This window comes from Synechococcus sp. H55.10, assembly GCF_047502715.1.
In the GTDB taxonomy this organism is placed as follows: Bacteria; Cyanobacteriota; Cyanobacteriia; order Thermostichales; family Thermostichaceae; genus Thermostichus.
Window position 1 is genome coordinate 1 of record NZ_JANSJJ010000310.1, and the last position, 85,273, is coordinate 85,273.

91 protein-coding genes, 1 tRNA gene, 1 pseudogene and 1 riboswitch are annotated in these 85,273 nt (G+C 60.6%); of the genes and pseudogenes, 36 read left to right on the forward strand and 57 right to left on the reverse strand.

Annotation, left to right across the window (positions count from 1 at the left end):
- Nucleotides 1-94: 94 nt before the first annotated feature.
- The 3 genes from NW858_RS14305 to NW858_RS14315 all read right to left on the reverse strand — a co-directional run bounded on the left by NW858_RS14305 (nucleotide 95) and on the right by NW858_RS14315 (nucleotide 3,508).
- The gene (locus NW858_RS14305; RefSeq protein ID WP_414338181.1) at nucleotides 95-1,411 is read right to left on the reverse strand and encodes a bifunctional folylpolyglutamate synthase/dihydrofolate synthase; all 1,317 of its coding nucleotides are present in this window, start codon (nucleotides 1,409-1,411) and stop codon (nucleotides 95-97) included.
- Between the two features lie 59 nt (nucleotides 1,412-1,470).
- Nucleotides 1,471-3,051 carry a phosphoglycerate dehydrogenase gene (gene serA / locus NW858_RS14310; protein ID WP_414334694.1) on the reverse strand — a complete coding sequence of 527 codons (1,581 nt, stop codon included), beginning with the start codon at nucleotides 3,049-3,051 and terminating at the stop codon, nucleotides 1,471-1,473.
- 220 nt (nucleotides 3,052-3,271) lie between these two features.
- On the reverse strand, nucleotides 3,272-3,508 hold the full coding sequence (locus tag NW858_RS14315; protein ID WP_414334693.1) for a DUF3148 domain-containing protein: 237 nt from the start codon (nucleotides 3,506-3,508) through the stop codon (nucleotides 3,272-3,274).
- Nucleotides 3,509-4,005: 497 nt separating this feature from the next.
- Here NW858_RS14315 and NW858_RS14320 point away from each other — a divergent pair, with 497 nt between their 5' ends.
- From NW858_RS14320 to NW858_RS14340, 5 genes are all read left to right on the forward strand, one after another.
- The gene (locus tag NW858_RS14320) at nucleotides 4,006-4,227 is read left to right on the forward strand and encodes a DUF2949 domain-containing protein (protein WP_041438119.1); all 222 of its coding nucleotides are present in this window, start codon (nucleotides 4,006-4,008) and stop codon (nucleotides 4,225-4,227) included.
- Complete coding sequence (mazG, locus tag NW858_RS14325) at nucleotides 4,208-5,290, forward strand: nucleoside triphosphate pyrophosphohydrolase (protein WP_414520767.1); 1,083 nt, start codon at nucleotides 4,208-4,210, stop codon at nucleotides 5,288-5,290. Before NW858_RS14320 ends, mazG begins: the two co-directional genes overlap by 20 nt.
- A 47-nt stretch (nucleotides 5,291-5,337) precedes the next feature.
- Complete coding sequence (locus NW858_RS14330) at nucleotides 5,338-6,222, forward strand: transglutaminase family protein (RefSeq protein ID WP_414520745.1); 885 nt, start codon at nucleotides 5,338-5,340, stop codon at nucleotides 6,220-6,222.
- An 84-nt stretch (nucleotides 6,223-6,306) separates the two neighbouring features.
- Nucleotides 6,307-7,515 (forward strand): VLRF1 family aeRF1-type release factor, encoded by a 1,209-nt coding sequence (locus NW858_RS14335; RefSeq protein ID WP_414520746.1) that lies wholly within the window; start codon nucleotides 6,307-6,309, stop codon nucleotides 7,513-7,515.
- A gap of 90 nt (nucleotides 7,516-7,605) precedes the next feature.
- On the forward strand, nucleotides 7,606-8,112 hold the full coding sequence (locus NW858_RS14340) for a DNA recombination-mediator protein A (protein ID WP_414334690.1): 507 nt from the start codon (nucleotides 7,606-7,608) through the stop codon (nucleotides 8,110-8,112).
- On the opposite strand, the gene NW858_RS14345 is transcribed toward NW858_RS14340, so the two are convergent.
- Both NW858_RS14345 and frr read right to left on the reverse strand, forming a co-directional pair.
- Complete coding sequence (locus tag NW858_RS14345; protein ID WP_414334689.1) at nucleotides 8,100-10,838, reverse strand: CBS domain-containing protein; 2,739 nt, start codon at nucleotides 10,836-10,838, stop codon at nucleotides 8,100-8,102. The two genes, NW858_RS14340 and NW858_RS14345, sit on opposite strands and share 13 nt — an antisense overlap.
- Nucleotides 10,839-10,968: 130 nt before the next feature.
- The gene (gene frr / locus NW858_RS14350) at nucleotides 10,969-11,517 is read right to left on the reverse strand and encodes a ribosome recycling factor (RefSeq protein ID WP_414334688.1); all 549 of its coding nucleotides are present in this window, start codon (nucleotides 11,515-11,517) and stop codon (nucleotides 10,969-10,971) included.
- Nucleotides 11,518-12,002: 485 nt separating this feature from the next.
- Between frr and NW858_RS14355 the strand changes: the two genes are divergently transcribed.
- The 4 genes from NW858_RS14355 (at nucleotide 12,003) to cpdA (ending at nucleotide 15,249) form a co-directional block, all read left to right on the forward strand.
- Nucleotides 12,003-12,686, forward strand: a complete 684-nt coding sequence (locus NW858_RS14355; protein WP_414509955.1) for a polysaccharide deacetylase family protein — start codon at nucleotides 12,003-12,005, stop codon at nucleotides 12,684-12,686.
- 65 nt (nucleotides 12,687-12,751) lie between these two features.
- Entirely contained in the window at nucleotides 12,752-13,510 is a 759-nt protein-coding gene (locus tag NW858_RS14360; RefSeq protein ID WP_414520747.1) for a PspA/IM30 family protein, read from the forward strand.
- A 197-nt stretch (nucleotides 13,511-13,707) separates the two neighbouring features.
- Nucleotides 13,708-14,292 (forward strand): photosystem II reaction center PsbP, encoded by a 585-nt coding sequence (gene psbP, locus NW858_RS14365; RefSeq protein WP_414520748.1) that lies wholly within the window; start codon nucleotides 13,708-13,710, stop codon nucleotides 14,290-14,292.
- Nucleotides 14,293-14,454: 162 nt separating this feature from the next.
- Nucleotides 14,455-15,249 (forward strand): 3',5'-cyclic-AMP phosphodiesterase, encoded by a 795-nt coding sequence (gene cpdA / locus NW858_RS14370; RefSeq protein WP_414334684.1) that lies wholly within the window; start codon nucleotides 14,455-14,457, stop codon nucleotides 15,247-15,249.
- On the opposite strand, the gene NW858_RS14375 is transcribed toward cpdA, so the two are convergent.
- Both NW858_RS14375 and NW858_RS14380 read right to left on the reverse strand, forming a co-directional pair.
- Nucleotides 15,246-16,088, reverse strand: coding sequence for an ABC transporter permease (locus NW858_RS14375; protein WP_414334683.1), 843 nt, complete (start codon nucleotides 16,086-16,088; stop codon nucleotides 15,246-15,248). The two genes, cpdA and NW858_RS14375, sit on opposite strands and share 4 nt — an antisense overlap.
- A complete protein-coding gene (locus NW858_RS14380) occupies nucleotides 16,085-16,990 on the reverse strand; it encodes an ABC transporter permease subunit (protein WP_414520749.1) in 906 nt (301 codons plus the stop codon). The genes NW858_RS14375 and NW858_RS14380 overlap by 4 nt, the downstream gene beginning before the upstream one ends.
- A gap of 63 nt (nucleotides 16,991-17,053) precedes the next feature.
- Between NW858_RS14380 and NW858_RS14385 the strand changes: the two genes are divergently transcribed.
- The 3 genes from NW858_RS14385 (at nucleotide 17,054) to NW858_RS14395 (ending at nucleotide 19,610) form a co-directional block, all read left to right on the forward strand.
- A complete protein-coding gene (locus NW858_RS14385; protein WP_414334681.1) occupies nucleotides 17,054-18,208 on the forward strand; it encodes a homocysteine biosynthesis protein in 1,155 nt (384 codons plus the stop codon).
- A gap of 142 nt (nucleotides 18,209-18,350) precedes the next feature.
- Nucleotides 18,351-18,884, forward strand: a complete 534-nt coding sequence (locus NW858_RS14390; protein WP_414338152.1) for a thermonuclease family protein — start codon at nucleotides 18,351-18,353, stop codon at nucleotides 18,882-18,884.
- A gap of 57 nt (nucleotides 18,885-18,941) precedes the next feature.
- Nucleotides 18,942-19,610, forward strand: coding sequence for a cofactor assembly of complex C subunit B (locus NW858_RS14395; protein WP_414348747.1), 669 nt, complete (start codon nucleotides 18,942-18,944; stop codon nucleotides 19,608-19,610).
- 132 nt (nucleotides 19,611-19,742) lie between these two features.
- Here the strand turns inward: NW858_RS14395 and bchI are convergent, their stop codons facing one another.
- Nucleotides 19,743-20,801 carry a magnesium chelatase ATPase subunit I gene (bchI, locus tag NW858_RS14400; protein WP_414333222.1) on the reverse strand — a complete coding sequence of 353 codons (1,059 nt, stop codon included), beginning with the start codon at nucleotides 20,799-20,801 and terminating at the stop codon, nucleotides 19,743-19,745.
- Nucleotides 20,802-21,141: 340 nt separating this feature from the next.
- On the opposite strand from bchI, the gene NW858_RS14405 reads away from it, so the two are divergent.
- Together NW858_RS14405 and NW858_RS14410 are read left to right on the forward strand one after the other, a co-directional pair.
- Nucleotides 21,142-21,555, forward strand: coding sequence for a DUF4168 domain-containing protein (locus NW858_RS14405; protein ID WP_414333223.1), 414 nt, complete (start codon nucleotides 21,142-21,144; stop codon nucleotides 21,553-21,555).
- Between the two features lie 113 nt (nucleotides 21,556-21,668).
- The gene (locus NW858_RS14410; protein WP_414333224.1) at nucleotides 21,669-22,208 is read left to right on the forward strand and encodes a DUF3611 family protein; all 540 of its coding nucleotides are present in this window, start codon (nucleotides 21,669-21,671) and stop codon (nucleotides 22,206-22,208) included.
- A 164-nt stretch (nucleotides 22,209-22,372) separates the two neighbouring features.
- On the opposite strand, the gene NW858_RS14415 is transcribed toward NW858_RS14410, so the two are convergent.
- Both NW858_RS14415 and psaK read right to left on the reverse strand, forming a co-directional pair.
- The gene (locus tag NW858_RS14415; protein ID WP_414333226.1) at nucleotides 22,373-22,510 is read right to left on the reverse strand and encodes a photosystem II reaction center protein K; all 138 of its coding nucleotides are present in this window, start codon (nucleotides 22,508-22,510) and stop codon (nucleotides 22,373-22,375) included.
- A gap of 125 nt (nucleotides 22,511-22,635) precedes the next feature.
- Complete coding sequence (gene psaK, locus NW858_RS14420; protein WP_414333228.1) at nucleotides 22,636-22,881, reverse strand: photosystem I reaction center subunit PsaK; 246 nt, start codon at nucleotides 22,879-22,881, stop codon at nucleotides 22,636-22,638.
- Between the two features lie 329 nt (nucleotides 22,882-23,210).
- Here psaK and NW858_RS14425 point away from each other — a divergent pair, with 329 nt between their 5' ends.
- From NW858_RS14425 to NW858_RS14435, 3 genes are all read left to right on the forward strand, one after another.
- Entirely contained in the window at nucleotides 23,211-24,170 is a 960-nt protein-coding gene (locus tag NW858_RS14425) for a fatty acid desaturase (protein WP_414333229.1), read from the forward strand.
- A gap of 1 nt (nucleotide 24,171) precedes the next feature.
- Nucleotides 24,172-25,053 (forward strand): hypothetical protein, encoded by an 882-nt coding sequence (locus tag NW858_RS14430; RefSeq protein WP_414348748.1) that lies wholly within the window; start codon nucleotides 24,172-24,174, stop codon nucleotides 25,051-25,053.
- Nucleotides 25,054-25,123: 70 nt separating this feature from the next.
- Entirely contained in the window at nucleotides 25,124-25,993 is an 870-nt protein-coding gene (locus tag NW858_RS14435) for an SDH family Clp fold serine proteinase (RefSeq protein ID WP_414333232.1), read from the forward strand.
- On the opposite strand, the gene NW858_RS14440 is transcribed toward NW858_RS14435, so the two are convergent.
- Nucleotides 25,985-26,680 carry a J domain-containing protein gene (locus NW858_RS14440; RefSeq protein WP_414333234.1) on the reverse strand — a complete coding sequence of 232 codons (696 nt, stop codon included), beginning with the start codon at nucleotides 26,678-26,680 and terminating at the stop codon, nucleotides 25,985-25,987. The genes NW858_RS14435 and NW858_RS14440 overlap by 9 nt on opposite strands.
- Nucleotides 26,681-26,756: 76 nt before the next feature.
- Between NW858_RS14440 and NW858_RS14445 the strand changes: the two genes are divergently transcribed.
- Nucleotides 26,757-27,047, forward strand: a complete 291-nt coding sequence (locus tag NW858_RS14445) for a DUF3082 domain-containing protein (protein WP_414333236.1) — start codon at nucleotides 26,757-26,759, stop codon at nucleotides 27,045-27,047.
- A 41-nt stretch (nucleotides 27,048-27,088) separates the two neighbouring features.
- Here NW858_RS14445 and sixA read toward each other — a convergent pair whose 3' ends face one another.
- From sixA to murA, 3 genes are all read right to left on the reverse strand, one after another.
- Nucleotides 27,089-27,670, reverse strand: coding sequence for a phosphohistidine phosphatase SixA (sixA, locus tag NW858_RS14450; protein WP_414333238.1), 582 nt, complete (start codon nucleotides 27,668-27,670; stop codon nucleotides 27,089-27,091).
- Between the two features lie 81 nt (nucleotides 27,671-27,751).
- On the reverse strand, nucleotides 27,752-29,884 hold the full coding sequence (locus NW858_RS14455; protein ID WP_414520750.1) for a transglycosylase SLT domain-containing protein: 2,133 nt from the start codon (nucleotides 29,882-29,884) through the stop codon (nucleotides 27,752-27,754).
- Nucleotides 29,885-29,987: 103 nt separating this feature from the next.
- On the reverse strand, nucleotides 29,988-31,322 hold the full coding sequence (gene murA, locus NW858_RS14460) for a UDP-N-acetylglucosamine 1-carboxyvinyltransferase (RefSeq protein WP_414520768.1): 1,335 nt from the start codon (nucleotides 31,320-31,322) through the stop codon (nucleotides 29,988-29,990).
- A 421-nt stretch (nucleotides 31,323-31,743) separates the two neighbouring features.
- Here murA and NW858_RS14465 point away from each other — a divergent pair, with 421 nt between their 5' ends.
- The 4 genes from NW858_RS14465 to NW858_RS14480 all read left to right on the forward strand — a co-directional run bounded on the left by NW858_RS14465 (nucleotide 31,744) and on the right by NW858_RS14480 (nucleotide 35,203).
- Nucleotides 31,744-32,397 (forward strand): DUF3386 domain-containing protein, encoded by a 654-nt coding sequence (locus NW858_RS14465; RefSeq protein ID WP_414520751.1) that lies wholly within the window; start codon nucleotides 31,744-31,746, stop codon nucleotides 32,395-32,397.
- 122 nt (nucleotides 32,398-32,519) lie between these two features.
- A complete protein-coding gene (locus NW858_RS14470) occupies nucleotides 32,520-33,788 on the forward strand; it encodes a GNAT family N-acetyltransferase (protein ID WP_414520752.1) in 1,269 nt (422 codons plus the stop codon).
- A 23-nt stretch (nucleotides 33,789-33,811) separates the two neighbouring features.
- Nucleotides 33,812-34,417, forward strand: a complete 606-nt coding sequence (locus NW858_RS14475; RefSeq protein ID WP_414333245.1) for an Npun_F5749 family FMN-dependent PPOX-type flavoprotein — start codon at nucleotides 33,812-33,814, stop codon at nucleotides 34,415-34,417.
- A gap of 201 nt (nucleotides 34,418-34,618) precedes the next feature.
- Entirely contained in the window at nucleotides 34,619-35,203 is a 585-nt protein-coding gene (locus tag NW858_RS14480; protein WP_414333247.1) for a hypothetical protein, read from the forward strand.
- Between the two features lie 13 nt (nucleotides 35,204-35,216).
- Here the strand turns inward: NW858_RS14480 and folD are convergent, their stop codons facing one another.
- The 3 genes from folD to xseA all read right to left on the reverse strand — a co-directional run bounded on the left by folD (nucleotide 35,217) and on the right by xseA (nucleotide 37,734).
- Nucleotides 35,217-36,086: a bifunctional methylenetetrahydrofolate dehydrogenase/methenyltetrahydrofolate cyclohydrolase FolD gene (folD, locus tag NW858_RS14485; RefSeq protein ID WP_414333248.1), complete on the reverse strand. Its 870-nt coding sequence runs from the start codon at nucleotides 36,084-36,086 to the stop codon at nucleotides 35,217-35,219.
- Nucleotides 36,087-36,230: 144 nt separating this feature from the next.
- Nucleotides 36,231-36,467: an exodeoxyribonuclease VII small subunit gene (gene xseB, locus NW858_RS14490; protein WP_414333250.1), complete on the reverse strand. Its 237-nt coding sequence runs from the start codon at nucleotides 36,465-36,467 to the stop codon at nucleotides 36,231-36,233.
- Complete coding sequence (gene xseA / locus NW858_RS14495) at nucleotides 36,448-37,734, reverse strand: exodeoxyribonuclease VII large subunit (RefSeq protein ID WP_414520753.1); 1,287 nt, start codon at nucleotides 37,732-37,734, stop codon at nucleotides 36,448-36,450. The genes xseB and xseA overlap by 20 nt, the downstream gene beginning before the upstream one ends.
- Nucleotides 37,735-37,811: 77 nt before the next feature.
- Between xseA and NW858_RS14500 the strand changes: the two genes are divergently transcribed.
- The 4 genes from NW858_RS14500 to NW858_RS14515 all read left to right on the forward strand — a co-directional run bounded on the left by NW858_RS14500 (nucleotide 37,812) and on the right by NW858_RS14515 (nucleotide 41,733).
- Nucleotides 37,812-38,942 (forward strand): AI-2E family transporter, encoded by a 1,131-nt coding sequence (locus NW858_RS14500; RefSeq protein ID WP_414509537.1) that lies wholly within the window; start codon nucleotides 37,812-37,814, stop codon nucleotides 38,940-38,942.
- Nucleotides 38,943-39,116: 174 nt separating this feature from the next.
- Nucleotides 39,117-39,560: a ubiquinol-cytochrome c reductase iron-sulfur subunit gene (locus tag NW858_RS14505; RefSeq protein WP_414333255.1), complete on the forward strand. Its 444-nt coding sequence runs from the start codon at nucleotides 39,117-39,119 to the stop codon at nucleotides 39,558-39,560.
- Between the two features lie 71 nt (nucleotides 39,561-39,631).
- Nucleotides 39,632-40,768, forward strand: a complete 1,137-nt coding sequence (locus NW858_RS14510; RefSeq protein ID WP_414509538.1) for a glycosyltransferase family 4 protein — start codon at nucleotides 39,632-39,634, stop codon at nucleotides 40,766-40,768.
- A 104-nt stretch (nucleotides 40,769-40,872) separates the two neighbouring features.
- A complete protein-coding gene (locus NW858_RS14515; RefSeq protein WP_414520754.1) occupies nucleotides 40,873-41,733 on the forward strand; it encodes a PRC-barrel domain-containing protein in 861 nt (286 codons plus the stop codon).
- 51 nt (nucleotides 41,734-41,784) lie between these two features.
- Here NW858_RS14515 and NW858_RS14520 read toward each other — a convergent pair whose 3' ends face one another.
- The 23 genes and pseudogenes from NW858_RS14520 to rplC form a co-directional block, all read right to left on the reverse strand.
- Nucleotides 41,785-42,765, reverse strand: coding sequence for an alpha/beta fold hydrolase (locus NW858_RS14520; protein ID WP_414520755.1), 981 nt, complete (start codon nucleotides 42,763-42,765; stop codon nucleotides 41,785-41,787).
- A 24-nt stretch (nucleotides 42,766-42,789) separates the two neighbouring features.
- Entirely contained in the window at nucleotides 42,790-43,014 is a 225-nt protein-coding gene (gene infA, locus NW858_RS14525) for a translation initiation factor IF-1 (protein WP_011434173.1), read from the reverse strand.
- A gap of 266 nt (nucleotides 43,015-43,280) precedes the next feature.
- Nucleotides 43,281-44,054, reverse strand: a complete 774-nt coding sequence (gene map, locus NW858_RS14530) for a type I methionyl aminopeptidase (protein WP_414367909.1) — start codon at nucleotides 44,052-44,054, stop codon at nucleotides 43,281-43,283.
- A 32-nt stretch (nucleotides 44,055-44,086) separates the two neighbouring features.
- Complete coding sequence (locus NW858_RS14535; RefSeq protein ID WP_414333263.1) at nucleotides 44,087-44,668, reverse strand: adenylate kinase; 582 nt, start codon at nucleotides 44,666-44,668, stop codon at nucleotides 44,087-44,089.
- On the reverse strand, nucleotides 44,668-45,966 hold the full coding sequence (gene secY, locus NW858_RS14540) for a preprotein translocase subunit SecY (RefSeq protein WP_414333264.1): 1,299 nt from the start codon (nucleotides 45,964-45,966) through the stop codon (nucleotides 44,668-44,670). The genes NW858_RS14535 and secY overlap by 1 nt, the downstream gene beginning before the upstream one ends.
- 105 nt (nucleotides 45,967-46,071) lie before the next feature.
- Complete coding sequence (rplO, locus tag NW858_RS14545; protein WP_414333266.1) at nucleotides 46,072-46,539, reverse strand: 50S ribosomal protein L15; 468 nt, start codon at nucleotides 46,537-46,539, stop codon at nucleotides 46,072-46,074.
- A 35-nt stretch (nucleotides 46,540-46,574) separates the two neighbouring features.
- Nucleotides 46,575-47,111, reverse strand: a complete 537-nt coding sequence (rpsE, locus tag NW858_RS14550) for a 30S ribosomal protein S5 (protein ID WP_414333268.1) — start codon at nucleotides 47,109-47,111, stop codon at nucleotides 46,575-46,577.
- 18 nt (nucleotides 47,112-47,129) lie between these two features.
- On the reverse strand, nucleotides 47,130-47,498 hold the full coding sequence (gene rplR, locus NW858_RS14555; protein WP_414333269.1) for a 50S ribosomal protein L18: 369 nt from the start codon (nucleotides 47,496-47,498) through the stop codon (nucleotides 47,130-47,132).
- Between the two features lie 7 nt (nucleotides 47,499-47,505).
- Entirely contained in the window at nucleotides 47,506-48,051 is a 546-nt protein-coding gene (gene rplF / locus NW858_RS14560; RefSeq protein ID WP_414520756.1) for a 50S ribosomal protein L6, read from the reverse strand.
- Nucleotides 48,052-48,084: 33 nt separating this feature from the next.
- Nucleotides 48,085-48,495: a 30S ribosomal protein S8 gene (gene rpsH, locus NW858_RS14565; RefSeq protein WP_414333273.1), complete on the reverse strand. Its 411-nt coding sequence runs from the start codon at nucleotides 48,493-48,495 to the stop codon at nucleotides 48,085-48,087.
- Between the two features lie 54 nt (nucleotides 48,496-48,549).
- On the reverse strand, nucleotides 48,550-49,092 hold the full coding sequence (rplE, locus tag NW858_RS14570) for a 50S ribosomal protein L5 (protein ID WP_414333275.1): 543 nt from the start codon (nucleotides 49,090-49,092) through the stop codon (nucleotides 48,550-48,552).
- Between the two features lie 58 nt (nucleotides 49,093-49,150).
- Nucleotides 49,151-49,549, reverse strand: a complete 399-nt coding sequence (gene rplX / locus NW858_RS14575; RefSeq protein WP_414333276.1) for a 50S ribosomal protein L24 — start codon at nucleotides 49,547-49,549, stop codon at nucleotides 49,151-49,153.
- On the reverse strand, nucleotides 49,550-49,918 hold the full coding sequence (gene rplN / locus NW858_RS14580; RefSeq protein WP_011434162.1) for a 50S ribosomal protein L14: 369 nt from the start codon (nucleotides 49,916-49,918) through the stop codon (nucleotides 49,550-49,552).
- A complete protein-coding gene (gene rpsQ, locus NW858_RS14585) occupies nucleotides 49,915-50,166 on the reverse strand; it encodes a 30S ribosomal protein S17 (protein WP_414333277.1) in 252 nt (83 codons plus the stop codon). The genes rplN and rpsQ overlap by 4 nt, the downstream gene beginning before the upstream one ends.
- Nucleotides 50,166-50,402, reverse strand: a complete 237-nt coding sequence (gene rpmC / locus NW858_RS14590; protein WP_414333279.1) for a 50S ribosomal protein L29 — start codon at nucleotides 50,400-50,402, stop codon at nucleotides 50,166-50,168. Before rpmC ends, rpsQ begins: the two co-directional genes overlap by 1 nt.
- A 16-nt stretch (nucleotides 50,403-50,418) precedes the next feature.
- Entirely contained in the window at nucleotides 50,419-50,895 is a 477-nt protein-coding gene (gene rplP / locus NW858_RS14595; protein WP_414333281.1) for a 50S ribosomal protein L16, read from the reverse strand.
- A 47-nt stretch (nucleotides 50,896-50,942) separates the two neighbouring features.
- Nucleotides 50,943-51,692 (reverse strand): 30S ribosomal protein S3, encoded by a 750-nt coding sequence (rpsC, locus tag NW858_RS14600; RefSeq protein WP_414333283.1) that lies wholly within the window; start codon nucleotides 51,690-51,692, stop codon nucleotides 50,943-50,945.
- Between the two features lie 42 nt (nucleotides 51,693-51,734).
- Nucleotides 51,735-52,109 carry a 50S ribosomal protein L22 gene (gene rplV, locus NW858_RS14605; protein WP_414333285.1) on the reverse strand — a complete coding sequence of 125 codons (375 nt, stop codon included), beginning with the start codon at nucleotides 52,107-52,109 and terminating at the stop codon, nucleotides 51,735-51,737.
- A gap of 41 nt (nucleotides 52,110-52,150) precedes the next feature.
- Nucleotides 52,151-52,432, reverse strand: coding sequence for a 30S ribosomal protein S19 (gene rpsS / locus NW858_RS14610; RefSeq protein ID WP_414333287.1), 282 nt, complete (start codon nucleotides 52,430-52,432; stop codon nucleotides 52,151-52,153).
- Nucleotides 52,433-52,502: 70 nt separating this feature from the next.
- Nucleotides 52,503-53,387, reverse strand: coding sequence for a 50S ribosomal protein L2 (gene rplB / locus NW858_RS14615; protein ID WP_414333289.1), 885 nt, complete (start codon nucleotides 53,385-53,387; stop codon nucleotides 52,503-52,505).
- 58 nt (nucleotides 53,388-53,445) lie between these two features.
- Nucleotides 53,446-53,745: a 50S ribosomal protein L23 gene (locus NW858_RS14620; RefSeq protein ID WP_414333291.1), complete on the reverse strand. Its 300-nt coding sequence runs from the start codon at nucleotides 53,743-53,745 to the stop codon at nucleotides 53,446-53,448.
- Nucleotides 53,746-53,971: 226 nt separating this feature from the next.
- A pseudogene (gene rplD / locus NW858_RS14625) lies at nucleotides 53,972-54,598 on the reverse strand (50S ribosomal protein L4); the annotation flags it as partial.
- 42 nt (nucleotides 54,599-54,640) lie between these two features.
- On the reverse strand, nucleotides 54,641-55,285 hold the full coding sequence (rplC, locus tag NW858_RS14630) for a 50S ribosomal protein L3 (protein ID WP_414333293.1): 645 nt from the start codon (nucleotides 55,283-55,285) through the stop codon (nucleotides 54,641-54,643).
- A 443-nt stretch (nucleotides 55,286-55,728) separates the two neighbouring features.
- On the opposite strand from rplC, the gene NW858_RS14635 reads away from it, so the two are divergent.
- The 4 genes from NW858_RS14635 to NW858_RS14650 all read left to right on the forward strand — a co-directional run bounded on the left by NW858_RS14635 (nucleotide 55,729) and on the right by NW858_RS14650 (nucleotide 61,201).
- On the forward strand, nucleotides 55,729-57,717 hold the full coding sequence (locus NW858_RS14635) for a hypothetical protein (protein ID WP_414520757.1): 1,989 nt from the start codon (nucleotides 55,729-55,731) through the stop codon (nucleotides 57,715-57,717).
- Between the two features lie 16 nt (nucleotides 57,718-57,733).
- Nucleotides 57,734-58,027: a class I SAM-dependent DNA methyltransferase gene (locus NW858_RS14640; RefSeq protein WP_414338112.1), complete on the forward strand. Its 294-nt coding sequence runs from the start codon at nucleotides 57,734-57,736 to the stop codon at nucleotides 58,025-58,027.
- 98 nt (nucleotides 58,028-58,125) lie between these two features.
- Nucleotides 58,126-60,492 (forward strand): tetratricopeptide repeat protein, encoded by a 2,367-nt coding sequence (locus NW858_RS14645; protein ID WP_414520758.1) that lies wholly within the window; start codon nucleotides 58,126-58,128, stop codon nucleotides 60,490-60,492.
- A gap of 148 nt (nucleotides 60,493-60,640) precedes the next feature.
- Nucleotides 60,641-61,201: a hypothetical protein gene (locus NW858_RS14650; RefSeq protein ID WP_414520759.1), complete on the forward strand. Its 561-nt coding sequence runs from the start codon at nucleotides 60,641-60,643 to the stop codon at nucleotides 61,199-61,201.
- Nucleotides 61,202-61,676: 475 nt separating this feature from the next.
- Here the strand turns inward: NW858_RS14650 and metK are convergent, their stop codons facing one another.
- Both metK and NW858_RS14660 read right to left on the reverse strand, forming a co-directional pair.
- Nucleotides 61,677-62,936: a methionine adenosyltransferase gene (metK, locus tag NW858_RS14655; RefSeq protein WP_414335901.1), complete on the reverse strand. Its 1,260-nt coding sequence runs from the start codon at nucleotides 62,934-62,936 to the stop codon at nucleotides 61,677-61,679.
- A gap of 283 nt (nucleotides 62,937-63,219) precedes the next feature.
- Nucleotides 63,220-63,330: riboswitch (SAM riboswitch) on the reverse strand.
- Between the two features lie 68 nt (nucleotides 63,331-63,398).
- The gene (locus NW858_RS14660; RefSeq protein WP_414520760.1) at nucleotides 63,399-63,767 is read right to left on the reverse strand and encodes a hypothetical protein; all 369 of its coding nucleotides are present in this window, start codon (nucleotides 63,765-63,767) and stop codon (nucleotides 63,399-63,401) included.
- A 100-nt stretch (nucleotides 63,768-63,867) separates the two neighbouring features.
- Between NW858_RS14660 and cobO the strand changes: the two genes are divergently transcribed.
- Nucleotides 63,868-64,593: a cob(I)yrinic acid a,c-diamide adenosyltransferase gene (cobO, locus tag NW858_RS14665; RefSeq protein ID WP_414348828.1), complete on the forward strand. Its 726-nt coding sequence runs from the start codon at nucleotides 63,868-63,870 to the stop codon at nucleotides 64,591-64,593.
- 17 nt (nucleotides 64,594-64,610) lie between these two features.
- Complete coding sequence (locus tag NW858_RS14670; RefSeq protein WP_414520761.1) at nucleotides 64,611-65,978, forward strand: cobyrinate a,c-diamide synthase; 1,368 nt, start codon at nucleotides 64,611-64,613, stop codon at nucleotides 65,976-65,978.
- On the opposite strand, the gene NW858_RS14675 is transcribed toward NW858_RS14670, so the two are convergent.
- Nucleotides 65,975-66,127, reverse strand: a complete 153-nt coding sequence (locus NW858_RS14675; protein ID WP_414338101.1) for a hypothetical protein — start codon at nucleotides 66,125-66,127, stop codon at nucleotides 65,975-65,977. The two genes, NW858_RS14670 and NW858_RS14675, sit on opposite strands and share 4 nt — an antisense overlap.
- Nucleotides 66,128-66,830: 703 nt before the next feature.
- On the opposite strand from NW858_RS14675, the gene NW858_RS14680 reads away from it, so the two are divergent.
- Complete coding sequence (locus tag NW858_RS14680) at nucleotides 66,831-67,175, forward strand: DUF1815 family protein (protein WP_414335905.1); 345 nt, start codon at nucleotides 66,831-66,833, stop codon at nucleotides 67,173-67,175.
- 157 nt (nucleotides 67,176-67,332) lie between these two features.
- Here the strand turns inward: NW858_RS14680 and NW858_RS14685 are convergent.
- Nucleotides 67,333-67,405, reverse strand: a tRNA-Glu gene (locus NW858_RS14685).
- A gap of 318 nt (nucleotides 67,406-67,723) precedes the next feature.
- Between NW858_RS14685 and NW858_RS14690 the strand changes: the two genes are divergently transcribed.
- Both NW858_RS14690 and NW858_RS14695 read left to right on the forward strand, forming a co-directional pair.
- The gene (locus NW858_RS14690) at nucleotides 67,724-68,452 is read left to right on the forward strand and encodes an HAD family hydrolase (protein WP_414520762.1); all 729 of its coding nucleotides are present in this window, start codon (nucleotides 67,724-67,726) and stop codon (nucleotides 68,450-68,452) included.
- A gap of 13 nt (nucleotides 68,453-68,465) precedes the next feature.
- On the forward strand, nucleotides 68,466-70,118 hold the full coding sequence (locus NW858_RS14695; protein WP_414520763.1) for a gamma-glutamyltransferase family protein: 1,653 nt from the start codon (nucleotides 68,466-68,468) through the stop codon (nucleotides 70,116-70,118).
- Nucleotides 70,119-70,123: 5 nt separating this feature from the next.
- Here NW858_RS14695 and fabG read toward each other — a convergent pair whose 3' ends face one another.
- From fabG to NW858_RS14710, 3 genes are all read right to left on the reverse strand, one after another.
- Nucleotides 70,124-70,867 carry a 3-oxoacyl-[acyl-carrier-protein] reductase gene (gene fabG, locus NW858_RS14700; RefSeq protein ID WP_414348827.1) on the reverse strand — a complete coding sequence of 248 codons (744 nt, stop codon included), beginning with the start codon at nucleotides 70,865-70,867 and terminating at the stop codon, nucleotides 70,124-70,126.
- 300 nt (nucleotides 70,868-71,167) lie between these two features.
- Complete coding sequence (locus NW858_RS14705; RefSeq protein WP_414520764.1) at nucleotides 71,168-71,878, reverse strand: class I SAM-dependent methyltransferase; 711 nt, start codon at nucleotides 71,876-71,878, stop codon at nucleotides 71,168-71,170.
- A gap of 49 nt (nucleotides 71,879-71,927) precedes the next feature.
- Entirely contained in the window at nucleotides 71,928-72,875 is a 948-nt protein-coding gene (locus NW858_RS14710; protein ID WP_414334817.1) for a sugar phosphate nucleotidyltransferase, read from the reverse strand.
- Between the two features lie 119 nt (nucleotides 72,876-72,994).
- Here NW858_RS14710 and NW858_RS14715 point away from each other — a divergent pair, with 119 nt between their 5' ends.
- Complete coding sequence (locus NW858_RS14715) at nucleotides 72,995-73,918, forward strand: NAD(+) kinase (protein ID WP_414334818.1); 924 nt, start codon at nucleotides 72,995-72,997, stop codon at nucleotides 73,916-73,918.
- A gap of 14 nt (nucleotides 73,919-73,932) precedes the next feature.
- Here NW858_RS14715 and NW858_RS14720 read toward each other — a convergent pair whose 3' ends face one another.
- The 10 genes from NW858_RS14720 to NW858_RS14765 form a co-directional block, all read right to left on the reverse strand.
- A complete protein-coding gene (locus tag NW858_RS14720) occupies nucleotides 73,933-75,072 on the reverse strand; it encodes a glucose-6-phosphate dehydrogenase assembly protein OpcA (RefSeq protein ID WP_414520765.1) in 1,140 nt (379 codons plus the stop codon).
- Nucleotides 75,073-75,197: 125 nt separating this feature from the next.
- Nucleotides 75,198-76,796 carry a glucose-6-phosphate isomerase gene (locus NW858_RS14725; protein WP_414334820.1) on the reverse strand — a complete coding sequence of 533 codons (1,599 nt, stop codon included), beginning with the start codon at nucleotides 76,794-76,796 and terminating at the stop codon, nucleotides 75,198-75,200.
- 46 nt (nucleotides 76,797-76,842) lie between these two features.
- On the reverse strand, nucleotides 76,843-77,349 hold the full coding sequence (folK, locus tag NW858_RS14730; protein ID WP_414334821.1) for a 2-amino-4-hydroxy-6-hydroxymethyldihydropteridine diphosphokinase: 507 nt from the start codon (nucleotides 77,347-77,349) through the stop codon (nucleotides 76,843-76,845).
- A gap of 8 nt (nucleotides 77,350-77,357) precedes the next feature.
- Nucleotides 77,358-77,729: a dihydroneopterin aldolase gene (folB, locus tag NW858_RS14735; protein WP_414334822.1), complete on the reverse strand. Its 372-nt coding sequence runs from the start codon at nucleotides 77,727-77,729 to the stop codon at nucleotides 77,358-77,360.
- A complete protein-coding gene (gene folP / locus NW858_RS14740) occupies nucleotides 77,716-78,618 on the reverse strand; it encodes a dihydropteroate synthase (RefSeq protein WP_414334823.1) in 903 nt (300 codons plus the stop codon). The genes folB and folP overlap by 14 nt, the downstream gene beginning before the upstream one ends.
- A 520-nt stretch (nucleotides 78,619-79,138) precedes the next feature.
- Nucleotides 79,139-80,230, reverse strand: a complete 1,092-nt coding sequence (gene ychF, locus NW858_RS14745; protein WP_414334824.1) for a redox-regulated ATPase YchF — start codon at nucleotides 80,228-80,230, stop codon at nucleotides 79,139-79,141.
- Between the two features lie 218 nt (nucleotides 80,231-80,448).
- Nucleotides 80,449-81,843, reverse strand: a complete 1,395-nt coding sequence (rlmD, locus tag NW858_RS14750; RefSeq protein WP_414348808.1) for a 23S rRNA (uracil(1939)-C(5))-methyltransferase RlmD — start codon at nucleotides 81,841-81,843, stop codon at nucleotides 80,449-80,451.
- A 22-nt stretch (nucleotides 81,844-81,865) separates the two neighbouring features.
- Entirely contained in the window at nucleotides 81,866-83,053 is a 1,188-nt protein-coding gene (locus NW858_RS14755) for a GNAT family N-acetyltransferase (RefSeq protein WP_414509663.1), read from the reverse strand.
- A gap of 212 nt (nucleotides 83,054-83,265) precedes the next feature.
- The gene (locus tag NW858_RS14760; protein WP_414520766.1) at nucleotides 83,266-84,324 is read right to left on the reverse strand and encodes an ATP-grasp domain-containing protein; all 1,059 of its coding nucleotides are present in this window, start codon (nucleotides 84,322-84,324) and stop codon (nucleotides 83,266-83,268) included.
- Between the two features lie 45 nt (nucleotides 84,325-84,369).
- Complete coding sequence (locus NW858_RS14765; protein WP_414337128.1) at nucleotides 84,370-85,101, reverse strand: alpha/beta hydrolase-fold protein; 732 nt, start codon at nucleotides 85,099-85,101, stop codon at nucleotides 84,370-84,372.
- Between the last annotated feature and the right edge of the window lie 172 nt (nucleotides 85,102-85,273).

The window sequence follows — 85,273 nt, forward strand, 5'->3', positions numbered from 1 at the left end:
GGTGGGGTGACCCGCCGGTAACCTAGCTCGGTGCCAGGCTCACCTCTGCCCCCCCACCACCCAAGGGGGGGCTAGTCTTTGCTCAACCCCGCTGTCAACGGGCCAATCCCCATCCCAAGCATTCCCGCATCACTTGGCCCAATAGATACAAAGACCCGCAAACCACAGCCGGTGGCTCCCCAACAGCTTGAGACTCCTGCATCTGAACACAAAAAGTAGACAAATCGGGCAATGCTTGTGCTGAAGCGAGATGGGGTTGCAGGGTTTGGGCCAGTTGGGCCAGTTGTTCGGGATCTGTCCCTAAGTGTCCGGCAATTGGCAAGGCGAAGAAGGAATCTCCCGGTCGCAGCAGGGTGCTGAGAATACCTTTGACATCCTTGGTGCTGAGGATACCGACATACCAGGCAAGGGATCCAGGTTGGTGCTTGTCTAGATAACGACGGAGAGCCTGGGCGGCGGGTAAGTTGTGGGCTCCATCCATCAGCAACTGGCGGCAACCAAGCTGCACCCGTTGTAAGCGCCCCGGCCAGCGGGTGATGGCAAACCCCTTTTCTACGGCGGCATCGGGGATCTGCCAGCCCTGTTGTTGTAGGGTTTCCACAACGGCAAGGGCTACCGCTGCATTGGTGAGTTGTACATCGCCGCTGAGGGGCAAGGTGAGGATCTGCCCTCGCCATCGGACGGTTTGGGGTTGCAACCATTGCAGGGGTTCAACCACCCGTAGGGGGCTTTGCAACTGCTCTGCCTTGGCTCGGATAACTGCTGTAACCTCTGGGGTTTGGGGTGCGCACACTGCTGGGATCCCTGGCTTGAGAATACCCGCCTTTTCAGAGGCAATTCGGGGCAGGCTGTTGCCCAAGCGCTGCCAATGATCCCAGCCGATGGAGGTGATGGCGGTCACCACGGGCTCGATCCCGGCATTGGTGGCATCCAGCCGACCACCCAAGCCCACTTCTATCACTGCCACGTCCACCTTTTGCCGGCGGAAGTACAGCCAAGCGGCAGCGGTGATGACCTCAAACTGGGTGGGAGAAGCCTCGCCAGGAGCATAGGTTTGTAGGCAGTCGCGCACTTGGGCCAACGCTTGGCTCCAGTCGTTGGCAGAAATGTACTCCCCGTTCAGCCAGATCCGCTCCCGCCAGTCCACCAAATGGGGAGAGGTGTAGCGACCGACGCGATAGCCCGCTGCCCACAGCACGTGGCTGACCCAGGCACAGACGGATCCCTTGCCGTTGGTGCCGGCCACGTGGATAGCCGGGATCCCGGCTTGGGGCCGACCCAGGCGCTGCAGCAGGACTTGCATGCGCTCCAGGCTGAGATCCACACCAAAATGGCCCAGCGACTCCAGAAACGCCGGCCAATCCCAGTCTGGGATCTGAGGCAGGTTTAAGGACAGATCGCTCTGGCTCAAGCCAAGACTCCGTCTCGCTAGCTAGGGGAAGTGAGGTTTGGGGATCGCTACCAGCGGCTCTAGAGGTTCACCACAAAAGCGTCGCGAATGCCCGGCTGCTTGAGTACCTCTTCTAGGATCCCATCTGGCAGGGGATCATCTAAGCTGAGCACCATTACTGCATCGCCGCGGATGATCTTGCGGCCCACCTGCATGCTGGCGATGTTGACATTGTAGGCTCCCAGCAGGGTGCCAATTCGCCCGATGATCCCGGGCATATCTCGGTGCAGGGTCATCAGCATGTTGGCGGAAGGGGGCACATTCACCGGGAACTCGTCAATCTGGGTAATCCGCACCTCTCGCTCCCCGATCAACGCCCCCGAAACGGAGCGGATCCCATTGGGGCCATGGGCAATCAACGTCAGGGATCCCGAATAATCTTTCAAGGAGGGATCTCGAGTTTCCACCACCCGAATGCCCCGTTCTTTGGCCTCGATGGAGGCGTTGACGTAGTTGACCCGTTCCCGCAGCGCCAGCGTCAAAAGCCCTTTGAGGGCGGCAATGACGATCGGCTGCCCATCTTTTTCCGCCAGATCTCCCTGCAGGCGGATCTCCAACTGGTTGACGCGATCCCCAGCCAACTGGCCAACCAAGTTGCCCAAGGTTTCGGCCAAGTCCAGGTAGGGTCTCAGGTTTTGCAACACCTCTGCCTGTAAGCCGGGGATATTCACGGCAGAGCGGGCCGGCAGCCCCAACAACACATCGCGGATCTGCTCGGCCACGTCGATAGCCACATTCACCTGGGCTTCTTCGGTGGAGGCCCCTAGGTGGGGGGTGAGCAGGACTTCCTTGCCCAAAGAAAACAGCGGAGAGTCCTTCAGCGGCTCGTTGGCAAAGACATCCAAAGCGGCTCCGGCAATTTGGCCGGATTTCAGGGCTTCGTACAGCGCCTGTTCATCCACCAAGCCGCCACGGGCACAGTTAATTAGGCGAGCAGTCGGCTTCATCATACGGAAGGTTTCGGCGTTGAACAGGTTGGTGGTTTCAGGCGTTTTGGGAATGTGCAGAGTGATGTAGTCCGATTCCTGTACCAAAGTCGTGAAGTCCACCAGGCGCACCCCCAGTTGCTCTGCCCGCTCCATGGAGAGGTAGGGGTCGTAGGCCAGCAGCTTCATCCCCATCGCCTTGGCAATCTGGGCCACGTGGGAGCCAATTCGCCCCAATCCCACAATCCCCAGGGTTTTTTTGTAGACTTCTACGCCGACAAACTCCTGCCGATTCCATTGGCCCGCTTTCAGAGAGGCATTGGCATCCGGTATGTGGCGCGAGAGGGCCATCATTAAAGCAATGGCGTGCTCGGCAGCGGCAATGGTGTTGCCCTCGGGCGAGTTGACCACCAGGATCCCGGCTTTGGTTGCGGCAGGCACATCGATGTTATCGACTCCAACACCCGCCCGCCCGATGATTTTCAAGTTCGTCCCCGCCTCGATCACCTCGCGGGTGACCCGTGTGCCGGAGCGCACCATGATGGCATCGTAGCTGGGGATAACCGCGATCAACTGCTCTGGGGTGAGCTGGGTTTGCACATCCACCTGAGCCACTTGAGAGAGGATATCGATCCCCGCCTGATCGATGGGATCTGTAACGATAACTCTGGGCATAAGCAGCGCTGGTCTTGTGGGATGGAGGGCAACAGAAGCAGAAGAACCAATTGCTGCCAGTTAAGGCGGATCCCAGCGGATAAGCCAAACCTTGATCCAACCTCAATTGGCACACTTTAATCTACCGCGAAAGTCCGCCGGTAAGGTGAAAACTCAATTCTGCAGCAAGCTGTCCGATCCCAAAAACCCATCGAGCTGCCTTGGAAGAGAGATGGGCCCGTTAAGACAGGGATCCCACCGGGGCAATATATTTCCCGTCGATGAGAAAGACGCCATTGGCAAATTGCACACAATAGGTGCCCAACAGCCGCCGCTGCAGGATCACCCCTTGTTCGTGCAAGCGGATCAAATGGGCCGGGCGCAACATCGGCATCGGGTCAGCCGTCTTTAGATAGGGCGGTATCTCCACCACCTGAACCGTCGCCCCCACCGGCAGTAACCCCTGAGCTTCAGACATAGGGAGAGTTCATGCTGCAACCATCTCTAGCTTAGCCGAGACCTAGGCCGGTGCAGGCCCGAAACCTGACCCGACCCAAACAACAAGGCAAAGCCCAGAACCCACTGGATCCCTGAGCCATTAATGTAAGATTTTTATCTTAAGTACCGAAGTTGCCAGGATAAAAAGGTAACATCTTGCTCAAGCTCCCTGGTTTTTCCCAAGAGGAAAAGCTAGCCAGCCTTTTGAGATGCTGCCAACTGTTCGTGAGTCTGCTATCATACCATGACCTCTTCCAACTGTTTTTTGTATCTTTGGATACGAAAACCTCATTTACCCGAGTAATCTAGGGGTTTTCTCGCTGTGGAGCTGTGGGCGCAGGGCTTGGCAAACCGGCCTTTGGCCCACTCGCTGGCCAGATCTTTGCCGAAATCCTATAGGAGTGTTAAGAATAGTTACATTGGTTGACTATCTTCTCAGTTTTCACAGTCGTCCTTCTTCAGCGCCGCGAAACGACCATGCTAGATCCAATTCCCCCCCCAGCCCTTGAGGAATATCTGTTGGAAACGGGTATTATCGACCGTTCTCAACTGAGTTTGGCCAAAAAGCTGCAGCATCGCCAGCAAGGGCCGTTGCTGATGATTCTTTTGGAGTTGAGTTTCATCGATCTAGAGCAGCTCAGCCGCCTTTTGGATTTGGGCCGCACCTACCCTTTTGACCATGCTGCAAACGCTGGATAGTCTTCAGCCCGACTGGCAACAGGCGCTGGCTCGGTGGTCTACTGCGGAGCAGGGATCCCTGCTGCTGAAAAGCTGTGGGGGAAAGGATCTGGGGGAGTTGCGCCGTTTTCTGCAACAGGTCTGTGCCCCTGTCCAGTCTGTTACGCTGCTGGCAGAAGGCTTAGAGGTGGTGGCCGGCCCCTTGACGCTTCAAAGCTGGGATCCGCAGACAACGGGCCATTTTGCCCACCTTTATCTGGAGCGTCCCGCCTCTACTCTGCACCTGAGTCGTTTGGCGGCGATTGTGGCTCGGTTGCGTGCTCCCGACGGCTGCCCTTGGGATCGGGCCCAAACTCCAGAGTCTCTTACTCCCTACATTCTCGAAGAGGCGTATGAGGCGGTAGCGGCCATTCGCGGCGGGGATCCGGCAGCGATTGCCGATGAGCTGGGGGATTTGTTGTTGCAGGTGGTGCTGCAGTCGCAGATCTTTGCCGAGCAGAACCACTTTGATCTGGAAGCTGTGGCGGCGCGGATTGCCGATAAGCTGATCCGTCGTCACCCCCACGTATTTGGGGAGGCTGTGCCGGCAGACCTGGCCGAGCTGCACCGCTCTTGGGAGCAGATCAAGCAAGAGGAGCAACCGGATCAAAACCTTGGTCAAAAGCTGCTCCACTATGCTCAAAGTTTGCCCCCCCTGATGGCTGCTCTGAAGATCTCCCAAAAGGTGGTGGGAGCGGGATTTGAGTGGCCAACGGTGAAGGGGATCTGGGCCAAGATCCGCGAGGAAGAAGCCGAGCTGCGCCAAGAATTGGAAAGGGATCCCCCCGATCCGGCCCGACAGGCAGCCGAGTTGGGGGATCTGCTGTTTGCTCTGGTCGACTTGGGCCGTTGCTATGGCTTGGATGCTGCCCAAGCGCTGGCTCAGACCAACCTGCGTTTTGCCCGTCGTTTTTTGCGCATGGAAGAGCTGGCCCAGGAGCCGACAGGATCCATGCCCGGCGATGGCAAAGGCTCCATGCTCAAAGGACGCAGTCTCCAGGAATTGGAAGTTCTCTGGCAACAGGCCAAGCAAGACCATCCCTAGTTCGTCTGGGGTTGGGCCGGCTCTGAGGAGTATCCATTCACCGAACCGTGCAAATTCAAATCCGCCATTTCATCGAATACCGCTACAGTTGTCCGGTGCAACTGGAGCCCCACACTGTGCGCTTGCGACCTCGTTGCAACGGGATCCAAGCCCTCTTGGCCTTTGATCTGCAGGTGGATCCCCGCCCGGCAGGCCAATCGGAGCTGGTGGATCTGGATGGCAACGCGGCGGTTCAGCTCTGGTTTGGGGATCCCACCGAACATCTGCGCGTCCAAACCCAGTCCACCGTGGTCACCCTGCGGCGCAACCCCTTTGACTATCTGCTCTGCGATTGGGCCACCCACCTTCCCATCAACTACCCCAGCACGCTGGCAGCCCAACTGCAGCCCTATCTGGCGACCCAGGCAGATGCCGGCATCCAAAGCCTGGCCTGGGAGCTCTGGGATCAGGTGCAGGGGGAGACGACGGCTTTTTTGCCGGCGCTTAACCAACGCATCTACTCCGAGTGCCGCCACATCTTGCGGGAAAAGGGGGATCCTTGGCCCGCCGGCCTGACCTGGCAGCGCAAAACCGGCGCCTGCCGTGACCTGACGCTGGTGTTTATGGAGGTCTGCCGCACCGTAGGCTTGGCCGCACGCTTTGTCAGTGGCTACCAGGTCGGTTCTTCGCAGCCGGCGGGGGAGACCACAGAGCCTGTGCATCGTCATCTGCACGCCTGGGCGGAGGTGTATCTGCCAGGGGCCGGTTGGCGAGGGTTCGATCCCACCCAAGGGCTGGCCGTGGCCGATGGCCATGTGGCTTTGGCGGCCAGCGCCTACCCCAGAGATGCCGCTCCTATCTACGGCCATTGGCTGGGCAGGGGTGTTCACAGCCACATGAGCTACACTATCCAGATCCAGGCAGAATCTTCTCCCCAAGCCCAGCTCAACTGAGCTCCATCTTGCGTGGGATCCCTTGAGGGATCTGCCGTCGCATTCCCTACTTTAGATATCTTGCAGTGAAGCCCTTTCAAAACCATGGACGAGCTCAACACCCTGATCCGGGATTTGCAAGCTGCCTTTGGCGACAGCAGCACGCCGGTGCTCTCGTTATACGCCGACATCAACCCTGCCCGTCCTGAAAACGCCCGCCTTGCCTGGGTGGGACGCATCAAGAACGCTATCAAAGAGCTGCCGGAGTTCCGGGAGGGCAAGCGGGATCCTTCTCTCTACGAGCAAATCCTTGCCCTGTTGGAACAGGAGCGCCCTTCCGCCCGCACCTTAGTTCTTTTTGCCAGCCGCAACGCTGATGGCAAGCTAGTGCTGCGTCGAATCGACCTGCAGGTGGAGCTGCCCGTAGTGGATCTGGCCCACGGGCGGGTAGAAGCCCGCTGGGGTGAGCCGTACTTGACCCCTTTGATTTTCGCCTTCGATGAATATGAGCGGGCCGGGGTGTTGCACCTGTCCGGCGCCAGGTGGCACTTCTACGAGCTCTTTTTGGGAGAACTGCGGGAGGACACGGAAGTCTTTGCCAACATCAGCGCCGACGAGTGGCGAGAACTCCAGGAGCTGGCCGGCCGCATCGAGAATGTCGTTGCCGAGCGTCGCGCCCGCAGCGGCGGCACCTTCGACAAACTCTCCCCCAAGGAGCGGGAGGCGGCCAAGGTCAGCCTCTGGATGCACAAGCTCTACCAGCGCCTGGCCCAGGCCCTCGACAAAGCGGTGGATCGCCTGGGCATCGAGCGCCTGGTGCTCATGGGGGAAGCCTGGCAGGTGTCTCACTTTGAGGGCTACCTCAACCGCGGCTTGCGCAACCGCATCGTCGCGCGGGTGGGGCATCCGACCAATTTCCACGCCCCCACACCGCAAGACATCCTCGAGCGGGTGCTGCCCGTCCTGGAGGCCGCCGAGCGCCGAGGGGAACTGGCCTTGTTGGAGCGGATTCGGGAGCAGCCCGGCGCTTGGGGCGTGGACGCGGTGCTGGACGCTCTCCAACTGGGTCGGGTGGAAATTCTCGTCCTGCCCTGGAGGTTGGAGACTACCATCTGGCGCTGCCCAGACGGATCGGTGGGGGGAACCCAGGAGATGGCCCGGCTCCTCTGCCCAGAGCCGCAACCGGTGGCGCTGCGGGATCAGGTCTGGGTGCTGGCCCGCGATTTTGGCGCCAAGCTGGAGTTTGTCCGTGGCGAGGCCGAAGACCGCTTGCTCCACGAATTCCAAGGAGCAGCCGCGCTGCTGCGCTGGTAGAGGCCGCGACCCAATAAGGCCGGATCCCAAGGCGAAAAATTGGGCTAGCATAGCCTAGCCAAGATCTTGAAAGTTTGCCGAGGGATCCCGTTGACCCAGTCTATTGATCTTCCCACCAGCGTTGACACCTTTTTGCAGGAGCTGGCCGCGATTCAGCAAGTTGGGCCGAAACGAGTGGCAATCCTGGGCAGTCGTCACGTGCCCATCACCCACCAGTACCTCATCGAGACCCTCAGCTATGCTTTGGCCCTCACCGGCAACCAGATCCTCACCTCTGGGGCCATTGGCACCAACCTGGCTGTGATTCGGGGGGCGATGCGGGCGGACATGAAATCGCTGACGGTGATCTTGCCGCAAAGCCTGGAGCGACAGCCGGCAGAGTCGCGGGCCAGCCTGGAGCAGGTGCTGCATTTGGTAGAGCACCCCGAAAATGACCACCTTCCCCTGGCAGAAGCCAGCCGCCTGTGCAATCTGGAGATCATCAGCAAGTGTCAGCAGTTGATCTGCTTTGTCTTTCACGACAGCGTCACGCTCCTGGATGCCTGTAAGCACGCCGAGGAGCAACACAAGTTGGTAACTCTCTTCTATTTCGATTGATGGGGCTCCTCGCTGGGTTGAGCTGGCGGCAAGGGAAAGTGTTCTTGTAGCCAGGCTTCGGCTTCTGCCGGGGTGGTGAGTTCGCCGTTGAGGGTGAGACAACGCAGTTGCTCCAAGATCGCCTGGAAAGAGCGACCTGGCCTATAGCCCAGACGACGCAGGTCATGGCCGTTGAGGAGCGGCTTGACCCAGTGCCACTCCTGCAAGTAGCGCCAGATCAGTCGCCGGGCCGGTTTGTCGGCAAGGCTGGCCAACAAAATCACCGCCGGGATCCGCAGCCCCTGCAGCCGTTGCACCACCTGGGCAGGAGACAGGGATCCAGAATTCAGTTGGGCCAGCAGGGTTTGGTAGTGGGGGAACTGGCTGAGGCGTTCGACGCCCGCTTGGGTGAGGTGGAGCTGGTTGGCTACCTGGGGCGCTTGGGGCAGTGTGAGGAGGAGAGCCTCGAGGCGCAGTTGCCAGATCTCCTGGGAGCCCAGCTCGGGATAGCGGCGGCGAAAGTGATGGGCCCAGCGGCCCACCCGCTGCAACCGCCGACACAGGGAGGGATCCCACTCCAGGTCGGGGTGAATACAGCGCAAGGCTCCCCATTCCGCCAGCCGTTCAAAAGCCTGCGGCCAATCGCGGGATTGGAAAATGTAGGCCAGCTCTTGCTTGAGGCGATCCCCGCCGACAGCATCGTGCAGGCCACTGGCCACGGCAGCGCGGATCCATTTTTCTGTGGTCGAGTCCAAGCTAAAGCCCAGGCGCACCGCAAAGCGCACTGCTCGATAGATGCGGGTGGGATCCTCGATGAAGCTGTTGGGGTGCAGGGCGCGGATGATCCCCTGCTGCAGATCCGCTTGTCCGCCGAAAAAATCCAGCACCTGTCCCCGCTGGGGGCCGTTGAGGCGCAGGGCCAGGGCGTTGATGGAAAAATCCCGCCGGTAGAGATCTTGTTGGATGGATCCCATGGCCACTTCGGGGGGCGAGGCCGGGTAGGGGTAAAACTCGGTGCGGGCACTGGCGATATCCACACAAAAGCCGCCTGGCCAGATCAAAGCCGCCGTTTGGAATTTGCCGTGGATCTCCAGCCGCGCTTCTGGGAAGTGCTGTTTGAGCGCTTGTCCCAAAATCAAGCCCCAGCCTGGGGGATCTGTCCCGGCGATAGCCAAGGGGTAAGGCCCATCCACCACCAAGTCCAGATCCAGCCGCTCCAGGTTGGGTGAGGGCGGGCGCCCCCACCGGTGCAGCAACAGATCTCGTACCGTTCCCCCGACCAGATACACCCTCAGGCCCTTTTCATCGGCGATGCGGGCGGCCTGCTCCAGCAACTGTCGATGCCGTTCCGACAGAGCCGCGAAGGTGAGATCCAGAGGGCAGGAAAGGGCAGGGGAAGCCAACTGCGGCGAGAGGGCCGGCAGCTCGTGTAGATGCCGCAACACGTCGGTGCGGGTCACGATGCCCACCAACTGGTCATCCTGGAGCACGGGCAGGCGGCCAATATCCCACTGCACCATCAACCGCTGGATCTCCGCCAGCGGCGTGTCGGGGGAGAGCGTCTTGACGTCGGTGGTCATGTAGCCCTTGACGGGGGCATGGCCAAACCCGTGGTGCAGGGCGATATCGATATCCCGCCGCGAGATCACCCCCACCAAGCGGCCTTGGGCATCCACCACCACCAGGCCAGAATGGCCATAGCGCAACAGCACCCGCTGCGCCTCGTCGATGGTGATCTCCGGTCGGATGGTGCGCACCGGGGCCGACATCAAGTCTTTGGCCGTCACCGGGGGTGGGATCCGCGCTTTGACCGCCTGGCTGAGGGCCGCCAGGACTTGGGCCGGGTCGGGCAAAGGCTGGTCGGGGCTGGCTTTCAGCGTGGCCGCCGCTGCACAGTCGTGGCCGCCGCCACCGTAGAGGGCCATCACCTGGCTCAGGCGGGCAAACTCCTGCCGTGCCCGCCCGATCAGGCTCAGCCGCTCCCCCTGCCGTGCCACCAAGAGCAGCACGTCCACCCCCGTCAGATCCATCAGCCGCATCACCAAGCCAGCCAAGCCGGGCACAAACTCCGGCAGCTCCAGCAGCCACGTTCCCAGGCGATACTCCCCCACCTGCTCTACCTGCATCTGGGCCAGCCCCTGGCTGAGCAGTTCGCGCATCTGGGGGGTGAGGCCATCCCCCAAAAAGCGCCGCAACAAGACCAGGTTTACCCCCTGCTGCAACAGCCAGCTCAGGGCGGCAGCATCGCGGGCGGTGGTTTCCGGGAAAGTCAGGGATCCGGTGTCCATGTGGATGCCCAAGGCCAGCGCCAGCCGCTCAAAAGGGCTGAGGGGGATCCCGGCAGCCTGCAGCCGCTCCACCAGCAATGTACAGGTGGATCCCACAGCCTCGATATGGCAGGTAACCTGCTGCTGCGGCCAAAAGCAATCTGGCGGGGTTTCCGGATCCTGGAGGTGGTGGTCGAAAATCTCAATCTGCGCGCCGGGGACATTCACCCAAGCGGCGGCCTTGCCCAGGCGATCCGGATCGTGGCAATCCACCACAATCCACCGCTGCACCTGGCGGGGATCCACCGAACGCAGCTCGATGAGGGGAAATTCATCCCGGTACAGGGCCAAAAACTCCTGTACCCCCGGCAGGGATCCCCCGGTCAAGGCAATGCGGGCTCCCGGGTACAGGCGCGCTGCCCCCACCGCTGCCCCCAAGGTGTCGAAGTCCGCCGCTTGATGGCACAGGATCAGATCCATGGACAGCTATGCCCGCCGCCTTCTTCCTTCCATCCTGGCCCAACCTGGGATCCCGGCCACAGGGAGAGAACTGCCGCTTGACTGCTGTGGGCCAAAAATGAATTGGCAGGGGTGCTTCAAGGACAAAGCCTTAAAGAGTGGTCAGTTCCTTTTCTTTTTCTGCCAGCAGCTCATCGATTTTCTTGATGTAGCGGTCGGTCAGTTTCTGGATATCCTCTTGCAAGCTTTTGGATTCATCTTCCGACAGCTCCCCGTTTTTCTCCCGCTTGCGCACCGAGTCGATGCCATCCCGCCGGATGTTGCGGATCGAGACCCGACCCTCTTCGGCCAGTTTGGCCACCTGTTTGCTCAGCTCTTTGCGGCGTTCTTCCGTCAGAGGGGGAATGTTGAGGCGCACCACCTTACCGTCGTTGCTGGGGGTTAAGCCCAGGTCAGAGGCGACAATAGCCCGCTCAATGGCCGCCAAGGTCGAGGGATCAAAGGGCTGGATCAAGAGAGTGCTGGAGTCTGGCGTGGTAAGGCTGGCCAGGGCCTTCAGGGGAGTGGGCACGCCGTAGTACTCCACCTGCACGCGATCCAGCAGGCTGGCATTGGCCCGCCCGGTGCGTACCGTATTAAAGGAGCGCTGTGTGGCTTGCACAGCTTTGTTCATCAACTCCTCAATCTCAGCTAGCTCCACGGCGTTTTCCTCGCTTTCAAAACAGTTTCCAGGCTTTGGCAGCCAACTCGACACCTCTACGGTCAGCCTGACCTCAATTTTACTGCTTCGTTGGGATCCGCAAGGGATCCAGATAGCGACAGCACGGCCAGATAGATCCAGTTTGCCCTAGTGCCGGCTCTTGGCTTCCCAGCAGTTGATGAGGTGAACCTCAGCCAAGCGGGATCCTTCCTACGCAAGAGATGGATCTAGAGATGGACCTATATTGCTAACGCTGGAAGAAGCTGCGACTGGATTGCTGTGGGCGGTCACACGTAAACTACATTGTTGTCCGGCTTCTCGCATTCCTCCCGACGCAAGGACTCCGTCCCGCTTCGCGACCGGCTACGCCAGAGCGCGGGGCTTCTGCGGTTTCTAGCTGAATGGGTTGCTTCAACTGCTCGCTCAACGCTGCCGGGAACTGGCTCTAGGCTCAAGCTATCTGTAGACTTGCCAGGCTAACGGAAATGCTCTTTTCTTCTCGGCAAATCTTGCCCTCATTCTTCTACCCACCCCTGCATTGGGGCCTCAAGATCCTCTTTCCCGAGGGCCTGTGGGAGCTGCCGGCAGATCCCCATGCTCGGCGGGTGGCCCTCACGTTTGACGATGGCCCTCACCCCGAGTACACCCCGGCTCTGTTGCGGGTTTTGCTGGATTTTCAGGTGCCGGCCACGTTTTTTGTCCTGGGAGAACGGGTGCAGCGCTGGCCCCACCTAGCCCGTCAGATCCGCCAGCAAGGTCACCGCATTGGCCTGCACGGCTGGCAGCATCGCTCTTTTACCCAGCTTGCCCCCGACGAACTGCGGCGGAGCCTGAAGCGCAGCCAAGCTGCCCTGGTGGCTGCCTGTGGCGGGATCCCCGGCGATTATCGGGCTGTGCGCCCGCCCAATGGCTTGTTTTGGCCGCAGACGCTTGTGGATTTGCGCCGTTGGGGCTTTTGTCCGGTGATGTGGAGCGTGGTACCCGAGGATTGGCTGACTCCACCGGTAGCGGTGGTGGTGGAGCGGGTGCTGGCCCAGGTACAGCCTGGCTCCTTGATCGTGCTGCACGATGGCGTTCAGGGGGGATCCCAAGTGGCTGAGGTGGCGCGGCAGTTGATCCCGGCTTTGAAGGAGCGGGGGTTTGAATTTGTCCACTTGCCGGATCCCTAGAAGATCTGTCAGTTGCGGAGAAAGTTAAATACAGTAGAGGCAAGAGCAAACAGGAGGGTCAGGTTATGGGTGCACGCAAGATCATCTACGGCATTTTCGGGCAACGGGCCGGCAGCGTCATCGTCGGAACTTGGAACTGGCTGTGGGGGCTCCCCGTGGACAAAGGGGGCACAGGGGCAGTGATGGTGGCGGAAGAATCCCTGCGCACCATGCAGGAAACGGTTCAGCGTCTCACCGAAGCCGTTGCCACCCAAGTGGCTGCCTATCAGCGGGCCGAGCAGAAGTACATGCAAAAGGTGCGGGAGTACCAGGCTCTGGAGAACAAAGCTCGCCTGGCCGCCCAACGGGGCGATCAAGAGGCGGCCCGCTTGGCCATGTCCCAAGCGCTGCAAATTGAGGCCATTCTCGGCCCCCTCAAAGAGAATGTGGAAACTGCCGAGCGCTATGTCAACGCGGCCAAGCAGAAGCTGGCCCGCGAAAAGGAGCGACTGGCCGCCTACAAGAGCGAGCTGAGCAACCTCAAAGACATCAACGAGGTGAACCAAGCTCTCGAGCAGATGACCCGTGTCAACAATTCCTACAACATCGACTCAGCCAAGTCGCAATTTGAGGCAGCCAAAAACGCTGTCCAGGCTCGCCAGCTCAAGGCCCGCGCCCTGAGCGAGCTTTCGGAAGATCGCAGCGAGCAAATTGCCGCTCAACTGGACGAGATGGCCATGGACGATGAGATCTCTCGCCGCTTGGCGATGCTGACGGGCCAGGGGGGCACGCCGGCCAACCTGCCGCTGCCAGATTTGGACTTCGAGAAGCGGCTCCCTCAATAGCGGCAGCAGCTTCCCATTCTGGGGATCCCTTGTTTCCGGGTTCCTCGGCAACTGGGCCGAACATCTCCGTCTGAGCCCATGCGGTAGCCGTGCTGTACAAGGGGGAGCCTTGCCATTGAGGGTCAACGGGCTAGCGCTGATGCGCTCGTACTAGGATGATAAGGATAGGTAACCCATCTGAGGGGAGGATCCCAGCGATGCCAGCAGCACAGGGCGGGCATTCTGCCCGATTGGTTCTACGGCTGTCCAGAGCGTTATTGCTGCTCTGTGTCTGCCTCAGCCTTTTGACCAGTGCCTGCTCTGCAGGCTCCAACCTGCGGGCCTACAGGGATCCCAGCGGGGCCTTTGCCTTTGCCTATCCCAACGGTATGGTGGCGCTCAAGCTCGGGCCGGGGAAAGGGCCGGCGGTGCTGCTGCGCGACCTGGTGTACGAGACGGAGAATGTCAGCTTGATGATCGCCCCCTTTGATAAGGGAGAGACGATCGCCGACCTGGGTGGCCCGGACGAGGTGGGGCAGTTGGTGGCAGAGAAGATCATCGCTCCTGAGGGATCCGGTCGCTCCGCCAAGCTGTTGGCTGCCGAAGCCTTTGAGCGGCAAGGTCAGCCCTACTACCTGTTTGAATACCAAACCGACATGGGATCCCAGCTTCGCCATGAAGTGGTGACGGTAACCGTGCGCCACCATCGCCTTTATACTCTGACGGCCTCCACCCAAGAATCCCGCTGGCCGCAGGTGCAAGCCGCTTTTAGGAATGTGGGCCGTTCTCTAAATGTTTCCTGAAGCTTTTTCTTGAGGATTTTCTCATGAAGGGGACGGGGCGGACTTGGGCAAGTTAAAGCTGGGCCTTCCAGATGGAGTTGCCTGCCGATCCCAGCCGGGAATCCGGTGCTAAAACGGTGGTGTTTTTTATAGAGGGGATCCCGCCTCTCTCCAGCCGCTTCCATGACTGTTTACGTGGTTCAGATCAGCGACCTGCATCTGTTTGCCAAGCCACACCAGCGGCTGCTGGGGGTGGACACAGAGACCTCTTTTCTGCAGGTGCAAAAGGCCATTGCCGCCTTGGATCCCTTGCCGGATGTGCTGCTGCTCACCGGGGATCTCGCCCAAGATGGCAGCGCCGCCGCCTACGCCCGTTTGCGAGAGCATCTGCAAGCTCTTCCCATCGACACCTATTGGCTGGCGGGGAATCACGATCGCCTTCATAACATGAACTCAGAGCTCCGCGCCGAGCGGGTACACGGGGAGAAAAGCTTCAGTCGAGAGAACTGGAGCTTGATTCTATTGAACTCTCTAGTGCCGGGCAAAGACAGCGGCTACCTGACGGAGCGCACTTTGCTGTGGCTGAAACAAGAATTGCAGCGGAGCAAAGCCGCCCAACACCATGTTTTGCTGGCCTTGCACCATCCTCCTTTTTCGGTGGATTCTCCCTGGCTGGACCAAAGTGCCCTGCAGCAGCCGGAGCGGCTGTTTGGGGTTTTGGACGAGTTCGACCACATTCGCCTGGTGCTCTTCGGCCACATCCACCAAGACCTGCACCGCCGCCGGCAGGGGGTCGATTACTTGGCCTGTCCTTCCACCTGCGTGCAATTTCGCCCCAAGAGCCCTCGGTTTGGCCTGGACGTGATCCCCCCGGCTTTGAGGCAGATATGGCTGGAGCAGGACGGCAGCTTCAAAACCCAGGTGCAGCGGGTGGAAGCCGCTCTGCAAACTCCTAACTTGGCCTTGAAAGGATACTAATTCCCTTCCTCTGGGATCGCGGTGGGCGCCAGTCCGACCGCTTGTCCCAAACAGAAACTGGCTGCCAACAGGGCCAGCCATCCCGGCAGCACCGACAGGAGGGCCACCACGGCCATCGAGGTGTGGTTCCCCCCCTGCAAGAGGCTGTAGAGCAACATCGGCAGGGTGAGCACCCGCCCACCGCCGACGAAAAAGGTGAGCAAAAATTCGTTCCAAGAGATCAAAAAGGCAAAGGCTGCCCCAATAGCTGCTCCAGGGGCCACGAGGGGCAACGTTACCTGCCACCACACCTGCCAGGGATCCGCCCCCAAACAGCGGGCCTGGGCCTCGTAGCTGCGGTCGAAGCGGGCAAACACACTGCCCATCACCAAAGCCATGTAGGGGATGGTCGGGATCAGATGCACCAAAACCACCCCCAACAGGGTGCCTTCCAGGCGCAGGCGGATCAGCACCCCTTGGATCCCCATCAGCACAGCCAGAGGAGAGGTGATGACCGGTAACAGCAAGAGCAGGCGCAGCCAAGCAGGCAGCGGGCGGGTGCCCAAAACTCGTCCCGCCGGGATCCCCACCCCTAGGGCCAGCAGAGTGGTGAGCAGGGCAATTTGTAAGCTCTGGCCAAAGGCTGCCCTGAGCTGAGATCCCCGCTCTAGGAACTCCTGCCAGCCGGCTAGGCTCCACGCCTGCGGCAGGGCATCGGGGAAAAACCAGGCCCGCGTAAAAGCCCAGAGGCCCAGCACTCCAAAGGGCAAGGCCCAAAGGAAGGTCACCCCGACCACCCCCAAGCGGAGCAGGGATCCCTCCATCCATCCAGAGAGGCTGCAGGCGCGGCGTCCTTTCACGGCTTTCTCCCCGGCGGCTGCAAGAAGGCTCCCCTGGCCGCAAACAGCCCCGCCATCAGGCTGACCACCGCGGCCGAGATGGCCAGCAGGATCACCCCCAACGCCACCGCCTGCTGCCGCTGCTCCAAATTGATATGGGTAAAACGCTGGTAGATCAGCACCGGCAAGGTGCGGGGGTAGGTGGGCCCCAAAAGCAGCGGGATCTCAAAAGCGCTGAAGACAAAACCAAAGATGAGGATCCCGGTGGCCAGCAGCCCCGGCCTGAGCAAGGGCAGCGTTACCTGCCAAAACGCTTGCTCGGCAGAGGCCCCCAACAGGCGCGCCTGCTGCTCCAGCTCGGATCCCATTCCCCGTAGCAGCGTCAGCGCCACCAGAGCGGCAAACGGGATCTCCTTCCAGAGCCAGTAGAGCAACACCCCCACGTAGCCGCGGTCGTTCACCCAGAGCGGGAAATCCTGATCCGAGGCAATCCACCCCACTTGGAAGGCCAGCCGCGCCAGCCAACCGCTGGGAGCCAACAACAGCCACATTCCCGCTGCCCCCACCAAATGGGGAACCGGCAACGTCAACTGGGCCAGCCAGATGGCCCACCACCCTAGCCCCCGCAACAACAGCGCCGATCCCAACCCCAAAACCAGCGCCAACCCGGTCGCCAGCAAAGCAAGCCCCAGACTCAGCAGCAGGGATCCCCACACCTCGGCATCTCCCAGGAGCTCCCCGTATCCCTGCAGGCTCAACCCCGTCCTCCCCAAGCCGTAGAGGCCGACACTCTGGGCCAGGGCCAGCAGCAGCCCACCGCCGTAGATCAGACCTACCAGGCTCAGAGCCGGCAGCAGCGGCCCGTACTGCCCCAGCCAGCGGCTTACCTTCCTGAGCCCTCCCCAGCCATCTAAGCTATTCATACAGCCATTGATCAGCCATTCGGGAACGCTGCCTCAAAGGACGCGGACTGCCTCTTGCACTCCATGGAAAGAACTCTAGACCAGATTAACCAACGCATTGCCAAAGGCCAGGCGCGGGTGTGGACGGCCCTAGAGGCCAAAGCCAAGCTGGCCACCCTGGGCATTGAGCAGGCTTTTGAGCAGGTGGATGTGGTAACCACGGGCACCTTTGAGCCAATGGAGTCGTCAGGGGCAATCCTCAACCTGGGCCATACGGATCCGCCCATTAAGATTCGCCAAGCCTGGTTGAACGGGGTGCCCGCCTATGCCGGGTTTGGCGCCGTGGATCTCTACATCGGGGCGGCCCAGCCCAGTGAGCAAGCCGAGCACCCCTATGGGGGCGGCCATGTTATCGCCGATCTGGTGGCCGGCAAGCGGGTGCACCTGCGGGCTGTTGGCCAGGTAACCGATTGCTATCCCCGCGCCGACTACGAGTCCACCCTGACACGGGATCAGCTTAACCAGTTCTACTTGTTCAACCCCCGCAACGCCTACCAAAACTTCATTGTCGGCGTCAACGGCGGGGATCGGCCCTTGTACACCTATTTGGGCCTGCTGGAGCCGCACCTGGGCAATGCCGTCTATTCCAACCCAGGCGAGCTCTCCCCCCTCCTCAACGACCCCCTCCTGCGCCGGGTGGGGATCGGCAGCCGCATCTTTCTGGGGGGCGGCAGCGGCTACATCGCCTGGGAAGGCACCCAACACTTCCCGCGGCAAAAGCGGCTGCCCAACCATACCCCCATCGGCCCGGCGGCCACCTTGGCCCTCATTGGCGACGCCAAACAGATGCAAGCGGAATGGGTGCGAGGCTGCTACTTCCGCAACTACGGCCCCAGCCTGATGTTGGGGGTCGGGATCCCCATCCCCATCCTCTCCCCTGCCGATCTGGAGCCCATTGCTGTCCGGGATGAGGAACTGGTGGCGCCGGTGATCGACTTTTCCATTCCCCGGCGGGTGCGGCCCACCTTTGGCCTGGTGAGCTATGCCCAGCTCAAATCCGGCTACATTGTCCTCAACGGCCGCAAGGTGCGCACTGCTCCTCTGGCCAGCCTGCGCCGCTCAATGCAAGTTGCCGAGATCCTCAAACAGTGGATTGTCAGCGGCCAGTTTACTCTCACCCAGCCGGTTGCCCCTCTGCCCCTGGATCGGGAGTTTCTCGCCCAAAACCCTCATCCATAAAGGGATCCCCATCGCCAAAACCGGCCATCGGATCCCTGGTAAGGGGTTGTCTTCCAGGCAGTTGCCGCTACCATTACGCCTTAGGTGTTGCCGGTAAAGGCTCCCTGGGGGAAGGGGGCCGGTATCCGCAAGGGGGAAAGACATGTTCCGGCGTATTGCTTTTGGCTCGGCGGTGTTGGGATGGCTCCTGGCCCTGCCCGCCTTTCCCGGCCACGGGTTGGGGGAGCGGCGGGTCGTGCCCGACACCCTCTTCTACTTCGACAACCACTATTTCGATCGCTACCCCGAGGCAGTGGTGGTGGGCGTAGTCAATGGTGACACGCTGGTGGTGCAGATCGAAGGGGAACAGAAACTGCGCCTGATCCGCTTGGCCGGGATCCAGGGCCTCAGCCCGGAGGAGGATCCCTTTTACCAGCAGGCGATTGAGCTGATGCGGGAGCGTATCCTGCGCCGCACCGTCAAGCTGGAAGGGGACAAGCTGCTGCGCAACGTCGATGCCACCGGCTTGGTGGAGGCCTACGTCTGGCTGGAGGGCCAGCAGATGAACGCCATGCTGGTGCGCAACGGCCTGGCCCGCATCATCCCCTACAGCCACAACATTAAATACGACAGCTACTTCGGTGGCCTGCAAAAAAGAGCCCGCCAAGAGCGACTCGGCATCTGGAGCCGTCTCTAACGCCTTGGATAGCTCTAGACTGGGTTTACTGGGCACTCTTAGATACGTCTGCCTGCTTTGAGGGTTAAATCCACTCCAGCTTCCCGGGATCCCAACCGCTGGCTGAGGCATCTGCCTTTGGTGACCGGCCTTTTGGGCAGCGCCCTCTTGGTTATTAACCGACTGGCTTTTACGCCGGAACTGTTCGCCAGCCAGTCCCGCTCTGATGCCTTGGGGATCCTCCTCAGCGCCATTTTGATCCTGACCGGCCTGCTGTGGCAGCAGATCCAGCCCCGTCCCCCCCAGGCATCCCCCCTGCAGGGGAGTTCAGGCTGCGATTGGCACCCCGACCTTTCCGAGAGCGAAAAACTGGAGCTGGCCTGGGCCTCCCACACCCTCCTTAGCACCACTGCTGCCCGCACGGTAGTGATCTGGGTGGAGGGGCGCACCCTACTGCAGCGGGGGATCCTGGCCAGCCCCGGCCAGTTGCCCTCCATCCGGCCCCAGAGCATCTTGCAGCGGGTGTTGCAGACCGGACGGCCCGTCTATCTGGTGGATTTGAAACTGTTCCCGGCCCGCGCCGAGTTCGAGGGCCTGCTGCCCCCCGGATCCCAGGCGGTTCTCTGCCAGCCCATCGGCCAGAAGGGATGCCTCATCTTGGGCAGCGACACCCCCCGCAGTTTCAGCCGCCAGGAGCAGGCCTGGATTGCCGCCATCGCCGACAAACTAGAAACCCTACTCGCCTAGCTCCCCTCTCCCTTTGGGAGAGGGGCTGGGGGTGAGGGCAGACTCCCTTTGGGAGAGGGGCTGGGGGTGGTCGCGTGAGCGGCGCGGAGCGCTTGGGCGCCTTTGGGAGAGGGGCTGGGGGTGAGGGGGAGGCTAAGCAGCGCTCTCCAGGCTCACCTGAAACACCTCGCTAAAGGCCTTCTCGACCTTGTAGCCGGAGTCGATGGTTTCCAGAGGATCCTTGCGCAGGCGGTGGCGCAAACACAGGCTGATTACCCGGCGAATATCGGCAATGGTGACCTCGCTGCGCCCCTCCAGAGCCGCCAGGGCCTTGGCCGCCCGGTTGGTGACGATATCTCCCCGCAGCCCATCCACCTCCAGAGCCGCACACACGCCGGAGATCTTCAGGCGCAACTCAGGATCCACCATCACAGTGGGCAAGAGGTGCTGGGCCTTTTCAATGCGCTCCCGCAAGTGTTGCTGGGCCTCGGCGTATTTGGCCAAGAACGCCTGGGGATCGGCGTCGAACTGGCTGCGCTCCTCCACAATCTGCACTCGCAGGGCCGGATCCCGCACCGTTTCGATGCGCACGAACATACCGAAGCGATCCAGCAGTTGCGGCCGTAGCTCTCCTTCCTCCGGGTTGCCGGATCCCACCAGGACAAAGCGGGCCGGGTGGCGAATGGAAATCCCCTCCCGTTCCACCGTGTTCCAGCCAGAGGCCGCCGCATCCAGCAACACGTCTACCAGGTGGTCGTCCAGGAGGTTCACCTCGTCTACGTAAAGGATGCCGCGGTTGGCCTTGGCCAAGAGCCCCGGCTCAAAGGCCTTCACCCCCTGGGAGAGAGCCCGCTCGATATCCAAGGTGCCGCAGACCCGGTCTTCGGTGGCTCCCAGGGGCAGATCCACCATCGGTACCTGGATCCAGGTGGCTTCCAGCGTTTCTCCCGCCTGCAGGCGTTCCCACACCTGGTCGCTCATCAGATCCCGCTGCCGCGGGTGGCTGTTGAAGGGATCCCCTTTGACAACCTCGATCTGGGGCAGCAGATCTGCCAAGGCGCGGATGGTGGTGGATTTGCCCGTGCCGCGATCCCCCATGATCAGCACCCCACCGATGCGGGGATCGATGACGTTGAGGAGCAGAGCCAATTTCATCTCCTCTTGGCCGACAATGGCGGTGAACGGGAAAACCGGGCGACGTTCCAAGTTCATAGGGGCAACAACCAGCAATTCATCCTCATTATCCCAGAGGCTCCTCCCTTCTGGGCGGTTCCAGGCTGCAACAGGAACCTAAAGGCCGCTTTTGGGTCAAATGGATAAAGCAAGCTCCGGTGCCGGTCGGGGATCCCTGGCTTCTTTTGGGGAAGACTAGATAACATCGGAGCCTGCACGGTTGGCTGGGAGTGGGTTGAATCTGGGTAACAGCGAAAGCTACACCAAAAGAAAGGGGGCTCCCAAAAGCGCCGGCAACCACAGAGAGAGTTCGTTATTGGGTGGGGAGATAGCAGCGGTGTCAGGTCAAGCAAGTCGGAGACGATGGACGGCATTCTCGATGCCCAGCGTGGCCCAAAAAGGGCTGGTGGGCCTGATCTGGGTCTGCACCTGGATCCCTGTCTTGAGCATTTCCCTTGCCGTAGCCCAAACCGCCGCTACCTCTCTGGTTTTGACCGATGAACAGGTCGCCAAGTATGCCCGCATCGTTTTGGAGATGGAGCCCCACCGACAAGAGGCCCAGCAGCGCTCCCAGGCCACCGCGGATCCGGCCAGCAAAGATCAAATCCGGCGGGAGTTCATTCGCACCGCCACCGAGATCATCACCCGCCACGGCATGACCGTGCCCGAATACAACCGCATCACCCTGTTGATTCGCTCCGAAGAAGGCAGAGACCTCCAACAGCGCATCGAAGCCGAAATCCTGCGCCTGCAAAGCGGGGATCCCAGCGTGAGCCCTAGCTCCAAACCCTAACCCCCCCCTTGGATCCCCTGCAGCGCTTTTGCCCGGATGTGACGGAGGACGGAAGATAGCGGTAGGCTGGAAGCGGAGGTCGGTGCTCGTCCGTAGAGAGCGGGGGGAGAGCAATGAACGAGCCTATGTCGCCGTCAGTACGGGCGGCTGTCGAGCGCATGAAGTCTCGCTTGCGCCTGACGCGCCGCTTCGGGTTCTGGTTTCAGGCGGTTCTGGGGGCAACGGCTCTGCTGCTCTGGCTGGGATTTTTAGTTGGCCAGAATACCCTCTATCGCGACGACTCGATGGGGGCCTTTATCGCCTTCTGGTTTACCCTGTTTACCCTTCTAACCCTGGCAGCCGGTCTCTTCTTTAACTGGCGCTACCTGCTCCAGGCGGAGCGCCGCTCAGTGTCTGCCGCTACCCCAAGCCAGTTGGATCTGCCCAAGCAGTTGCAATTGGTTACCTATGTCAGCCTGATCGGCGCTTTCCTCGCCCTCATCGCCATGGAGGCGCAGGTGGGAGAGCTGCTGGTGCGGCTGTTTACCCGCACGCTGAGCACCCAGACAGCAGGAGTGCTGCTATTGGCTGCCAATATCAACGTTACCTTTGCCCACTTCGTCTGCTTAGCAGGGGTGCTCTGGATTACCGGCGCCCTCGACCGCGAGCCCTGAACCCCAGCCGGCCAGTCTTAACTTTGCAAGGCAGAAAGTCAGGCCTGCGGCACAGTGGCCCGCCCTAAACTTGCCCCAGCCAAAACTGCCCCCCTGCCAGAGGAAGAGGGGCAAGCGGAAGCAGTCTCGAAGTCCGTAGTTGCCAATCGCAGATTCCGAGGGCTTCACTTAAAGCCCACCGCCGCCTGCCAAACAAAAGCCAGCAAAAAGAACAAAACAGGGATGATCGGCAGAATGTCGATCAGGGGATCGAACAACTCATAGCCTTCTGGCAAAGCCGCCAGGAGCATTATCGCAGGCATGACAACAAACCTCGACAAGAAGAAAGTGGAGTTGGAGAAACTGCTCTTTTCAGAATTGACAGGGATTTTAACATTGTCGGGCCGGAATCCCGGCTAAAGTCAAGAAATGTGAAGGAGATGGTGACCTAGAGAACTCCCATGTTGGAGAGGCCCAAGATCACTCCCGCGCCCAGCAGATGGCCGAAGCTGGCGACCCCCAGCACTTCCGGCCAGGTCATCCCCAGCACCGGCCCCGTTTCTGAGGCCGCTCCCGAAGAGGACTTGAAGATCAAGTAGGCAAGACCTGTGCAGAGAAAGATGGTTACGGCACTCAAAGGCGACCAAGAGCTGGTGTGGGCAGTCATGGCCAACGGCACAACAACGGGCATCATGGTTTTCATCCTCGGCTCAGGTTAACCGCCCCCTAGATTACCCCCATTCCGCAACTCCCAAGGGGATCCCCACATGAATTGCAACAGAGGCCGCAACAAAACCTCACACTGTGGCTTCTTCTGGCTCCATGGCCGATCTACCCCTCGCCGGGAACAGCCTGGACGGGCTGGAGTTGGCAAGAAAAATCCGGTCTGGGCGCAGATCTCTGCCGTATACTAACGAAAGTTAACAAATCCTTCTCTTCCCCCGCTTTGCAGGTGATGAACTGGCTCTTTTGCCTTGATCCATCCTCACCGTCTGCGCTGTGCACACCCAAGGATGGCTGCCGATGACTGCTGCTGCGACTCCGCAACCGGATCCCAAGCCTTTTGCGTTACCCCGTGAGCTGTTGGGGCCGCCGCCGGAATTTTGGAACCCCACCCTGTTGATGTTTTTGGCGGCGGTGGTGCTTTCGGCCTCTTGCTTTGGCGGGTACGCCTTTTGGCATTGGCCCCGCTGGCTGGTGTTTTGGCTTAACTTTGTCGCCCTCTATGTGTTGGGCACGGTGATCCACGATGCCTCTCACGGCTCGGCCCACCGCAACCGCTTTTTGAACGAGGCGCTGGGTCACGGCTCTGCCTTGTTGCAGGGCTTTGTCTATCCGGTCTTTAAGCGGGTGCACATGCAGCACCACGCCCATGTCAACCACCCCGAAGACGATCCCGATCACTATGTGTCCACGGGCGGGCCGCTGTGGCTGATCGCACCGCGCTTTTTCTATCACGAGGTGTTTTTTTTCAAGCGGCAGCTCTGGCGCAAAGGCCGCTGGGATCTGCTGGAATGGGGGCTGAGCCGACTGGTGGTGGTTCTGACGTTTGCGTTGGCCATTCACTTTGGCTACACCGACTACATCATGAACTACTGGCTGCCCCCTGCTTTTATCATGGGCTTTCTATTGGGCCTGTTTTTCGACTACCTGCCCCATCGTCCCTTTCAATCTCAAGAGCGGTGGCACAACGCCCGCGTCTATCCCGGTTGGCTGACCAACATTCTGCTGCTGGGGCAAAACTATCACCTGATCCACCATCTCTGGCCCTCGGTTCCCTGGTACAAATATCAGGCAGCCTACTGGGCGGCCAAACCTGAGCTGGACGCCCGCAACTGCCAGCAAACGCTGGGGATCTGGGAGAAGGGAGAGTTTTGGAGCTTTTTGTACGATGCGCTGATTGGCCTGCACTGGCACAAGCCCAACTCAACTCGTCCTGCTGCGCCAGCCGATCCAGAATCTACGGATCTGAGGCTTACTTAACATGGTTTTGCCCACGCTACGGATCCCTCAGTTGCTGCTGTTTGTGGAGGCAGCCGGCTTGCTGCGGGACTCCAGCCAGGCCCTGTTACAGGCTGGTCAGGCGACGGCAGATCTGCCAGAGTTGATCGCTGAAGCGCAAGCGCAGGCGGAAGCCCAATTGCAAACCCTTGGGATCCCGGCAGAGTTGCGGGCGCAGGCCCGAGGGATCCTGAGGTTGACCTCGCCGCCGCAGGTGCTGGCTTACCTGCAGGATTTGCTCGACAGGGGAGCCGGCCCGGATTTGGAAGCCTTTTTGGAGCAGGCGGGATCCGACTCTACCCTGTTGCGCTTTCCGCCGCTGTTGGTGGGGGCTGTGGCTTTGCAGGTGTTGCTGGAGCGGCTGGATTTTTCTCCGCAAGAGAGAGCTGTGTTGCAAGCCCAACGGGATCAATGGGAACAGGCCCTGGCAGAATTGGCCGCTCACCACCAGGTTTCCCCAGAGCCGCTGCGGGCGGCTGCCGAGAGGGAGCTGCGGGCTGCCTCAGCAGAAGAGCTGCTGCAACTGGGGCAGGATCTCTTTCAAGATCTCCAGGATCTTGCCGGGCCCGATTCTGAGCCGGAAGCCGAGTCTCAGGTGGAATTGGCGGGGCCGTTGCTGTTGATGATGGTGGCCGACCACCTGTTGGCCCAGACAGAGCATCCGCTCACCCCCGATCAACGGCTGGACTTACAAACCAACCGCGCCGAGGCAGAAAGCCGCCTTTTGGCCATGCAAAAGCTGGGCCGTGTTGAGAACTTGGCGGAGCAGCAGGCTTACATTCGCTCCTGGATTGACCAAACTTCTGTACCGGATTTGCTGCGGGCTTTGGATCGCTTTTTTGCGGCGTCTGAACCCAACGCGTGAGGCCCCCGGATTGCCAGAGGTTCCGTATCCTCTATGCTGGAAGCAAAGGGATCCCGCTTGAGGCGCGAAAGTGGACTGGGGCAGCTTATTTTGGATTTTTTTGATCTTCAGCTCGCTGCAACCCCTGTTGAACCGGCGGGCGCAAGAGTTCCGGCGCTTGCTCGCCATTCGGGAGTTGGAGCAAAAGCGGGGCAGCCGCGTGATTTTGCTCATCCACCGCCAGGAGTCGATCAGTTTTTTGGGGATCCCGGTTTCCCGCTACATCAGCATCGAGGACTCAGAGCAAGTGTTGCGGGCGATCCGCCTCACCCCGCCCAATACTCCCATTGATTTGATTCTGCACACCCCTGGCGGCCTGGTGCTGGCTACTGAACAAATTGCCCGCGCCCTGATCCGGCACCCGGCCAAGGTGACGGTATTTGTGCCCCACTACGCCATGTCGGGCGGGACGATGTTGGCCCTGGCTGCCGATGAAATTGTCATGGATGCTAACGCCGTGCTGGGGCCGGTGGATCCGCAGTTGGGGGGGTATGCTGCCGCCAGCATTCTGCAGGTGGTGGCGGAAAAACCCATTGCCGAAATCGACGACCAGACCTTAATTCTGGCGGATCTGGCCCGCAAGGCGATGCAACAGGTGCAGAACTTCGTGCGGGATCTCCTGAAGGACGATGTGCCCAAGCGCAAAATTGCCCCCGAACGCATTGAGCCTCTGATCCAGTACCTGACCAGCGGTCGGGTGACCCACGACTACCCGATCACTGCTGAAGAAGCGCGGGAGCTGGGCCTGCCCATCTCCACCGAGTTGCCGCCCCAGATCTACGCCCTGATGGACTTGTACCCCCAGGCCAGCATGGGCCGTCCTTCCGTGCAGTACATTCCCACCCCCTACGATCCTCGTCCCGCTTTGCCCAAAGGGGGATCCCGCTCTGGCCTAGGGTGAACTCTTGGCGTAGACATCCATGGCTTCCAGGCGCAGCCCTTTTGCCCGCCGAAATAGCTCTTGTCCGGTGTGCAAGTGGCGTTCATCGAAGTTCAGCGGGAAATACTTCAGCTCCTCCAGAGCGTCTTCCAAGTGGTTGAGGGCATAGTAGAGGCGGGAAGCCACACCCCCAAAGCTGCTGGGATTGGGAAGGCGGCGAAAGATCTGCTGAGCTTGGGCCAGCTTCTGGCCGCACTCTTCCAGATAAGCCTCAAAGGACTCCAACAGGTCAGGGTCGAACGGATCTGCCGCCAAAGCATTTAACTGAGGCTTCAGAGAAGACAACAAGGGCCCCAAAACTCGGTTCAGGGGGGTGTAGACCTGTCGGATCCAGGCGGCGCGGGCGATGGCTTCCTGGCTGACGGTTTCGCCAGGGGATCCCGTCGGCTGAGGGCGGGGTGAGGTGTGGCTGGAGTGCAGTTGCCGATCGTAGTCGCGGCGAGATTGCGGATCCTTGAGCACCGCGTAGGCAGCGTTGATCTGGCGGATGCGCTCGGAGGTGGCCCGATCTTTTTTGGCCAGCAGGCTGTCGGGATGGTGGTACTTGACCAAACGACGGTAGGCAGACTTGATCTCTTCCGCCGTCGCCAGGACGGAAACGCCCAAGACCTCGTAGTGGGATCCGACTCCAGCTCCGCTCTCCATCATCGCTAGGCTTGCCGGCAAGAAACTCCCACATTGTACCTGCAGCCTAGAATAAAGGTGAGTTTTCCAGTGCTGCCCCATGTCTTCCTCCTCACAGGGATCCCCCCATCCTTTCAGTGCCCTCTTGGGGGCCACCATTGCCGTCAGTCTGGGCTACGGGTTCTTGCAACTGCTGCTCTCGATGGTGACCAAATTGCCGCCAATCGATGTCGAGACTGGATCGCTGGCGCGCGGGATCAGCATCCTGGTGCGTTATCTCCTGGTCGGTTCCGTTTCCCTGATCGCCTTCATGTTTGCCATGGTGGGGTTGGGGCTGGCGGCCTATTCTGTGCAATTGCTGGGAGAGCGGCTAACATCTTCTCAGCGCTGAGCCTGGCTTCTGGCCGACTTAGTTTGCGTTGGGACGGCTGCCTAGCGCAACACCACCTTGGGCGAGAGCAACAAAGTCAGGGATCCCTGGCAGTGGTCAATTCGGCCTTCGGCAAAGCGCACCTGGGCCAGGCCCGCCTTTTTAAGGGTGATCGCGTGGGCATTGGCCGGGTTTAGCCCAACAGCCGCTTGCACCCACAGGCTCAGATCCGGCTGGTGACCGACCAGGGCCAAAGACGTGAGGGATCCCCGCTCTGCCTGCCAGCGCACCAAGTCGGCAAAACTGCCGCCCGGAGCCAGCGGCTCAAACACCTCCACCGCTGCGGCCAGGTTCTCGTCCAACAAGATCTCGGCGGTCTGCCGCGCCCTCACCAGGGGACTGGTGAGCAGGAGATCCCACTTCCAGCCCATGCTCTTGAGCTGGCGGGCCACCTTGCGGCAGCGCTTGCGACCTTCGTCTGTAAGGGCTCGCAAGGCATCCTCAACTTCTGGCCGGGGTTCTTCGGCTATGCCATGGCGGATGAAGTCCACAGCCAATTCCTGCCGGGCAATCTGCTTCTCAGTTGCTCCCTGAGAGTGCTCCCCACCGCGAACGCCCTCCTGTTGTTCAAGCCCAGAGATCATCGAACCCCGTCCCGTCAATGCAAACGGCACCGTCAAACTTTGCCCAGACACTCTCCCAGAATACCCTGGGGGACGCTCTCTCTACGAGGAGGGGTTGTGCAGGCGCTGGCCGACCAAAGTGCGCCCTTCCTGGGTGTAGAGCTGCCAGTAGTTCCAGTAGTTGCCAAAGACAGACTTCACATAGCCCCGCGTTTCGGCGAAGGGGATCTGCTCCACAAACACATCCGGATCTTCAAAGCCAAAGCGGCTCAGCCATCTGGCCACGTTGCCGGGGCCGCCGTTGTAGCTGGCCAGGGCCAGCAGGGTGTTGTCTTGATAGGTGCGGTGGGTGTAGTCGAAGTACCAGGATCCCAGGTAAAGATTGTCGGCGGGGTTGGTGAGGCTGTATTGGGCTAGGCCAATTTGTTGGGCAATCCAGCGCCCGGTGGCAGGCATCACCTGCATCAAGCCCAGCGCCCCTGAGGCCGAGACGATCTCCGGCTCAAAGCGGGATTCCTGCCGGATCAAGGCCGCCACCATCAGGGGATTGAGGTTAAATTGCCGTGACCAGCGGGCCAGGCCGGGCCGGGCATAGGGATCCCCGCCCCAGGAATTGTCTGGGCCGGCGTAGTAGTGCAGCGGATAGACGGCCTGCCAGAAATCTTGGCGCTGCCTCAACGTCTCCAGCAGGGGATCCGGCTCTTCGCTGAAGCGCAAAGCGGCCACCTGGTTGATACCCCGCAGGTGCTCTCCGGCACTGTTGCGCAGAATACCCGTGACAAAGCGCTCAGCCACACTCATCTGGCGGGGATCCCGTTGCAGCACGGCCATTTCCCCCTGCCAGCGTTCCCAGGCCAGTTGGCTGGCTCCCATCAAGTGCAAAGTTTGCGTGGCCTCAGAGACCCCCGGCAACGGTAGCCGCACCGGCTGAAAATCCACCTCCACCCTTTGGCGCCCGCTGTAGAAATCCCCCACCGGCCAGCCCAGTTGCACTGCCGACCGCCAGGCGTAGTAGGTGTGGGGAAACTGTTGCAGCACCTGTTGATAGGTTTGCCGCGCCGCAGCCACATCCCCCAGCCGTTCCCGCCATTTGCCCGCCCAGTAGAGCAGTTGCGCCCCCATTTCCGTATCCCGCTGGGCGGATCCGATCTGTTGGGCCAGGGCGATGGCTTGGCCGAGATTGCCCGCTTGCGCTTGACTCCAGGCAAGTGTCCAGGCGGCGTTGGCCGCGGCTTCGCTGGCCGGAAAGCGCTCCCAAAGAGCTTGCCGAGCCGCTTGGGCCGATTGCGGGCTGGCATGGCGATCGTAAAGCTGGCTGAGGCTGAGCAACGCTTCTGGAGCCTCTCTATCCGAGCCGGATCCCGCCTGGCGCAGCAGCTCGATTGCCGTCGACAGGTCGCTCAATTCTGCCAAACGGCGACGGGTGAGGGAAGCCTCTGGCCCATTGGGAAATTGAGCCAGCAGCGCTTGGTAAGCCGCTCTCGCCTGGGGAAACTCCCGCGAGATCTGGTGGCTGCGGCCCCAGCGGTAGAGATTCTGAGAGGTGGCGGGGGCACGCCCATAGGCGCGGGCAGCTTTGCCGTACTCCCGTTGTTCCCAATAGGCATCGGCCAGGATCTGCCAGTCGGAAGCCGTGAGGGATCCCTCCTGAGCCTGCCGCCAGCGATCCAGCAGCGTCGTTAACCCAGGGGTTTGTGGGTGATGCAGAGCCAAATCCCGCAGCAGGTCGTAGCGGTCGGGATCCCGCTCCAGCAAATGCTGGAGGGCGCGGCCAGTCAGCGGGTGAGTGGGAAATTGCTGCCGCAACTGATCCACCTGGCCCATCCCCCAGAGGGCATAGGCGGCCACCGGGCTGTGGGGGTACTCCTGCAAAATCTTGGGCCACCAGATCCCTTGGGCTGTTGCCTTATCCTGCAACTGCTCGTAGGCTTGGGCCCTGAGCTTCCAAATTTCCTCCCGCAGAACCGGCAGGCTCTCTTCCAACCCCTGCAAACCCTGCAGGGCCAATTGCGCTTGGCCGGCCTGCAGCGCTGCGTAAGCCCGCAGAAAGGCCGTTGTGGAAGTGTGGGGCAGTTGTACCGGATCCCTGCCCTCTGGCGCCGCAGCCACCTCCACGGTTTCTGCCCAGGATGAGGTGTAAAAGCCCCAGATGGCCCCGCCCAGAGCCGCTCCTGCCGCCAGCACACCGGCAACCCATCTTGCCCAGCACCGTTTGCTGCCTGTCAGGATACCCATGCTTTGTCTCTCTGCAACCTCTGACTACGATACTCAACCCGACTGCGTTGGGTCACCTGGGATACCTGTACCGCAGGCATTGGGCCCGGCAGTCGTTTATGAGTTACTTGCCAGATTGCAGGATCCGCGGCGGACTTTCACTGCGGTACACCTTGGCCCCGACATCGCGCAGCTTTTTGTCGATGGCCTCGTAGCCGCGATCGATGTAGTGGAGCCCGTGGATCGTAGAGCAGCCTTCAGCCGCCAGGCCGGCCAACACCAAGGCTGCCCCCGCCCGCAAGTCCGTAGCCACCACCGGCGCCCCCGACAGCGACGGCACCCCCCGGATCAGGGCCACCCGGTTCTTCAAACGAATGTCCGCCCCCATGCGATTGAGCTCGGGAATGTGGTGCATGCGGTTTTCAAACACCGTCTCCTCGATGGTGCAACTGCCCTCGCTCAGGGCGGCCAAGGCCATGATCGGCGCCTGCACATCGGTGGGAAAACCCGGATAGGGCAAGGTCTGGATATCGGTCGCCTGGCAGAGCCAGCCCGAACTGAGCTGAGCCGGGGCAATGCGCAGCCGGTTGGGGCCTTCTTCTTCGACCCGCAGCCCCATGTCACGCAGCTTGGCGATCACCGCCCGCAAGTGATCGGGAATAACAGGGCCAACCGTGAGGTGAGAGCGGGTAATGGCCCCGGCAATAAGATAAGTGCTGGCCTCGATGCGGTCGGGAATAACCGTGTACTCGGTTCCATGCAAGCGGGGCACCCCCACCACCACAACCGTGTTAGTGCCAACACCGCGAATGCGGGCCCCCATCGCCTGACAAAAACGGGCCAAATCCGCCACTTCTGGCTCTTGGGCGGCATTTTCAATCACCGTTTCCCCATCCGCCAGCGTAGCGGCCATCATCAGGGTTTCAGTAGCGCCGACGCTGGGATAGTCCAGGTAGATGCGGGTTCCCACCAGCCTACGGGCATAGGCATGAACAACCCCATGTTCGATTTGCACGGTCGCCCCCAGCGCCTGCAGGCCCCGCACGTGTAGATCCACCGGACGGGAGCCAATGGCACAGCCGCCCGGCAGGGGAACTCTGGCTACCCCCAACCGCGCCAACAGGGGCCCGATGATGAAAAAGCTGGCCCGCAACTGGCTGACCAATTCATAGGGAGCTTGGGAAGTTTTGAGGGAGCTGGCATCCAGGTCGAGGGTATTGCCCACATGGGACACTTTAACCCCCAGGGTGGTCAGGATCTGCCCCATGCGTTCAATGTCCAGCAGACGCGGCACGTTGTGAATTCGGCAAGCCTCAGGAGCCAAAAGGGATCCGGCCATAATCGCCAAGGCAGAGTTTTTCGCCCCGCCAATGGGAATGTGGCCGCTCAAGGGCTGCTTGCCAGTTATCTGCAGCACTGGCCCTATCATTTCGGGTGAGGGTGTAACTAAGGATTCCACCCTGCTGACGTGCTGGAACTCTGCCGTGAATTCTCCCAATCTTCCTCCTCAGCCACAGAAAATATAGAGCACACAAGCAAGGCTCTTCCAGGAAATACTCTGGAGAGAGAAGCAGCCAAAAGGTCAACCAGAAACTTGGTAGAGGAAGGAAGAGAAGTTCTGCCCCTATCTTACCCAAGTTCCTCAGTTTGCGGCAGCAGTTGGGGCAACTCGGCCAAAGAATCCTATTCCGCCGGCGCCAACAGAATCCAAGCCCCATCTGGAAGTGCCCTACGTTACGCCGAAAGAAGCAGACCGGTCTCCGCACATCCCCAAAAAAGATGCCCCATGTTAGATATAGACTCCTACTGGGTTGGGCCCAGCAGCCAGAAGCAGTATGATACTCGTGAGAAATGCTTGCAATAGCCATAGGAGACAGTCGATGATCGCCACTCAAGTCTCTGCCCAAGAGTTGTTTCGGGCCGCCTACGAAAATCGCTACACCTGGGATCCCGACTTTCCGGGCTACAGCGCCGAGGTCACTTACTGGGATGGGGAGCGCACTTTTGTGGGGCAGGTGCGAGTGGGGGCAGACCTAAAGGCCACCGTTACGGGCGTGGAGGATGAGGAAGCCCGGAAAGCCATTCACAATCAACTTTGGGAAATTGCCATTCACCGGGTGCGCCGCAGCTTTGCCGAGACCCACGGGAACAACACTTTCCGCTATGGGCAGACCCTACCCGATGGCACCGTGGAGATCCTGGTGGGGGGCAAAGCCGAAGGGGATCGCTACCACGTGCGCGACAACCAAGTAACCCTGGTGCATCGGCATATTCATGGGGTGGTGGTGACCATCCACACCTTCAGCAGCCACGACACGGGCGAAGGCTACCTCTCTCACCGCTACGATTCCGTCTATCACGATCCCCAAACGGGTGAGCAAAAGGGCGGGCGCAGCCAATTTGAGGATCTCTACACCAAAGTCGGCAAGTACTACATCCTCTCGGAGCGACGCATTCAAACAGAGACGGAAACCGGCCCTGTGGAAAAGCGCTTTACCTTCCGCAACTTGGCGTTGCTGGATGCCGGGGCTTAATTGGCCAAACGCCAACGCAAAACCCGATAATCATGAACTTTATGGCAGCAACGACCTCCTCAGTTAGAATTAGAAAGGAAGCCTGAGCTATGCTTTGAATATTCTCCCGCCTACACTTTGGCATGAACACCCCTGCGGCAAAGCCCGACCCAGATTCCAAAGCCCCTACCGAGGTTCCCGAACTGATTCTCCGCCCCGCTCAACTGGGGGATCTGGAGGCGGTGGAGGAGATCCTGGCGCAAGCCTTTGAGGAGGACTACAGCAGCCGCTCGGTGGATATTCGTCGCCAGGTGCGGCGGCTACGTCAGTGGTATGGCCCCCTGAGAACCCTGAGCCTGTTTCCCAACCGCTTTCAGCACATGTTTACCGTCCATGTGGCGGAGCTGGAGGGCAAAATCCAGGGGGTCATTCAAGTTTCTCCCTTTAACCATTCCCGCAGCACCTGGCGGGTGGATCACATTGCGGTGGCGCCTTCGGCCCAGCGGCAGGGAATCGGGTCTAAGTTGCTCAGGCACTGCACGGAGCACTTTCGCGAGGCCCACACCTGGATTTTGGAGGTGAACATCCACAATAAGGGGGCAATGGCCCTCTACCGACACAACGGCTTCCAGCCCTTGGCTCAGATCACCTATTGGTCGATCCCGGCGGAGATTCTGGCTGCTCTCAGCCGGCACGAGGCCAAGTTGCCCAACCTGGTGCCGGTGACCAACCGCGATGCCTACGCCATCTATCAACTGGATACGGGATCCATGCCGGCCACTGTGCGCCAGGTGTACGACCGCGACGTGAGCGACTTCCGCACCAGCCCACTGGAGTGGCTTTTGGAACGGGCCAAGTGTGCCATCAGCCAAACGGAACGGGTGGAGATGTGTGTCTATGAGCCCGAGCGGAAAACCGCCATTGGCTATTTCAACCTCAAGTTGGATCGGACGGGGCAGCAGCCGCACGTGGCCAAACTCACAGTTCACCCTGCCTATACCTGGCTCTATCCTGAGCTCATGGCCAAGATGGCCCAGCTCACCCAAGCTTATCCCCCGCAGGCTTTGGCCTTGGCTTCCACCGATTACCAACCGGAGCGGGAGGAGTTTTTGCTCAAGCTGGGCGCCCAGGATGTGGAGCGGACGCTGCTGATGTCGCGCTCGGTGTGGCATAAGGTGCGGGAAGTCCGCTCCCCTTGGTATAGCGAGTATCTCGCTCTGGTGCTCCAAAAATTGCCGGTGAAGCAGCCGGTGCCAGAACGCTTTGAGGGGCTGGCGGAGGGCTGGCTGGAACATCCCTTTCATTCTCTTCACCCAACTGTGCCGGATCCCAATGCCGTTCGCGCTACTCAGCCGGAGTCCTCACCGGGGTGCGCCAGAGACTCGCAATCAGAGGCTCCTCCCCCTCCCTAGTTGAAGTCTTGGCTGGCACCCCCATGAACCCGTTAGCCAGGGATCCCTCTTGGCGGATGTTGCTCCAGGCGGCCCTGCACCGCAACCGCAGCGATCCCGGTGTACGCTATTTGCAGCTGGCTACAGTGGATCCCCAGGGGCATCCGCGTAACCGCACGGTGGTTTTTCGGGGGTTTTTGGGGGACACCGACCGCATCCAGTTGGCGGTGGACGGCCGCAGCGAGAAGCTTTGCCAGATCGCCCACTGCCCGCTGGCTCAGATCTGCTGGTATTTCAGCAAGACGCGCGAGCAATTTCGCATTGCCGGCACTCTGGAGGCCATCACCGCCGATCATCCGGATCCTGAAGCGCAGCAGCAGCGGCAGCAGTTGTGGCAACAGATCTCGGAAAAAGGACGGCTCCTCTGGTTTTGGCCGGAACCCAAGGGGCCTCTTGCCTCGCCCGAGGCTTTTGTTCAAAAGCTGCCGCCAGAGAAAGCTTCATGGCCGCCTCCGACTTTTGTGGTGCTCCTGTTGCAGCCGACTGAGGTCGATCACCTGCAGCTCAAGGGGGATTCGATCTATCCCCAACGGCGAACGGTGTACGAGCGCAAGCTGCAAGGCTGGCAATGCCGAGCGGTCAACCCCTAGAAGGGATCCCAGCCGGTTTCAAGCTGGCGTGGGGCAGCGCCTTTCGAGAGAATGTTGAAATCTTGAAGAGAATTAAGAGAATAAAGGTGTTAACGTAGCTGAACAATCGTCCTGTTCCGTGCCCACCCCACCGACGCTGTGAGGGTGGCCGCTCGGGTTTTTCTCCATCTGGTATGTAGCATTCCTGGTTGCGGTAATCTGATGTTCGCCTTGATCCCCTCATTTCCTGACCGCATTGCCCAAGCTGTTGCCGCTCTTCTTGCCGGCGGGCCGTCGGTGAACATGACTGCGAAAGGCAAGGGATCCCTGTTTTTAGCTGCCGCCTTGTTTGGGGTGAGCGTTGCCGTGCAGGGGTTGAGAGCACAAACTCTGGGGAGACCGACGCCGGAAGCTCTAGAAGACTCGGTTGAGGGGAATGTTGCTCCTGTTCTGCTTGCAGAAGCGGCCTCACCCTCGCAGACCGGCCCCACCTCTGCCCGCACAGGCTCCTTTCGTGTTGGCAACCGCACCCCCCATCCGGTGCGGGTGGTGATCTTGATGCGCAGCGGCGGGCGGCTGCTCAACCCAGAAACGGCCCACTGGGATTTTGCGCCCGGAGAAGGCGGTAGCGAAGGATTGGTGCTGAGCTTGGGGGAAGAGCCGCTGCAGATCGGCCCCGGAGACATTGTGGTGGCTTTTGTCCTCGATGGAACCCGCCGCTACTGGGGGCCGAACGTGGTGGGAGAGTCTCTGGCCCCGTTTTGGAATGAGGAGAGCGGCTCCTGGTCGATGATCCTGCAGCCTTAGGGCAGTCTCCAAGCTACAGGTGGCTGCGCAGTTTGTAGCTCTCTAGGGTGTTGGCCAGCAGCATCGCTACCGTCATGGGTCCCACACCACCCGGCACGGGCGTGATGGCGGCGGCCCACTCCTTGACTGCCGCGTAATCCACATCTCCCACCAATTGCTCAGATCCGTCGGGGCCCTGGATACGGTTGATGCCTACATCGACGACCACGGCTCCCGGTTTTACCATCTCTGCCTTGAGCAAGTGGGGGCGACCGACGGCCATCACCACAATGTCGGCGGCGCGGGTTACTTCGGCTAAGTCGGGGGTGCGGGAATGGGCCAGGGTAACGGTGGCATCGGCAGCCAACAACATCAGGCTCAGGGGCTTGCCCACCAGGATGCTGCGACCGACCACCACCGCCTTTCGTCCGGCAATCGGGATCCCTTCCGCTTGCAACAGGCGCATCACGCCCAGGGGGGTACAACTGCGCAGGCCGGGCTCGCCGCGCAGCAGCCGGCCCAGGTTGAGGGGGTGAAGCCCGTCCACGTCTTTGTCGGGGTCGATGGCCAGAAGGGGCGGGATGGGATCCCAGCCGGGGGGTAAGGGCAGTTGCACGAGGATGCCATCGACGCGCTCGTCCTGGTTGAGTTGGGCGATGGCGTCGAGCAGGTGGGCGGGGGAGTCTTGGGCGGAAAAATGGCGGCCAAAGGAGGCGATGCCCACCCGCTCACAGGCCCGCTCTTTGCCGCGCACGTAAGCTGCACTGGCGGGATCCTCCCCAACCCGCAGCACCGCCAATCCCGGCGGACGCCCCACCCGCGGCAGCCAAGCCTGCACTTGGGCGGCCATCTCCGCTTGCAGGCGGGCGGCCAAGGCTTTGCCATCCAAGATCTTGGCGGACATAGAGGGCGCCCCAAGAGATCTTGACAACTTGACCATCTTCAGGGGCGCCGCCCCCTTCGTCAAGTCTTGCCGCCGTTGAGAAACAGCAGCAGGGGCACCTGGGGCCTTTGCCCAGTTTTTTGGGCTGCCCCATTCCCCCCGGCTCTAGAACTCGCGCGACTCTTCTTCGCCGGGCCCTAACTCCTCAATGAGGATCTCCACCTGCTGCCGCTTTTCCTCCAAAAACTGGGCGCAGCGCTTTAGGGTCTGGGCGGCCTGCTGGAAGCGCTCCACCACCTCTGCCAGATCCAGCTCTCCCGATTCGATCTGGGCGATCAGACTTTCCACTTCGGCGATGGCTGCTTCGTAGCGCCAGGGATCCTCACGTTTGCGGCGGCTCATGGCTCTCCTCCACTCGGGCCCAGAGGCTTCCCGAGGCCAGTTGTATCCTCAGCCGGGTCTGCGGCGGTAGGTGGTGGGTGCGAACCAGGGATCCCCGTTCGTCCCGCACCAGGGCATAGCCCCGCCTGAGGACGGCGGCAGGGTCGAGGGCTTGCAGGTGCTCCTGGAGGGCCTGTTGGCGCTGTTGGTGATGGTGAAAGCGGTGGCGCACCGCCTGCACTAGGCGCTGCTGCCGTTGGGTCAAGCTCTCCTGCGCCTGTTGCAGCAGCCGCTCCGGATGGATTTGGGCGAGATGGCGCTGGGTGTGCTGGAAGCGCCGCCGTGCCCTCTCCAAAGCCTGCAGCGTGCGTTCGATCAACTTCTGACGCAACTGGGATCCCTGGCGCTGCAATTCCCGCAGATCGGGCACGATCCGCTCGGCCGCCGCTGTGGGGGTGTGGGCCGCGTAGTCGGCCGCGTAGTCCGCCAAGGTCTCGTCCCGCTGGTGGCCGATCCCCGTCACCACCGGAATAGGGCACTCGGCAATGGCCCGCACCACCCGCTCATCGTCGAAGCAAGCCAAATCCTCGCCGGATCCACCCCCTCGAGCAATCAGCAGCACTTCCGCCCGCCCATCCCGTGCCACCCGGCGAATGGCCCGCACAATCGACTCCGGGGCCGCTTCCCCTTGCACCTGGGCCGGCGAAAACAGCACCCGCAGCCCGGGGTAGCGCTGGTTGAGGGTGCGGCGGATATCGCCCCAGCCGGCGGCGTCGGGAGAGCTGACGACGGCAATGCACTGAGGGTGGGTAGGTAGAGGCCGCTGGTTGTCGAACAGGCCCTCGGCAGCCAGGCGGGCCTTGAGCTGCTGCAAGCGCCACGCCAACAGCCCCTCGCCCGCCGGCAGCAGTTGCCAGATAACAAGGCGATAGTAGCTGCCGCCGCTGTAGATGCCGATTTGCCCCAGCGCAAGCACCTGTTGCCCCACTTCCGGCCAGAAGCTGAGCCGGGCAGTCTGGCTTTGCCACACAACCCCCTTGAGGACATCGCCGCTTTCCGGATCCACCAAGGTCAGAAACAGGTGGCCGTTGCGGTTGCACTGGCAACTGGAGACTTCTCCAACCACCCACAGCCTGGCCAAGTAGGGATCCCCGGCCAGCAGCGACTTCAAGTAGCCGGACACTCCCCCCACCGAGAGGAGAGGGACTTCCTCGGCAGGAAAGGATTCTGTCCCGAAGTCGAGGCCATCAAAGGCCAGAGCCATTGCTTGCGGATCCAGATCGCGCATACGGCGCTTCCCCATGGGAATGCTCGGGATCCCATCTAGAATAGGCGACGACAGGACGAGAGAGGAGGTGAGCTGCGGTGACCTTCGCCCATTGGCTGGGGCTGGCAGCGCTGCTGGGCCTGTTGGTTCTGCTCTGGCAGATCCGGCAGATCCTGCTATTGGTGTTTGCGGCCATCGTCTTGGCAGTAGCTTTGGACACCCTGGCTCAGATCCCGCAGCGCTACGGCTTTCGCCGCGGCCCCTCGCTCCTCATCACCGGTTTGACGGTTCTGGTGGGGGCGATTCTGGTGGGGCTGATCGTAGTGCCTCCCCTGGCGGATCAGTTGCGGCGGCTGTTTACCGATGGGGTGCCCGCCGGGATCGTGCAGGCGCAGCGGCTATTTGAGAGCCTCATCCTCTCGTTGCCGACGGATATCGAGCTGCCGACGCTGCGGGAGTTGGCCAATAGCCTCGTGCCCCAGGCCACTGAGTTGGTGCGCCAGGTGCGGGACTTTTTCTCCCAGTCCTTCACCGCCTTCTTTGCCACCCTGCTCAATCTGTTGTTTGTCATCATCCTCACCATCCTGCTGTTGGTGGATCCCCAGGCCTACAGCCGCGCCTTTGTCTCGGTTTTCCCCGCCTTTTACCGCCCCCGCGTCCGCTACATCCTCAAGCGCTGCGAGCTGGCGCTGCGAGGGTGGCTGGTGGGGATCCTCTTCACCAGCAGCCTGGTGATGCTGCTGAGCGGCATTGGGCTGTGGATTTTGGGCGTGCCTTTAATCTTGGCCAATGCCGTGCTGGCGGGACTGTTTAATTTCATCCCCAACATCGGCCCCACCTTGAGCGTGGTCGCCCCCATGCTGGTGGCCCTCACCGATGCCCCCTGGAAATCGCTGGCGGTGCTGGGGCTCTACATCTTCATCCAACAGTTGGAAAGCAGCGTCTTCACCCCCATCGTCATGTCGCGGCAGGTGTCGCTTTTGCCGGCTCTGACTTTGGTGGCCCAAATTACCTCGGCCTTTTTCTTCGGGGTGCTGGGCCTGTTTTTGGCTGTGCCCTTGGCAGCCATCCTGCAGGTGTGGATCCAAGAGGTGCTGATTCGGGATGTGTTGGATCCTTGGCAGGGATCCCGGACGCTCCCCTTGCTCAGATTGGAGAGCAGGGCAGACCAGAGCTCCACCCATCTGCCGGACTCCGCCTCGCTACCGCAATCGGCGCCAACAGATTGAAGCAACCCAGATGCCTGCTGCGGACTTTGGCCAGAAAAAATGGGGCTCAGCTCTGGCCGAAACTGTCTTGGCGTAACAAAATATTAAGGGCAGCACTTGCATTGGGATCCCTTGCGGGGCAGGCTGTTGCTGGCCCACGACCGACATTTGGCAGATATTTAGGGACACATAGCCATGTACAACAATCGTCGCGGTTTTCTTCGCTGGTTGGCTCTCGGTTTCGGCTCGCTGGCGGGTTTGTTACCGGCCTTGGCCCGGCGCCGTTTTGCCCTTGCCCGGGAAACCAAGGCTCCTGAACCAGAGTTTGTGAAAGTGGCCAACCTCGCCGATTTCAAAGATGGCCCCTTCAAAGTGGAAAACGCCTTTGGAAAGAACACCGCCACCCTCTGGTTGGTCAAGGATCCCCAAAAAGAAGACTCTTTCCTGGCTCTGGATGCCGCTTGTCCCCATGCCGGGTGTGACGTGGACTGGCGGGGGGAGAACTTTGTCTGCCCTTGTCATGGCTCGGCCTTTGCTGTCGATGGCAGCCGTACCCGGGGCCCGGCCAAGGCCGACCTGACCGCTTACAAAGTTAAGGTGGAGAAGGAGGAGATTTTCGTAGCCAAAAGCCAATCCTAGGCGGGTAGCCAGCTTTCTGCAAAAGCAGGTAATGGGCTGAGCCAATGAGGCCACCCAGGGAGCGTTGCTACTTGCGCTATTTGTTTGTCTCCACCCCCGTTGGCCCGCTCGGATCGGGGGCTGGCGGCGGCGTGGAGCTCAATCTTGCCAACCTGACCCGTGTCTTGCTGCAGATGGGATCCCAGGTGCGGGTGTTGGCCCCCGAGGGATCCCAAATCGACGCATTGCCGGTGGAGGTGATCGAGGCGGTAACCGGCCTTCCCCCGACCTATGCGCAAAGCCAGCGTCGCGACCAGCCGGTTCAGATCCACACCCCCTCTCTGCTGGCCAATCTGTGGCAGCGGGCTGCCCAACTGCAAGACCAGTTCGATCTGATTGTGAACTGGAGCTACGATTGGCTGTCGTTTTATTTGACGGATTTTTTCCGCACCCCGGTGGCCCACATCGTCAGCATGGGATCCCTCAGCGACGCCGTCGATCAGGCCTTGGAGCACATTGCGCAGACCTACCCTGGCCGGCTGGCGGTGCACTCGCGAGCCCAAGCCCAGACCTTTGCCTTTGCCCGCGCCCAGATGGCGGCAGGTCGGGATCCCTTTGTCTATCTGCCCTGCGGCGTTGATCTCAGCCGCTACGACTTTGTGCCCGAAGGGAACGGATCCCTGTGTTGGATTGGCCGCATTGCTCCGGAAAAGGGCCTGGAAGACTGTGCTGCCCTGGCCGAGAAGACGGGAAGATCGGTGGTGCTCCTGGGCCACCTGCAAGAGCCAAGCTACTGGCAGCAGATCCAGGAACAGTACCCACAGGCCCAACTGGATTACCGAGGGTTTCTGCCCACATCGCAAATGCAGCGAATTTTAGGGCAATGCTCCGCCTTGGTCATGACCCCCAAGTGGGTGGAAGCCTTTGGCCTGGTGGCAGTGGAGGCTTTGGCTTGTGGCGTGCCGGTGATCACCTACCGGCGCGGGGGCCCGGCGGAAATCGTTGGCAATGGCGAAACCGGCTGGGTGGTGGATCCAGACGACGTGGCGGCCTTGGCCAGGGCTGTAGAAAACTTGGATCGCATCGACCGCAGCCGCTGCCGACACCATGCAGAACAGCGCTATTCCCTGCAGGCCATGGCGGAGCGGTTTTTGGCCTGGAGCGAGGCAATTGGCCGGGATCCCATCTGGGCAGCCCGCGAGGGAGGAGACAGGCAATGGTACTATTAACTTGATTCTGGCAATCTGCGCCAGACGCGCAGCCCAACGACGCGAACATTTTGACTTACGACAGGGAAACCACCATGACGACTGGGAAAGGATCTGTTGCGCTGGTGCGATCAGAGGTTCGTCGGCGGTCACAGGTTCTGGGAACGCAGGTGATCAGCCAGGTCAATGCGGCCCGGCTCGGAGTAGTTAGCGAAGTTTGGGCAGATCTGGAAGCCAAGCAAGTGCTGGTGCTGGGGGTGCTGGAGAAAGCCTTTGCCGGATCCCCACGGTTGCTGGAGCTGCGGCAAGTGACGGCCTTGGGCCAGGATGCCATCCTCGTCCCCAACGATGAGGTTTTCGACGACTTGGATTTGGAAGGCCTGAGCCGGGTGGTTGGCAGCGAGGTGGTTACGGAAGAAGGGATCCGCCTCGGCAAGGTCAAAGATTTTCAATTTAACTCCGTCTCCGGCCTGATCACGGGTTTAATCCTCTCCAACCTTGGCCTCACCTTTTTGCCCGGCTTTATCCTCAGCACCTATTTGCTTCCGGCTGATGAGATCGTCTCGGTTGGCGGCGAGCGCCTCATTGTTGCCGATGGCGCCGAAACCCGCCTGACCCAACTGGCCAAGGGAATCTTGGAAACCCTGGGACTCGGCAAGCCTCCTTGGGAATCCGGAGTCAGTCCTGCCCCTGCCCTGCCCAGTGCGGTCGAGGGTTACGCTGTTGAGGAAGACTACGAAGAAGAATACGAGGAGGAGTACGAGGAGGGCGCAGAAGAAGACCCCTACGCCGAAGCAGAGCCGGAACCTCAGAGCGAGGCGACGCCTCCCCGTCGGCCCGAGCCGCCTCCTGTCTCTGAACAACCGGAATGGGAGCAAGAGTACGCCAAAGAGGAAGCTCCTCCTTCTCCTCCCGAGCCCACTCCTCCCCCCTCTACGCCCACGGATATCGACCCCTGGGAAGACAAGTCCGGCGAGCCCACCTGATGGCGGAACGTATCCCATCCCCAACGGATGCGACGCCTGGGGCGTTGAGGTCTATCCCGGCAGGGCAGGATCGGCCTCGGCTAAAAAGCGCAAAGCCACCGATAAAAAAGCTTGCGGCGCTTCGATGTGGGGGAAAGCAGCTCCCGGCAATCGGTAAACCGGCACCTCTGGCCGCAGAGCGCGATACCGCTCCACCTGCTCAAGGCCGGTAAGGCGGTTCTGTTCCCCCCAAACCAAAGCCATGGGTTTGGCCACAACGCGAAAGTCGTCTTGAATGGGCAAATTGAGTTTGCCGGTCAAAAAAGAACGGGGGGCAAATTGGGCCCCCGCCTGGTGAGCCGCCTGATAGTAGTAATCCACCACCGCCTCCTCCAGAGCATACCCCGGCGAGAACAGGCTCTGCTCCGTAAACAGACGTATATTCCAGGGGGCGGTGATGCCGTTGTAAAAGGCTAACCCCAACACAGGCAGGCTGAGGAAGCCGTAGAGGGCCTCGGCCAAAGGGATCCCCAGCGCCGGGGGGATAAGGCTGTTGTCTCCCAGGGGGGCGATGAGCAGCAGCTTCTGCCACTGCTGAGGTTGCAGCCGGGCCGAGCGCAGCACAAATCCTGCCGAGAGGGAATTGGCGATGGCGTGGCAGGGCCGCCCGATCACCTGCCGAACAAAATCCCTGATCAGCTCGGCGTAGAGATAACCGGTGTACTCCAGATCGGGGCGCTCCGAGTTGCCCCAACCCAACCAATCCAAAGCATAAACCTGATAGTGCTGGCTCAGCTCCGCCATGATGGCGCGGAACTCGTAGCTGGAAGAGCCGGCCCCGATGCCGTGCAGCAGCAACAAGGGCTGGCCGGATCCCGCCACTTTGTAAAACAGGCGATGGCCCCGCCAAAAGTGGTGCCTCTCCTCTCCCGGCAACAGGCTGGGCAAAGGCTGGGTGCGAGAAGCAATCCAGGCGTTGAGAACGGCCAGAGCGCCCACCCCGCCGGCTGCAACCCAAAGACCGGTCTTGAAAACTTGGCTCAGCTCCTTCATGAGCAGCAACCCCCGCCGGGGATCCTACTTTTTCTTGAGGCGGTAGGTGATGCGCCCTTTGTTGAGGTCATAAGGGCTGAGCTCCACCTTGACCCGATCTCCGGGCAGGATCTTGATGTAGTTACGGCGAATCTTGCCGGAGATATGAGCGAGCACGTTGAAGCCGTTATCCAGATCCACCCGGAACATGGCGTTGGGCAGGGACTCTGTGACGACCCCTTCCATTTCAATGGCATCTTCCTTAGACAAGGAGACCTCCCAAAAAACGACACAGTGAGCAACCCACTCCTCACAGCCGCGACGACACGCGCTGTTAAGAAGTGAAAAAATACTCCACCTCTTCTATCCTAGCTGTTGCAGTCCTTCACTAGGGGATCCTTCAGCTAGAAACCGCAGGAGCCCGTCCCTATACCGTCTCGACCCCTCCCCCCCTATACGGGGAGAGAGGGGCCCGGGCTGTTGGCTTGCCAACTGCAGGGCTACCCAAAGCCCGCTCCGTATCGGGGTTGGTTAGTTTAGGACTGAAAAGGCGTGCGATCGGTCAAAATCTCTGCTCCCGATTCGGTGACCAAGACCGTGTGCTCGAACTGAGCCGACCAAGCGCCATCCACCGTCACCACCGTCCACCCATCCGACAACACACGGGTGGCCTCTCCTCCTGCATTCACCATGGGCTCAATGGCCACCGTCATGCCGGAGCGCAGCTTGGGATTGGGCAGATCGCGGGTGCGATAGTTGGGGAATTGCGGCTCTTCGTGCAGGTTGCGCCCCACCCCGTGACCGACATACTGCTTCACCACAGAATAGCCCCGCCCCTCGATGTAATCTTCAATGGCACCCGAAACATCCTGCAGCCAGACGCCGTGGCGCACCTGGTCGATGCCCGTCTGCAAGGCTTTGGCCGCAGTATCGATCAGATCCCGGGCTGCATCGCTCAGGGGTTCTAGGCCGATGCTGAGGCAAGAATCCGCATGCCAGCCCTCCACAACGGCGCCGAAATCCACCTTGACCACATCTCCCGGCTGCACCACTTTGCGGGGACTGGGGATCCCGTGCACCACCTCGTGGTTAATGCTGACACAGACGCAGGCCGGGAAGCCGTAGTAGCCTTTGAAGCTGGGCAGAGCGTTCAGTTCGGCCACCCGTCGCTCGGCGTAGGCATCGATATCTGCCGTCGTCCAGCCTGGCTCTAAGCGCTCGGCGATCTCCTGCAACACTTGGGCCACCACCCGCCCGGCCCGCCGCATTTTTTCCACTTCGCGGCGAGATTTGATCTCGATGAGCTGCATGCCCCGCCGCTGCTTCTCAGCTCCTGGTCTGATCACGCTGTCCTCCTGAAGCCGTCCAAAAGAGCCTGCAGATGTTCTTGTACGGATTCCATCGGCTGGTTGCCGTTGACTCGCTGCAAGCGCCCCTTGGCCGCATAAAAATCGATCAGGGGAGCCGTCTGCTGCCGATAGACCTCCAAACGCTTGAGAATCACCGAGGGATCCGCATCATCGCTGCGCCCCTGTTCCTTGCCCCGGGCCAACAGACGGGCCACCACCACTTCGTCCGGCACATCCAAGTTGAGGACGCAGTCGTAATCTTGCCCCAGCTCGCGCAGCAGCTCTTCCAGGGCTTCCGCCTGGGCTAGGGTGCGAGGAAATCCGTCCAGGATCCAACCCTGCTCTGGAGACTGCTGCAACTGGCCTCTGACCATCCCGATCAACACCTCATCGGGCACCAGCTCTCCCGCGTCCATGTATACTTTGGCCTGGCATCCCAGCGGGGTCTGGGCCTTCACCTCTGCCCGCAGCAGATCGCCTGTGGAAATTTTGGGCGTGTGGTAGATGGCCGCCAGCCGCTCCGCCTGTGTACCCTTGCCCGCCCCCGGCGGCCCCAAAAAGATCAACCTCGGCACTACTGCTTGACCATCCCTTCGTAGCGTTGTGAGATGACATAGGTCTGGATTTGTTTGGAGGTCTCGATCGCCACCCCCACCAAAATCAGCAGCGAAGTCGCCCCCAAACCTTGGAAAGTGGTGATGCCGGTCGCCCGCTCCACCGTCGTCGGGATGATGGCCACCGCACACAAGAATAGGGCTCCCAGCAGCGTCAGCCGGTTGAGGATCCCTTCGATGTATTCAGCCGTAGCCTTGCCCGGTCGCACCCCTGGAATACTGGCCCCCATCTTCTTCAAGTTTTGCGCCAGATCCACCGGGTTGATGATCAAGGAAGCATAGAAGTAGCTGAAGAAAAGGATCAGCACGAAATAGAAGGGAATGTAAAACCAGGAGGTGGGAGATAAAAAGTTGGCCACCTGCACCAACGTTAGGTTCTGGGTGTACTGAGCCAAAGCCAAGGGCAGAGACATCACCGAGTAGGCGAAGATGATCGGCATCACCCCCCCTTGGTTTAGCCGCAGGGGCAGGTAGCTCTTCTGCTCGCGGAATAGTTTGTTGCCCACCTGGCGCTTGGCGTAGACGATCGGGATCTTGCGGCTGCCCTCTTGGACAAAGACAATACCGACAATGGTGGCCAAAAAGATAGCCGTCAACAGCAAGATGCCGCCGATGGTGCTGCTATCGGCGCGGGCCAAGCTGATGGTCTGGCCCAGGGCGCGGGGCAGCGTGGCCACGATGTTGACAAAGATCAGCAGCGACGGGCCACTGCCCACCCCCTTTTCCGTGATCATTTCCCCCAACCACATGACGAACATGGATCCCGCCGCCAGAGCCAAGGTGGTGGAGGCCATAAAGGCCAGCTCATTGGTGGTGTTGGCAAACTCCCGCACCCAGAAGGAGATGCCGATGCCCTGGATGATGGCCCAAATCAAAGTAACGTAGCGGGTGTACTGAGAAATCTGTCGCCGCCCCTGTTCTCCCTCGTTTTTCTGCAGGTTCTCCAGGGCCGGAATGGCCGAGACCAGCAGTTGCATGATGATGGAAGCGTTGATGAAGGGCAGGATCCCAAGGGCGAAGATCCCGAGGGCAGAGATACCGCCTCCGGAGAAGATATCCAGAAAGCCGAACACTGGGCTGTTGGCGGCCTCGGCGGCAAAGCGGGCCCGGTCAATGCTGGGGATCGGAATGTAGATGCCCAGCCGCACCAACAACAACAGTCCTAGGGTCAGCAACAGACGGCTGCGCAGGCCAGAGGCCATCGCCATCTGCATGAAGGTCTCTTGGGCGGAGGGAGCAGAGCCTCGTGTGTCAGCCATAGGTAAAGAAAACCTCGCAGGAGCAAAGGGCCAGGTGAGCTACTTACCACTCTACGCTTCCGCTGGGGAAGTCGGCAAAATGAAATGCTGCCAACCTCGGCCCATCTAGGAGCCGGCGGCTTGGGATCCCACAAGCTCGACCCGGCCGCCGGCTGCCTCGATCTTGGCTTGGGCTGAGGGGGTGATGGCAGCCGCCCTGATCGTCAGGGGCACGCCGATTTCCCCATCTCCCAAGATCTTCAGCGGGCCATCGTTGGTGGTCACGATCCCCCGTTCCATCAGACTTTCCAGGCTAACCTCGCTGCCGGCAGGCAGCTCTGTCAAGGCGCGCAGGTTGATCAGCGTGTACTCCAGACGCCGGGTGTAGCGGGGGAAATGTTTAAGCTTGGGCAAACGCCGATAAAGAGGGGTCTGGCCGCCTTCAAAGCCGGGTCGCGTGCTGCCTCCCTTGCGGGCCTTCTGCCCTCGCATCCCCTTGCCACAGGAGGCTCCCTGCCCGGCAGCAACGCCACGGCCCAGGCGCCGCCGCCGCCGCCTCGAACCTGCTTGAGGTCGAATGTCTTCCAGTCGCATGGCTTCCAGCTCCCTTGCTCTATATCATGGGTTCATCACTTGCTGAATAGGCGGCGCACATCGATATCTCGATCTTGAGCCACCTGTTCAAAGGTTCGCATCCGCCGCAGCGCATCAATGGTGGCACGGGCATTGTTGAGGGGGTTGCTGGATCCCAGTTGCTTGGCCAAGCTGTTGCGTACACCTGCCAACTCCAGAACGGTGCGCACCGCTCCCCCGGCGATGACGCCTGTGCCGGGAGCTGCTGGCATCACCAAGACGGCGGCACCGCCACCTGCCCCCCGCATGGGATGGGGGACGGACAATCCTTTGGTGAGGGGAACTTCAATGAGGTGCTTTTTGCCGTCCACCACTCCCTTGCGCACGGCCCCGATCACGTCGTTGGCTTTGCCCACGCCGACTCCAACTTGGCCGCGCTCGTTGCCGACCACCACCACCGCGCGAAAGCTCAGTTTTTTGCCGCCCTTGACCACCTTGGTGACGCGCCGAATCTGGATAACCCGTTCTTGCCACTCGGTGGGTTGCTCTTCGCGGCTTTTTTTGCTTCTGCGACGTTCTCTCTGCTCAGCCATGTGCCTTTTCCTCAGTAGCTAGAACTGTAACCCCGCCTCTCGGGCAGCCTCTGCCAGCGCTTGAACGCGCCCGTGATAAAGCTTGCCCCCCCGATCGAAAACCACGCGAGAAATACCCATTTGCAAGGCCCGCTCGGCAACTGAGCGGCCCACCAAGGCAGCCGCCTCTTGGGTGGCCGTCCCGGTCTCTTTGAATTTTTCACGCAGCTCCGTGTCCAGGGTGGAGGCAGAGGTTAGGGTATGCTGAGCTACATCGTCGATCACCTGGGCGTAGATGTGTCGATGGGAGCGAAACACAGCCAGGCGAGGCCGCTCGGCAGTGCCAAAGACCTTGCGGCGAATGCGGCGATGGCGACGTTGGGTGGTGATTTTGCGGTTGGTTTTCATAGGCTATTTACTTCTTGGCTTTGCCCGATTTACCTGCCTTACGGCGAACTTGTTCTCCCAGATAACGGATCCCTTTTCCCTTGTAGGGCTCTGGGGGCCGGACGGCCCGAATGCGGGCGGCAGTGTTGCCCACCAGTTCTTTATCCATACCTGAGACGACAACGATGTTGTTTCCTTCAACGGCCATTTGGATGCCGGGGGGAAAGGGGATCTCCACCGGGTGGCTGTAGCCGACGTTCAAGACCAACTTGCTGCCTTGGGTGGAAGCGCGGTAACCGACACCTACCAGCTCCAGCCGCCGCTCAAATCCCTTCGATACCCCATCTACCATGTTGGCCACCAGGGTGCGGCAGAGGCCGTGCAGTTGGCGGGCGGGACGGGAATCGTTGAGCCGGCTGACCGTGAGCATCTGAGCGTCTTGCCGGACGGTGATCAGGGGGGGCAAGCTGCGGGATAGTTGTCCTTTCGGGCCTTTCACCGCAATGTGCTGGCCGTCGATCTGGATCTCCACCTTGGCAGGAAGGGCGATGGGGCGTCTACCGATGCGAGACATGGGAAAAACTCCTGACAAGAGAAAACTGAGAACCTAGTAGACAAAACAGAGTACTTCGCCACCAATGCCCTGTTTGCGAGCCTCCCGATCGGTCATGATGCCGTTGGAAGTAGAGATGATGGCAATCCCAATTCCGCCCAATACGCGGGGCAGCTCTTTGTGGCTGCGGTAAACCCGCAGGCCCGGCCGGCTCACTCGCTTTAAGCCGTTGATGATGGGCCTGCAGTTGCGCCCTTTGCCTTTATACTTCAACCGCAACACCACGCGGGCTTGGATCCCTTCTCCTTCCTCTTTCCATTCGCTGACGAACCCTTCTTCATGAAGAACGCGAGCGATGCTGCGGGTCATGCGCGTGGCCGGAACTGCCACCGACTCGTGCCGAGCCAGGGTGGCATTGCGAATGCGGGTGAGCATGTCGGCGATCGTGTCGTTGGTGTGGGCCATCGGTGGGTCAGTGCTCCTCGGAAGATCGATCAAGAAAACTCAGGATAGGCAAACCTAAGAAGCAAAGGGCATGCCAAACGCCTTGAGCAGGGCACGGCCTTCTTCATCGGTTTTAGCAGTGGTCACGATGGAGATATCCATACCTCGCAGCTGATCTACAGAGTCGTAGTTAATTTCCGGAAAGATCAGTTGTTCACGAATGCCAAGGGTGTAGTTGCCGCGTCCGTCGAAGGCTTTGGGGCTGATGCCGCGGAAGTCGCGGATACGGGGCAGGGCAACATTGATCAAGCGATCCAAAAATGCATACATGCGCTCCCGCCTTAGGGTTACCATCAGGCCAACCGGCATGCCCTTGCGGATTTTGAAGCTGGCGATGGCCTTTCTGGCGCGGGTGATCACCGGACGCTGGCCGGTGATGGCGCTGATCTCGGCAATGGAGGACTCCAGAGCTTTGGCATTTTGGGAGGCTTCCCCTAAGCCGCGGTTGATGACGATCTTCTCCAGGCGGGGCACCTGATGGATGTTGGTGTAGCCCAACTCTTTTTGCAGCTTGGGGACGATGACGGTGTTGTAGTGGATTTGCAGGCGTTGAGGCATGGTGGCTTCTCCTTGTGGCTCTGGGCTGGGTCAGAGCCCTATCAACTTCAAGGGACGTTTAGTCGAGGATCTCGCCGGTTTTCTTGAGGACGCGGACTTTGCGGCCATCGGCGGTGATTTGATAGCGGATGCGGCTGGCCACCTCCTGCTTCTTGGAATAGAGCATCACCTTGCAGGCGTGGATCGGGGCTTCTTTGGTCTCAATTCGGCCACTTTCCCCTTCTCGCTGCGGCTTGCGGTGGTAGGTGACGATGTTGACTCCTTCCACCACAACCATGTTGCGCTCGGGAAAAACCCGCAGCACCTCGCCGATTTTGCCTTTGTCATCGCCGGAGATCACCTGCACGGTATCCCCCTGCTTGATGCGCATTTTGTAGCGCAGGCTGTTGCGGTGCTTGCGAATGCCGGGTTGCCGGATTAAGCGCCGAATTTGGCTGGGCTTGAGGGGGCGGGCCATCTAGAGTACCTCCGGAGCAAGGGAGATGATCTTGGTGAAGTTTTTCTCCCGCAGCTCGCGAGCCACAGGGCCGAAAACACGAGTCCCACGGGGGTTACCGTCGTTGTTGATGATCACGGCGGCGTTGTCGTCGAAGCGGATGCACATGCCGTCAGGGCGACGTACGGTATCGACGGTGCGGATGACCACGGCCTTGACGACGTCAGATTTTTTGACGGGCATGTTGGGCAGGGCATCTTTGACGACGCCGATAATCACATCGCCCAAGCTGGCGTAGCGGCGGCCACTGCTGCCCAACACGCGAATACACATCATCTTGCGGGCGCCGGTGTTATCGGCAACCGTCAGCATGGTTTGCTGCTGAATCATAGTTTCTTCACCTCCCGTAAGATTTCGGCCACTTGCCAACGCTTGGTGCGGCTGAGGGGACGGGTTTCGGTGATGCGCACCAGATCCCCTTCTTGGCAGCGGTTCTCCTCGTCGTGGGCTTTAAACTTTTTGGTTTTGACGACGATTTTGCCGTATTTGGGGTGGGCAACCCGGTTTTCCACGGCAACAACCACCGTCTTTTGCATCTTGTTGCTGACAACAACGCCGATCTTTTCGCGAGCAGGCATTACTCCTCCTTCTGGGTCTGAGTTGAGGGCAAGAACTTGCCGCGTTTGCGCTCGGATTCAACGGTCAGCAGTTGAGCCAGCTTGTGTTTGCGCAGGCGAATGAGGTGGGGCTGGTTCAACTGCCGCGTGGCCTGCTGCAAACGCAGCTCGAACAGCTCTTTTTTGACGGCGTAGATCTCCTGGCTCAGTTCCTCGTCCGATAGGGCACGGGCATCGGCAATTTTGGGCATGGGCATGGTTGACTCTCCTCCCTCAGGTAGGGCTAGCTACCGGTTCTGGGGTTTCCGGAACTGCTTCCTGGGCAGGTTCCGGCTTCTCAAAGTCGGCTTTGGTTACAAACTTGACTTTGATCGGCAGCTTTTGGGCGGCCAGGCGCATGGCCTCTCGAGCCGTGGCTTCAGGCACTCCTCCCATCTCAAAGAGGATGCGGCCTGGCTTGACGACGCAAACCCAATACTCGGGGTTGCCTTTGCCGGATCCCATGCGGGTTTCGGCAGGCCGTTGGGTAACAGGCTTGTCGGGAAAGATGCGGATCCAGATTTGGCCGCCTCGCCGGACGTAGCGCGTCATGGCCCGACGGCTGGCTTCGATCTGCCGAGCCGTAATCCAGGCGGGTTCTAGGGCTACAAGGCCGTATTCCCCAAAGTTGATGCGGTTGCCGCGGGTCGCTTTGCCTTTCATGCGCCCGCGCTGTTGCTTACGGTATTTGGTGCGTTTGGGGCTTAACATAGCCGTTCCTCAATCATTGGCGAACCGATGGGATCCCTAGCCGACGCTCAAGTCTCTGCTGTTGCCGAGCGATCTTCAAAGGTGGGCCGCCGCCGCTGCTGCCGGCGTTTGGGCTGTTGCAGGGGAACCTTTTGTTCGGGACGTTCCTGCCCGGGCAGAACTTCTCCTTTAAAGACCCAAACTTTGACCCCGATGATGCCGAAGGTGGTGCGGGCGAGGTGCTCGGCGTAGTCGATGTCGGCCCGCAGGGTGTGCAAAGGGATCCGCCCCTCCCGCGTCCATTCGGTGCGGGCGATCTCGGCCCCGTTGAGGCGACCGGCAATTTGGATTTTGATCCCTTGTACACCGGCCCGCTGCGCCCGCTGGATGACCTGGCGCACGATGCGGCGAAAAGCAATCCGCCGTTCCAGCTGTTGGGCAATACTTTCCGCCAGCAAAGCTGCTTCGGCATCGGCACGGGTAACTTCCACAACGTTGATGCGGATGGTTCGTTCGCCGCCACCTCGTGAGCTCAGCTCTTTTTGTAGGCCTTGGCGCAAAGTCTCTAAGCCGGATCCTCCCCGACCCACCACCACCCCAGGGCGAGCAGCGCGGATCTCGAGGTCAATTTGATCCGCCTTACGCTCAATCTGGATGTCGGCCAGGCCGGCACTGCTCAACTGCTTGGTCAGGTAGGCGCGGATCTGATCGTCCTCCTGCAACAAGGCCGGGTAGCGGGCCGGATCGGCAAACCAGCGGCTGCGATGTTCTTTGATCACGCCGAGGCGGAAACCGGTGGGGTGGATCTTCTGTCCCATGGTGTTGTCGGTTGAGGGGTAGAGGTCTGGGAATAGGGAAGGTTAGGAAGTTGTTGCTGCTCCAGCTTCTTCTATAGGCCGGACGGCGATGGTGATGTGACAGGTGCGCTTGCGAATGGGGTAGGCCCGACCTTGAGCGCGGGGGCGAAACCGCTTCAGCACAGGCCCCTGATCGGCGTAGGCTTGGCTGATCACCAGATCCCGCGGATCCAGGCCGCTGTTGTGTTCCGCATTGGCCACCGCCGAGCGCAGCACCTTGCGCACCGGCTCACAAGCAGCGTAGGGCATGAACTCCAACAGGATCAGGGCGTCGGCATAGGTGCGCCCTCGGATCTGGTTCAGCACCCGCCGCACTTTGAAGGGGGACATGCGGATGTAGCGGGCTACCGCTTTAATATCCGATGATGAATCAGCCATAACGCTCTCCTACTAGATCGCTCTCCTTATCAGCCGCTCAGTTAACGGCGAGATGCTTTTTTGTCGCTACCCGCATGGCCGCGGAAGGTACGGGTGGGAACAAACTCGCCCAGCTTGTGGCCCACCATCTGATCGGTGATGTAGATGGGCACGTGTTGCTTGCCGTTGTGCACGGCAATGGTGTGGCCGATCATCACCGGCAGGATGGTGCTGGCCCGCGACCAGGTTTTGATCATGTGCTTCTCGTTGCGCTCATTCATCTTCTCCACCTTGAGAAGAAGCTTGGCATCCACAAAGGGGCCCTTTTTTAGCGAACGTCCCATAAGAACCTCGACAGTTTGACAAGCAATTCAGCCTCGAAAACGCTTGAGGATACGGATGGCCAGCAGATTGCTATTGAGCGGCTCTCCCACCTCTGTCGCGACGACCTCCACGACGGCGACCGCGCACGATGAACTTGTTGCTGGGCTTGTTGCGCTTACGAGTTTTGTAGCCCAGGGTGGGCTTGCCCCAAGGGGTGACAGGGGTACTGCGACCGATGGGTGCTTTTCCTTCCCCGCCGCCGTGGGGGTGATCAACGGGGTTCATCACCGAGCCACGCACGTGGGGACGGCGCCCCAACCAACGGCTGCGACCGGCCTTGCCCAGGCTGAGGTTGTTGTGGTCGACGTTGCCCAGTTGGCCGATGGTGGCGTAGCACTCGCCGCGGATCATGCGGACTTCGCCAGAGGGCAGCTTAAGGGAGACATATTTGCCCTCTCTGGCCACCACTTGAGCTCCAGCCCCGGCAGCGCGAACGATCTGCCCGCCGCGACCGGGATACAGCTCCACATTGTGAACCACCGTTCCCAACGGGATCCGCTCTAAAGGCATGGCATTGCCGATCTCAAAGGGGGCCTCAGGCCCGGCCATGATGGTGGATCCCACCTGTAGGTTACGGGGAGCGAGGATGTAGCGTTTCTCACCGTCTTCGTATTCCACCAGGCAGATGTGGGCACTGCGGTTGGGATCGTACTCCACCGTTTTGACGGTGGCCGGGATCCCGCGTTTGTCGCGGCGGAAGTCGATGATGCGATAAAGCCGCTTGTGGCCGCCGCCCCGGTGGCGGCAGGTGATGACGCCGCGGTTGTTGCGCCCTTTCTTGCGGTGAAGAAATTGCAGCAGAGACTTTTCCGGTCTGGGCCGCTTGCCGTTCTCGTCACGGGACAGCTCCTCGAAGTCAGAGACCGTCATGTGACGGGTGCTGGGGGTGTACGGTCGGAGAGTACGAATGCCCATGGCTCGGGTGGGGGTGGAGGACTAGGGGTAGCGGCTTAGTAACAAGGGATCAAAGGGTCTAGGTATCCGGGAAGAGGGTGATGGAATCTCCCTCGGCCAAGGTGACGATGGCTCGCTTGGGACGGGTGCGATAGCCAACAAAGCGACCCACCCGCCGTTGCTTGCGGGGCAGCTTTAGGGTGTTGACCGAGGTGACCCGCACTCCGAACATCTCCTCGACGGCGGCTCGGATGAGGGGCTTGGTGGCGGTGGGCATCACTTCAAAGACGTATTTGCGCTGTTCCATCAGAGCGGTTGCCTTTTCGGTGATGACGGGTCGCAACAAGATATCGGCCAGGATCCGCTTGCTCTCAGTCATCGTCTTCCTCCTCTGCTGCGGCTGTTTCGGCCTCTTCTACGGCTGGTGGCTGGGCACTGTCCTGCTCCTGCAACTCTTCCTCGACTACAGCCTGATCTGTTGGCTCTTGGAGAGTTGCTGGAGCAACTTCTTGATCCGCCTGATCTGCTTGCGCTTTTGGATCTTCTGGCTGAGCTTGACCTTCGGCGGCTTCGGCTTGGGTTACAGCTTCTGTTGCTGCGCCGGATCCCCAGCGGGCCTTGAGCTGTTCCAGGGCAGAGGTGGTGATCAGCACCCAATCGACGTTGAGCAGATCAAAAACGTTGATCTGATCCAGGCCGATCAGCTTGACGCGGGCAATGTTGCGCACGGCCCGCTCTACAGCTTGCGAGCGTTCGGCAACAATGAGCAAAGCTGATTGATCCTCCATCACTCCCCAGCGCAGCAGAGCTTGGGCCACGGCGCGGGTCTTGGGTGGGTTGAGCTGCTCCTGGAAATCTTCCACCACGATCAGGTCTTCCACCCGGCTTTGCAGAGCGGTGCGCAGGGCCAGTTGCCGCTCTTTGCGGTTCATGGCCAGGTTGTACTCCCGCTTGCGGGGGCCGAAGATCACCCCACCTTTGCGCCACAGGGGGGAGCGAATGGAGCCGGCGCGAGCCCGACCGGTACCTTTCTGCTTCCAAGGCTTGCGACCGCCACCCCGCACTTCGGCTCGGGTCTTGGTGTGGGCGTTGCCCTGGCGAGCGTTGGTCATCTGCCGGCGCAGAGCCAGATAGAGGATGTGGGGAGCTGTTGCGGGACGAGCCACTTTAAGACTTAGCTCGGCGCTGCCCACCGTTTCCCCTTGCCAATTTTTCACCACACAACTTGCCATGGTTTCCTCGTCTTCGCGGATGCCGGTCAGCCTTGGTTTTGCCTAACGTCTGTTGCCCACCTGCTTAGCAGGGGTGATCTCCAGCAGCCCCCCTTCCACGCCGGGCACGCAACCCTTGATCACCAGCAGATCCCGCTCCGGATCCACCTGCACCAATTGCAATTTACGGGTGGTGGCTCGGCCACCTCCCAGCCGCCCTGCCATGCGCATCCCCGGAAAGACGCGGCCTGGAGTTGTGCCGGCGCCGATGGAGCCTGGCCGGCGGTGGTTTTTGGAGCCGTGGGACATGGGGCCACGGCCGAAGTGGTGCCGCTTCTGATAGCCGGCAAACCCTCGCCCGATGGAGGTGCCCGCCACATCCACCAATTGGCCGGGGGAGAAAATCTCAACGGTAATTTTTTGCCCCAACTGGTAGGCTTCTGGCTGGTCAACCCGAAACTCCCGCAGGTGGCGCAGTAGCTCTGCCACCCCCGCTTTGCTGAGGTGGCCCCGCTGCGCCCGCGTGAGATGCTTTTCGGCAGTGGGCAAGTAGCCCAACTGAACGGCGTTGTAGCCATCTGTGGCTTGGGTTTTGATCTGGGTCACCGTGCAAGGCCCGGCCTGTACAACGGTGACCGGAATGGCCAGCCCTTCTGGAGAGAAGATCTGGGTCATGCCGACTTTTCTGCCAAGGATGCCAAGTGCCACAAGAACCTCCCCTCGAGCCTGCACGACTCGTTTTCATCAACTCAGAACCGGCTCACTCCGACAATCAGCTAGCCGTCGAGACGGAGCCCTTTGGCTGGGTCAGCCAGGTGCGTAGAGCAGCAGCGTGACGGCAGGAAAATCAGACTCTGGCTAAGTCTGCTGGCTCAGGCAAAAAAACAGTGCAGGGAGAGGCTAGGATCCCTGCCAATCTGGACAGCACTGGGCCTGCTGCTCAGCTCGGCCTGAAGTTACACGCCAAACTGCTTTTACTTAGAACTGCTCAGACTTGCCTGCAAAGAGGCAGTATCTGGAATAGCAGTACGTTGGGTTGCCGAAGCGCGTGGGCTTAGTTGGCAACGAAAACCAATCATAATGAAGCGAAGGCCTATTTGTCCAGTCTTTTGCCGAGAAAATGGTTGGGGAGGCCAATGACGGTGGAAGCAATGAGGAACCATTGGCGGGATCCCTTCCAAAGTGTGCTGGGCTGGGCAGGCAGTGGGCTGACCCAGGCTTGTGTGGAGCGCTATTGGAGTTTGTTGCAGGCGGGATCCGATCCGGCGCGGATCTTGTTTTTGGTGCGGAGTCAACGGCAGGCGGATGAGGTGTTGCGGCGCTTGCAGCAGTCCAGCTTGGGTTTGGTGGGGCCGTGGCGGATCGAGACGTTCTTGCAGCGGGTGGGGCGCTCTCTGGCCGATCATTGGCCGCAGGTGTGTGCCCGCCTCCCGCAGTTGCCCCCTCAGTTTGAGCCGATCCCCTTGGCCAAGGATCTGACTCAATTTCTCTGCCAACGGGCCTGCGCTTTGTGCCCGCGGCATGGGCAAGTCTTTGCCGGCGTTGGGCTCAAGGAGTTCCAGATCTGGGATCAGATCAGCAGTGCTGCCTATATTGCGGGGGCTTCGGGTTTGGCGGCGGAAGCGGTGGGATCCCGGCTGGCAGCGGCCTGGCCGGCGGAGGGGGATCCGGGGCGGGCAGAGGCTTTGCAGGCGATGGGCTGTTGTGTGGAGCGGCTGTGGGAGGTGGGGTTGCGGCTGGGATCCCTGGATTTTGGCTTGCAGATCCGGCTGTTTGGTGAGTACATCTTGCCGCTGGCGGAGTTTTGGCAGGAGTGGGATCACCTGATCGTGGATCAGGCGGAAGACAGTTGCGGGGTGGCGCTGGAGTTTTACCGGCAAGGGCAAGCCCATCTGCAAAGCCAGTTTTTTAGCTACACCCTCGGCGGCGGTGTCTCGTTGACCGGGATCCCGGAGGCGGTAGCTGACTTTTTGATGGAAAACACCCGGGTTCAGCTTCTGGAGAGGAGCTATCGCGGCTCGGCCGGCATGATTCGGCTGGGGGTGCAGATTGTGCGGGTGCTGGATCCCCAGTTTTCGCATTCGCTGCCCGAACCGAAGGGGGGAGAGCCGCCGAAGGTGCAGGTGCTGGAGGGAGAGACTCTGTTTACAGCGGTGGAAGGGATGGTTGCTGAGATCCGGCAGCTTTTGCGGGCCGGGATCCCGGCCTCTCGCATTGCTGTTTTGCTGCCGCGTATGGATGTGGGGGTGAGCCTGAGGCTGCAGGAGCAATTGCCGGAGGTCTTGCCGATCGCCCCTTTCCCGGCGTTGATCCGCTACCCGTTGGTGCGCGCAGTGCTGACGGCAGCGGAATTGGCCCATCCCGAGTGGGGCGCTTTTCCCACCCTGCCGGCCTGGCGGCTGCTGTTGAGCTGGGTGTTGGATCTGGATCCCATCCGGGCAGCCCTGTTGGCCCAAGATACCTGGGATCCGGTGGGTCGTTCTCTGCGTTCCCGAACCGCGGTACGGCAGCCGGAGCGGGTGGGGTTTGCCAACCTGGAGCGCTACCAGCGATTGTTCGATTGGCTACGCGGCTATCCTCCTGGGCCTTCATTGGCCGTCTTCTTTCAGCGGTTTTTTGCCGATCACCTGGCCCCGGTGATTTCCTCCCCTCAGGATCAGGAGCTGCTGCGCGTGCTGATAGAGGCGGCGCAACGGTTTCGCCGGGCCTTCCCTACCGAAGGGGATGCCGCCTTTTTGGCCATGATCCGCTCGGGACAAACCCCCAGCAGCGGACGCTTTGAGCCCGACTATTCCCGCTACCTGGTGGTGGCGACGCCGGTGGCCTATATCAATCGAGGTTTAGAGGCAGATTACCAGTTTTGGTTCGACATCACCAATCCGCTTTGGTCCCGTTCTCTCTGGCGTGTGCTTTACAACAGCCGTGTGCTGACACCGGAGTGGGATGGGGAGGTTTTCGACGCGGCCCAAGACCTACAGGCGCGTCAACAAATCCTGGCTCGCACGCTGCTCAACCTCTGTTGCCGAGCTCGGAAGGGGCTGTGGCTGGTGCGCTCCACTTGTAACTACCGCGGCGAAGAGAACACCGGCATGTTAGATTACCTCATTTTAAAGGCCGCGAAGGCCATGGCCACGGCTTGATTCAGAGCGCTACGACTTGCTCCTGGCGGCAGATGTGTTCATCTATCTGGGGGATTTGGGCCAGGTCTTGCCGGCCTGTGGGCGGGTGCTCAATCCCGGCGGGCTTTTGGCCTTCACCGTCGAGCAGGGATCCGTCCCCGGCTACGAGCTGGGATCCACCACGGGGCGCTCTGCCCACTCCGCCGCCTACGTGCTGCGGCAGGCAGAACGGGCAGGGCTGGATCCCGTCTATCATCAGAACTTTACCCTGCGGCGAGAGGGAGAAACCGACGTGCCCGGAGCCGTGTGGTGTTTACGTCGGCAGCCGTGATCGAAAGCGGCCGGCCCGAAATGGCTGTAGGCCCTCTATCCGCGCTCGGAAAGAATCGAGTAGAGTGGGGACGCCCGCCTGGACTTGGATTGGGTTTTATGAATCCGGATACCCCGCCCTCGTCCCGCCGCTTTCCCCTTCGTCCTGTGGCAACGCTGGCCCTCGCCGCCAGCCTCCTGGCGGGGCTGGGAGCGGGGGGCTACGTCCTACTGCAGCGGCTACGGCTGCAGATGCACCGGGATCTGATCCTCTATCGGTACGCCGCTTTCTCCGGCTATGAAGATGTGACAGCGTTCGATCCCGGCCCAAGCGACCGCTGGTTTCCTCTGATCTATCCTGTGCTAGCCCGCTGGGGGGGATCCGCCGACCCAAGCCGCCGCAGCTACGCCTTTTACACTTTACAAAGCCATGGCCTGCCTTACAGCCGCTGGTGGTTGGAGGATCGGCTGCGGCAAAATCCGGCTGAGTTTTTCGCCCCAGCGGCGTTGTTCGGGGGCTACGACTACTCCAGCGGTCAGGAGATCCCGCCCCAGTACGAGCTGTTTGGGCTGGATCGGCCAGAGTCGGTGCAGCGCCTCACCGAGCTGGCCTTGGCCGGGATCCAAGCCGATAGCCCGGAGTGGAGTTTCAATCTCAACTGGCTCAACAGCTTGCTCACCCAAGAAGGATTTCCCTTTCGAGAGCAGGTCTACGGGGTGCTGATCCCCGCCTTGGAAAGCAGCCCTCCACAGCGGGCCAAGAAACTCTTGAGCGTCTTGCCCTATGAGGAGGAAGGGATCCCATCCTGGGCGCTATCCCAGGTGCAGGCGGTGCGGCAGCGGGTTGAGGGGAGTACCACCTCTTACATCGATTTTTATGGGCGCGCCGACCAGGTGCTGCTCCTAGAACAGCCAACAGTGCAGGCGGTGCGCCCTCTGTATGAAGGTTTGCCACCCTCATCTCGAGAGTTTTTTCTGCTGCAGATAGCGGAGCCGGAAACCCTCAACCCTGGTGCTCAGGTGTTGTTGCGCAGTGTGGTGGCCGATGATGCCGACCCACAGCGGTTTTTGGCGGCGGCCCTGCTCTACATCAAGGGGGATCCCGTCGGGGAGCCGCTGCTGCAGAGGTCTCTCAACGAGGATTTGGCCGCTCTGCACGGCATCAGCAATGGTTTGGTTTTGCTGCAGCTGGCGGAGGCTTTTCCCAACTCCCGCTTTACCCAAGCTTGCCGGGAATATGCCCGCATTCGCGGGGGCAGCTATTTTGGCTATTCCCCCCACAATCCCGAGACCGGCGAGCCGATCCCGCGGCCTTTCCCCCCGGCAGAAGAAGAGGCCCTTTGGCGGGCTTGGCTGACCACCTACCCGGATCACCCCGGCGCCGACGATGCCCTCTTTTGGTTGACGCGCACCTTGGAGTGGCAAAGCAAGCGGGAGGAGGCGCTGCTCCTTTTGGCCAACTGGCTGGCGGAGCCCTTTGGCGATGGGGACATGCGCTACGTCTTGCGCCGCCGCCTGCTTTTGCTCCTAGACAGCGGCGCAACCCCCGGCGAGTTGCAGGCTTTTCTCGACCGCCACGGGGATCATCCTCTGGCTGCCGCCGTCCGCTATGCGCTGGCGGTGCGCTACGCCCGCGAGCACCGCTACGACCAAGCCCTCCGGTTGACGGAAAATCTGGCTTTGGATGCGGTGTTGGAGCGCTACCCCTTGCTGGATGGCAGCTACTGGCTTTACGACTGGGATCCAGAACCCGGCAGCCGCACCCCTTTGGATCCGGAAATCCAGGCCCAACGAAAACGCTGGCGAGAATTGAGGCGGTGGCAAGCCCGCTCCACCCCCCAGCAGCGCTATCAACTGGCCGCCCACTGGGCCGCTGCCGACGGTTGGCGCAATGGCTACCTGTGGCTGTTTAACCGCAACCGCGCTGCTGGCCTCAGCCTGGATGCCGAGGAAAGGACACCGCCCCGACCGGCTGCTTCTGATGGTTCCTTATCCAACTATCAGCGGGCCAATCACCATGCTGTGGCAGCAGAGTTGCTCGGCTCTGTGCTGGCGGATCCCAGCGCCCCTGCCCACTTGCAAGAGAAAAGTCTTTACTGGCAGGTGGTGATCCTCTACCGCCAGTACACCGCCTACCCTCCCGACGAGACGGCAGCCATCTATCCGCTGCCGGGCTTTCCCCCAGGGGTGACCGAAGATGCCAGCTTGTTCGACACGCCGCTGCCCGACTACGTGGATCCCAGCGACCCTGGAGATCGCTACTTTCTGGAAGCCAAAGCCTTGCGGGACGGCTATGCCCGCCAGGCGATCTACGCCGGCAATGAGCTGCTGGCCCGCTTCCCGCAGAGCCGCTATGCCGGGGATGTGCTCATGAGTCTGTACGGCCTGACGGGAGATGCCACCTTTCTAGGGCGGCTGCTGGCGCAATTTCCCGACAGCGATCGTGCTCTGGAGGCAGCGCTGGAGCTGGGGCCCGTTGACCACTGAGTCTTCGCCGTACCGCAGCTTCATAGCCTCTTCACAGAGCCTGCATGGAAGGCCAATAGCGGTATTCTAGGACGAGAGCCGTCTTGCGGGATCCGGGAAGGAAAGCTTTATCTCCCCTTTATCTTGCCGGATCTGGGTTAGCCTTGGGTTGAGTTTCCTTGGGCCCTGCCTGATGGATCCCGCCACCTTTTTGGAGCGCTACGGGTTTGAGCTGGAGGGGCAGCCCGGCCAGGTGTGGGTGGAGCGCTGGAGCCAGCGGTTCCCGGCCTCTTGGATCCCGGCGGCCCTGCTGGAAGCCCTCTACCAGGGGCGCTACAAGGCCGCCTCTGTGGAACAGATCCTCCGCCTCTGGCAGCGCCGCGGCGCTCCTCACCTCACCTTTCCCCTAGAAATCAGCCAATCCCTGTGGCGGGAACAGCAGGAGCTGATCCGGTCTTTGGTTGCGGATGCCCTTGCCCGTTCTCCTTTGCCACCCGTAGCCCCGGCGGGATCCCTGTTTTCCAGAGAATCGGCCATATCTCTAAACTTGTTGTTGGATCAGTTGCAGGATCTCCCGCCCAAGCTGCGCCACCTGCTCGTTCATTTGCATCCTGCCCCGCCAACCTCCTCGGCGGCTCGCGCTGGCGGGACGGAGCTTTTGGTAACTTTGGAGCTGCAGCTTGCCGACCCTGCGGATCCTGCCCAGCCATCCCAAGGACAGCCTCGGTGAGTTTGCAATTTTGCCTCAGGGATCCTTGCCATCACCAACTCCGGCGTACTCCCGCCACAGCAGAGCTTGTCGGGATGGGGGATAGGATTGACACTCCCCCGACTTTGGTCGGGGGATTCTTACGCAGTCCATAGACGGACTCGCAAAGGCGCTGTCAAGACGCCCCTAGACGGTTCCTTGGAACCAAGTCTCAAGGTTCCGCTTACTTGCTGACTTACAGCACTGTCCGGGTCTTTCACCGGGGTGGGTGCTTGCTTGGGATTGGTAATCATAGCATTGGCGAGCGACTCAAGTCGCTCAAGGACTACGTCCCGCTAACGCGAACGGGCTTTTCCGCTCCGTACTACTCGCGTCAGCGGCGCGGAGCGCTTAGTACAGGGCTACCCAGCTGCCCCGCTGTGTCGCCACCCTGGCAGAGCCAAAACCGAGGGCCCCCAAACCGTCTCTGTCGCCGCCTGGGGATCCCAACTCTTGCCTAGGCTAGGACGGCGGCCGCCCCGGCGAAAGCTTCCTCCCGCAGCAGCGCAGCTTTGTCGGTGCGCTCCCAGGGCAGATCCAGGTGGGTTTGCCCGAAGTGCCCATAGACCGCCACGTTTTGATAGAAGCGCCCTCCCCGTTGACGGGGTAACTCTCGCAGTTGGAACTGGGCCAGAATGGCTGCCGGCCTCAGGTCAAAATGGCGCTGCACCAGCCGCAGCAGATCTTCGTCGGGGATGCGCCCTGTGCCAAAGGTTTCCACCAAAAGGTTGATGGGACGGGCCACCCCGATAGCATAGCTAACCTGCACCTCGCATTTTTGCGCCAGGCCGGCAGCCACGATGTTCTTGGCCACATAGCGGGCGGCATAGGCGGCGCTGCGATCCACCTTGGTGGGATCCTTGCCGGAGAAGGCCCCGCCCCCATGACGGGAATAGCCGCCATAGGTATCGACGATGATCTTGCGGCCGGTCAAGCCGGCATCCCCCTGCGGGCCGCCGATGACGAACTTGCCGGTGGGATTGGTGAGGAAGCGGGTATGGCTGTCGGGTTTGATGGGCAGCTCGGCAAATACCGGCTGCACCACCGCCTCCCAGAGATCGGCGCGGATGCGCTCTTGCACCGCCGCCTCTTCTGTGATGGCGCCAATGGTGGGCGTGTGCTGGGTGGAGATGAGCAGGGTGTGGATACCCACCGGACGCCCCTCCTCATAGGCCACGGTTACCTGCGTCTTGCCGTCGGGGCGCAGGTAGGGCAGGGTGCCGTTTTTGCGAACGGTAGCCAACTGGCGGCTGAGGCGGTGGGCCAAGCTGATCGGCAAGGGCATCAGCTCAGGGGTCTCGTCGCAGGCAAAGCCGAACATCAAGCCCTGATCCCCGGCCCCGACCAAGTCGAATTGATCTTCCCTGGATGCGCGACTTTCCAGGGCCACGTTCACCCCTTGGGCAATATCGGGAGATTGCTCATCAAAAGCCACCAACACCGCGCAGCTATCGGCAGAGAAACCGTTCTTGGCGTCGGTGTAGCCAATTTCGGCCACCTTGTCCCGCACCAGATGGGTGAAGTTGACATGCGCCTGCGAGGTGATCTCCCCGGTCAGGATCACCATGCCCGTATTCACCACCACCTCTGCCGCCACCCGGCTCATGGGATCCGCCGTCAAGAGGGCATCCACGATGGCATCGGAGATCTGATCGCAGATTTTGTCGGGGTGCCCCTCCGTCACCGACTCCGAGGAAAACAAAAACGACTTGGACAACGAACCTCTCCTTAAGACGAAACAGATGAAACTGGGAGCCTGCTCAGGCCAGAAAGCCAGGCCCACCTGTCCGTTCATCGGCGGCCAGGACCCAGAAAGGCAGGCCTAGCCGGTGGATCAGCGCAGTTGCCAGAGCAACCCACCGCACCCGAGGACTTCGTCCCACTGACGCGATAGAGCCTTGCTCCGCCGCTGCGACCAGAGCTGTGGGAGCCGCTAAAGGGTAAAGTCGCCAGAAAAAGCCCCCACCTAAAAGGGCTATCCTCTAGAGAAAACTTTATTGCCTTTATCTTTCGGTTACTGACTAACCGCAGGAATTGGCACCGTAGCGGAGACTTCCGCCGGTTGCCGCAGCTTCATTGGGCCTGATCCCTCAGTCTGCTCTGGATAAAGAACGGAACTTGTCCTTATCGTACCCCTAACCTCGACGCATTTGTCAAAAAAATGCGCTCTGGGCCGGTCTCAACCCAACAGCTCCTGCCACCAGTCGGTGGACTGGGCGGCCCTGAGAAAAAAGACGCCCGCCAAGCCCAGAGGGAAGAGAACTCCCAGAAAGCCAACCGCCCCCAGTGCCCAAGCCAAGCGATGCAGATACCTTTTGCTGGCAGCGCCCGCGGTTGTTTCCGCCAAGACGGCCAACATCGATCCCAGGGCCGCCAACAGGGATCCCCCCAGCCCGGCCAGATAGGCGGGCCCCAGCCACGGCTGTAACTGGGCGGCAGAGGCAATTTGCAAACGGGGCAGGACTTGAAAACACCCTACCGCCAGCACGGCCCAGATGAAGGAGTACATCAGCAGGCTATCTCGAAAAGCGGTAGCCGGTTCTTTCATGATCCCAGCCCAATCCAGCCAGAGGTAGGATAAAAGCAGTTTGCTGGGGAAGAGCTTGCTCGGCCCACCCGAATTTCCTCTGATTATGGCCCAACCCGCCATGTCTGACCTCTCTGCACCGGCTTGGGGATCCCACTCGACAACAGAGCCTGAGGCTGTTGGCGTTGGCAATTGCGGGACGGAGTCTCTAGCGGGCCCAGAGACTGACCTCAACCAGTGGCACCGCCGCAGAATGCAGCGCCGCCAGCAAATCCAGCGGCAGCGCCTATCGGGCATGCGCGATGACAAGGGCTTGATCATCGTGCATACAGGGCAGGGCAAAGGCAAGAGCACGGCTGCTTTCGGCATGATCTTCCGTGCCCTCGGCCAAGGCTTGTCGGTGGGGGTAGTGCAATTCATCAAGGGGGCCTGGGATCCGGGGGAAGCCAAATTGTTGCGCCAGTTGGCCGCCCATCCGGAGCTGGGCCTGGGGAAAATCGCCTTTTACGCCATGGGGGAAGGTTTTACCTGGGAAACCCAGGATCGCGAGCGGGATATCGCCCATGCGCAGGCGGCCTGGGCAAAGGGGCGGGAGCTGCTCAGCAGCGGCGAGTACCACCTGGTACTTTTGGATGAGATCAACGTCGCCCTCAAGCTGGGGTACCTCTCCCTGGAGCAGGTATTGGCCGGCCTGGCCGAAAAACCGGAGCGGGTGCATGTGATCCTGACCGGGCGGGGCGCGCCGGCTGCCCTGATCGACCGGGCCGACTTGGTAACCGAGATGACCTTGGTCAAGCATCCTTTCCGCGACCAGGGGATCAAAGCGCAAATCGGCATTGAGTTCTAGTCCTTGGGTAGGGCAAGATGGCCATTCTGGTGGCGGCAGCCACAAGCGGCAGCGGCAAGACCACTGTCACGCTGGCTCTGTTGGCCGCTCTCAGGCGGCGGGGCCTGCGCATTCAGCCCTTCAAGGTGGGGCCGGATTACATTGATCCCCTGTTCCACACAGCGGTGAGCGGGATCCCCTGTCGCAACTTGGATCCCTTTTTAACCGATGAGAACTTTGTGCAGCGCTGCTTTCGCCACCACTGCCAAGGCAAAGATGGAGCAATTGTAGAGGGAGTGATGGGCCTCTTCGATGGACGAGCGCCCGCATCCCTGCCCGGCGAGACAGAACCCTTTTTTGCCAGCAGCGCCCACGTGGCCCGCCTGCTAGGGATCCCTGTGGTGTTGGTTATCGACGGCAGCGGTATGGGGACAACGGTGGCCGCTCTGCTCTACGGCTTGAGCCGCTTTGATCCCCGCCTCACCATTGCCGGGGTGATTTTCAACTGCGTGGCCTCAGAGCGGCACGGCCAGATTTTACAGCAAGCAGCAGCGGCGGCGGGGATCCCGGTCTTGGGCCAGTTTCCCCGCCGTGAGGATCTGCGCCTGCCCAGCCGCCACCTGGGGTTGGTGCCCGTCTCAGAACTGGATCACTTCCCCCGCTGGCAGGAGACCTGGGCCGACCTGGCCGAGCAGCATCTGAATTGGGATGAGCTACTGCCCTTGATTCGCTCCTTGCCGCCGGCGGTGGGGGAGCTGTGGCCAGAGATTTCCCCACAACCGCGTCGGGTTCGGGTAGGGGTGGCCCGCGATGCCGCCTTTAACTTCTACTACGCCGACAACTTGGATCTCTTGCGGGCCTGTGGGGCCGAGCTGCTGGAGTACTCTCCCCTGCAGGAGGGTCTGTGGCCCCCGGATCCCTGCGATGGCCTGCTGCTGGGGGGCGGGTTCCCAGAACTGTTTGCCGCCACCCTCTCCGAAAAAATAAGCCACTGCCCACCGCCGCCCGCCCATCCACCCCTCTATGCCGAATGCGGCGGGCTGATGGTGCTGGGACGATCCCTTACCGATTTCAAGGGAAAGACCTACCCCCTGGCCGGGCTGCTGCCCATTACGGTGGACATGGGCGACCGGCTGTGTCTGGGCTACCGCGAGGCCACTGTCCTGCGCCCAACCCTACTGGCCAAGGCCGGGGATCGCCTACGAGGGCACGAATTTCACCGCTCCCGCAGCACCCCTCTCTCCCCCAACCCAATCTACATCTGGGGATCCCCGCCTCACCAGGAAGGCTGGGCCGGTCGGCGCCTGCACGCCTCCTACCTGCATCTCCACTGGGGATCCCGTCCCGACCTGGCCATGCGGCTCTTACAAAGCTTCTTGAGGACAACTCTGCCCATCTCCCCTTAGAAGACCATGCCATCGCTGAGCCGTTGGATGGGCGGAGAAACATCTGACCTGAGCTCCGGCGGATCCAGGTCTTTGAGCCGCTTTTCCGGCCAGGCCAAGCGATCCGCGGATCCTCCGCGAGAATGTCGCCAGCGCCTGTGGAAGGGCATTTCCCCGCTGGGATCGTGATCGTGGCGGTCACGCAGTCGGCATCGAGGCGAGAATGCTCCGATTCACCGGCCAAAACCCTTTCAAATAGCAACTTACAGCGATCCCGAATGGCTTGAGGACTCTGAGAATAAGTCACTCGTTTTTCCTGAACAACAGATGCCGACCTTGAGCCCTTCCCTCTCAAGCATCCCTCGCTTCATCCAAGAGTTTTTCAGCATAATTGGGCGGGAACTCACCTTGCTCCACATTCGTCTACAAAACTTAGCCTTCTTGACTCCAAACACGCCAGCCTCTTGCAGAGGCTCAGAAACCTAGAGGGCAACCCAACCCAAAGGACTACATCTTGCTTCCCCACTGCTGAAACCCCTGTAGGAGTGGGCTTTGAGGCAATTGTCCACAAAAGGACTGCGTCGGGGCATTTCGAGAAAAGACTGAGCTAAGCACTGGGTGAGGATCCCAGTAGGTAAGAAGTTTTGAGTCGGGGTAGGTTTTGATGTCTTTGGTTAAGACGAGTATGGGATACTACACCTTGGTGGGCTAGACTTTGCCTACCCTGTGGCTTTAATCACTTCCTTGAGGGTTTGTCGGTTGTTATCCTAGACATGTCTTTAGCTCTCAAGCATAATAAGCATAAATTACTAGTTGGCTCATTTTCGGCTAGACTGAGCCCCACAGCGGGCGATTCATGTAGGGAGGAGTGTGATGTTCACACGGTTGGCGGAACAGTACCGCAGCTATGTTCAAGATCTGGTGATGAGTTTGCAGGCTCTGGCCATTGTTTTGGAGAAGCGGGGCTATCCAGCTTCTTGCTACACCTGCGGTACTTCATTTGAGAGCGCCTCCTTCATGGTCAGCTTACGGGAGGGGCACTTGATTCGCTTTTTGGTTTCCGAATGCTCCATTAGCTGGACAGAAATGCGGGATGACCGGGAGCTCATGAAACTGGAAGGAGCAGAGGCGATTCGCCAACTGCAGGATTTGGCAGAGCTGATCAAAGATGAGTTGGTGGCTGCCGCTCCGGCTGAGGCTCTGGTAGCCAGCACCTGAAAAACAAGCCGTAAGTCTCTCGCCCCCAAGTCCCAAGCGATTGGACAACCGGGTCTGGCCTCAGCTCAAGTTGCAACAGGAGGCCGAGAACTTCCCTCGGCTCCTGGGCTGCCTGGAGTTGTTGTAGGGTTCATTTTCTCCGTCGGCCATTTCGCCATACCCCCAAGGGGATTCGAACCCCTGTCGCATCCGTGAAAGGGATGTGTCCTAGGCCTCTAGACGATGGGGGCGCTCATAAATGCAGCGATCCTAATCCTAGAGAAGGAGGGACGAGCTTGTCAACTTGACACGCCCCCACCCAAACAAGAGATTCTTGCTCCTGCTTCCGCGGCTGCGCTTGGCTGTTCCAGGTCGCCTCAGGCGTTCCGCCGCTTGCCAAGGTGCGGCGGGAATTTCTCTTGGCTCCTGTGTGGGGTGATGCTGAGTTTGCAGACTACGGTGAGGATGTGAGACAGTTTCAGGCGGTGAAGTGATGGCTGCAACTGGAGCATCCCTTGCTTCATCTCTCCAGCCTACGGAGGCAGGGGACTCATGCCATTGGACTGCTTATGCAACCCAAAGTTCTATTGCTGGGCAACGCTGGCACGCACGGGAACTGCGCCGCTGACGCGACTGCCGGCTTGCTTTTGGATATGGACGGGGTAATCGTGGATTCGGAGCCGATCCACGCCCGCGCCGGAGTCATCGCCCTGCAGCGCTGTCAGATCTCTCTGGATCTGGCTCCCATCTCCCTGCAGTTTAAGGGGCGCACCGACCAGGACATGTTCGAGTATCTCGTAGAACACCTGACGGACACCCCGCCCGTAGAACGATCCCTGCTGGTGCAGCGTTTGATCGAGGAAAAGGCCAAGGCTTTTGGAGAACTACTGGGAGAGGTGCCGCTGGTGCCAGGGGTGCTGGAGTTTTTGGCGGCTAGCCGCCGCCGCTTCTCGGCCCTCGCCCTCACCACCTCGGCCACCCGTCGGGATCAAGAGCAGATTTTCCAGCGCTTTAACCTGCACCGCTGGTTCGACGCCGTGGTTACTGCCGAAGATATTCGGCGGGCCAAGCCCGACCCCGAGCCCTATTTGAAAACGGCTGCCAAGGTGGGCTTGGATCCCAGCCGGTGTTTGGTGGTCGAAGACTCCACCCACGGGATCCGCGCCGCCAAGGGGGCCGGCTGCTTGGCAGTTGGCCTCACCACTGCTTTCACTGCCGAGGAACTGCGCCGGGCGGGGGCCGATGCGGTGGTGAACAGCTTTGCCGAGTTGGCAGCACTTCTGAGCTTGCCTGTATAGGGAGCACAGACCCATGCAGGAGCCTCTCTCTCCAGCACCGGTTTTTTTACGGCAGGCCCTGGATCGCTATCCATTTGCCTCGCGGCGACGGGTGGTGATGGGCAGACAGGGAGCCGTGGCCACCAGCCAACCGCTGGCAGTAATGGCGGGTATGGAGATGTTCTGGGCCGGCGGCAATGCCGTGGATGCAGCCGTGGCGATGGCGGTGGCTTTGACGGTGGTGGAGCCGACTTCCAATGGCATTGGTGGCGATGCTTTTGCGCTGGTGTGGGAGGGAGGGGAGAAGGGCCGGCTGTACGGCTTGAATGCTTCCGGTCGCAGCCCAGCTGCCCTGACGCCGGAGCGCTGTGTCGGCCAGATTCCCGCTTACGATTGGTTGGCAGTAACGGTGCCGGGGGCTGTTTCGGCTTGGCAAGCCTTGCACCGGCGCTGGGGACGGCTGCCCTTCGAGCGCCTGTTTGAGCCTGCCCTTCGCTTGGCCTGCGAGGGGTTTCCGGTTTCTCCCCGGATTGCCCAACTGTGGCAGGCGGCGGAGGCCACCTATTTGCCGCTGCCAGATCCCCGCCACGAGGCCTTCAAAGCCGTTTTTTTCCCCCAGGGGCGTGCTCCACGGGCGGGGGAGCGCTGGAGCAGCCCTCTGCATGCACAAACCCTGGCGGAGATTGCCCATAGTGGCGGCGAGAGTTTTTACCGGGGGGAGCTGGCGGAGAAGCTGCTGGCTTTTTCGGATGCCACCGGCGGTCTCCTGTCCCGCGCCGACTTGGCAGAACATCGGGCCGACTGGGTAGAACCCATCCATACCGATTACCGCGGCTACACCGTCTGGGAGATCCCCCCCAATGGCCAGGGCATTGCCGCCCTGATGGCCCTCAACCTTTTGGAGGGTTTTGAGCTGGGTCGGATCCCCTACGAGGCCGGCGAGCGCTATCACCTGCAGATTGAGGCGATGAAGCTGGCTTTTGCCGATGTGAGCCGACAGGTAGCGGATCCCGACTATTTACAGGTGAGTCCCGCCCAAATGCTGGATAAACGTTATGCCCAGCAACGGCGGCTGTTGATCGGTTCTAGGGCCATCCCCTTGGCTCAGCCAGGGCTACCTCAGGGGGGAACGGTTTACTTGGCCACAGCTGATGGCGACCTGATGGTGTCTTTGATCCAATCCAACTTCGACGGCTTCGGCAGCGGCCTGCTGGTTCCAGGGACAGGGATTGCCCTCCACAATCGCGGCACCGGATTCACCTTGGAACCCGGTCATCCCAACCAGGTGGGCCCGCGCAAGCGCCCCTACCACACGATCATCCCCGCCTTTCTTTCCAAAGATGGGATCCCCCTCGGCCCTTTCGGTGTCATGGGAGGGACGATGCAGCCCCAAGGCCATGTGCAGGTGGTGGTGAATCTGGTGGATTACGGCCTGAACCCCCAAGCGGCTCTGGATGCGCCCCGCTGGCGAGTGCTTCTCGACCAAGGGATCCCGCAGGTGGCGCTGGAGAGCACGGCCCCCCCTCAGGTGGTGGGAGAGCTTGCTGCGCGGGGCCACGCGGTGCAGGTGGTGGCTGCAGAAGAGGACTACGGCCTTTTTGGCCGGGGACAGATCATCTTTCGCGATGGGGATCACCTGATCGGGGCTTCCGAACCCCGTGCCGATGGGCTGGCCCTGGCCTGGTAGAAGGATCAGCTCATCACCATGCCACCGTCGATGGCGAAAACCTGCCCGGTGATGTAGGCTGCCGCCGGGTCGGCCGCCAAAAAGCGCACCAGCCCCGCCACTTCCGCTGGGGATCCCAGTCGCCCCAGGGGGATCTGCGCCAGGATAGGGCCGGGATCCAACTTCTCGGTCATCTGGGTGGTGATAAAGCCGGGGGCAACGGCGTTGACGGTGATGTTGCGGCTGGCCAGCTCGCGGGCTGCTGTCTTCGTCAGACCAATCACCCCTGCTTTGGCGGCGCTGTAGTTGGCCTGGCCGGCGTTGCCCACCAGGCCCACCACCGAGGTGATGTTGATGATCCGCCCCTGCCGCTGCTTGACCATGATCTTGGCGGCTGCCTTCAGGCAGAGAAAGACCCCCGTGAGGTTGAGATCCAGCACCGCCTGCCAATCTTCCGGCTTCATGCGCAGCAGCAGGGTGTCGCGGGCCATGCCGGCGTTGTTCACCAGCACGTCCACCCGCCCCCAGCGCTCCATCACCTGCTCAAAGAGCTGCTCCACTTCTGCCGGCTGGGAGACATCGGCGGCCACGGCCATCCCTTCTCCCCCCAGAGCGGCGATCTCCTGCACCAGCGACTCGGCCTCGGCGGCGGAGCGGGCGTAGTTGACGACCACCTTGGCGCCAATCGCCCCCAAGTGCAGGGCAACGGCCCGGCCAATGCCCCGGCTGGCTCCGGTGACCACCGCCACCTGGTTGTGGAGCGAAGGCAAGGGGAGAAGCTCAGACATAAGCGGCAGGTTCCTCGTTGTTGGGACAGCCGCAACAGTATAGGATGCTTTGGCTGTGTCTGGGGCCAGGTTTTTTGTCCACTCCCCACCCTTCTCCTGAGGGAATAGTAAACCGGGGGGCTGGGCCAGGATAGCGCTCCGCGCCGCTGGCGCGTTCGTGACAGCGTTGCAGAGCAATAACGACGCCGCAAACTGTTTCATTGATAATTGATATTTGAAACGACTATAAAAGTTATCTCAATATCTTGCAAATGCTCGGCTACTTTCCCGCTCATGAGCATGTCAAGGTTTGCGCTGAATCCAATAGGTGGTAAACAGTTCGCCACCGGCCTGTTTCTGAATTTTGCCCCCCAAGTCTGCGATGCGTCGCTCCCACTCTGTTAGGGAAGTGAAAATCGGTTCGGTGCCTTTGAATAGCTCGATGAGACCCCATTGTTCTGCCCACACCGAGTCAGGATTGACCACTTCGATGATCACCGGCGCAGCCGGTCGCAACACCCGCAGCAACTCTGCCCAAACCGCGTCGAAGTACTCAATCGGGTAGTAGTACAAAAATCCGGTGGCGATGGCCAGATCAAACTGCTCCGGCTCGTAGTTTTCCAGATGGTGGGCGGATCCCTGTTGCATCGACTTGAATAGCTTGGAGTTGAGCTGAGGTGCCCGCGAGCGAATAAAGCGTACGATCTCGCCACTCAGCTCATGGCCGTAAAAGTGGGCTTGCCAATCGTTCCAGGGATAGGTCAGGAAGCTCACCCCACAGCCCAAATCCAGGCAGGCTTCCCGTTTTTTGGGGGCACGCAACTGCCAAAAGGGGATCCCGAGGCGCTCTTGCAGATGATCTCGCTGCTGGGCTTGCCAAAAGGGCAGTTGCTCCAGATCTGGGGGAAGTTGCCAGCCTGGCCGACCCAGTTGCATTTCCAGCTCTCGGTTGAAGCGAGCGGCTACAGAAGCCAGGTAGGGATCCCAGCGTTCCCCGGTTTGCGGTAGCTCCATCTTTGGATGGCTTTGTTGTGGATGGTTGTGGACTTAACTGGCACTTAACCTACACTACCAAGACCCTTGACCCATAGGCTCCCGGCTGCAGGGATCCATTCACCCAACTGTGGCTGCCGAGGATGGTGCCGGCGGGGACTTGAGCTTGGGATCCCAGACAGGTGTGGGCGCCGATGTAGCAGGGGGCGTGCAGTTGGGCGTTGGGATGGATCTCAGCCGTTTTGTGCACCCATATCCCCGGCGCTTGTTCTTCCACATCCTTCAGGGGAAAATCCGTCATCCGGCCCAAGAGAATGTCCAGTTGGCCGTGGTAGTAGCTGGCCGGCGTGCCCAGATCCCGCCAGTAGCCTGCATGAAGGTAGGCTTGCATTCGTTGCCCTCGCCGGAGCAAATCAGGAAAGACGCGCCGCTCGAAGCTGAGGGGATCCCCGCTGGGGTAGTCTTTGAAAATGGCCGGATCGAGGACATAGGTGCCGGCGTTGATCGTGTTGGTAGTGAGGGTGAGGGCTTCGGCAGGGGTGGGCTTTTCCCGAAAAGACTGGATCTGGCCCCCTTCCCCCACTTCCACCAGGCCATAGGCGGTGATGTCCTCCACGCGGGTGAGGGTGAGGGTGGCAACGGCCTGGCTCTGCAGGTGGCATTGCATGAGCGCCTGCAAATCCAGATCCGTGAGGATATCGGCATTGAAGACCACCAAGGGATCCCCGCTGAAATAGGGCTGGGCCAGCACCAGGGCTCCTGCTGTATCCAAAGGCGTCTCTTCGGCAAGGTAGCGAAGCTTCACCCCCCAAGCAGCGCCATCTCCCAAAGCAGCCTCAATTTGTTGGCCCAAATACCCCACGCTGAGCAAAATGTCCGTCAGGCCGGCTCGTCGGCAGCGCCCCAGCAGCCATTCCAAGAAAGGCACCTCCAAAAGGGGCAGCAAAGGCTTGGGTTGCACAAAGGTAAAAGGCCGTAAGCGAGTGCCTTTCCCGCCCGCCAAGATCACCGCCTGCATACCCCCCCTCAACCCTAATTCCCTACCTGTAATATAGAGCAGCGCTTTGTCGGCGATCTGGCCGGCAGAAGAGCCTACAGAACTGATAGAGTTTTGGCACCTCTGCCTTGCCACCGCCCATGACCAAGCCCAAAGCCGGGATCCTCTACAACGATGCCAAGCCCGCCGCCAAACGCAGCAGCGAGGCCCTCTCCCGCTGGTTTCAGGAACAAGGCTGGGAAGTCTGTGTGGCCCCCAACTGGGGCGGCATCCTCGGCTACGCCAAGCCCGATAGCCCCATCTGCCTGACCAAAGTGGATAGCCTGGCCCCGGCTGGATTTGACGAGACCATGAAATTTGCGGTGGTGCTGGGGGGAGATGGCACCGTCTTGGCAGCAGCGCGGCAACTGGCCCCCAAAGGGATCCCCCTGTTGGCGGTGAACACAGGCCACCTGGGCTTTTTGACGGAGACTTACCTTTCTCACCTAGAAGAGGCTGCCAGCGCCGCCATCGCCGGGGAGTACACCCTGGATCGCCGCAGCATGTTGCTGGTGCAAGCCTACCGAGGGCAGGAATTGCGCTGGGAGGTCTTGAGCTTAAACGAGATGGTGCTGCACCGGGAGCCTTTGACCAGCATGTGCCATTTCGAGATCACCATTGGGGATCACTCTCCCCTGGATGTAGCTGCCGACGGAGTGATTTTGGCTACCCCCACCGGCTCGACGGCCTATGCCCTCTCGGCGGGCGGGCCGGTGATCACGCCGGGGGTGCCGGTTTTGCAGTTGATCCCGATTTGCCCCCATTCCATGGCCTCGCGGGCCTTGGTCTTCCCCGATTCGGAGGAGGTGTGGATCAGCCCCGTTACTCCTCAGCCGCTGGTTTTGGTGGTAGATGGGAATGCCGGCTGCTACATCCTGCCGGAAGACCAAATTCGGGTGGTGCGTGCCCCTTACTGGACGGATCTGATGCGCCTACGCCGACCGGAGTTTTTCCGCGTCATGCGAGAGAAGTTGGGGTGGGGACTGCCCCATGCTTCTAAGCCCACATCGGTGGAGTTGCCTTGAACCAGAAGCAGATCTCAGCTTTTGCCCAGCTTCAGCATCTGATCCACCACCCCCAGCGTTTCTTCGTAGAGGTAGTCGGGGCCGGGCCGCTGCAACTCAGCAGCCAACAGGGTATCGAGGGAATTCTGCTCCAGGGGAGCCACCTGGCGAATCACACATCTCTGAGCGCCCCCCATGGCTTCCATGCGCATACACCCTGTGGTTTCCGAACACAGCACGGTACAGGCATTGGCTTCTTGATTGCTGGCGGTGAGGCGCAGCCCGATGAGATCCCCCGGCTGGCTGATTTCCGAGGCCAAGGGCACAGCGGCCAATTCCGCCATCACCTGGCCGCCCGTTTGGGTTTGAAAGCAGAGGCGGTCGATCTTGTAATCGTGTTCTTGAGCCTGAACCCGCTCTGTGGGCGTCCACCCCAGGCGACCAGCCAGCCAGCCCAAAAAAAGGAACGCCTGGCAGGGATTGCCGGCTTTGTAGTCGAGGGTCACGCGATCCACAAGGTATAGGGACTCCCGCCGGTCGGGAGGGTCAAAGGCTTGGGCGGTGAGTTCCTGCCAGGGCAGCAGCCGCCGCCAGTTAAGATCCCCGCAGTGGCGCCCCTCGCCGACCAAGAGGTGGATCTCCTGCAGATCTTCTTCTGGATTGACAAAGCCGCGCGAATCGACGATGACCCGGTTGCTGAGGGCCACCAATTTTTGAAACAGCAGGCTGTTCAAGTCCAGATCCCCTTGCCACCACAAAAAGGTGGGCAAGTTGGGGATCAGCAGGGAAGCGATGGTGCTGCAGGCCCGCACAAAGGCCGATTCCGGCGCCTTCAGGGTGATGTATTCGCAACAGACCAACGAGCTGCGCTGCTCGCGAGTTACCGGACAATAGGCGGCCACCTGGGCCTCGATGGTGTCGTCTGCGGATCCCGCCCGTTTGGCTCGCAGGTCGATGACGCGACAGGGGTTCTGGGTGGCAATGGCCTCGACGGTGGGGGAGGGCAGCAACAGCGCGTCGTCCAGAGATTCATAGACCACTAGGGTAAAGGTGGCGGCGCGGGCGGCAACGCTCTCTCCCTTAGAAGACCAGATTTTGTTCAGCTCCTGCTCAATATCCTCGATGGAGACATCTTTCGGGGTTTGCAAAGGCAGGACGGCGGTGGATTGATCCATGGTCTCCTCCTGGAGCGGGCTCTTGCTCGATTCTAAGCAGATGGGCCGGCTGGCCGGGAAGGGTTTAAGGTGGGGTACAGATTGGCCGGCTCCAGCTTCTGCACCCGATCTGCGAAACAGCAGGCTCAGGCGGGCCGGGGCTGGATGGTCAGCTCTGAGGGACGGGCGGGATCCCCTACCAACAGCACGCCGCGACCGTTGGCGTGCAGGTGCCGCACAATCCAGTACAGGGTTTCGATGCGCTCCGGGCAGCCTAGTTTTTCTGCCAACTGGGGCAAAGTCAGGGATCCCTGCTGCGCCTGTACCGTCTCCAGCACCCGCCGTTGCAGCTCCAAGACGGCGCGGGCGGCTTTTTTGCCTGCCTCTACCCCCGGTTGATGGTAGGCGTTGATCCGGATGAGAGAAGCATAGAGGCCCACGGCTCGTTCGTAGAGGGCGATCAAGGCCCCCACTGAGCGGGCATCCACCCGTGGCAGCGTCACGGTAATGGAGTCGCGCCCGTTTTCGTAGAGGGCCTGGCGGGTGCCCTGCAACAGGCCGTCCAGGTAGTCGCCGCTGGTTACCTGCGGCTCCACGAAGGGGGAAGGGATCCCGGGCTCTCGATCCTGGAGCACCTCGATGAAGGTAACAAAAAAGTTGTTCAAACCATCCCGCAACTGCTGCACGTAGGCGTGTTGATCGGTGGTGCCTTTGTTGCCGTAAACGGCGATGCCCTGCTCCACGCGGTTGCCGTTCAGATCATGGGATTTGCCCAGGGATTCCATCACCAACTGTTGTAAGTAGCGGCTAAACAGCAGCAGGCGATCCTTGTAGGGCAAAACCACCATATCTTTGCGCCCTTGGCCCTGACCGACGATGTACCAAGCCATGGCCAGCAGGGCGGCAGGATTGCGCTCCAGGTGGGGCAGGCGGGTGGCTGCGTCCATGGTGGCGGCCCCGGCCAGCAAAGCCCGGATGTCGATCCCCTGCAATGCTGCCGGCAACAGGCCCACCGCCGAAGTTTCGGAGGTGCGTCCCCCCACCCAGTCGAAGATGGGGAAGACCGCCAGCCACCCCTCTTGCCGCGCCTGTTGCTCCAATTGGCTGCCGGGCCCGGTGATGGCCACCGCATGGTCAGAAAAAGGGATCCCGGCCTTTTGGTAGGCCAGCTTCACCTCCACCAAGCCATTGCGCGGCTCTGGGGTGCCGCCGGATTTGGAGGTGGTGATCACCAGGGTTTGTCCCAGCTTGCCCGCCAGCCGTCCCAGCACCCGATCAAACCCATCGGGATCCGTATTGTCGATGAAGTGGATATTCAGAGGAGGGTGCAGAGGAGCCAGGGCCTCGGCCACAAATTGCGGCCCCAGAGCCGAGCCGCCGATGCCGATGCAGAGGAGCTCGGTGAAACGCCCCCCGCCGCTGGCCGGGATGGCTCCACGATGGATCTGTTGGGCAAAGGTTTCCACTTGCTCAATGCAATCCTGAATGGCCTGCCGGATCTCCGGGGTGGGAGCCAGCTCCGGCGCCCGCAGCCAATAGTGGCCCACCTGGCGGCCTTCGTCGGGGTTGGCGATGGCCCCGGCTTCCAAAGCCTGCATCTCGGCAAAAGCCTGGGCAAAGCGAGGCCGCAGCGCTTCCACCTGAGGAGGAGTCAAGCGGATGCGGCTGATATCGACGAAAATCTCCAGGCTGGGATGGTAGTAAAGCCAGTTGCAGTAGTGCTGCCAGAGTTGAAGGCCGTCCATGGGATCCTTTTCGCCAAAAGCCGTAACCAGCTTACCAAACCCTTCTCTACTCCCAGCCGAGGGTCGTGCGCTCCAGCCAGGATCGATCCAAACTGACCAGCGCCTCTTCGACCCCGACGCCCGTCTCAGGGTGACGCCAGTTGGGGGCGATCTCACACAAGGGAGCTAAGACAAAGGCACGTTCCATCATGCGAGGGTGGGGCAACGTCAGCTCGGGGCTATTTAGGATCCGGTTGCCCACGGCCAGCAGATCCAAATCCAGAGTTCTGGCCTCCCAGCGGATGCGCCGCACCCGCCCCGCCTCCTGCTCGATGGCCAGCAGCGCCCCAATCAACTCCAGAGGGGACTGGTAAGGGGGAAAGGGATCCAACGCCACCACGGCGTTGAGGTAGTCGGGCTGGCCGGCTGGCCCCCCTTGGGCAGGGCTGCGGTAGAGGCTGGAGCGAGCCACCACCTGGCCCAACCTGAGCAACTTCTGCCCAGCCGAGCGCAATTGCCGCAGCGGATCCCCCAGGTTGCTGCCCAGGGCAATGTAGGCCAGGTCGGGATTCATGAGGCTTCTCATCTGCTGACGGATCGCCAGCGGTCGATCTCTACGTAGACATCCCCAAACAGCCCCGGCAGGGGAGCTTGGGGCTTGTGCACCCGCACCGTCAGGGCCTCCAGTTGGGGATAGCTCTGCCACAGCCGCTCGGCAATCTGGTCTGCCAAGGTCTCGATCAAGCGGTAGCGCCGCTCGGTCACCTCTTGCCGCACCACCTCATACACTTGGGCGTAGTCCACCGTGCCAGAGAGGTCATCCTGGATCGGGGCCAGGGAAAGCTGCATCTCCACATCCACCACAAAGCGCCCGCCCAAAACCGCTTCCTCAGGGCGGTAGCCGTGGCGGGCATGAAAGACAAGACCCTGCAGCACCAACCTAGCCTGGGTCACGGTGGAGACCTTCCCAAACAGCCAGGGCGGAGACATGAGCAGGGACGTTGTGGACTCGCACCAAGGCAGCACCCTGGCTGGCGGCAAAAAGATGCACGGCCACGCTGGCGCTATCCCGCTCTTTGGGCACGGCGATGCCGGCCAGCTTGCCCACAAAACTTTTGCGGGAGGCCCCCACCAACACGGGGTAACCGCAGGCAACCAGCCGTGGCAGGGCTTTGAGCAGGGCCACATTCTGCTCGGCGGTTTTGGCAAAACCCAAGCCGGGATCCAAAACCACGCTGGGCACACCGGCCGCCAGAGCCCGCTCCGCCTGGGCCTGCAGAAAGCCAAAAACCTCCCCCTCCAGGTCGTCGTAGTCGGTCTGCTGCTGCATGGTGCGCGGCTCTCCCCGCATGTGCATGATCACCGCCGGCACCCCCTTCTCGGCGCACACCTGCATCATCTGCGGATCGCGCAGCCCGGTGACATCGTTAACGATGTGCGCTCCCGCGGCCAGGGCCGCCGCCGCCACCTCCGTTCGGCGCGTATCGACGCTGATGGGGATCCCGGATCCTTCCAGGGCCCGGATCACAGGCAAGACCCGGTCGCATTCCACCTCCACGGATACCGGCTCCGCCCCCGGACGGGTGGACTCGCCGCCGATATCCACAATCAAGGCCCCCGCCGCCGCCATGGCCCTGGCTGCCTGTACGGCTGCTTCCACGGATCCCCACTGGCCGCCGTCGCTGAAGCTGTCAGGGGTTACATTCAGCACCCCCATCACCGCCACCCCGCGCCACGAGAGGCGGTAGCCCTCGGCCACCTGTTCGGCCCTGGGCAGGGGACGCCGAGAAGTTAAGCCGGTAACACGTGTAAGCAGTAGACCATGATCCCGTGCAACAAGCATGTCGCCTTATGCTGCTGGAGCAGAGACATTTTTCTGTAGCTCAGGATACTACAGCCTAAGCTCTGCACCTGCCTGAAATCCAATAAAGCGCTTTGGCCTCTCCAGCTTTTAGGAGCAAGCTCAGGGAAGATCTCCCACCGGCTTAGGCGCGGGGGGTGGCCTGAGCCGGCAGAGAAGCTCATCCCGTTCTAGAACATGATGTCGTCTTCCGAACGACCCCAGATGCACCAAATGATAGAGGCAAAGATCGCCATGTAAACCCAGGCCATCGGGCTATATTGCAGCAGATCCATCAATACATCCCTAAAACATTTGTTTATCTAGTCCAATTATTGTGATGTTTCGTTACAGCGTCAACAGTTCTCTCAGGAAAAAGCTCCTCCTCAGGCCAGACCGGAGCTGTGCTGGGATCCCTTGCCGGAAGGGGGCTAGGTTTTTTGGCCTACAGGGTATGGGCAGATTCTCAGTGCTGAGCAAAGCCGGTTGCCTGAGAGAAAGGCAGGGGGAGCTGGACATGAGCCTAGACATTGAAGCGGAAGTGCATCACATCCCCTTCCTGCACCACGTAGTCTTTGCCCTCGCTGCGCACCAGGCCCTTCTCTCTGGCGGCATTCAGGGATCCCGCCGCCACCAGATCAGCATAGGCCACCGTCTCGGCCCGGATGAAGCCCCGCTCGAAATCGGAGTGGATCACGCCGGCTGCCTGGGGGGCTGTGGCTCCGACGGGGATCGTCCAGGCGCGGGTTTCCTTGGGGCCGGAGGTGAAGTAGGTGCGCAGGCCCAGCAGCTCGTAGGTGGCCCGGATGAGGGATTTCAGCCCGCCTTCTTTCACTCCCAACGAATCCAGATAGGCCTGTCGCTCCTCAGGGGGCAGCTCCACCAGCTCTGCTTCCACCTGGGCTGAGACCACCACCACGCCCGCCCCTTCCGCCTTGGCAAACTGGCGCACCTGCTCCACCCAGGCATTGCCGCCGGCCAGATCCGTTTCCGCCACGTTGGCAGCGTAGATCACCTTCTTGCGGGTGAGCAGCCCCAGCCCTTTGATCAACTGCTCTTCTTCCGGGCTGAGGGGCACCAGCCGGGCCGGTTTGCCCTCGTCCAGAGCGGCCTGCAGCTTCTCCAGCGCCTGCAGCTCCGCTTGGGCAGCTTTGTCGGATTTGGCCTGCTTGCGCACCCGTTCCAAGCGCCGCTCGATCTGGGCCAGATCCGCCAGGGCCAGCTCCAAGTTGATGACGCCGATATCCCGCAGAGGATCCACCGAGCCGGCCACATGCACGATGTTTTCGTCCTGGAAGCAGCGCACCACATGCACCACGGCGTCCACCTGGCGAATGTGGGAGAGAAACTGGTTGCCCAGCCCCTCTCCCTTGCTGGCCCCTGCCACCAGCCCGGCAATATCCACAAACTCGATTTGGCTGGGGACGATCTCGGCAGAGCCGCTGATCTTGGCCAGCACCTCTAGGCGCTCATCCGGCACCGCCACCCGCCCCACATTCGGCTCAATGGTGCAAAAGGGAAAGTTGGCCGCCTCGGCTTTGGCATTTTCGCAGAGGGCGTTGAACAGAGTCGATTTGCCTACATTGGGCAGGCCGACAATTCCAGCTCTGAGCATCGAGATCGCGGAGGAAAAAGCTAGGGTAACGGCAAGGGGATCCGTTGCAAAACTTTAAGATCACTATTTTGACGTTAGCATTTGTCGCCTCCGGCTGGAGCACCTTCCCCGGTGACAGATCCGCTCCCTCACCCCCAGCCCCTCTCCCAGCCCTCACCCCCAGCCCCTCTCCCAAAGGGAGAGGGGGGATAGGCGGAGAGAGGTTTTTGGGGTTGCCCTTAAACCCGCTCCAGAAAGGCGACTCCCTCTACATGCCCGGTTTGGGGAAAGAAGTCGGCAGCTCGCCATTGGGTTAGGTGGTAGGATCCCTCAGCCAGCAAGATTTGTAAGTCGCGCGCCAAGGTGGCCGGGTGACAGCTAATGTAAACGAGGCGCGGTGGCCGTCGCAGCTTTAAGATCTCGAGCACTTGGCGGTCGCAGCCACGTCGCGGCGGATCCAGCACCACAATGTCGGCAGGGGGCAGGGTTGGCAAAACCTGTTCCACCGTGCCCTCGAAAAACTGGACAGCAGAGAGGTTGTTGAAGCGAGCGTTGTAGCGGGCCTGGGCCACCGCTTCCGGCAACGCTTCCACCCCCATCACCCGTTTGGCCCGTTGCGCCAGCAGCAAGGTCAGGGTGCCGATGCCACAGTAGGCGTCCAGGACGGTCTCCTCTCCCCGCAGGTTCAGTTGATCGACTATCCAGGTAAAAAAGGCCTCCGCTTGCTCGGTATTGACCTGGAAGAAAGAGGTGCTGTCGATCCAGAGGGAAAAACCGGCAAATTCTTCCCGCAGGGATCCCCGACCGGCAATCACCTCCGTTTGCGGGCCAAAGATGGCGTTGGTGCGGGCCGGATTGAGATTGAGACAGACCCCCACCAGGTCGGGGTAGCGCTGCATCCAGCGTTCAGCCCAGCTTTCCAGATGGGGCAGGTCGCGGCTGCAACTGACCAAGGTCAGCAGCACCTCGCGGGTACGGCGACCGATGCGCAAGCCCAGGTGGCGGAGATGGCCCTGGTGGCGGCTTTCGTCATACACGTTCCAGCCCGTTTCCTGGAGATCCCGCTTGATCTCCCTCAGGAACACGTCCAACCGCTCATCCTGCACGGGGCATTGGTTGAGGTTCACCAGGCGGTGGCTGCCCCGTTGGTAGTAGCCCACGCGCAACGGCTGGCCTGCCGCTTTGGCAATGGGGTAGGTGACCTTGTTGCGGTAGCGCAGCGGCTGCGGGGATCCCAAAATGGGAACAGGCTCCGGCAGGGTAAGGCCGCCAATCCGTTCCAGCGCATCCCTGAGGATCTGCTGCTTGGTGGCCAGTTGCTGAGCGTAGCTGACGTGTTGCCATTGGCAGCCACCGCACTTGTCAGCCACGATGCAGGCCGGTCGCACCCGTTCGGGAGAGGGAGTCATTAACGACCGAATTCGTCCGACCAAATAGTTGCGCTTGATCTCGGTGATCTGGGCCACCACCTGATCCCCCGGCACCGCCTGGGAGACAAACACCACCCGCCCTTGTCCCAGTCCCGCCGTGTGGGCAATGCCATCTCCTTGGGGGGTCAGATCCGTGATCTCCAGGGATAGGAGATCGCCGGGTTTAACGGGATCCAGAAAACCAGAAGGGAGCGGCTGTTCCATTAAGCTGTTTCGCTAGAGTGGCTTATTCCTGGGTCAAAGCAGACAGAGAAGGCAAAACATCCTCTCGAAAAGGGACCTCATTTTGATTGACATTCTCCAGCTCGGCCAACATGAGAGGATTAACCCGATTCAAATAAGGCACCAAAACCTGTTGCAGCCGTGGTCGATAAAAACGGTGGTAGCTGTACACAGGCGTAGCCGGAAATCCCCGCCGGATCTTATGGGATCCGCCGGCGCCGGGATCAAAGTTGCGGATCCCTTCGCGGATGGCCAGGGCAATCGGCTCGTAATAGCAAACGTTAAAGTGCAAAAACTTCACCTCTTCCCGACAGCCCCAGTAGCGACCGAATAGGCGATCTTCTTTACGAACACAAAAAGACATCCCCACAATTTCTGTATTTCGTTCCCCGGCCACCAGCACCAGCCGCTGCCGATAGTTGGGATAGAGAGATTCAAAAAAGCGGCGGTTGAGATATTTGCTCCAGTTCCAGAATTGAGCGCAGGTGTTGCTGTAAAAATCATACATGAGAGAGAGCAGGCGCGGCGTGATCTCCTCTCCTGTGTAGATCTTGAGTTGTATGCCGCTTTTTTCCATCGCAGCCCGCTCCCGCTTAATGTTGCGCCGCTGGTTGGCATTGAACTGGCTCAAAAAGTCCTCGTAAGAGCGGTAGCCAGGGTTGTGCCACTGGTAGTTGTGGGTGATTCGAGGCGTCAATCCATCCGATTCTAATTGGGCCCGCCAGTCCAAATCCACATAAAGTAAGCTAAACACCGAAATATCATTATCTTGGCAAAAGCGGTCGATAATGGCCAACATCAACGGCCACACTTCTGCTGCCGAGTAGTCGGGGTGGACGAGAATGCGATAGCCGGTGGCCGGCGTAAAGGGGGCCATGCCGATCAACTTTGGGTAGTAGCGTTCCCCCAGTTGGCCGGCAACCGCAGCCCATTCTTGGTCGAAGATAAACTCACCCTGGCTGTGGCTTTTCAAATACAAGGGGGCAGCGGCGATCAATTGCCCCCCCGACTCCACCAACAGGTGACAGGGCAACCAACCCGTGTTGCGGCTGGCACAACCGGAAGCCTCTAAGCTGTGCAGCCATTCGTATTCCAAAAAAGGAGAGGTGCGCTCCGTCTGCAAAGTGTGCCAGGCAACCGCCGGGATCTCGCGAATATCGTGGCACCAGCGCCATTTCAAGCCGGTTGACATTTGCCTGCCCAGATAGACCAACTCGCCCTGCAGCCGCGTCAGCTTGGCTGTCCCCATACTCCTTGCAGAGAGGATCCGCCGCCTTTAAGTTCAACACGGGACAGGATCCCCGCGCTTGCTTGCCTGCTTAACCCACATAATATGTACAAGATTGGAAAACAGAGAACTGCTCCTCGACCCGGCGCCAGAGAGTGCCTTTGTGTTAACGTATTTTATTCGCGATCCCTGGGCTCGTAGTAGTGGTTGGCCAATTCCAGAGCCATCTGAAACTTCTGCTCACGGGTGAGGTCGGCCTGCCGGGCGATCTGGGCAAAGCGGTTGACATCTGGGGGCAAGAAGTCGAAAGGCCGCTGTTCCCGCACAATATCTACGACCAAATCGCAAAGGGCCTGCTGGTAATCGTTGTAAAAAATCTCCCCCAAAGCATTGAGGCGGCCATCGGGCACCGGATTGTTAAAGTCAATGGCTTGCAGCTCCCCTTGCTCGTCGATAAACAGCTCCACCGAGTTCATTTCATAGCCCAACGCCCGATTGATAATCCGGCACGTATCGATAACTTTTTTGCCCATCTCTGGCGTGAGAAACTCTGGATCAAATAAATACTCGCTGGCATCGAACTTGCGAAAGATGTATTTAATGGGGATGATCTTTCGGCCAATGCAGAGGGCGCGAATCTGCCAGGGATAGGGGCTTTTAACCTTCTCCTGGAGCATCATCACCTGGGATCCGGAGCGGTCGTAAAAGTAGAGGAGCTGCTCCATGTTATAGGCAATTTCGACCCCGATGGCCTCCCGTCCCTCCGCCGGTTTGATGACAATCGGCCAGCCGAGATCTTCTGCCATCCCCTGCCAATCGAAAAACTTGTGATACTTAAAGTCTTCTGTTTTCAAAGCCGGAGCTTCCTTGGGAGGTAGAATGTAAGTCTTTGGAATGGAGATCCCCAGCTCCTTGACCACCATGTAGGCGGCATCTTTGTTGCGCAAGTAGTAGTAAAAGCTGAAGGGGTTGTTGATGATGTATACTCCCCTGAAGGCAAAGCCCATGAACAGGCCAATTGCTTGGGGGTAAAGATAGCTGAAGCGGTCTAGGATGAGGCGGTACTTGGTGCGGTAATCCAGGTTCACCTCGTGGATGGTGACATGTTCCGCCCGGATCTTGTAGGCTTGGCCGTTGCGGGCTTGAACGGGGGGAAGAGCGTTGAGGCGGGCCAGGGTGTCGTCCCCAAAAGGCTCGCTGAAGTGCAGGCTGCCAACCCAGTAGTCTTCGATCATCCAGGCTCCCTCGTCAAAAGCTCTCTCAATCCTCTGCAAGGGATCCTACGCGAAGGCGCGGATTTGGGCTTGCCAAGTGGGCCAGTCGTGATCCCCTTCCCACACCTCCAGGTGATGGGGGATGTCGTTGCGGCGGAGGACTTCTGCCAGGCGCAGGTTGTCGTTGAGGCAGTGATCCCGGTGGGCGGTGAGCAGTTTTAGCTCGGTATTTTGCCCGCCCAGTTGATCCCAGAGTTGTCGGCTCATGTTGGACATGTAAGCCAAGGGGTTGATGAAGTACAGCTCCTGCTCCGCCTGCTGGGGATCCCAGCCGGTGATGGGGCCGAGAGCAGCCACATCGTAGGGCCCTCCCAGCGCCAGACAACGGCGCACCAGGCCGGGGTGCCGACAGGTGAGGTTGACGGCGTGGGTGGCCCCCAGAGAGAAGCCTGCCACCACCAGAAAGTCATTTTGTGCTTCTGCTTTGGCATAGGGGATCAGCTCTTCTACCCAGTGCTGCTCCAGCAACAGCCAGCGATCCCGCCGTTGGGGCACGTCCAGCTCGCGGTTGAACAAGGTCTCCCAATCCAGGGTTTCCACGCAAAAAGCCTGCAAATAGCCCTGTTCCAGATGATGGCCGAGGCTGGCGATAATGCCGCGATCTTCCAAGTCGAAAAAACGCCCGTTGCTGGTGGGCAGACAGATGAGCGGGTAGCCGTGATGCCCAAAGTGGAGCATCTCCATTTCCCGGCCCAAGATCGGAGAGGGAAAACGCAAGTAGCGGCGAGCGTAGGACATGAAAAACGGGGAAGGGATCCTCAAAACATACCCAACTTTCTCTTCTGCGGGGGAAAAGTTGTGCCTTGCCTGGCCAAGAAAGCCAAGCTGCAACCATGAACTACCCCACCGCGCAGGCGGGTGGGGTTTCCTCACCCGCTTGACAGCAGAGCTTTTGTCTCTTCTTCTGCCC

Excerpts from the sequence above, each read along its gene's own strand:
- serA (WP_414334694.1), bottom strand. The coding sequence starts at position 3,051 with ATGCCCAGAGTTATCGTTACAGATCCCATCGATCAGGCGGGGATCGAT.
- NW858_RS14315 (WP_414334693.1), bottom strand. The coding sequence starts at position 3,508 with ATGTCTGAAGCTCAGGGGTTACTGCCGGTGGGGGCGACGGTTCAGGTG.
- NW858_RS14320 (WP_041438119.1), top strand. The coding sequence starts at position 4,006 with ATGCTAGATCCAATTCCCCCCCCAGCCCTTGAGGAATATCTGTTGGAA.
- mazG (WP_414520767.1), top strand. The coding sequence starts at position 4,208 with ATGCTGCAAACGCTGGATAGTCTTCAGCCCGACTGGCAACAGGCGCTG.
- NW858_RS14335 (WP_414520746.1), top strand. The coding sequence starts at position 6,307 with ATGGACGAGCTCAACACCCTGATCCGGGATTTGCAAGCTGCCTTTGGC.
- NW858_RS14345 (WP_414334689.1), bottom strand. The coding sequence starts at position 10,838 with ATGGATCTGATCCTGTGCCATCAAGCGGCGGACTTCGACACCTTGGGG.
- NW858_RS14355 (WP_414509955.1), top strand. The coding sequence starts at position 12,003 with ATGCTCTTTTCTTCTCGGCAAATCTTGCCCTCATTCTTCTACCCACCC.
- NW858_RS14360 (WP_414520747.1), top strand. The coding sequence starts at position 12,752 with ATGGGTGCACGCAAGATCATCTACGGCATTTTCGGGCAACGGGCCGGC.
- psbP (WP_414520748.1), top strand. The coding sequence starts at position 13,708 with ATGCCAGCAGCACAGGGCGGGCATTCTGCCCGATTGGTTCTACGGCTG.
- cpdA (WP_414334684.1), top strand. The coding sequence starts at position 14,455 with ATGACTGTTTACGTGGTTCAGATCAGCGACCTGCATCTGTTTGCCAAG.
- NW858_RS14380 (WP_414520749.1), bottom strand. The coding sequence starts at position 16,990 with ATGAATAGCTTAGATGGCTGGGGAGGGCTCAGGAAGGTAAGCCGCTGG.
- NW858_RS14385 (WP_414334681.1), top strand. The coding sequence starts at position 17,054 with ATGGAAAGAACTCTAGACCAGATTAACCAACGCATTGCCAAAGGCCAG.
- NW858_RS14390 (WP_414338152.1), top strand. The coding sequence starts at position 18,351 with ATGTTCCGGCGTATTGCTTTTGGCTCGGCGGTGTTGGGATGGCTCCTG.
- bchI (WP_414333222.1), bottom strand. The coding sequence starts at position 20,801 with ATGAACTTGGAACGTCGCCCGGTTTTCCCGTTCACCGCCATTGTCGGC.
- NW858_RS14405 (WP_414333223.1), top strand. The coding sequence starts at position 21,142 with ATGCCCAGCGTGGCCCAAAAAGGGCTGGTGGGCCTGATCTGGGTCTGC.
- NW858_RS14410 (WP_414333224.1), top strand. The coding sequence starts at position 21,669 with ATGAACGAGCCTATGTCGCCGTCAGTACGGGCGGCTGTCGAGCGCATG.
- NW858_RS14415 (WP_414333226.1), bottom strand. The coding sequence starts at position 22,510 with ATGCCTGCGATAATGCTCCTGGCGGCTTTGCCAGAAGGCTATGAGTTG.
- psaK (WP_414333228.1), bottom strand. The coding sequence starts at position 22,881 with ATGATGCCCGTTGTTGTGCCGTTGGCCATGACTGCCCACACCAGCTCT.
- NW858_RS14425 (WP_414333229.1), top strand. The coding sequence starts at position 23,211 with ATGACTGCTGCTGCGACTCCGCAACCGGATCCCAAGCCTTTTGCGTTA.
- NW858_RS14430 (WP_414348748.1), top strand. The coding sequence starts at position 24,172 with ATGGTTTTGCCCACGCTACGGATCCCTCAGTTGCTGCTGTTTGTGGAG.
- NW858_RS14440 (WP_414333234.1), bottom strand. The coding sequence starts at position 26,680 with ATGATGGAGAGCGGAGCTGGAGTCGGATCCCACTACGAGGTCTTGGGC.
- NW858_RS14445 (WP_414333236.1), top strand. The coding sequence starts at position 26,757 with ATGTCTTCCTCCTCACAGGGATCCCCCCATCCTTTCAGTGCCCTCTTG.
- sixA (WP_414333238.1), bottom strand. The coding sequence starts at position 27,670 with ATGATCTCTGGGCTTGAACAACAGGAGGGCGTTCGCGGTGGGGAGCAC.
- NW858_RS14455 (WP_414520750.1), bottom strand. The coding sequence starts at position 29,884 with ATGGGTATCCTGACAGGCAGCAAACGGTGCTGGGCAAGATGGGTTGCC.
- NW858_RS14465 (WP_414520751.1), top strand. The coding sequence starts at position 31,744 with ATGATCGCCACTCAAGTCTCTGCCCAAGAGTTGTTTCGGGCCGCCTAC.
- NW858_RS14470 (WP_414520752.1), top strand. The coding sequence starts at position 32,520 with ATGAACACCCCTGCGGCAAAGCCCGACCCAGATTCCAAAGCCCCTACC.
- NW858_RS14475 (WP_414333245.1), top strand. The coding sequence starts at position 33,812 with ATGAACCCGTTAGCCAGGGATCCCTCTTGGCGGATGTTGCTCCAGGCG.
- NW858_RS14480 (WP_414333247.1), top strand. The coding sequence starts at position 34,619 with ATGTTCGCCTTGATCCCCTCATTTCCTGACCGCATTGCCCAAGCTGTT.
- folD (WP_414333248.1), bottom strand. The coding sequence starts at position 36,086 with ATGTCCGCCAAGATCTTGGATGGCAAAGCCTTGGCCGCCCGCCTGCAA.
- xseB (WP_414333250.1), bottom strand. The coding sequence starts at position 36,467 with ATGAGCCGCCGCAAACGTGAGGATCCCTGGCGCTACGAAGCAGCCATC.
- xseA (WP_414520753.1), bottom strand. The coding sequence starts at position 37,734 with ATGCGCGATCTGGATCCGCAAGCAATGGCTCTGGCCTTTGATGGCCTC.
- NW858_RS14505 (WP_414333255.1), top strand. The coding sequence starts at position 39,117 with ATGTACAACAATCGTCGCGGTTTTCTTCGCTGGTTGGCTCTCGGTTTC.
- NW858_RS14520 (WP_414520755.1), bottom strand. The coding sequence starts at position 42,765 with ATGAAGGAGCTGAGCCAAGTTTTCAAGACCGGTCTTTGGGTTGCAGCC.
- map (WP_414367909.1), bottom strand. The coding sequence starts at position 44,054 with ATGCAGCTCATCGAGATCAAATCTCGCCGCGAAGTGGAAAAAATGCGG.
- secY (WP_414333264.1), bottom strand. The coding sequence starts at position 45,966 with ATGGCTGACACACGAGGCTCTGCTCCCTCCGCCCAAGAGACCTTCATG.
- rplO (WP_414333266.1), bottom strand. The coding sequence starts at position 46,539 with ATGCGACTGGAAGACATTCGACCTCAAGCAGGTTCGAGGCGGCGGCGG.
- rpsE (WP_414333268.1), bottom strand. The coding sequence starts at position 47,111 with ATGGCTGAGCAGAGAGAACGTCGCAGAAGCAAAAAAAGCCGCGAAGAG.
- rplR (WP_414333269.1), bottom strand. The coding sequence starts at position 47,498 with ATGAAAACCAACCGCAAAATCACCACCCAACGTCGCCATCGCCGCATT.
- rplF (WP_414520756.1), bottom strand. The coding sequence starts at position 48,051 with ATGTCTCGCATCGGTAGACGCCCCATCGCCCTTCCTGCCAAGGTGGAG.
- rpsH (WP_414333273.1), bottom strand. The coding sequence starts at position 48,495 with ATGGCCCACACCAACGACACGATCGCCGACATGCTCACCCGCATTCGC.
- rplE (WP_414333275.1), bottom strand. The coding sequence starts at position 49,092 with ATGCCTCAACGCCTGCAAATCCACTACAACACCGTCATCGTCCCCAAG.
- rplX (WP_414333276.1), bottom strand. The coding sequence starts at position 49,549 with ATGGCCCGCCCCCTCAAGCCCAGCCAAATTCGGCGCTTAATCCGGCAA.
- rplN (WP_011434162.1), bottom strand. The coding sequence starts at position 49,918 with ATGATTCAGCAGCAAACCATGCTGACGGTTGCCGATAACACCGGCGCC.
- rpsQ (WP_414333277.1), bottom strand. The coding sequence starts at position 50,166 with ATGCCTGCTCGCGAAAAGATCGGCGTTGTTGTCAGCAACAAGATGCAA.
- rpmC (WP_414333279.1), bottom strand. The coding sequence starts at position 50,402 with ATGCCCATGCCCAAAATTGCCGATGCCCGTGCCCTATCGGACGAGGAA.
- rplP (WP_414333281.1), bottom strand. The coding sequence starts at position 50,895 with ATGTTAAGCCCCAAACGCACCAAATACCGTAAGCAACAGCGCGGGCGC.
- rpsC (WP_414333283.1), bottom strand. The coding sequence starts at position 51,692 with ATGGGACAGAAGATCCACCCCACCGGTTTCCGCCTCGGCGTGATCAAA.
- rplV (WP_414333285.1), bottom strand. The coding sequence starts at position 52,109 with ATGGCTGATTCATCATCGGATATTAAAGCGGTAGCCCGCTACATCCGC.
- rpsS (WP_414333287.1), bottom strand. The coding sequence starts at position 52,432 with ATGGGACGTTCGCTAAAAAAGGGCCCCTTTGTGGATGCCAAGCTTCTT.
- rplB (WP_414333289.1), bottom strand. The coding sequence starts at position 53,387 with ATGGGCATTCGTACTCTCCGACCGTACACCCCCAGCACCCGTCACATG.
- NW858_RS14620 (WP_414333291.1), bottom strand. The coding sequence starts at position 53,745 with ATGACTGAGAGCAAGCGGATCCTGGCCGATATCTTGTTGCGACCCGTC.
- NW858_RS14635 (WP_414520757.1), top strand. The coding sequence starts at position 55,729 with ATGAGGAACCATTGGCGGGATCCCTTCCAAAGTGTGCTGGGCTGGGCA.
- NW858_RS14645 (WP_414520758.1), top strand. The coding sequence starts at position 58,126 with ATGAATCCGGATACCCCGCCCTCGTCCCGCCGCTTTCCCCTTCGTCCT.
- NW858_RS14660 (WP_414520760.1), bottom strand. The coding sequence starts at position 63,767 with ATGAAAGAACCGGCTACCGCTTTTCGAGATAGCCTGCTGATGTACTCC.
- cobO (WP_414348828.1), top strand. The coding sequence starts at position 63,868 with ATGTCTGACCTCTCTGCACCGGCTTGGGGATCCCACTCGACAACAGAG.
- NW858_RS14670 (WP_414520761.1), top strand. The coding sequence starts at position 64,611 with ATGGCCATTCTGGTGGCGGCAGCCACAAGCGGCAGCGGCAAGACCACT.
- NW858_RS14675 (WP_414338101.1), bottom strand. The coding sequence starts at position 66,127 with ATGCCCTTCCACAGGCGCTGGCGACATTCTCGCGGAGGATCCGCGGAT.
- NW858_RS14680 (WP_414335905.1), top strand. The coding sequence starts at position 66,831 with ATGTTCACACGGTTGGCGGAACAGTACCGCAGCTATGTTCAAGATCTG.
- NW858_RS14690 (WP_414520762.1), top strand. The coding sequence starts at position 67,724 with ATGCAACCCAAAGTTCTATTGCTGGGCAACGCTGGCACGCACGGGAAC.
- NW858_RS14695 (WP_414520763.1), top strand. The coding sequence starts at position 68,466 with ATGCAGGAGCCTCTCTCTCCAGCACCGGTTTTTTTACGGCAGGCCCTG.
- NW858_RS14705 (WP_414520764.1), bottom strand. The coding sequence starts at position 71,878 with ATGGAGCTACCGCAAACCGGGGAACGCTGGGATCCCTACCTGGCTTCT.
- NW858_RS14710 (WP_414334817.1), bottom strand. The coding sequence starts at position 72,875 with ATGCAGGCGGTGATCTTGGCGGGCGGGAAAGGCACTCGCTTACGGCCT.
- NW858_RS14715 (WP_414334818.1), top strand. The coding sequence starts at position 72,995 with ATGACCAAGCCCAAAGCCGGGATCCTCTACAACGATGCCAAGCCCGCC.
- NW858_RS14720 (WP_414520765.1), bottom strand. The coding sequence starts at position 75,072 with ATGGATCAATCCACCGCCGTCCTGCCTTTGCAAACCCCGAAAGATGTC.
- NW858_RS14725 (WP_414334820.1), bottom strand. The coding sequence starts at position 76,796 with ATGGACGGCCTTCAACTCTGGCAGCACTACTGCAACTGGCTTTACTAC.
- folK (WP_414334821.1), bottom strand. The coding sequence starts at position 77,349 with ATGAATCCCGACCTGGCCTACATTGCCCTGGGCAGCAACCTGGGGGAT.
- folP (WP_414334823.1), bottom strand. The coding sequence starts at position 78,618 with ATGCTTGTTGCACGGGATCATGGTCTACTGCTTACACGTGTTACCGGC.
- ychF (WP_414334824.1), bottom strand. The coding sequence starts at position 80,230 with ATGCTCAGAGCTGGAATTGTCGGCCTGCCCAATGTAGGCAAATCGACT.
- rlmD (WP_414348808.1), bottom strand. The coding sequence starts at position 81,843 with ATGGAACAGCCGCTCCCTTCTGGTTTTCTGGATCCCGTTAAACCCGGC.
- NW858_RS14755 (WP_414509663.1), bottom strand. The coding sequence starts at position 83,053 with ATGTCAACCGGCTTGAAATGGCGCTGGTGCCACGATATTCGCGAGATC.
- NW858_RS14760 (WP_414520766.1), bottom strand. The coding sequence starts at position 84,324 with ATGATCGAAGACTACTGGGTTGGCAGCCTGCACTTCAGCGAGCCTTTT.
- NW858_RS14765 (WP_414337128.1), bottom strand. The coding sequence starts at position 85,101 with ATGTCCTACGCTCGCCGCTACTTGCGTTTTCCCTCTCCGATCTTGGGC.